The sequence below is a fragment of the Paenibacillus ottowii genome, from assembly GCF_050516475.1.
Classification (GTDB): Bacteria; Bacillota; Bacilli; order Paenibacillales; family Paenibacillaceae; genus Paenibacillus; species Paenibacillus ottowii.
In genome coordinates this window covers 339,661-420,750 of the sequence record NZ_CP191577.1, presented here as the reverse complement: position 1 = coordinate 420,750, position 81,090 = coordinate 339,661, and the positions used below count along the sequence as shown (strand labels likewise).

Annotated in this window: 64 protein-coding genes, 2 pseudogenes and 1 other annotated feature (1 of these 67 only partly in view); of the genes and pseudogenes, 39 read left to right on the top strand and 27 right to left on the bottom strand. The window is 44.7% G+C overall.

Annotated elements, in window-relative coordinates; genetic code table 11:
* Positions 1–25, bottom strand: a sequence feature (23S ribosomal RNA rRNA prediction is too short) (it extends 243 nt beyond the left edge of the window).
* The 4 genes from ACQQ6X_RS01895 to ACQQ6X_RS01880 all read left to right on the top strand — a co-directional run bounded on the left by ACQQ6X_RS01895 (position 18) and on the right by ACQQ6X_RS01880 (position 18,074).
* The gene (locus ACQQ6X_RS01895; protein ID WP_430493524.1) at positions 18–1,436 is read left to right on the top strand and encodes a condensation domain-containing protein; all 1,419 of its coding nucleotides are present in this window, start codon (positions 18–20) and stop codon (positions 1,434–1,436) included. It overlaps the preceding feature by 8 nt.
* Before the next feature lie 163 nt (positions 1,437–1,599).
* The gene (locus tag ACQQ6X_RS01890; RefSeq protein WP_305167823.1) at positions 1,600–12,771 is read left to right on the top strand and encodes a non-ribosomal peptide synthetase; all 11,172 of its coding nucleotides are present in this window, start codon (positions 1,600–1,602) and stop codon (positions 12,769–12,771) included.
* 264 nt (positions 12,772–13,035) lie between these two features.
* Entirely contained in the window at positions 13,036–14,937 is a 1,902-nt protein-coding gene (locus ACQQ6X_RS01885; RefSeq protein WP_305167822.1) for a serine hydrolase domain-containing protein, read from the top strand.
* Positions 14,938–15,038: 101 nt separating this feature from the next.
* Positions 15,039–18,074, top strand: a complete 3,036-nt coding sequence (locus ACQQ6X_RS01880) for an endonuclease (protein WP_305167821.1) — start codon at positions 15,039–15,041, stop codon at positions 18,072–18,074.
* A gap of 237 nt (positions 18,075–18,311) precedes the next feature.
* Here ACQQ6X_RS01880 and ACQQ6X_RS01875 read toward each other — a convergent pair whose 3' ends face one another.
* Complete coding sequence (locus tag ACQQ6X_RS01875; RefSeq protein ID WP_305167820.1) at positions 18,312–18,662, bottom strand: hypothetical protein; 351 nt, start codon at positions 18,660–18,662, stop codon at positions 18,312–18,314.
* 373 nt (positions 18,663–19,035) lie between these two features.
* Between ACQQ6X_RS01875 and greA the strand changes: the two genes are divergently transcribed.
* The gene (gene greA, locus ACQQ6X_RS01870) at positions 19,036–19,515 is read left to right on the top strand and encodes a transcription elongation factor GreA (protein WP_149032972.1); all 480 of its coding nucleotides are present in this window, start codon (positions 19,036–19,038) and stop codon (positions 19,513–19,515) included.
* Between the two features lie 136 nt (positions 19,516–19,651).
* Here greA and ACQQ6X_RS01865 read toward each other — a convergent pair whose 3' ends face one another.
* Together ACQQ6X_RS01865 and ACQQ6X_RS01860 are read right to left on the bottom strand one after the other, a co-directional pair.
* The gene (locus tag ACQQ6X_RS01865; protein WP_305167819.1) at positions 19,652–20,191 is read right to left on the bottom strand and encodes a transcription repressor NadR; all 540 of its coding nucleotides are present in this window, start codon (positions 20,189–20,191) and stop codon (positions 19,652–19,654) included.
* Positions 20,188–21,342 carry an IscS subfamily cysteine desulfurase gene (locus ACQQ6X_RS01860; RefSeq protein WP_305167818.1) on the bottom strand — a complete coding sequence of 385 codons (1,155 nt, stop codon included), beginning with the start codon at positions 21,340–21,342 and terminating at the stop codon, positions 20,188–20,190. Before ACQQ6X_RS01860 ends, ACQQ6X_RS01865 begins: the two co-directional genes overlap by 4 nt.
* 155 nt (positions 21,343–21,497) lie before the next feature.
* On the opposite strand from ACQQ6X_RS01860, the gene nadA reads away from it, so the two are divergent.
* Positions 21,498–22,604: a quinolinate synthase NadA gene (gene nadA, locus ACQQ6X_RS01855; protein WP_305167817.1), complete on the top strand. Its 1,107-nt coding sequence runs from the start codon at positions 21,498–21,500 to the stop codon at positions 22,602–22,604.
* A gap of 42 nt (positions 22,605–22,646) precedes the next feature.
* On the opposite strand, the gene ACQQ6X_RS01850 is transcribed toward nadA, so the two are convergent.
* Positions 22,647–24,005: a PQQ-binding-like beta-propeller repeat protein gene (locus tag ACQQ6X_RS01850; RefSeq protein ID WP_305167816.1), complete on the bottom strand. Its 1,359-nt coding sequence runs from the start codon at positions 24,003–24,005 to the stop codon at positions 22,647–22,649.
* 183 nt (positions 24,006–24,188) lie between these two features.
* Between ACQQ6X_RS01850 and ACQQ6X_RS01845 the strand changes: the two genes are divergently transcribed.
* From ACQQ6X_RS01845 to ACQQ6X_RS01835, 3 genes are all read left to right on the top strand, one after another.
* Entirely contained in the window at positions 24,189–24,509 is a 321-nt protein-coding gene (locus ACQQ6X_RS01845) for a hypothetical protein (RefSeq protein ID WP_063210672.1), read from the top strand.
* Positions 24,475–25,308 carry a membrane protein insertase YidC gene (gene yidC, locus ACQQ6X_RS01840; RefSeq protein WP_142614582.1) on the top strand — a complete coding sequence of 278 codons (834 nt, stop codon included), beginning with the start codon at positions 24,475–24,477 and terminating at the stop codon, positions 25,306–25,308. Before ACQQ6X_RS01845 ends, yidC begins: the two co-directional genes overlap by 35 nt.
* A gap of 253 nt (positions 25,309–25,561) precedes the next feature.
* On the top strand, positions 25,562–26,233 hold the full coding sequence (locus ACQQ6X_RS01835) for a phosphatase PAP2 family protein (protein ID WP_305167815.1): 672 nt from the start codon (positions 25,562–25,564) through the stop codon (positions 26,231–26,233).
* Positions 26,234–26,271: 38 nt separating this feature from the next.
* Here the strand turns inward: ACQQ6X_RS01835 and ACQQ6X_RS01830 are convergent, their stop codons facing one another.
* Positions 26,272–26,922: an undecaprenyl-diphosphatase gene (locus ACQQ6X_RS01830; RefSeq protein ID WP_305167814.1), complete on the bottom strand. Its 651-nt coding sequence runs from the start codon at positions 26,920–26,922 to the stop codon at positions 26,272–26,274.
* Positions 26,923–27,069: 147 nt separating this feature from the next.
* On the opposite strand from ACQQ6X_RS01830, the gene ACQQ6X_RS01825 reads away from it, so the two are divergent.
* Together ACQQ6X_RS01825 and ACQQ6X_RS01820 are read left to right on the top strand one after the other, a co-directional pair.
* Positions 27,070–27,783, top strand: coding sequence for a response regulator transcription factor (locus ACQQ6X_RS01825; RefSeq protein ID WP_305167813.1), 714 nt, complete (start codon positions 27,070–27,072; stop codon positions 27,781–27,783).
* Positions 27,780–29,156, top strand: a complete 1,377-nt coding sequence (locus tag ACQQ6X_RS01820; RefSeq protein WP_305167812.1) for a sensor histidine kinase — start codon at positions 27,780–27,782, stop codon at positions 29,154–29,156. The genes ACQQ6X_RS01825 and ACQQ6X_RS01820 overlap by 4 nt, the downstream gene beginning before the upstream one ends.
* 79 nt (positions 29,157–29,235) lie before the next feature.
* Here the strand turns inward: ACQQ6X_RS01820 and ACQQ6X_RS01815 are convergent, their stop codons facing one another.
* On the bottom strand, positions 29,236–29,709 hold the full coding sequence (locus ACQQ6X_RS01815) for a C40 family peptidase (RefSeq protein WP_305167811.1): 474 nt from the start codon (positions 29,707–29,709) through the stop codon (positions 29,236–29,238).
* 355 nt (positions 29,710–30,064) lie between these two features.
* On the opposite strand from ACQQ6X_RS01815, the gene ACQQ6X_RS01810 reads away from it, so the two are divergent.
* Together ACQQ6X_RS01810 and ACQQ6X_RS01805 are read left to right on the top strand one after the other, a co-directional pair.
* A complete protein-coding gene (locus ACQQ6X_RS01810) occupies positions 30,065–31,099 on the top strand; it encodes a glycosyltransferase family 4 protein (RefSeq protein WP_305167810.1) in 1,035 nt (344 codons plus the stop codon).
* Between the two features lie 5 nt (positions 31,100–31,104).
* The gene (locus tag ACQQ6X_RS01805; protein WP_305167809.1) at positions 31,105–31,830 is read left to right on the top strand and encodes a succinylglutamate desuccinylase/aspartoacylase family protein; all 726 of its coding nucleotides are present in this window, start codon (positions 31,105–31,107) and stop codon (positions 31,828–31,830) included.
* A gap of 120 nt (positions 31,831–31,950) precedes the next feature.
* On the opposite strand, the gene ACQQ6X_RS01800 is transcribed toward ACQQ6X_RS01805, so the two are convergent.
* Together ACQQ6X_RS01800 and ACQQ6X_RS01795 are read right to left on the bottom strand one after the other, a co-directional pair.
* Positions 31,951–33,294, bottom strand: a complete 1,344-nt coding sequence (locus ACQQ6X_RS01800; RefSeq protein WP_305167808.1) for a sugar phosphate nucleotidyltransferase — start codon at positions 33,292–33,294, stop codon at positions 31,951–31,953.
* Between the two features lie 87 nt (positions 33,295–33,381).
* The gene (locus ACQQ6X_RS01795; protein ID WP_305167807.1) at positions 33,382–34,203 is read right to left on the bottom strand and encodes a DUF6492 family protein; all 822 of its coding nucleotides are present in this window, start codon (positions 34,201–34,203) and stop codon (positions 33,382–33,384) included.
* Between the two features lie 208 nt (positions 34,204–34,411).
* Here ACQQ6X_RS01795 and ACQQ6X_RS01790 point away from each other — a divergent pair, with 208 nt between their 5' ends.
* From ACQQ6X_RS01790 to ytfJ, 5 genes are all read left to right on the top strand, one after another.
* A complete protein-coding gene (locus tag ACQQ6X_RS01790; protein ID WP_305167806.1) occupies positions 34,412–35,317 on the top strand; it encodes a YheC/YheD family protein in 906 nt (301 codons plus the stop codon).
* 192 nt (positions 35,318–35,509) lie between these two features.
* Positions 35,510–36,217: a YetF domain-containing protein gene (locus tag ACQQ6X_RS01785; protein ID WP_149032989.1), complete on the top strand. Its 708-nt coding sequence runs from the start codon at positions 35,510–35,512 to the stop codon at positions 36,215–36,217.
* A 93-nt stretch (positions 36,218–36,310) separates the two neighbouring features.
* Positions 36,311–37,336, top strand: coding sequence for a cupin domain-containing protein (locus ACQQ6X_RS01780; protein WP_305167805.1), 1,026 nt, complete (start codon positions 36,311–36,313; stop codon positions 37,334–37,336).
* Positions 37,337–37,583: 247 nt separating this feature from the next.
* Positions 37,584–38,363: an ABC transporter ATP-binding protein gene (locus ACQQ6X_RS01775; protein ID WP_305167804.1), complete on the top strand. Its 780-nt coding sequence runs from the start codon at positions 37,584–37,586 to the stop codon at positions 38,361–38,363.
* A gap of 39 nt (positions 38,364–38,402) precedes the next feature.
* On the top strand, positions 38,403–38,843 hold the full coding sequence (ytfJ, locus tag ACQQ6X_RS01770; protein ID WP_430493523.1) for a GerW family sporulation protein: 441 nt from the start codon (positions 38,403–38,405) through the stop codon (positions 38,841–38,843).
* Here the strand turns inward: ytfJ and ppk1 are convergent.
* The 3 genes from ppk1 to ACQQ6X_RS01755 form a co-directional block, all read right to left on the bottom strand.
* Entirely contained in the window at positions 38,837–41,002 is a 2,166-nt protein-coding gene (gene ppk1 / locus ACQQ6X_RS01765; protein WP_305167828.1) for a polyphosphate kinase 1, read from the bottom strand. The genes ytfJ and ppk1 overlap by 7 nt on opposite strands.
* Before the next feature lie 156 nt (positions 41,003–41,158).
* Complete coding sequence (locus ACQQ6X_RS01760; RefSeq protein ID WP_305167802.1) at positions 41,159–41,554, bottom strand: hypothetical protein; 396 nt, start codon at positions 41,552–41,554, stop codon at positions 41,159–41,161.
* Between the two features lie 89 nt (positions 41,555–41,643).
* Positions 41,644–41,859 (bottom strand): hypothetical protein, encoded by a 216-nt coding sequence (locus tag ACQQ6X_RS01755; protein WP_305167801.1) that lies wholly within the window; start codon positions 41,857–41,859, stop codon positions 41,644–41,646.
* A gap of 157 nt (positions 41,860–42,016) precedes the next feature.
* Here ACQQ6X_RS01755 and ACQQ6X_RS01750 point away from each other — a divergent pair, with 157 nt between their 5' ends.
* From ACQQ6X_RS01750 to ACQQ6X_RS01740, 3 genes are read left to right on the top strand one after another with little or no spacing between them, the layout of a single operon-like run.
* Positions 42,017–46,687 carry an HAD-IC family P-type ATPase gene (locus ACQQ6X_RS01750; protein WP_430493522.1) on the top strand — a complete coding sequence of 1,557 codons (4,671 nt, stop codon included), beginning with the start codon at positions 42,017–42,019 and terminating at the stop codon, positions 46,685–46,687.
* Between the two features lie 40 nt (positions 46,688–46,727).
* Complete coding sequence (locus tag ACQQ6X_RS01745; RefSeq protein ID WP_231116862.1) at positions 46,728–46,988, top strand: DUF5132 domain-containing protein; 261 nt, start codon at positions 46,728–46,730, stop codon at positions 46,986–46,988.
* Positions 46,989–47,001: 13 nt separating this feature from the next.
* Positions 47,002–47,226 (top strand): hypothetical protein, encoded by a 225-nt coding sequence (locus ACQQ6X_RS01740; RefSeq protein WP_149032995.1) that lies wholly within the window; start codon positions 47,002–47,004, stop codon positions 47,224–47,226.
* Between the two features lie 73 nt (positions 47,227–47,299).
* On the opposite strand, the gene ACQQ6X_RS01735 is transcribed toward ACQQ6X_RS01740, so the two are convergent.
* Both ACQQ6X_RS01735 and ACQQ6X_RS01730 read right to left on the bottom strand, forming a co-directional pair.
* Positions 47,300–48,226 carry an AEC family transporter gene (locus ACQQ6X_RS01735; protein WP_305167800.1) on the bottom strand — a complete coding sequence of 309 codons (927 nt, stop codon included), beginning with the start codon at positions 48,224–48,226 and terminating at the stop codon, positions 47,300–47,302.
* Between the two features lie 207 nt (positions 48,227–48,433).
* Complete coding sequence (locus ACQQ6X_RS01730) at positions 48,434–49,327, bottom strand: rhodanese-related sulfurtransferase (RefSeq protein WP_305167799.1); 894 nt, start codon at positions 49,325–49,327, stop codon at positions 48,434–48,436.
* 208 nt (positions 49,328–49,535) lie between these two features.
* Between ACQQ6X_RS01730 and ACQQ6X_RS01725 the strand changes: the two genes are divergently transcribed.
* The 4 genes and pseudogenes from ACQQ6X_RS01725 (at position 49,536) to proS (ending at position 54,664) form a co-directional block, all read left to right on the top strand.
* Positions 49,536–50,825, top strand: a complete 1,290-nt coding sequence (locus tag ACQQ6X_RS01725) for a glycoside hydrolase family 27 protein (protein ID WP_305167798.1) — start codon at positions 49,536–49,538, stop codon at positions 50,823–50,825.
* 231 nt (positions 50,826–51,056) lie between these two features.
* Entirely contained in the window at positions 51,057–52,100 is a 1,044-nt protein-coding gene (locus tag ACQQ6X_RS01720; RefSeq protein WP_369425874.1) for a carbohydrate kinase family protein, read from the top strand.
* A 97-nt stretch (positions 52,101–52,197) separates the two neighbouring features.
* Positions 52,198–52,893 carry an adenylate kinase gene (locus ACQQ6X_RS01715; RefSeq protein WP_305167796.1) on the top strand — a complete coding sequence of 232 codons (696 nt, stop codon included), beginning with the start codon at positions 52,198–52,200 and terminating at the stop codon, positions 52,891–52,893.
* 324 nt (positions 52,894–53,217) lie between these two features.
* Positions 53,218–54,664, top strand: a pseudogene (gene proS / locus ACQQ6X_RS01710) (proline--tRNA ligase).
* Here the strand turns inward: proS and ACQQ6X_RS01705 are convergent.
* Together ACQQ6X_RS01705 and ACQQ6X_RS01700 are read right to left on the bottom strand one after the other, a co-directional pair.
* Positions 54,651–55,424 (bottom strand): spermidine synthase, encoded by a 774-nt coding sequence (locus ACQQ6X_RS01705; RefSeq protein ID WP_305167795.1) that lies wholly within the window; start codon positions 55,422–55,424, stop codon positions 54,651–54,653. The pseudogene proS and the gene ACQQ6X_RS01705 overlap by 14 nt on opposite strands.
* 27 nt (positions 55,425–55,451) lie before the next feature.
* The gene (locus ACQQ6X_RS01700; protein ID WP_305167794.1) at positions 55,452–56,381 is read right to left on the bottom strand and encodes an alkaline phosphatase family protein; all 930 of its coding nucleotides are present in this window, start codon (positions 56,379–56,381) and stop codon (positions 55,452–55,454) included.
* Positions 56,382–56,577: 196 nt separating this feature from the next.
* On the opposite strand from ACQQ6X_RS01700, the gene ACQQ6X_RS01695 reads away from it, so the two are divergent.
* Both ACQQ6X_RS01695 and ACQQ6X_RS01690 read left to right on the top strand, forming a co-directional pair.
* Positions 56,578–57,246 (top strand): response regulator transcription factor, encoded by a 669-nt coding sequence (locus tag ACQQ6X_RS01695; RefSeq protein WP_305167793.1) that lies wholly within the window; start codon positions 56,578–56,580, stop codon positions 57,244–57,246.
* Positions 57,246–58,652, top strand: coding sequence for a HAMP domain-containing sensor histidine kinase (locus ACQQ6X_RS01690; protein WP_305167792.1), 1,407 nt, complete (start codon positions 57,246–57,248; stop codon positions 58,650–58,652). The genes ACQQ6X_RS01695 and ACQQ6X_RS01690 overlap by 1 nt, the downstream gene beginning before the upstream one ends.
* 63 nt (positions 58,653–58,715) lie before the next feature.
* Here the strand turns inward: ACQQ6X_RS01690 and ACQQ6X_RS01685 are convergent, their stop codons facing one another.
* The gene (locus ACQQ6X_RS01685; RefSeq protein ID WP_305167791.1) at positions 58,716–59,327 is read right to left on the bottom strand and encodes an undecaprenyl-diphosphatase; all 612 of its coding nucleotides are present in this window, start codon (positions 59,325–59,327) and stop codon (positions 58,716–58,718) included.
* A 217-nt stretch (positions 59,328–59,544) separates the two neighbouring features.
* Here ACQQ6X_RS01685 and ACQQ6X_RS01680 point away from each other — a divergent pair, with 217 nt between their 5' ends.
* Entirely contained in the window at positions 59,545–60,264 is a 720-nt protein-coding gene (locus ACQQ6X_RS01680) for a YebC/PmpR family DNA-binding transcriptional regulator (protein ID WP_063210795.1), read from the top strand.
* 227 nt (positions 60,265–60,491) lie between these two features.
* Here the strand turns inward: ACQQ6X_RS01680 and ACQQ6X_RS01675 are convergent, their stop codons facing one another.
* From ACQQ6X_RS01675 to ACQQ6X_RS01660, 4 genes are all read right to left on the bottom strand, one after another.
* Positions 60,492–61,247 carry a COG4705 family protein gene (locus ACQQ6X_RS01675; protein ID WP_305167790.1) on the bottom strand — a complete coding sequence of 252 codons (756 nt, stop codon included), beginning with the start codon at positions 61,245–61,247 and terminating at the stop codon, positions 60,492–60,494.
* A gap of 173 nt (positions 61,248–61,420) precedes the next feature.
* Complete coding sequence (locus tag ACQQ6X_RS01670) at positions 61,421–62,608, bottom strand: oxalate decarboxylase family bicupin (protein WP_305167826.1); 1,188 nt, start codon at positions 62,606–62,608, stop codon at positions 61,421–61,423.
* A gap of 89 nt (positions 62,609–62,697) precedes the next feature.
* Complete coding sequence (gene ybaK / locus ACQQ6X_RS01665) at positions 62,698–63,177, bottom strand: Cys-tRNA(Pro) deacylase (RefSeq protein WP_064797040.1); 480 nt, start codon at positions 63,175–63,177, stop codon at positions 62,698–62,700.
* Position 63,178: 1 nt separating this feature from the next.
* On the bottom strand, positions 63,179–63,469 hold the full coding sequence (locus tag ACQQ6X_RS01660; RefSeq protein WP_305167789.1) for a ribosomal protein L7/L12: 291 nt from the start codon (positions 63,467–63,469) through the stop codon (positions 63,179–63,181).
* Positions 63,470–63,755: 286 nt separating this feature from the next.
* Between ACQQ6X_RS01660 and ACQQ6X_RS01655 the strand changes: the two genes are divergently transcribed.
* The 7 genes from ACQQ6X_RS01655 to ACQQ6X_RS01625 all read left to right on the top strand — a co-directional run bounded on the left by ACQQ6X_RS01655 (position 63,756) and on the right by ACQQ6X_RS01625 (position 72,639).
* Complete coding sequence (locus tag ACQQ6X_RS01655) at positions 63,756–64,664, top strand: ROK family protein (protein ID WP_305167788.1); 909 nt, start codon at positions 63,756–63,758, stop codon at positions 64,662–64,664.
* A gap of 259 nt (positions 64,665–64,923) precedes the next feature.
* A complete protein-coding gene (locus tag ACQQ6X_RS01650; protein ID WP_064797037.1) occupies positions 64,924–66,339 on the top strand; it encodes a glycoside hydrolase family 1 protein in 1,416 nt (471 codons plus the stop codon).
* 231 nt (positions 66,340–66,570) lie between these two features.
* A complete protein-coding gene (yfcE, locus tag ACQQ6X_RS01645) occupies positions 66,571–67,122 on the top strand; it encodes a phosphodiesterase (protein ID WP_305167787.1) in 552 nt (183 codons plus the stop codon).
* 119 nt (positions 67,123–67,241) lie between these two features.
* On the top strand, positions 67,242–68,273 hold the full coding sequence (locus ACQQ6X_RS01640) for an agmatine deiminase family protein (RefSeq protein WP_305167786.1): 1,032 nt from the start codon (positions 67,242–67,244) through the stop codon (positions 68,271–68,273).
* A 32-nt stretch (positions 68,274–68,305) separates the two neighbouring features.
* Positions 68,306–69,181 (top strand): N-carbamoylputrescine amidase, encoded by an 876-nt coding sequence (gene aguB / locus ACQQ6X_RS01635; protein WP_063210749.1) that lies wholly within the window; start codon positions 68,306–68,308, stop codon positions 69,179–69,181.
* Between the two features lie 301 nt (positions 69,182–69,482).
* Complete coding sequence (locus tag ACQQ6X_RS01630) at positions 69,483–71,504, top strand: FAD-dependent oxidoreductase (RefSeq protein ID WP_305167785.1); 2,022 nt, start codon at positions 69,483–69,485, stop codon at positions 71,502–71,504.
* Positions 71,505–71,718: 214 nt separating this feature from the next.
* Complete coding sequence (locus ACQQ6X_RS01625; protein ID WP_305167784.1) at positions 71,719–72,639, top strand: aminoglycoside phosphotransferase family protein; 921 nt, start codon at positions 71,719–71,721, stop codon at positions 72,637–72,639.
* A 47-nt stretch (positions 72,640–72,686) separates the two neighbouring features.
* Here the strand turns inward: ACQQ6X_RS01625 and ACQQ6X_RS01620 are convergent, their stop codons facing one another.
* The gene (locus ACQQ6X_RS01620; protein ID WP_305167783.1) at positions 72,687–73,121 is read right to left on the bottom strand and encodes a hypothetical protein; all 435 of its coding nucleotides are present in this window, start codon (positions 73,119–73,121) and stop codon (positions 72,687–72,689) included.
* Positions 73,122–73,300: 179 nt separating this feature from the next.
* On the opposite strand from ACQQ6X_RS01620, the gene ACQQ6X_RS01615 reads away from it, so the two are divergent.
* A complete protein-coding gene (locus tag ACQQ6X_RS01615) occupies positions 73,301–73,750 on the top strand; it encodes an Imm63 family immunity protein (protein WP_305167782.1) in 450 nt (149 codons plus the stop codon).
* 108 nt (positions 73,751–73,858) lie between these two features.
* Here the strand turns inward: ACQQ6X_RS01615 and ACQQ6X_RS01610 are convergent, their stop codons facing one another.
* Complete coding sequence (locus tag ACQQ6X_RS01610) at positions 73,859–74,434, bottom strand: NAD(P)H oxidoreductase (RefSeq protein WP_305167781.1); 576 nt, start codon at positions 74,432–74,434, stop codon at positions 73,859–73,861.
* Positions 74,435–74,668: 234 nt separating this feature from the next.
* On the opposite strand from ACQQ6X_RS01610, the gene ACQQ6X_RS01605 reads away from it, so the two are divergent.
* On the top strand, positions 74,669–75,052 hold the full coding sequence (locus ACQQ6X_RS01605) for a winged helix-turn-helix transcriptional regulator (RefSeq protein WP_063210757.1): 384 nt from the start codon (positions 74,669–74,671) through the stop codon (positions 75,050–75,052).
* A gap of 71 nt (positions 75,053–75,123) precedes the next feature.
* On the opposite strand, the pseudogene ACQQ6X_RS01600 reads toward ACQQ6X_RS01605, so the two are convergent.
* A pseudogene (locus ACQQ6X_RS01600) lies at positions 75,124–75,423 on the bottom strand (VOC family protein); the annotation flags it as partial.
* A 207-nt stretch (positions 75,424–75,630) separates the two neighbouring features.
* On the opposite strand from ACQQ6X_RS01600, the gene ACQQ6X_RS01595 reads away from it, so the two are divergent.
* Together ACQQ6X_RS01595 and ACQQ6X_RS01590 are read left to right on the top strand one after the other, a co-directional pair.
* Complete coding sequence (locus tag ACQQ6X_RS01595) at positions 75,631–75,822, top strand: DUF3934 family protein (RefSeq protein WP_305167780.1); 192 nt, start codon at positions 75,631–75,633, stop codon at positions 75,820–75,822.
* Positions 75,823–75,961: 139 nt separating this feature from the next.
* Positions 75,962–76,654, top strand: a complete 693-nt coding sequence (locus ACQQ6X_RS01590; protein ID WP_305167779.1) for a pseudouridine synthase — start codon at positions 75,962–75,964, stop codon at positions 76,652–76,654.
* Positions 76,655–76,709: 55 nt separating this feature from the next.
* On the opposite strand, the gene ACQQ6X_RS01585 is transcribed toward ACQQ6X_RS01590, so the two are convergent.
* The 4 genes from ACQQ6X_RS01585 to ACQQ6X_RS01570 are packed head-to-tail and all read right to left on the bottom strand — an operon-like array spanning position 76,710 to position 80,707.
* Positions 76,710–77,810, bottom strand: a complete 1,101-nt coding sequence (locus tag ACQQ6X_RS01585; protein ID WP_305167778.1) for a GerAB/ArcD/ProY family transporter — start codon at positions 77,808–77,810, stop codon at positions 76,710–76,712.
* Positions 77,811–77,822: 12 nt separating this feature from the next.
* Entirely contained in the window at positions 77,823–78,050 is a 228-nt protein-coding gene (locus tag ACQQ6X_RS01580) for a hypothetical protein (protein ID WP_305167777.1), read from the bottom strand.
* Between the two features lie 6 nt (positions 78,051–78,056).
* Positions 78,057–79,265 (bottom strand): Ger(x)C family spore germination protein, encoded by a 1,209-nt coding sequence (locus tag ACQQ6X_RS01575; RefSeq protein ID WP_305167776.1) that lies wholly within the window; start codon positions 79,263–79,265, stop codon positions 78,057–78,059.
* Positions 79,266–79,279: 14 nt separating this feature from the next.
* Complete coding sequence (locus ACQQ6X_RS01570; RefSeq protein ID WP_305167775.1) at positions 79,280–80,707, bottom strand: spore germination protein; 1,428 nt, start codon at positions 80,705–80,707, stop codon at positions 79,280–79,282.
* Positions 80,708–81,090 lie beyond the last annotated feature (383 nt).

Below are 81,090 nucleotides of genomic sequence, written 5' to 3'. Positions count from 1 at the left end.
GAATGACACTGCGTGAGGTGTTCCAGCACTTTACGATTGAGCAGCAAGCTCAGCTCATCGCAACACATGGCACAGACACCTATACGGTGATCCCTGCTGCGACGAAACAGGCCTACTACCCTGCTTCCTCGGCGCAAAAACGACTGTACATTTTGAGCCATCTGGAAGGTGGAGAGGTCAGCTACAATATGCCGGGTATATTGGTAGTGGAGGGGCCGCTGGAGGCAGACCGACTGGAGGAGGCGTTCCGTCAGTTAGTGGCCCGCCATGAAACGCTGCGGACTTCCTTTGAAATGGTGGACGGCGAGGTTGTGCAGCGGGTTTACGATCAGGTGGAGTTTGCCGTAGAACGTCTGCAGGCCCATGAGTCTGAAGCCGAAGCGTATATCGAGTCCTTTGTACGCAGCTTCGATCTTCAGCAGGCACCGCTGCTGCGTGTCCGTCTCGTTCAAACCGGGCCCGAGCGTCACCTCCTGATGTACGACATGCACCATATGATTTCAGACGGTGTATCGTCTAACAATATCGTGCAGGAGCTGGGACAACTGTACGAGGGACAGGCTCTAGAGCCGTTGTCAATTCAGTACAAGGACTATGCGGTGTGGCAGCAGCAGGAAATGCAGCGGGAGTCCTACCAGCGCCGGGAACAGTTCTGGCTGGAGCATTTAGCCGGGGAATTGCCGGTCCTGGATCTGCCGATTGCTTATCCTAGACCTGCTGTGCGCAGCTTTGAGGGAGCGATGTATGAATTTACAGTGGACCCGAATGTATCTGGGCAACTGCGCCGGATAGCGGCACAGACCGGAAGCACATTGTACATGGTGCTACTGGGCGCCTACACCGTCCTGCTGTCCAAATACAGCGGTCAAGATGACCTGATCATCGGTACGCCGGTCGCCGGTCGCTTGTTACCTGAGCTGGAGCCACTGATCGGCATGTTCGTCAATACGCTAGCTATCCGGCACCAGCCGCAGGGCAACCAAACGTTCCACAACTACTTGCTGGAAGTCCGAGATCGTACACTGCAAGCCTTCGAGCATCAGGATTATCCGCTTGAAGAGCTGGTGGAAAAGCTGGATGTAGCACGGGATGCAAGCCGTAACCCATTGTTTGACACCATGTTTGTACTGCAAAATACGGAGTCACAGGAAGCGAAGCTTGAAACCCTGTCCTTTAGTCCGTATGTGCAGGAGCATCGTATTTCCAAATTCGATTTGACCTTATCCATGAGTGATGAAGACGGGCAGATCAAGGGTTCCTTTGAATATTGTACGAAGCTGTTTGGCACCGATGCGATTGAACGATTAACCGGAGATTTGATAGCGATCCTGTCACAGGTTGGAGCCAATCCGGATTTGCTATTAAGCGATATTCAGGTGAATTCAAGCGAGCAATCGGAAGGCTTCTCGCCAGATTCCATTGACTTTGTTTTCTAAATCAGTTTTCTAAAATGAATGATTTCACTTTGCATCTGCAGGGGCGGCGGCTTGTCCGACTGCCCTTGCCTGCAAAGTACTATTTTTCCGACATAATGCTCATTTACGTAGCAACGCACCATTCCAACCGGGGTACAAACCCCATGAAGCAGGAGGGATGTCATTGAAAGCCTTATTTGAGAAGGAAAAAAATTACTGGAGTCATAAGCTGGAATCTGAGGATCATATCATCTGTTTGCCATATACCCATCGTCTGTCCAGGGATACAACTGCAACGAATTCTAACTATCATACGCACACGTTCACATTTCCATTAGAAATTTCCCAAAGAATATCATCTATAACAGGTGGGGCTCCATGGGCCGTTTTTATGGTCCTGCTTGCTGGAGTAGAAAGCTTATTGCATAAATACACAGGTGAGGAATGTGTGCTGCTGGGCATTCCAGTAGCCAAGTCTAGCAACGGTGCTACCAAGCCGATTAACCATCTGCTTCTATTGAAAAATACGCTAGATTCATCAACAACCTTCAAAACCTTGCTGTCTCAAATCAAAATCTCTGTCAGCGAAGCAATTGAACACCAAAATATCCCTTTTTGGAACTATACCGAGGGACTTGAAATTCTGCGTAACGAGAACGATAAGCCTCTTATTCACACCACGGCATCCCTGCAAAACATTCACACTTCTGATTTTCTGAACCATGTGCAATCTGAATTGGATTTTCAATTTCAATGGGAAAATGCAGCCATTTCCCTGAATGTGACATACAACAGCGACCGTTATGACCAGATGACCATTGAACGCTTTGTTGAGCAACTATTACGGCTGTACAGCGTTGTTTTGCATCAGCCTGAGTTGGAGATTTGCACAGCACAAGTGCTGTCAGAGCAAGAAGTAGAGCAGTTGGTTCATACTTTCAACGATACAGTTGTAGATTATCCAAGTCATGCGTCTATTCATGAATTGTTCGAGATGCAGGCGAAGCAGGTACCCCAGCAGGTGGCAGTAATGTACGGACAAGATAGCCTAACCTATGGAGAATTAAATGAAAAGGCTAACCGACTGGCTCATTCTTTATGTAAGCAGGGAATACGCACCGAGCAGACGGTCGGCATTGTAGCTGAACGCTCGATAGAGATGATCGTAGGCATGCTCGCGATTCTTAAAGCGGGCGGGGTGTATGTTCCGATTGACTCCGAATACCCGGACGAACGTGTGCGCTATTTGCTGGAGGATTCCGGTGCCGAAATACTACTTGTGCAGAAAATAGAACATCGGCCCACAGAGTTTAAGGGAATAGTGCTTGATCTAAGCGATGCTGCGAATTATGGAACGGATGATGCTGATCGTTACGATCCAATTCTGCCGAATGATCATGGAACAAATACGGATCTGGCTGATATGGCATACGTGGACTGCCTAAATCCGTTTTACTCTATTTCCGCCAGTTCCGAACTTGCTTCTACTTCAACCACACAACCAGAAACCATACAAACACAAGCTACGCAATCCGAACAAGCTAAACCAATACATCAAGTTTACGCAGCAGATCGTTTGGCTTATATTATGTACACTTCAGGTACAACAGGCCAGCCCAAGGGCGTTATGGTGGAGCATCGCAATGTCGTGCGTTTGGTGAAAAATACAAACTATGCACATTTGGATGCTGACACGCGCATTTTGCAGACTGGGTCTGTTGTCTTTGACGCATCCACTTTCGAAATTTGGGGGGCACTATTGAACGGTGGACAGCTGGTGCTGGTAAGCCAGGATGTCATTTTGGATGCACCTAGACTTAAGGAAGCTGTCCGTAATCATGGCATTACCACGATGTGGCTGACCGCGCCGCTCTTTAATCAGCTTTCCCAGCAGGATTTGGAACTGTTCGAGGGAATACGGGAATTGTTGGTCGGTGGCGATGTGCTGTCCGTGCCGCATATTAACCGGGTACTGAAGGCTCATCCGAACCTGCGGATCATTAACGGCTATGGTCCCACAGAAAATACGACCTTTTCCACTACGCATGCGATCACTAGTGTGCAATCCGAATCCATTCCGATTGGGAGCCCGATCCATAACTCAACCGCATATGTCGTGGACCGTTCGATGCAGCTTCAGCCGATTGGAGCATGGGGAGAACTGCTCGTTGGCGGTGACGGGGTGGCTCGCGGATACTGCAACCGCCCGGACCTGACGAGCGAAAAGTTCATCGACAGCCCGTTCCGTAACGGCGAACGCTGCTATCGAACAGGGGACCTAGTGCGTTGGAATGCGGACGGGACGCTGGAATACAAGGGACGGATCGACGCACAAGTGAAAATCCGGGGCTATCGGATTGAATTGGGCGAGGTGGAGACGCAGCTGTTGAAGCTGGAGGCCGTTCGAGAAGCAGTTGTAATTGCACGGGAGGATGAGCAGGGGCAAAAGCAGCTTTGCGCTTATGTGATAACCCATCCGGATGTACAGTTAAGTGAGCTTCGCAGCGCTTTGAGCCGGGAGCTACCGGGTTATATGGTGCCATCGTATTTTGTGCAGCTGGAACAATTGCCCTTGACGCCTAATGGCAAGGTGGATCGCCGGGCGTTGCCGCGACCGGAGAGAGGCATAAGCTCAGGCGCAGAATATGTACCTCCTCAAAATCAATTACAAGCACAACTAGTCAGCATCTGGAAAGATGTGCTGGAGCTTGAGCGCATTGGCATTAAAGATAACTTTTTTGAAGCAGGAGGACATTCCCTGCGTGCGACCCATGTTATATCGCTTGTCCATAAGCAATTGCGTAAAAATGTGCAGCTAAAGGACCTATTCCAGCACCCAACCATCGAACAGCTTGCGCAGGTCATTGAAGCACTGGAGCAAACAACCTATGAATCCATCCCTGTTTCGGAAAATAAGCCATTTTATGCGGTATCTTCGGCCCAAAAACGGATGTATATTCTCAATCAGCTTGATGGAGAGGGAATTAGCTATAACATACCTGGCGCTCTGACACTGACCGGTTCACTTGATCATGAAGCACTGAACAACGCATTCCGTCAGCTTATTGACCGCCATGAAACATTGCGCACAAGCTTTGAGACCATGAATGGTGAACCTGTTCAGCGAGTACATAACGAGGTTCCTTTTCACATCGAGTTGACTTATGCTCACGGAGCTACCCGAAAGGAGACGGATGAGTTGGTACGTAACTTTGTCCAGCCGTTCGATCTTGGGCAGGCTCCGTTATTCCGAGTTGGTTTGATTGAAACAGATCCAGAGCATCATATTTTATTACTGGATATGCATCACATCATTTCGGACGGTACCTCTATAAATGTATTAATTCAGGATTTCATCCGCTTATATGAAGGGGATACGCTTCCGTCACTGCGTATTCAGTATAAGGACTACGCTGCTTGGCAGCGGGAACAGCAACAAAGTGAACGTTATCAGGAACAGGAAAACTACTGGCTCAATACCTTCGCGGGAGAACTGCCCGTGCTGGATATTCCAACCGATTATCCACGTCCGGCGGTGAGAAGCTTCGAAGGGGATGTACTGGAATTTACGCTCAATCAACGTCAAAGCGAAGGATTAAAAAGGATTGCGTTACAGACGGAGTCGACATTATATATGGTGCTGTTGGCTGCTTATACGGCTTTACTTAGTCACTATAGCGGGCAGGAGGATATTATTGTCGGTTCGCCAATTGCGGGGCGGCCCCATGCTGATCTTGGCAATCTGATCGGTATGTTCGTCAATACACTGGCAATCCGCAATTATCCGGAAGGCGGGAAAACATTCCGCGATTATGTGCTGGAGGTCAAGGAACACGCGTTAAAGGCTTTTGAACATCAGGATTATCCGTTTGAAGAGCTGGTAGAAAAGCTGGGTGTGGATCGAGATTTAAGCCGCAATCCGTTATTTGATACCATGTTTGCTCTACAAAATCTGGAGCAAAAAGAGCAGCAGCTGGCAGGGCTGCAATTAGCGCCTTATCCGAGTGAACAAACGACGGCCAAATTTGATCTAAGTCTGTTCGCGCAGGAGAATGAGGAACAAATTGCTTGCGGTCTTCAATACGGAACCCGGCTGTACAAACGGGAAACCATCGAACGTTTGGCTTTACATTTACAACAGCTGATCAATGTGGTGATAGAGCAGCCCGATATCGCGCTTGCGGCTATAGAAATGGTTACGGCCCAAGAAAAAGAGCAGCTTCTAGAGCAATTTAACACTGCAGCAGACTCCCCGTATCCACGGGATCAATTGCTGCATGTGCTGTTCGAGGAACAGGTTGAACAATCGCCGGATCGACTAGCGATCACTCTTGCGGACACACAGCTCACTTATCGCGAACTGAATGAACGTTCCGACCGTCTCGCACGCATACTTGCTTCCCATGGGATACGGCGCAGATCTGAGACTCAGATACAGCGAGTAGGGATCGTGGCTGAGCGTTCCATTGAAATGGTCGTAGGAATGCTGGCGATTTTGAAGGCGGGAGGCGCATACGTTCCTATTGATCCCGATTATCCAGAGGAGCGTATCCGTTATTTATTGGAGGATTCCGGTGCCGGGCTTTTACTGTCACAGCGACGAGAACAGGTTCCTTTTGAACCAGGTATTCCAGTCATCGACTTGAGTGACGCACACCTATGGAGTAGTGAATTTGAAGAATACACTCATATCGATGAGTCAGCTTCTATTTCAACTGGGGGATCTGCTTTAGATCTTTCACATGTCATATACACCTCTGGTACGACAGGCAAGCCGAAGGGGGTTATGGTCAATCACCGTAATGTCGTACGGTTGGTGAAGAACAATAGCTTTGCCACACTTGACGAAAATACACGTATGCTGCAAATGGGGGCAGTTGTATTTGATGCCTCCACGTTTGAAATTTGGGGAACGCTGCTAAATGGCGGTCAACTATATATCGTAAATCATGACACTATTTTGGATGCTGCCAAGTTTAAGCAGGCGATTGACAAGTATCGTATTAGCACCATGTTTATAACCTCGGCTTTATTTAATCAGCATTCTCAGCAAGACATTGGAGTATTTGCATCTCTGAAGGAATTGCTCGTGGGTGGTGACGTGTTGTCCGTACCACACATCAACCGCGTGTTAAAGGAGTACCCGCACCTTCGGTTGATCAATGCTTATGGACCGACGGAAAACACGACCTTTTCCACTACCTACGACATTCCTGAACCGCAAACCCAGTCTGTTCCCATTGGGCGTCCGATTGATCATTCGACCGTTTATGTGGTCAATCGCTTGTTAAAACTGCAGCCTATTGGAGCATGGGGCGAGCTGCTCGTTGGTGGCGATGGCGTGGCACTCGGGTATCTGAATCGGCCTGAGCTTACGGCAGAAAAGTTTATTGAAAATCCATTCCGGCCTGGAGAATATTGCTATCGTACAGGGGATTTGGTGCGTTGGCGTGCTGACGGCGTACTGGAATATAAGGGAAGAATGGATGAGCAGGTCAAAATTCGCGGCTACCGCATCGAACTGGGTGAAGTTGAAACCCGTTTGTCCACGATTGCAGGTGTGAAGGAATCGGTTGTTATCGTGCGGCAGGATGACCACGGGCAAAAACAGCTGTGTGCATATTTTGTAACAGATAGCGAATTAAGCGCTAGCGATTTACGTAACGCTTTATCGCAGGATCTGCCGAGCTATATGGTACCTTCCTACTTTGTGCAGTTATCCAGACTGCCTTTGACGCTGAATGGCAAGGTAGACCGCCGGGCACTGCCTATGCCTGAAAATAATCTCGATACAGGTATGGATTATGTGGCACCTGAAACGGATGTTCAACAAGCGCTGGCTGCGGCTTGGGGAGCCATTCTGGGCATTCAGAAGGTTGGGATAAAGGATAACTTTTTCCATTTGGGTGGTGACTCTATCAAGGCCATTCAAGTGTCGTCTCGCTTGTTTCAGGCTGGATACAAGCTGGAAATGAAGGACTTGTTTAAATACCCGACAATTGCGGATTTAAGTACTTATATTCAGCCAGTTAACCGAGTAGCCGAGCAGGGCGAGGTTACCGGAAATGTTGTGCTTACACCGATTCAGCGCTGGTTCTTTGAACAGCCAACGGGTGAACCACACTATTTCAACCAATCGGTCATGCTCTATCGGCAGGAAGGCTATGACGAACAGGCACTTCGGCAGGCGCTCTATCAGATTACAACGCACCATGATGCGTTGCGTATGATTTTTCGGTCGTCGGAGAACGGATATACTGCATGGAACCGAGGTATAGATGAAGGCGAACCGTACCATTTGGAGTGCTTTGACTATAGAAACAGCGATGTCATTGGAGGGGATTTGGAGCAGGTTATTGAGGCTAAATGCAATGAAATTCAATCTGGTATTTCTCTGAGCGAAGGACCATTGATGAGGCTCGGGCTGTTCCGTTGCCCGGATGGAGATCATCTGCTGGTTGCGATTCATCATTTGGTGGTAGATGGAGTATCCTGGCGCATCTTATTTGAGGATTTGGCGACAGCATATGAGCAAGCCTCCAAGGGTGAACAGGTAATTCAGTTACCTCACAAGACGGATTCGTTCCAAACGTGGGCCGAGAAGCTGCACGCCTATGCCAATAGCCCGGCCATGGAACGTGAGCGGGTGTATTGGGAGGAGCTTGCGCAAGCGAAACTGGCTCCTTTGCCGCAGGATTACGGACATAACGAGCATGATAAGCCATTGATTGGCGATAGTGAGTCGGTTACTGCTTTATGGACAAATGCAGAGACAGAGCAACTGCTCAAGCAGGCCAATCGTGCCTACCGTACAGAAATTAATGACCTGTTGCTGACGGCGGTAGGAATGGCATTACAAGCATGGAGCGGAAATGATCGTTTCCTGATTAATCTAGAGGGACATGGACGTGAAACTATTCTTCCAGAGGTGGATATTACCCGGACGATAGGGTGGTTTACAAGCCAATATCCTGTTTTACTCGATATGCCAGAAGAAACGGCTCTTTCGCAGCGGATTAAACATGTGAAGGAAGGACTGCGTAGTATCCCACAAAAAGGGATCGGATACGGTGTATTGAAATATTTAGCTGAAGCATCGCCAGCCCTGTTTGAAGCAGATCCTGAAATCAGTTTTAACTATTTGGGACAATTTGATCAGGATATGAAGGGAAATGACCTGCAATCATCCCCATACAGCGGGGGCATGCCACTTAGCCCAACCATGGCTCGGACCTATACGCTGGATTTTGGCGGCATGATTTCGGGAGGCCAGTTGGGGCTGACGATTAGCTATAGCCGTACCAGCTACCGACCAGAAACGATCGAGCGATTGGCGAGATTACTGGAATCGAGCTTGCGTGAAATTTTGACCCATTGCATTCATAAAGAACAACCAGAGCTGACCCCAAGTGATATTTCGTATAAAGGAATGAGTGTAGAGGGCTTGGACAGCCTGTTATCTGAAATGGGCACTGCGGGTGAGATCGACAATGTATATGCGCTGACTCCGATGCAGAAAGGGATGCTGTTTCACAGCCAGCTCGATAGTCAAGCAGCCGCGAGTGACGCGTATTTTGAGCAGGTTTCTTATGATATGCGGGGTCAGATGGACATCGAGAATTTTGCAGAAAGTCTGAATATCCTGGTTCGGCGACATGAGGCGCTACGTACACATTTTTATTTTGGCCGGGATACGGAGCCGTTGCAGGTGGTCTTTAGAAATCGGAATTGTGGCTTCTATTACGAAGATTTACGTGGGCTGGATAGCGATACAAGGGGCATTTGGTTGAAAAACTTCAAGTTGGAAGATAAAGCAAAGGGATTTGATCTTCGTCGGGATGTCCTAATGCGTATAGCGATGTTGCGCACCGGGGAAGACAGTTACCATGTGGTGTGGAGCTTTCATCATATCGTCATGGATGGCTGGTGTCTGTCCCTAATAAATAAAGAAGTGCTTGAAAGCTATGCAGCGCTTCAGGAGGGAAAAGTGCCAGAGCTGGCACCGGCTGTGCCCTACAGCCGCTTTATTGAATGGCTGGAAGCACAGGATCGTAAGGCGGCAACTGATTACTGGAGCAGCTATTTATCCGGGTATGAGCAGCAAACAGCACTACCAGCTGTAAAATCCGGCCGCAAGAGTGGAGGCTATACAGCTAGTGATTGGGTGACGGTTTTGGAGCGTGAGCTTACCCTCCGGGTGGAGGAGACGGCTAAGCGATATCAGGTAACCATGAATACGTTATTACAAACCGTATGGGGAATTGTGCTGCAAAAATATAACAACCACCGTGATGTCGTATTTGGTAGTGTCGTCTCAGGCCGCCCATCGGATATTATCGGAGTCGAGGGTATTATCGGCTTGTTCATTAATACCATTCCCGTTCGTATCCTTAGTGAGGCAGGGGAATCTTTTGCAAAGGTTATGAAGAAAACGCAGGAACAGGCGCTGGCTTCTCATGCGTATGATACGTACCCACTGTTTGAAATTCAGGCATTGACTGACCAGAAACAGGATTTAATTAACCATATTATGGTGTTTGAAAATTATCCGGTGGATGAGCAGGTCGAGGAGATGGAAATTGATGGGCAGGAACTTTCCCCGATTTCCAACGTGGTAGCTCTTGAGCAGACCAACTATGATCTGAATGTAGTTGTAATGCCGGGAGAATGCGTGAAGATTCGTTTTATGTATAATGCGTTAAATTATGATCAAACAGACATTGAGCGTCTGCATGGACATTTTGTGAATCTGTTGGAGCAAATTTTGTCTAACCCAAATGTTCGTGTAGAAGAGCTGGAACTGGTTACAGCGGCGGAAAAACAGCAAATTACCGGAGAGTTTAATGACACTGCCTCTGCATATCCAGACAAGCAGACGATTCATAAACTGTTTGAGGAACAGGCAGAACGCACACCAGATCATATTGCCGTAGCTTTGGGTCATCAAACATTGACCTATCGGGAGCTCAATGAGACAGCCAATCGATTAGCGCGTACACTGCGGGATGCAGGGGTTAAACCTGATGAACCTGTTGGCATTTTGACGGAGCGCTCGTTGGATATGATTACGGGAACATTAGCCATTTTGAAGGCTGGAGGCGCGTATGTGCCGATAGATTCTCAATATCCAGAGGATCGTATCCGTTATATGCTAGAGGACTCGGGAGCCAAGCTACTGCTGGCTCAGCAAGATTTATTGGATCGGTGCTATTTTGACGGACAGATTGTCAATCTGAATGATGATAAGTCGTACAGTGCAGATGCTTCCAATCCGGGTATAGATGGAGCGAGTAATCATGCCGCTTATGTCATTTATACCTCAGGCTCAACAGGTAAGCCTAAGGGTGTCGTAGTTGAGCACCGAAGTGTTGTGCGTCTCGTCCGCAATACGGATTATGTCCCATTTGATGAATCAACCCGAATGCTGCAGACATGTGCGTTTGTATTTGATGTATCTACATTTGAAATTTGGGGCGCACTGCTGAACGGCGGTCAGCTTGTTCTCTTGCATAAGGATGACCTTTTGGACGCAGCCAAGATGAAAGAGACGATACAGGATCATCACGTCAACATGATGTGGCTGACCACACCGCTATTTAATCAACTTTCACAGCAGGATAGTAAACTTTTCGGTGATGTGAAGTATTTGCTGGTGGGGGGTGATGTTTTGTCTGCACCCCATATTAACCGGGTCCTGCGTGATAATCCGCACATGAACATCATTAATGGCTATGGACCAACGGAAAATACAACCTTTTCGACGACGTACCACATTACAGAAGAACAGCTGGATTCTGTGCCAATTGGACGTCCTATCCGCAATTCGACGGCGTATGTAGTAGATTCATCATTTAACCTACAACCGATCGGAGCTTGGGGTGAGCTGGTTGTTGGCGGAGACGGAGTTGCCCGTGGTTATCTGAACCGTCCTGAGCTGACAGCTGAGAGATTTCTTGCTAATCCGTGGGTAGACGGAGATCGCCTATACTGTACTGGAGACCTTGTTCGCTGGCGTGAAGACGGCATACTGGAATACGCTGGACGGATTGATCAGCAGGTTAAAATTCGCGGTTACCGGATTGAGTTGGGCGAGGTGGAGGCGAGACTGGCAAGTGTACCGTCCGTACGGGATAGTGTTGTTATCGCTTTGCGGGATGGAGCAGGTCAGCAGCAATTATGTGCTTACTTCACTGCCGATGAACAACTGACCATCCGTGAGATTCGAGCTGTGATGTCAGCCAGTTTGCCGAGCTATATGATTCCGTCTGCCTTTGTGCAGCTGGATCGGTTTCCGCTAACGACAAATGGCAAAATCGACCGCAAAGCTTTACCTGTGCCGGATAAAGCACTGCATACGGGTATCGAATATGTCGCACCACGAACCGATGTGGAGCATTTACTGGCAGCCATTTGGCAGGAAGTGCTTGAAATCCCGCAAGTGGGCATCCACGATGACTTTTTCACGTTGGGTGGACATTCCTTGAAAGTGCTGGAACTTATACGCAAAGTTCGCCTTGCTACAGATATTGAGCTGCCCATCCGTAGTGTTCTGGAGTTCCCGACCATAGAAGAGCAGGCGCTCACATTATTGAAAGCCGATCTGGAATACAAGGCTGATAGCCCGATCATTCGGTTGAATGAACACGGTCCGGTTTCTATCTTCTGCTTTCCTCCTATGCTTGGATACGGGCTGTCGTTCGCAGAGCTTGCGAAGCAGCTGGACCAAGACGCCGTCGTGTATGGATTAGAATTCGTAGATGATGTTGCAGACGAGCAGGCCATGTTGGCACGCTATGTTGATTTAATCATCAACACGCAGGCGCAAGGTCCGTATGTGCTGCTTGGTTATTCCATAGGTGGTAATCTGGCGCATAAAGTTGCCGACACACTGGAACGCCTAGGTCATACTGTATCCGATATATTAATGCTCGATTCGGTCAAAAGGGCAGAAGCTCTGCCATTCACAAACGAAGAAACAGAGCGGGAAATTCATGCCATGCTGGAACAGGTTCCAGATTCCTATCGTGAGCTGTTGAATGAAACGTACCAGCGTAAAATGATCGCTTATGCGGTGTATGGCAACCAGCTTGTGAATACAGAAAGCGTTCAGGCGAATATTCATGGCTTTGTCGCCGCTGGATCGGAAACGGTGAAGGGTACAGGAGATAATAAACTTTTATGGAAAGATGCTACACAAGGAAGCTATGAAGAGCATAGCTTGATTGGGAATCATTATGAACTGCTGGAACCCGGATTTATCGAAGAAAATGTAAAAAGTATCCGTGCCGCAATACAAAAGATAACTCAGAACATGAACAAAGACATGACACAAGGTTTGGCCCATCATAATTCTTGAAAATTGCCGGTCGATGATTTAACTAACTGGAATTACTAATTTTATCTGTAACGCATGAATCCTGATCGAACAGGTAAGAAGCCTTCTGCTTACGCGATTCGATCAGGATTCGCTTTATCATGTGCATTCCCGAGATGGGAAGTGCGATGATTCCATAGCGCCTTGCTGATGGCTCCCATTCGGAGTATAAAGATCTGCTCGCTATGCAATCACCGCACGGTTCAATTATTAAATCAACTTCATAGGTAAGGAGGATACTTCCATATGAAAAATAGAGGTATTGGCTACCTATCTGCATTCTTAGCAACGTTGTTTCTTTGGAATCTGTTCATTGCTTCGGCATGGGCAGCAGACAGTATAACACCTCATTCAGTGGAAAAAGCAGTGGACGATATCATGAGTACAGAATTAGAAAATTTGCATATTCCGGGAGCTGCCGTGGTTGTGACCCAGGAAGACCACATTCTTTTTAGTAAAGGATATGGATATGCAGACCTGGAGCGGAAAAGGGCATTCGACCCGGCGAAGACTATTGTTCGTGTGGGTTCGCTAACCAAATCATTTAGTGCAAGCGCCACGATGCAGTTGGTCGAGCAGAACAAGCTTGATTTGAATGAAGACGTAAACCGATATCTCCACAGCTACCAAGCTTCGCAATACCAAAATCATCCCTTTAATCTGCATCAGCTTCTGACACATACTGCGGGATTAGACGAAGCGATATACGACATTAACAGCTCGACTCGGGCAGGCGTTTTACCTACAGAGCAGTATCTCAGCACGTATTTTAAAAATCAACCACCTATCCGTAAACCTGGAGTTCAGTATGAATACAGTAATGTTGCCTTCGGTCTGATCGGTAATATCGTGGAGCAAGTAACCGGTCAGGGACTGAATGATTACCTCCGTACACATCTATTCCAGCCCATGAATATGCCCAGCGCGACACTGGAGTTGCCGTTAACTCATCCGGAACTGGCCCAATCGTATCATTGGAAGCATGGAGCTTATGTAAAACAACCCTTATCGTATATCAATCTGCCGGGAGCAGGAGCGTTGAACGTCACACCCAACGATTTTTCCCATTATCTGATTACTCATTTAAACCATGGAGAGTATGAGGGCAAAACGGTGCTCCAGCCGCAAACGGTAAAAATGATGCATGCACAGCAATTTGCAGCGGATGCCCGCCTGGATGGCTTGGGCTATGGATTTTTCCGTGGTCAATTGAAGACGGGAATACCCATGTTGTGGGCTACCGGGGAAATTGATGATTTTATTTCCGAAATGGTACTGATTCCGTCCCAGAAGATCGGCATTTTTGTGACCGTCAATTCAGCCGACACGGACACCCTGCTTCATGGAAAAGTCATCGATGCGATAGCCCAAATGCTTCCCGCAAAACCGCATGCCACTTCTCAGTCTATGGCTCGTTCTGCCGCGCAAGTGAAGCTTTCGCCAGAGATCGAGGGCGTATATCAGGTAGATACAACTCCTGTTCATGGGTGGGGAAAATGGATTCGGATACTGGGAAGCATTGAGTACACCGTTCAAATTCAAGATGATCATACGCTAATAGTTAAAGGAAAATACCCGAATCAGAATGAAGCAACAGACAAAGTTTTTCAAGCAGCAGGTGATGGACTGTTTGTGGAAAAGGGGGGCCAGCTTAAAATTTTACTGTATCAGGAAAAGGGTACGTGGATGATGATTGCTCCGGATAGTAAGACCATGAAGCAGACGACACTTTGGCACCGTACCTGGACGCTGCTGATCAGCTATGCTGCTGCCTCCTTATTTTTCATCACAACCCTGCTGATTTGGATCATAAGGTATATGCATAGAGCTATCCGTAAAACGAATAATCACATTTCATCCAACCTGGCATACATCGCGTTACTAAATACGATTTTTCTTGGGGTGCAGGTCGTCTATGGCAACAATCAGATGGTGTATGGCTATTCCGCCTGGTATATTTGGGGAATTTGCATGCTGCCGCTCCTTTCAGCACTCCTTGCTGTGTGGGTATTGATCGCGAATGGCACAAAGCTGATTACCGGGGAAACAAGAGCCCGGGCTGCTGGAAAAATCCTTTTTGCGATACTCACATTGCTGCATACCGCCTATCTCTTTTATTGGAACTTCCTCCCATTTCATTATTCCTAAAGATTTACAAACCAACGCATGTCCGAACATAAATGAATGCTAACATTTATATTTAGTGCCCCTCTAAGAGGGGCCTTAAACCAATAAACAGGAGGAATAGAATGGGAATCTTTCATCGTCTTACATCCCGCAGCTTCAAATACGCATCTGCGATGGTTTTCACTTTATCGTTGTACACTGGTGTTGTGGGCACTGTGCAACCGGCCCATGCAGAAGGTCCAGCTGACCCAGCCCCTTATATTGCAGCTAAAGTGGTCAATGAGAACGCTGGTAAAAAAGTGTTGTTCGACAATACACATGGACAGACAGCTGGCGCAGCAGATTGGGTGATTGATGGTGGATTCTCAGATTTCGGACAAGCCCTTGCAAACAATGGCTACGATGTTCATGAACTTCGCCAATCTACACCCATTACTTATAATGATTTAAAGAATTATGATGTATTTGTGACAGCAGAGCCGAATATTCCTTTTAAACAAAGCGAACAAGCGGCAATGGAACAGTATGTTAAAGCAGGCAATAGCATTTTTTTCATTGGAGATCATTATAACGCCGACCGCAACAAGAATCGCTGGGACGGAGCAGAAAGTATCAACGGATACCGTCGTGGTGCATGGGAAGACCCTGCAAAGGGAATGAGTGAGGAGGAAAAAGGCTCGGCTGCGATGCAGGGCGTAGTTAGCTCAGATTGGCTAGGCAGTCAGTTTGGTATACGTTTTCGCTACAATGCATTAGGCGATATCACGGCTAACCAGATTGTTGAGCCTGCACAGGCGTTTGGCATTACAGCGGGTGTGAGTAATGTGGCGATGCACGCAGGATCAACATTGGCGATTATTGACCCGACCAAAGCCAAGGGGATCGTATATCTGCCTAAAACCAATCAGGCTTGGGGGAATGCAGTAGATCAGGGCGTCTATAACGGAGGAGGTATAGCGGAAGGACCTTATGCTGCTGTAGCCAAAGTCGGTCTAGGCAAAGCTGCTTTCATTGGGGATTCGTCTCCTGTTGAAGACGCAACGCCAAAATACTTGCGTGAAGAGACAGGAACCAAGAAGACAACGTATGACGGCTTTAAGGAGCAGGATGACGCCGTGTTACTGGTCAATATGGTAGACTGGTTGTCCAAGAAGGAGGAGTATACCAGTCTATCGGATGTAAAAAACTTACAGCTTGATCAACCGACGGCGCTATTACCTTTTGAAGAACCACAGGCTTCCACGGAACCGCAAGCCGAGCCTTGGTCTGCTCCTGCTGCCGGTTACAAATGGTGGGATTCGCAAACATTCAAGGCCGGTTCCTATGGCGGGCCTACAGCCAGTGCACAGCCTGTGTACAGCATCGTTCGTCAGGAGCAATTGCCGAATGCCCAGCCTTTTCAAATTCGCATAGTTGCTGACCAACTGGCTCCGGGTAGCACGATTAGTGGATTCAGCACAGGGATTTATGTAGCGGGCGGTAACCAGGTAGCCCAGATTCAAAATCCGGATGGAAGCTGGCCAACCTCTTACGGTTATAGCGGAACTTTTAGTCTGGAATCCGATAGCAAGGGGCATGCCTATAGGGACTTGGCCGTGCGGATTAAGCCGGGTACCAGTGGTTCAGCTAATCTTAGGCTGAGACAAAACGGCAGCAACCTGCTGACCCAGTCCGTCGTGCTGGCAGATGTCCTAGCCCAACCATTGCCCGATGAAGGAAATACGATTCCAGCTCGTATCAGTGTCGCAGAAGCACGAAGTCTTCCGGCTGGTAAAATTGTGACCTTAGAGGGGGTTGTGACGACAGAACCAGGGGCATTCGGCGGCCAAGCCTTTTACATGCAGGATGAAAGTGGCGGTATTTATGTATATCAAAATCAAAGCGGCTTTCACCAAGGTGATCGAGTAAAGATTACAGCGAGCTTAGCGCTGCATAACAGTGAACTGGAGTTGACCGATCCATTGGCCATTGAAAAAACGGGTGAAGGACAACTTCCGCAAGTGGTGCAAGTCACCGAGTTGAGTGATGCGAATCAAGGACAACTGGTTGAGCTTCCTGCTGCAATCATTCGTAATGTGATTGATGCAACACCTGCAGGTTCGTTTGGATTTGATGCAGTCGTGGGTGAGGTTAGCCATCATGTGCGAATCGATGCACGGACAGGCTTAACACGCACATCTTTTCCATATCAAGAAGGACAGCAAGTGAAGCTGAAGGGAATTTCGTCGATTTTCAAAGGGAATTATCAGTTAAAGCCGCGCGGACTCGATGACTTTTCAGCTCAGAATGGTGCTGCTCTGCAAGAGGTAGAGCTTTTACTGGATCAAACAACCTTTAACGTTGGGGATACAGCAGCCACACATCTCAAGGGTACGCTAACAGATGGCAGTCAAGCCGATCTAAATCATGCATCAGTTCAGTATATCAGCAGTCATGAATCCGTTACGCTGGATACGTATGGAGAACTTCGGGCCATAAAAGAGGGGGGCGCCGAGATTACAGCCAGCGTCACCTTGGACGGTAAAACGGTCGTATCCAATGCTGTAACCGTTAGAGTCGAGAAAACCGCTACAGGTGAAGTGCCGGGTAAACCTGTGCTGTCTCATGACAATGGTCAGGACACCGGACTGAAGGACGGCGATTACAACATTACCATGAATCTGTGGTGGGGTACGAACGGTGATGAACTCAAGCTGTATGAAAATGACAAGCTGCTTGCAACACAATCGTTGCAAGCAGCTTCCCCTGGAGCACAACAAGCAGTCATTTCTGTTACAGGCAAGGGCAACGGCACCTACACGTATACAGCCGAGCTGATCAACCCTTCCGGGAAAACAGTCAGCGACCCGTTAACTGTTGAAGTAACGGATGCTTCTCCAGGCATTCCGGTGTTGTCTCATGACAATTGGGATGGTGACGGCACCTATACTCTGACAATGAATATGTGGTGGGGCACAAATGCAACCAAGTACAACCTGTATGAAAATGGTAAGCTGATCGACACGCAAAAACTGTCGAGCCAAAGCCCGCAGGCCCAAAGTGCTGCGACCCACATTCAAAACCAAAAGCCAGGTACGTATGAGTATCGGGCCGAGCTAGTCAATGTTGCCGGAGAAGTTTCCAGTCAAACCATAAGTGTAGAAGTGAAGGAACGTTAATTTGGAAAGGATAGGCTGTTAAAAAAGCAAGAGCATCTATTGAGCTCGCGAGAGTCGATAGGTGCTTTTTTTGTTGGAAATTATCATTTTAGGTTTGAGTAGGCGAAGCGGAAAGTCCCTCTATTTCTGAGGAGCCATAGAAGAACAGGGTGACTAGAATCACAATAATGATTACCTCTGCAAAATATTCTCCATCAAACTCACTCAACACAAATGTCTCCTTTCGCCTTCTGTTAATTATTTATTATTTACTTTCTGGGAAAAGGCTTGTATCACCTGATCCAATGTCATATTTCCGTTATCATTTAAAAATTTCACCATATTATCGACATTGGTAGGGGCAGATGCTAATGTTTTGTATTTACCTGTGAGTCCTATAAGTAAAGTTGCTTGTCTGTATAAAGTCACAGAATCGACGTTTAGTTTTCCTGTTAGCAGGAGGGCTGCGACTAGGACCTCCACATTTTTTCCTTGAAGTGCGGAAAAGATAGCTGAATTACTGTTTAATCCATTTTTCTTTTGACCGTTGGGAGGGGACTTGGATTTACGATTCCCGTTCCCATTTCCATTCTTTCCTAAGGAAGCCATTGAATCTTCCTCCCGCCATACACTGCTCCTGTCTGGTTTTCATGAGATATGGGACAAGGGCAGCGGCACTGCACGTGCTCATTAAAATTACGTTATGATCATACGATATGCGAACAATAAAGCTTTGGTTACCATGTGGATACTATGCTCGAAGGTAGCTGACTGCTAAATTTCTGAATTTCTTTTCGCATGTTGGTCCAATTTAGAGTAAACTACAATAAAGCAAGCTAAATGAGCATTGTGCATCAAATTCTAGGAGCATTATCCAATCAGCAAAAGATAGCCCCTAACGGTTTAGCTCGTTTATATATTGTATATTCGAGTGTTGAATTTGAATTATGCAAAGTGCTGAAATAGGAGTTGAAATAAGACTATGTCGAATGAAGAAGTATTGTTAACTAAAGAGGGATTAGCCAAGTTAGAGGAAGAACTGAAGGAACTGAAGACGGTAAAACGCAAGGAGCTAGCCGAACGCCTCAAATTGGCCATCAGCTATGGAGATCTAAAGGAAAATAGTGAATATCATTCAGCCAAGGACGATCAAGCGTTTATGGAAACACGGATCATGGCCTTGGAAAAAATGTTGACTAAAGCTCGGATTGTAGATGAAAGTAATCTCGATCTTGAAACAGTCGGTATCGGATCTACAGTTATTCTGAATGACATCGAATTTTCGGAGAAGGTGGAATACAAAGTTGTAAGTCCTGCTGAAGCAGATGTTCTGGATAACAAAATTTCCTATGAGAGCCCTTTAGGCAAGGCACTTTTGGGGCAAAAAGTGGGCAGTATCATTCATGTCGATGCCCCCATGGCTGTAATCAAATATGAGCTGCTGGAAATTAAGCTTACCTAGTCCATTCCCGATTCCCTTTATAAGGGGGCCGGGATTTTTCTTTTCTAGCTATTTGCAAACCGTCTGTATGGAATGCATTTGCACTCCACACACTGGACGGGTTTCTTGGCTTTGCTATCGTACTTTCGTACTTGGATTAATCAGTCATCAGGAAGCCAGCTTGCTCCAATGCAGCACAGGCATCATTGATTTTATCTTCATCCGAGGCGTTCAAGGTATGCAGGTGGATGCCTCCAGTCAGTTGGGACAGATAAGTGGCTTGGGTGGAACTGATCTTACGTATAAAATCGTCCACTTCTTTGCGGGTTCCGACCCGTATTGGAGCGGTCAGATCTCCATATACTGGATGCTCAACGATGACATCCTGCACACTGACACCATGGTCCACAATCAGCTTTAATTCTTCTTCTGTTTGTTCAGGTCCGTGTTTACACACAATAATACGAGAGGCTGAAGGAGCGGATTGAGCCGCAGGCTCCATATAAATGTATCCTTGACTTGTTGCAAGGATCGGTTCTTGGCTTGCTTTTAACAGGGAGATATCTTGTACAATTACTTGTCTTGAAACGGAGGACCTGCGTGCCAGTTCGCTCCCGGTCAACGGTGATTCGCTTTTGAGCCACAATAATAGCTGTTCTCGGCGATCCGTACCTGACCGTTTTAAAGATTCAGTCAACGGGATAAGCTCCTTTCTTGTCGATGCTTCAGGTCTGTCAAAATATCTACCAGTACATTTAATTCCTCGATGGTGGTTGTCCTGCCGAAAGAAATACGGACAAATTGTAAGGCTTCACGACCGGATGCTCCAAGCGCCAGTAAGGCAGGCGAAGGCTCGTGATGTCCGGCGGCACATGCGCTACCAGTAGATATACAGACACCGTTGCGATTACATTCCAGCATAACATATTGTCCCTCGTAACCGTCAAAAAAACATCCCACAATATGATGAAGCACAGCTTTTTTCTCGCTTTCCTGTACAACCCAACGTAACGGAATGGATCTCTCCTGAATTTTCGCAATAAAGTATTTTCGCAGGGTAGCGTATCGCTCCTGATGCATCTCCATCTGTTCGGTCATCATTTCTGCCGCCGCGACAAAGGCTGCGATTCCAGGAACATTAACCGTTCCAGGACGAAATCCGTTTTCATGCAGTGTATCGGGATACACTGGACGCCATGGCGTTCCAGGTTTGAGATATGCAGCGCCGACACCCTTGGGGCCATACACTTTATGGCTTGATATAGAGAGTGCATCCACTCCCATGGCTTCTACATCAATGTGCACATTTCCGAATGTTTGTACCGCATCACTATGCAGCATAATACCGCGTTCGTGGAGCAGAGGAGACAAGGCGGCAAGATCCTGAATCAGACCTGTTTCTGAGTTGGCGTGTTGTACCGATACAAGCCCGGTGTTGTCTTTTAGATGGGGGATAAGAACTTCACGAGTTATTCGTCCTTCCTGATCTGGTTGCACAATGGTCAGTTCATAGCCCTGTTGTTTTAGCTTCGTAGCAAGATTGTACATCGAGTGATGTTCCAAAGCGCTCATAATCCAATGCTTTTTGTGCTGCGGCAATCCGTTCAGGATCGATTGCACGATCAACATATTGGATTCTGTTCCCCCTGTTGTAAAATAGATGCCTTCCGGTTGCCCGCCAATCATATTTGCCATTCGTTGCCTGCTGTAATCTAGTGTGTAGGCTGCCTGACCGCCTGCATCATGGAGGCTACTGGCATTTCCGAACATTTCCTTATTCAACACGCTATATATATGCAAAGCTTCGTCACACATGGGTGTAGAAGCGGCATAGTCCAGGTAAATCACAGCCAATCCTCCCCGCTTAAAAATAATTCCATTCCAAAAGCCCTTGAGATTATTGTAGTCATGTGTAAATATAGGTGTCAAGACACATGTAAATATATGCGGTTATCTATTCGTGGGCGAAGGACAGTTAGCCGCAAGGATATGGAGGGATTCGAATGTCTATGCTAGACGTTTTACAAGGAAATCGTGGACTTATGCCAGAGCATTATAAAACACTGTCGGTTGCTGATATGGAGCAACGTGTGGCTGAACTGAAACAAAAATGGGGCTCAAAGCTGCTCATTCCAGGCCATCATTATCAGAAGGATGAGGTTATCCAATTTGCTGATATCACAGGCGATTCTTTACAGCTTGCTCAAATGGCTGCAAAAAATCAGGAAGCGGAGTTCATTGTGTTTTGCGGGGTTCATTTTATGGCGGAGACAGCGGATATGCTGACTACCAATCGGCAAACCGTTGTTCTGCCAGATATGCGCGCAGGCTGCTCGATGGCAGATATGGCGAACATGGAGCAGACGGAACGAGCGTGGAAACATTTGCAGGAGTTGGTAGGTGATACGATCATTCCATTAACATATGTAAACTCCACTGCGGAGATCAAAGCCTTTGTAGGGCGGCATGGCGGCGCTACTGTGACCTCTTCGAATGCCAAGCAGGTGCTGGATTGGGCGCTGAAGCAAAAGGAACGTATTTTATTTTTGCCGGATCAGCATCTCGGACGCAATACAGCCTATGATCTTGGAATCCCGCTGGATGAAATGGCTGTATGGAATCCCATGACCGATCAGCTGGAGACTGAACAAAACCCAGCAACCGTAAAAATTATTTTATGGAAAGGGCACTGTTCAGTTCATGAAAAATTTACGGTAGATCATATTCGCAACGTTCGTCAACGCGATAAGAATATCCGGGTTATCGTTCACCCCGAATGCTCTTATGAGGTTGTGCAGCTTGCAGATTGCGCGGGCTCTACCAAGTTCATCATCGATACGATCCGTGCGGCAGAGCCAGGAACCCGATGGGCGGTCGGTACGGAGATGAATCTCGTGCAACGAATCAAGCAGCAGTATCCTGAACAGCAAATTGAATCGCTCAACCCTGATATGTGTCCTTGTCTGACCATGAACCGGATCGATCTCCCCCATTTGCTGTGGGCAATGGAGCAGATTGATCGGGGAGAGCCTGTGGGGGTCATTCGTGTGGATGCTCAGATCAGACAGGACGCTGTACAGGCACTGAATCGTATGCTTGCTATTCGTTAAGTTTTTAACGTATCGTAAGAGCGTACTTTCTAGTTGATACTTCTATTTTAAGGAAGCAGGGAGCTTGACGCCAAGCAGACGGCTCCCACTTTGAATAAATATCATCCCGCCGGATTTGAGCGTTGGACCGAAGGAACGTGAGCCGGTGTTCACAGTAAACACGGGTTTTAAGGTCATTAAATCATAGCCATGAAAAACGCCATCCGATTGCCCGATATAGACTCCTTTACCAATTACGTCAGCTTGAACCGTCGGATTATCCCCATCGAATTGAATGAATTGACCTGTAGACAGCTTCATGGCAGTTAGTCTGTTGGAACTATAATCTTCGTAGAAAATGCGACCTTCATGGATAGCAGATAAAGAAGAGAGGTGTCCATAGCTTTCTTGTGACCACTTGTGGGCAGGCTTGCTGTCTGGCTTGTAGTTCCAGAAGTCATAGGAAGCTAGTATCTTTCCCTGAAAGATATATAGATCTTTGCCGTACAAAAAAGCAGTACCAGATACACCGCCAGATTGGTAATCACCGTCTTTATTTTTAGGCTCCGTCCAGCGATACTGTCGATCTCCTTTGGCTTTACCTGTCTTGAGGTCGTATTGTGCGATCGTAACTTTATGGTTAACCGGGTCATCATCCTCCATCATAAACGTGTTGGTAACGGAGTATACAACCCCGTCTTTGACCGCTAGTGGAAAGGAAGTTCTGAAGTTGTCCCAGAGCCTTTTGCCAGTTTTGGCGTCATATGCATTGATCTGCTCAAAGGTCAGGCTGCCCTGTACGTTATAATTGCGGATGAGGACGCCATCGGTTTCCATGAGTTTGTCCAGACCGTGGTACAAGTCCTTTTCCTCACTAATCTTCCATTTGAGTTTGCCGCTAGCAGCATCAACGGCAGCGGTATGCTCCGATTGTGTAACGTATACTGTAGAGCCAATTCGATGAATATGATCTGCCTTTGTATATCCTAACGGAGTGATCCATGCTTTCTTGCCTGATGTTGTTACGGCATAGATGGTGCCGCTCTGTGTCATCCCATAGATGATGCCATTGCTCTGGATTAAAATAGGGGTAAGCTGATCGCCATACTGCCACAATTTTCGTCCTGAGCTGGCCTCAAGAGCAACCAATCTGTGGTTAGAATCAATGGCGAACACCTTATTGTTTACTGCTACTGCAACCGTTTGCTCTGAATATGGGGCACTATCAGTTGGAATAACAGGAAAAGACCAGGTAGGCTTGATCACAGGTGCCTGGATCGCAGTGTTATAAGCTCTGCTGCTCATGGTGACCGCAGATTGCTCTGCACTTACTTTTTGAGCGAATCCACTGCTGATCAGGGGCAGACCGAGGCTGATTATTGCTAATCCTGTACACAATGTATTAATTGCCGTTTTTCTCATACGCGCTGGCTCCTTTAATAGTTAATAGGGGAGTAAGCTTTACAGAATATTACCTTTGATTAGACTGTAAATAAATCCAAAAGTTTCATGTAAGGTTAGTGTGATTCTATCTCTAATTAAAGATTAGTCGATTGTCCGGTTTCGTGCTATAATTGTAGCAACATACCGAAGGAGGTGAATCCCTTGTTTGAGCTTCAGGACTTACTCCCCTATTTACTTACGATCGGCTTGCTGTGTACAGTGACGTATACGTATCTTGCTCATTTGCATGGCAGCATAGACGAATGTTGGGTCGAAGGCGGGCCCGTCCGCTCGCATGCTTCTCCGCTGATGCCGATGTCTGCCCGCGGACAGGACATGCCTGTCCGGCTAGCACGTCACATTCGGCGTAAGGAAGCGCCGGATGAAGATGCTTCCGATTGTTCTCCCTTGTTGAATGATGGCACAGTCAATCAACGAGGAGGAACATATGAAACGATTCAAGGGATTCACTTTTTGGGGTAAACAAGAACGGATATTGGGTTTAATCGCAGCCTTGGCGCTGGTCATGCTGCTGTCTGGTTGTGGTGCGAATGCCGCGGAGATTAATGCGCAGACACCTGGTTTTTTTAATCATTATGTAGTATTCCCGCTTTCTTGGCTCATTCAGCATTTGGCACAATGGTTTGGTGGAAGCTTTGGTCTAGCGATCATGACTTTAACATTCATTGTCCGTCTGGCCTTACTACCGCTGATGATGCGCCAAACACGTGCCCAGCAGGGAATGAAGCGCAAGATGAGCGCTATGCAGCCTGACTTAGACCGAATTAAGAAGAAGTATGAAAATAAGAAAGACGCCGCCAGCCAGCAGAGTATGCAGCAGGAAATGATGGCGTTATACAAAGAGCATCAATTCAATCCGCTCAATATTGGTTGCCTGCCTATTCTGATTCAGCTTCCGATTTTAAGCGGTATGTATACTGCGATCAGACTCACGCCAGAGCTGGCCTCTCACTCTTTCCTCTGGTTCCGCCTCGGACAGCCGGACTGGATCTTGGCCATTATCGTCGCAATTGTATACTTGGCGCAGTCCAAGCTTTCTCAGTTTCAGATGACGGCTGACCAGCGCAAGCAATTGGCTATCATGGGTTATCTTTCACCGATAATGATGGCGGTCTTTTCCTTTAATGCTCCCGCGGCCATGCCTTTATACTGGACCGTAAGCGGCACCTTTTTGCTGCTACAATCGCTGTGGTTTCGCAAACGGTATCCAATCGAGGAAGCAGAGAATAAGATTAAACTCAGCGAAGTCACGCCAACCTGACAGGAAAATGCGATTTGTTTGATATAGAATTGCGTATGCAGTACTCACGTGTAATGACTAGATGCCATTCGAGCCTATAAGCTTGGGTGGTGTCTTTTTTATGCTATTTTTGCATCAGAAGCACCATGCTTTAATCTAAAGGCTAATCTTTTCTGAAATGATACAAGAAAAGTGGGTAAAGTAAATACATGGACGATATGAATGCTGCATTTTGTTTAATTATGAGATGAAGATGATGGAGGACCTCTAAGCAATGAAGCAATTACCTACAAAACTGCCGATTTCCCTGGCTCTGCTCACATGTATAATATGTGCCCTCGGTTTTGGCTTAATCGCATTATGGGTTAGCGACCAGCAAGTACGGCATTTTGACTACAGGGTTATTACTGCTATTGAACAGTTGGAGTCGCCTGCTATGACACGTCTTATGAAATGTTTCACCATAATCGGCAGCGGGATTCCAGTGGTGATTATTATTTTAATTGCCATGTTCGTGCTGTATAGCGTATTGGGACACCGCCGAGAATTGCTTTTTTTAGCGGTTGCGGTGCTGGGATCGGTGCTGCTGAATACGGTACTAAAAATGCTATTTCGGCGTGCGAGACCTGAAATCCACCGTATTATTGAAGCCAATGGATATAGCTTTCCAAGCGGACATTCCATGACAGCTTTTAGTATGTATGCGGCGCTGACGTTTTTATTGTGGAAGCATGTCCCTTCCAGGAGAGGTCGTATCCTTCTTGTTGTGCTCAGTAGTCTGCTCATTTTGGCGATCGGGATAAGCCGTATATATTTGGGCGTGCATTATCCGAGTGATGTGGTGGGTGGCTATTTCATGAGTGGCTGCTGGATGGCGGTCTGCATTTGGTTCTATCAGCGTTATGAAGAACGAAAATTATCAATTCGTACCAAATCGACAGCCTAATGAGCGGCCTAGATGATGAAGTTTAAAAAGCAGACGCATTAGCGTCTGCTTTTTATTTGGACAGAGGAAGTGGGTTTAGCCATCTTAGTTTTCGTCTGTGCCACAGGCTTAAGCCCCAGCTTCTGCTCCCATTTTTCATAAAAAATAATAGCCGCTTGCATGAAGATGCCTGGAAGCTTCCGACTGCGAATGAATTTATGAACACCAACTGCGCAGCCTGCCCCAATGAGCGCTCCTGCCAAAATATCTGAAGGATAGTGAACCTCGGTCCATACACGGGATATTGCAATAAGCACAGCCAAGACCATCCAGAGGACACGATATTTTTGATGATGAAGCCATAGAATTGCTGCCAGAGCAAAAGCTCCAAGTGCATGGTTGCTCGGAAACGAAGCATTGGGATCATGATGAATAAGCTGAATGACCGTTTGCCCGACAAAAGGCCGATCTCTGTAAAACAAGTGTCCAAGTCCCCAACTAATGATAAAACCGATACAAACCGTGATAACGGCTTCTAAAACCATCATCCGATGTGGCGTTTTAAAGGTGAACCAATATACCAGTAAAGCTACTCCGAAAAGATACGGTGCATATTGCGCCACGAAACGCATAGTTCCATTCAAAAAGGCGAGGTAATTAGCCAGTTCATTGATCCAGTGAAACAAAGCAAAGTCTACATTAATTAACATGAATAAATTACTCCTTAACCTCAAAAAATTGAATTACAAAGTTATATTATAGAGCGACGATACGGATAAAAGCTTAAAATCAAATAAAAAATGAATGGCATGTACGGTTTTTATTAGTTTTTTCTATAGAAAATAGGTGGTTTTGTGATGAAAAAGTCGGTGCTGGTCATTGATGATGAAGAGAAGATATCCAGATTGCTTCAGTTGGAGTTGTCTCACGAAGGATATGCGGTTGAAATTGCACAGACGGGAAAAGAAGGGCTGGAAAAAGCATTAGCCCATACATGGGATATTATTATCCTGGATGTGATGCTGCCGGGGATGAACGGAGTTGAGGTGCTGAAGCAGATTCGAAAGGTGGACAATCATACCCCAGTAATCATGGTCACTGCACGTAACACAACTCCTGATAAAGTGTCAGGTCTGGATGGAGGCGCCAACGATTACATTACCAAGCCTTTTGAAATTGAGGAGTTATTAGCACGGATGCGAGCCAGTATGAGACACCAATTGGAGGCAGTAACTACTGCTTTACCCAAAGAAGACAAGCGGCAGTCCATACTTCAAGTCGATAGCCTGGTGTTGGAACGCAAGACCCGCTTTGTGGTGAGGGAAGGAAAACGCATCGAACTTACGCCCAAAGAATTTGATCTGCTTCAATATCTGATGGAGCACAAAAATCAAGTATTGCATCGGGATCAATTGATTCAGGACGTATGGGGGTTTGATTTTGTCGGTGATACAAATGTAGTAGATGTTTATATCCGATATGTTCGTAAAAAAATTGATCATGGGTATAAAAAAAAATTGATTAAAACCGTGCGTGGTGTTGGGTACTGTATCCGGGAGGAAGAGCATTGAAGCTGCGGACCAAAATTACTCTGCTGAGCTCCATTTTAGTGATGACGATTCTTCTGTTTGTGGACGTCACAGTCCATCTATTATTTGTAAAAATTGCTACTCGCAATGAAAGAGAAGTGCTGCAAACGAAGTGGACTGAAATCATTACCGAAACAGGACCCACGATGATTTTGAAAAATGCTTGGGGGCCTCAGCTGAAAGATGAACTTTCCAGTGATACGATTCTGAGGGTATTTGATCAGCAATCCCATCTCCTGTATGAAGTGAGCCGCCAATCCCGTTTCAAACTGAACGATATACGTTTTAACCTTTCTCAAAGCTCTCAACTGACGGAAGTGCAGAATCATAAAATTCTGATCATCCATCTTCCAGTGCTTTCTCCGGAAGGTAATCAAAAAGGGACACTGGAGATCGCAGAAAAGTGGGATGCGCTTGAAACCAATCTCGATATTCTAAATACAATTCTGATCACCTCAACTGTTGGAGCTATGTTGCTCAGTCTGGTAGGTAGCACGATTTTGGCGAATGCGATATTGCTGCCAATTTCCAGTAGTATTCAGACGATGCAGGAAATCGAGAGAAGTTTGAAGTTCAAAAAAATTCCTGTCGGCGGTCACAATCAAGATGAGTTGTCTCAGATGACCGCTACTTTTAATCGAATGATGGAAAGATTGGAAGAGAGCTTTCAGAGCCAGCAGCAGTTTGTTTCCGATGCCTCACATGAACTGAATACAACATTGATGATTATTGAGGGCTATGCCAACATGCTGCGGCGGTGGGGGACGCGTGACGAGGAGATTCGTAAGGAATCGATTGAATCAATCTATGAAGAAACCCAGCGAATGCGTACGATGACGCAGCAATTACTGACATTAGCTTCCTCACAGCAAAAAGACTCCGAACCGTATGAACGGGTAGAACTGATCGGTTGTTGTCAACAGGTAGTAGCACATCTCAAGCCTGTACATGACCGCCAAATTTCTATTTTTACAAAAGAGAAGGAGATTTGGCTGGACGCCAATCTGGCAAAAATGAAACAGTTACTAGTCATCCTGCTGGATAATGCGTTAAAGTATAGCTCAGAAAAAATCGAAATCTGGATATCTTCAGATAAAAAAGATGTTCACCTCCAGGTTAAAGATTACGGAATTGGTATACCTGAGGGCGAACTCAAGCGAGTTTTTGAACGATTTTATAGGGTAGACAGCTCCAGACATCGTAAAACCGGAGGAACTGGGCTGGGATTGCCGATTGCTAAGGCAATAACAGATGCTCATCAGGGTACGATCCGAATGGAGAGCGTAGAGGGTGAAGGAACGGAGGTCAACGTCACGCTGCCTCAAAAACAACAGGAAAGGCTGTCCCACCAGTAGATATATCTACTCAGGGGAACAGCCTTTCCTGTTGTTATTTATAAGTTAAGCTTTCGGTAGATTGTAGTTTGAAATGTTCCTAAAGGACACGACGTGCTTCTGTGTAATGGGAACTCCACCATCCTGTATTCAGATCTGTAACCGTGACGCCGCCTTGACCAAACGTGTGCAAAATTTTCCCGTCTCCCATGTAAATGGCTACATGATGAATTGGAGCATAGAAAAAGACCAAATCGCCTTTTTTAAGCTGACTACGCGGTACATAAGTGCCTACAGTTGACTGCTGTTTGGACGAACGTGGAAGATGAATTCCATTTTGTGCAAAAACATACTGAGTGAACGAAGAGCAATCAAAAGAGCTTGTATTGCCTGCTGGAGCTCCATGTTCATAACGTACGCCCATAAACTGTGAGCCTGTTGAAATAATCTGATCACCTTTACTTGCCGAAGCGGCATGAATAGTTTCTGGTCCAACGACGAAGCTCCCAGCGCTCAGTGCCAAAGTCATCGTAAAGCAAATACCCATCCACAATTTTTTAGAAGTAGTTTTCATATATAATTTCCTCCGTTTTTCGTATTGTGTTGATGTCCTGAGATGACAATAACACAAATAAAAAATCCGGAATTTACCACGCATGGTTACAAACCTGTTACCCCAACGTTTTGCCCTGCTTTATTAGAAAACGATGAGAATTTTCTACTTAACTTTGTCTTGACAAGCTATATAAGTAAGTTTCTTTTTATGGCTAGGTCCGTATGACAAAAAGCGACTTGCAGACGATTGGCACAAGCAATCATACAAAACATACATACCTATATACTACAACGTATAACTTGTACGGGAATATGCTAGATTCCCGTTGACATCGTAAAGATCACCGTATTTTCGGTCAGGAAGGGGAATTCGTATGGCTTCAAAGCCGAACAGAGCACTCGATAGCCGACCTCTAACTATTGTGCAGGTCATATCCAACTATCCCAATGCACAGCCTGTACCTTCCATCAAGGGCGGGACGGAAAAGATCGTGCATGAATTAACAGAGGAATTAGTGAGAAGAGGGCATCATGTATCTCTTTTTGCCGCTCGTGGAAGCAGGAGCAGCGCGCAATTGATTACTTATCCCAAGGGTCTGACACATAGTCAGATCCCCCAATATGTACTCCAGCATATGCCCTCAGGCACTGATATCATTCATGACCATACGTTCCGCTCTGCAATGGGGCGCAGGAAGTTGCCTTGCCCATCAGTATGCACCGTTCATCTCCCAGTAAAGAAACACGGCAAAAACCCGGTATTTGTCAGTGAACGAGCACGTCAGCTGATGGGCGGAGGCAAAGGATTTTATATCTATAATGGCATCAATACCCATGAATACGAATTCAGCAGCGAGAAGCGCGGCTACTTGCTGTTTATGGGCAGAATCATACCGAATAAAGGTGTATTGCAAGCCATTCAGGTTGCAGAGCGAACAGGCAAAAGACTGCTTATTGCTGGTCCTATCAAAGCCCCTATATTTTTTCGCCGAGAGATTCGGACTCGAATTCAGCGGAATCCGAATATACGCTATGTGGGGCCAGTAGGGGGGGATCGGAAACAGAAGCTGCTGAAACATGCAGAGTGCCTGCTGTTTCCATCCCTGTGGGAAGAGCCGTTCGGACTCGTAATGGTAGAGGCTATGGCTTGTGGAACACCGGTACTGGCATTAAAAAATGGCTCCGTTCCCGAAGTGCTGTCAGGCTTTCCACAGTTGATTTGCAAATCAGTCGGCGAAATGGCACGAAAGGCACAGCGAAAAAATTATCCGTCACCTGCGCAGCTTCGATTATATGTTAACCAAAGATTTACCAACAAACAGATGACCAGCAACTACTTGAGATTATATCGTGAGATCATCCGTCGGCGAGAGCAGAAGAGCGGGCAACGAAAGTCTGTACGGAGGTGAAGGGAATGCAGGTCAAACGATATATGCTTGGAAAAGGCTCTTCTTGGGCGACTCCTTATTATGTAGCCACAGCGGGACAGAAAGGTCCGTGTGCGATGGTGGTTGCAGGCATACATGGTAATGAAATAGCGAGTATACGCGCTGCGGAGAAGCTGGTAAAGCTTTTGAATGAGCAAAAACTGAAATTCAGCCATGGCAAGCTTATTATTGTACCGATTGTGAACCAAGTGGCTTACCGCAAGCGGATCAGAGGAAAACCTGATCTTAATCGGACCTTTCCGCGCCAGAAAAAGCAGGCGGCAACACAACCGCTTTCCGCTGCTCTATTCAAATTAACACAAAAGCATCACCCTGAATGGTATCTCGACTTGCATGAAGCGAATGGATTATCACAAAAGGATGCCAAGGTGCTTGGTCAAACGCTGATCTCTAATAAGGGCAACCCGGTAATTCCCACGATGCGCCGGATTATGAAGCGAATGAATCGCTCGATCAAGGTGAAAAACCGACATTTCAATTTACGGCTGCATGAGCTCCCAGGTTCCTCCCGCACCGCTGCAGCCCGTATTTTAGGAGCACGTGCAGTTACTGTGGAAACAGGGTGGAGCCTGCCCCAGAAAGTACGTATACATTATCAGATGAAGATCGTACAGCACTTTTTAAGAGAGGCCGGGATAGTTGAGACCAACAAAGTTTATTTATCTGGCAAGGGTAGAACGGTTTCCTTATGAGTAGTAATATTACAAAAAAATCGCTTTTGAGTAAGGGATTGTACTCCCCTTTCTCAAAAGCGATTTTTTTATGTGCGATGTTTGTGGAAAAGTCGGTTTACAAGGTGTAACTCTGCGTTGTCAGGACTCGGATTTATAAAAGGTGCTCACCAAACTGTTACCCAGGCGCACCTCGATCAGTTCAAGTTTTGAATCCAGATCAGCACAGAGCGTGTGATGCGTATCGACTGGAATGCTGAACACAGAGCCGCTAGCGGCAGCAAAGCGTTCTCCATTCAACATCACCTCTCCCCGACCGGATACGATCATCCATACTTTAAGTCCACTGCCGTGAATACGTCCATTCAAGCGATGATCCGGTAACACCGTCAGTCGTAGAGCTAATATGTCATGCGGACTTCGGTGATCAAATTCGTCCAGCACCCGGTAACTTCCCCAAGAGGTTTCGCCATGCATGGGGTGAAGCTGGAGTTTGCCTAGCTGCTCCTTGATCGCATGGGCATGGTTTTTGGATGCAATGAGAATGCCGTCAGGGCTTGCAGCAGCAATAATTCCCTCCACGCCAATGACATGAAGCGGATAGGGCAATTCATTGACGATGTGTGTGCCATGAGTCCCGCCACTGATTTGACCTCGTCCGATTACTTGGCTTCCTAACTGCTCTGTTAAGGTCTGCCAGTTGCCGATATCGTGCCATTCGCCCTCGTAAGGCAGGACAACGGCCCGTTCAGTACGCTCCGCAACCTCCTCATCGAAACTACGAACCGGAAGGCTATCATACATCGCGCACAGTTCTTTATCGTTCAGCGGCAATTGGCTTTGTTCCATACAAGACAGCATATACCGTAACGTAAAAGCGTAAATACCGCAATTCCAGAGCGCGCCTTGGTTAATAAGCTGCTGCGCCCCAGAGAGATCCGGCTTTTCTGTGAAGCGTGCAACTTGTGCATAAGCCGATCTCCCTTCTTTCCTTATTTGCTGACCTGGAACGACATAGCCATATTGGTCAGAGGCATGGGTAGGTCTTGTCCCAAGCATAGCCAGATCGGCTCCGCTCTCCACCAATAGACCAGAAAGCGCTGCTATCCTGTGGAAGAAGTCGTCGCCTGCAAACATATCTGCTGGAGCAATGCAGAGAACTTCATCCAACCCCATGCCTCTCGTGTGAAAATAAGCAGCAGCGAGTGCAGCAGCGGTGAAGGTTCCTCGTTTGGCAGGCTCGCCAAGAACAGGCAGACGACCTTCTGTATGGCGAGAGGCTAGATTTACCTGGCTCCGATGAGCCAGAAGCAGGGCAGAGGAATCCAGCCCGGCTAAGGTAAGCTGACGATACACCCGGCCGAGCATAGACTCCTGCTGCCCGTCAGGAGCGGGCAACAACCGGAGAAACAGCTTTGACCGAATCTCGTTGGATAATGGCCACAGCCGTTTTCCGGCACCACCGCATAATAATACGATGCGCACTAACGTTTCCTCCTTCAATGCAGATCCATCTGGATGGCATCAGCAATTGCGAGATTTTCTATTTTTGAGAACTATTACAAATGAGAATTAAATCTTTGTTTTTGCAGCTAGCTGGTACACTTTGCGTTGATGAAAAGATAAGGAGCGGTGGCTTTGGGCGAAGACATCCAATTGTTTTTGCGATAGCGAAGAAGCACGACTATGAAGCGCTTTATTCAATGACTTGCGCAAAATCATCCGAGAGGGCTCATTGCTGTATAGATAGTTGGCATACGTTTCATATTCGGAAAATCCAAACTGTTTTCTTCGATCAATACTTTGGATAATGGCGTTGTACCAAGGTTTCCCGTGTCTGGTCTCAATAACTTGCTTGAGCTGGGCGAGCCGTGTTTTTTCAAAAAGCATATAGTGAGTGACAAAAGACTTTGGTGAGGGAGCTTTAGCGCCCATCAGCTTACGATAAGTGCGGAAATACTCAGGTTGACTCCAATTGCGGTAGTAAAAAATTGTTTTTCCATCTTTACGAAACGTATGTGGACGAATCAAAATGGTGTCCGCGTCTATAACGAGAAAAAAAGACGATTTACTGATTTTGTCGCCATTCATTTTGAGCAATTGCTGATACAGCCAGCCTGAGCGGTCCCAGCGTGTTGTTCCGTAACGAATATGCTTTTTAGTGATGGGCAGCACTGTTTTTTCATCTACAAATGTACACTTCTTGTTAGCACATAGGCGGCGAAGTTTAGTGCTTTGCGGTGAAATGATATAAATGGTTGCAATTCGGTGCTGCACGTGACGACGCAGACTGTCAATAACTAGTGGAAGTGTAGCCAAATCTTTTTCAATTGCGGGGATTAGCACATCGATTGTGAGGGAACTCTTCTGTGGCCCAACGGATTGCGCAGACATGTTATTCACTCCCTGTACGTGCAAATATACGCTACTGGTGCCTCACCTTATTGTATGCATGGACAGGCACTTTCGACCGGGCAAGGGCAGTCGTCTAATTCTTATGTAGGAGAGGGCGAATGGAGCTACGAATGGGGATTTGGCGCATACGATAGATTGAGCTTTTAACAGGTGCGTTCTACCCTGAAAGTAGAGAGGAGAGGGGCAAGTGAATTCTTCACAAGCGCAAGCGATACGCAGCAAATGGAATAAAACCAAATTGTTGCTCCAGCATGGAGGCATCAAGCGTTTTATACCTGAAACCCGTAAATACAGCAAAGCAAATGTGAAATCAATGTTGGAGAAGTATGGCATGGTCTATGTAAAGCCTGACCTAGGTACCTTTGGTAAAGGTGTGATGAAAGTTGAAAAGGCAGGTCAGCGTTTTGCTTACCAGTATGAGGAAAAGCGTCTGGAATTCAAACAATTGGATGCACTAATTACCAGCCTATCGAAACACACGGGAAAAAAAAGTTATCTTATTCAAAAGGGAATCCATTTATTGCGCCATCAAAATCGTTATTTTGATATCCGGGTCATGGTGCAGCGTAATGCAAAAGGGCCATGGGAAGCTACCGGGATTATTGGACGCCTGGGTCATCCCCGTAAAATCGTGACCAACTATCATAGTGGTGGTAAGCCGATGGCCATAGAGCAGCTACTGAAATCACACTTGCCGCAAAGTAAGCAGGCTGAGCTGGTCAAAAAGCTCAATGAACTGGGGACTACCATTGCTACGCAACTACAAAAAACCTATCCGAATTTCCGGCAAATTGGTGTGGACATTGGACTGGATCGTAGCTTTACCCCATGGATTATTGAGGTGAATACGAAGCCAGATCCATATATTTTTAACCAACTGACAGATAAGTCAATGTACCGAAAAGTAATAAGCTATTGGCGACTGGCGAATGAGAAAAGGAAAGTTACAGTCCCAAGCAAGGAAAAGAAGAATAGCGTTAAAAATAAAGATAAAGATGAAAATAAAGATAAGATTGAAAATAAAGATAAGATTAAAAATAAAACAAAAATGAAAATAACATTAAAAACTCAAAAAAAAGTGAAAAGTTCATGAGCGAGGAATCGCGTTTAAGATTAAAGCTGAACTAGTGAAATAAAAGGATGAATATCTTCAAGATTCATCCTTTTTTACATACTCGATTTTCCTGTTTTTATGTCGCTGTTATTGACTTATCGATATGAATGTAATCAAAAAAATGAAATTGGAAAAACTAGTTGAAAATAATCTGAAATGAGGTCTTGGTATATGGAATTATGGGAAACGATGTTAAGGTCAATATCCGCATTTGCACTAATGATGTTTCTAGCGCGTCTTTTGGGAAAACCGACGATTGCGCAAATGACCTACCATGATTTTGTGGCTGTCATTACGTTAGGGTCCATTACTGCAAATCTTGCCTTTAATAACACTATAAGTATAAGAATTTTACTAACCTCCATGCTTACATTTACTGGAATAGCCTACTTGCTGATGGTTTTAGCTATGAAAAACCAGAAGCTGCGAAGTTGGTTCTCGGGAAAACCAACCGTGTTAATTCAGGAAGGAAAAATTATGGAGGGCAATATGAGAAAACTTAAGGTTACGCTAGATACATTGAACCAGGAACTGAGGGGGAAAAATTTTTTTAATATTCAAGATGTTCAGTATGCCGTACTTGAGCTGAATGGAAGTATTTCTGTCTTACCAAAGCCGGATTGTATGCCTGTAATCAAAAAGGATTTGCATTTGAAAAGTCAGTCTGAGCAGGCTTTTCCCATTGAACTGATCATGGACGGGGATATCATTGAAGCGAATTTACAACAGAATAACCTCACAACAGAATGGCTGCAATCACAAATAAAAAAGAAGGGACTCTCTCTTAAAGAAATCAATTATGCAGTAATCAGTACTGATGGGAATGTATATTTTGATGAATATAAGGATCAAATCGAATCTCCTATTGATAAAGAATGAACGAATTTGATTTCTTTAACATTAAAGGTATATAATAGATGTCGGCAGATAAGAAAACATAGACATATGGAATGATTTTAAGGAGGAATCGCGATGAAATCATTTAAGTATGCTTTGGAGAAAAAGGAACCCAGAACCGGACCAGGAGGTATCACGCGAGGGGCTTCAGTCCATGATTTTCCGGTATCAGAAGGAATAGCAGGGGTTTCTATGCGTCTAGAGCCCGGTGGAATGCGCGAACTTCACTGGCATGCCAATGCAGCTGAATGGGCCTATGTGATTAGCGGCTCCTGTCGGACAACTGTTATCCATCCAGACGGTACTTCCTATGTCGATATTTTTAACCCCGGTGATGTATGGTATTTTCCGCGTGGTTATGGTCACTCTATTCAAGGTCTTGGACCTGGAGAATGTCATTTTATCCTGATTTTCGATAATGGTGATTTTTCGGAGGACCATACGTTCAGCATTACTGATTTTATCGCTCAGACTCCCGCGGATGTTGTCATGCAGAATCTCGGACTCGCAGCCGACGAGCTGGCTCTTTTGCCAAAGAAGGAAGCCTATTTTGCCAAAGGACTTGTCCCTTCTACGAGATCTCATGATGCCTATCCCCGCACTTCTTCCGATCTGATTACTAAACACCGCTATCCCTTAATGGCCAAACAGCCTAGATTGGCACCGGGTGGAGGAACTCAGCGGACCGTTACAGTAGAAGATTTTCCTATTTCTTCGACGATGGCAGGATCTGTGATTGAGCTGGAACCCGGCGGATTGCGAGAAATGCATTGGCATCCCAATGCGGATGAATGGCAATATTATTTGGACGGCAAAGCCGAAATGACTGTGTTCCTGGCTGAAGGAAATGCAGTGACAGAGCAGTTTGAAGCCGGAGACGTAGGGTATGTACCTATGGGAGCAGGACATTATATTAAAAATACCGGACCGGACGTATGCCGTATTTTGATTGGTTTTAACAGTGGTCATTACGAGGCCATTGATTTGAGTGAATGGATGGCTGGCAACCCTGTGGATGTATTGGCAACGAATCTGAACCTTCCTAGAGAAATAGCGGATAAACTGCCTCATAAATCGGTCTTTATTGCTCCAAAATCTTAAATCTTAATTCATAAAGTCTCTAGTAAGCCCGCATAGATTACCTTATTCCTAGGTGGCATATGCGGGCTATTGAATTTGATTCTGATTTTTTTGAAGATAGCAATAAAGCAATTTAGTGAATTTAAAATTGAACAACCTGCAACCCTGTGCTATTCTTATACAAAAGTGAAGATTAACGTGGGAAAAATGATGGTTTATTATGCTTATAAACATCTGATGATACGATGAATAGAGGGGATGTACAGCCATGAATTCTGTCATTGAACTTAACAATGTAAGCTGGAAGAGAGATAATCGCACCATACTGGATCAAATTAATTGGCAGGTAGCTGAGGGTGAGCACTGGGCTGTGCTTGGCTTGAATGGTTCAGGCAAAACAACAATGCTCAATATGATTAATGGTTACATATGGCCAACCACAGGTAGTGTTAGTGTATTAGGTCATTCCTTTGGGGATGTTGATCTGAGGGAGCTGCGCAAATCGATTGGTTGGGTCAGTTCCTCATTACAGGAAAGAATTAATGGGAGCCAGCGTACGCAGGATGTTGTCATTAGCGGTAAATTTGCATCCATTGGACTTTACGATCAGACGACGGATTCAGATTATGAACAGGCCATTCAGCTTATGACCCAACTAGGCTGTGCTCATCTTGTGAATCGGTTGTATCAGGGATGCTCACAGGGAGAAAAGCAAAAAGTGCTCATTGCCCGCGCGTTAATAGCCTCGCCCAAGCTGCTGATTTTGGACGAGGCATGTAATGGTCTGGACTTTTTTTCCCGGGAATCCTTATTAACCAGTATTCAACAGCTTTCCGAGTCGCCGGGTTCGCCAAATTTATTGTATGTTACACATCATATTGAAGAAATTTTACCGATGTACACGCATACCATTTTGATTCGCCGCGGGACTGTTTTTGCTAAAGGTAAAACAGCAGACATTCTGAGCAGTGAAACACTTAGTGGCTTTTTTGAAACACCGGTGCAAGTAGAATGGAGACAGGATCGTGCATGGCTTTCTATGGTATAGAGAGTCAATGCGGTTTATTCTTTTCCAATCCTGACTACAATGACAGAAGAGAAACATTGTAGAGAGGTGAATGGAGTGTCAGAGCATCCATTACAATCTTTTTTTCAAACGGTGAAGGATAATCTAAAGGATATGGTGAGTGTCAATACGACCATTGGAGAACCAGTTGTCGTGTCCGACGGCACTATGGTCATACCGGTCTGTAAAGTAAGCTATGGCTTTGCGGCAGGTGGAAGAGATCTGGATAATCACAATCAGGAAACCGTAAAGGTGATGCCGTCGTTTGGAGGAGGTATGGGCGGAGGTGCGTCCGTAACCCCTCTAGCCATTATCATTATTGGAAAAATAGGCGTCCAAACGATCTACTTGAATAACTCCTCTACGGTATACGACAGGATTATAGATATAGCGCCACACCTATTGGATCAATTGGACAACCTTATTAAGCGATATCATACAGAAGATGATAATGGTCATTGAATCAAGTCTGACCCATTTGTGTTTACTAAGGCTACCAACGGGATGATGCCGTCGTTTTGTACAGGAAAGGAATTGTTTTTCCTTACTATAAGATTTTTGGCCTCTGACTGGCTATGGCAGGGGGGCTGCTCATTATGCGCCATGACATATTGTCCATTGGAAAGCAACTGTCGAGCTTTAATATTATCACTTAGCAGCAGCAATAAATATTGAATGACGAAAGATTGATGTTCTTCATTTAGTACCGGACACATCAATTCAATCCGCTTGTCCATATTTCTGGTCATCCAGTCTGCACTGGAGAGCCACACTTGGGGTATCCCTGCATTTTCAAAATAAAAAATTCGGGAATGCTCCAAAAATCGGCCGACAATGCTGCGAACGGTAATATTGTCGCTCAGTCCGGGAATTCCTGGACGCAAACAGCAGATGCCGCGAACGATCAGATCAATTCGGACGCCTGCCTGGGATGCAGCGTATAGCTCGTCGACCAATTGTTTGTTCGATAGCGAGTTCATTTTGGCTATAATCCTTGCAGGTCTTCCCCTTAGGGCATTTTCCACTTCGCGTTGAATATAGCCCAATAAGCGCTGCTTCAGATGGACTGGGGCTACGCTGAGGTAATGCCACTGATTTGGGGCGGAAAATCCAGTGATTTTGTTGAATAAATTGGAGACATCTTCGCCGATCTCCGGATGGGAAGAGAAAAGCCCGATATCTGTAAATACTTGCGCCGATGCTTCATTGTAATTTCCGGTCGCCACATGAATGTATCGTCTAAGAGAATCTGCTTCCTTACGTACAACCAATATCATTTTAGCATGAATTTTCAGTCCGGACAGACCGTAGACGACATGGCAGCCTGATTTTTCCAGTTCCTTTGCCCATTCAATATTTTTGGCTTCATCAAACCGTGCTTTCAATTCGACGACAACGGTGACCTGCTTTCCTGCTTCGGCCGCTCGATTCAAAGATCGGATAATCTGTGAATTACCGTTTACGCGATACAAGGTCATTTTGATAGCCATAACGGATGGATCGGCAGCAGCATGCTGGACAAAATCGTTAACCGTGTCAAACGATTCATACGGGTGAAATAAGAGAACATCTTTTCCTCGCAGCACTGAAAAAATATCGTCCGTCTTTATGAATTCCCACGGATAAAGAGGGTCAAATTTCGAATACTTGAGATGCTCATAGCCCTCGATCGAATTGGCGAATGACATGAAGTAGCTTAAGTCAATGGGCCCTTCATTCGTAATTAAGAACTGGCTTTCGAGCTCCAGTTCTTTTTCCAGTAATTCCAGTGCAAATGGATCAAATCCAATTTCTATTTCCAAACGGACCGGAGTACCCCATTTCCTTGCACGCAATACCTTTTCCACTTCATCAAGAATATCCTCGGCTTCTTCCTCGTTTAAATCAAGGTCAGCATTGCGAGTTAAACGGAACGTATGGAAAGTAAGAGGTGTATACGTTGTAAACAAAGTGTGAATATGCTGCTTAATCAAATCCTCAAGCAAAATAAACTGCCGACGCTCTTGATCCAAACGAGACGGAACCTCAATATACCTAGGCAAATTGGACGGAATTTCAACCAGAGCAATATAAGCTTCCTTGCCTGCTGCATCGGAAGGCGACTTCAGGGCAACGGCCAAATAAACGCTTTTCGAACGAATCAGAGGAAAGGGGCGGCTTTTATCGATAGCCAGAGGAGTGAGCACGGGAAATACTTTTTCAAGATAATAGGTTTCCATTTCTCTCCTCTGCGCAGGAGTTAGCTCGCCATAAGCAGTAAAAATAAGACCCTCTTCATTTAACAACTGTATAATACGTGCGTAGGTGGCATGCTGATCGGCTACTAATTGCTCAATCATGATGATTACTTTATCTTGTAACTGTTGCGGGGTAAAACCAGTGAAATCGATCTCTGTATTACCCGCTCTAATTTTATCCATAAGTCCTGCGACCCTAACACTGACAAACTCATCGAGATTGGTGGAAACAATCGATAAGAACTTTGTTCGCTCCAGCAGAGGAGTACTTTCGTCCTGTGCTTCCTCAAGAACACGTCTGTTAAATTGAAGCCAGCTTATTTCACGGTTAATATAATTCAAGGAGCATGCCTCCTGCTTATGCTTTTTTTCTAAATAATAAATACCGTAGTTTTTGAAACAATTGCCAGGTGGCACCAAGGCGAATCGTGATCGTGTCGGGAATATTCTCATCGTTTTTGTGCATGATTATTAGGCTCCTCTCGTTGTTAAAATGGGGAAAACTCGCTAAACAAAGTTAGCGAGTATTTAGATAAACATTCACTTATTCGTAGATGTGACTGGCTGCATTGCATCGATAACCTGGGCTGGTGCTGATTCTGTATTTTTCGCTGCGGATTGTGTCAGGTTACTGACCATACGGCTATTAACAAGCGCACTGCCTGCTTGCATTCCGACTCTATGCCCCACATTGTTCCCTAACAAACCGCCCACAATGGACCCGAGAACTGTCCCTACTCCTGGCAGCAGCGAGGTTCCAAGGATAGCCCCATACTCAATACCAGCCATGACGCCGAGTGCTCCGGTTAAATTCCCCGACGTATGCACCATATATTCTTTGTTGTCCATTTGTCCTTTCGTCAAGCTAATGGTATCCTGCGCTTGGCTTATACCTCCTGAGATAAGACCACCCCATAATGAATTACCTTGAAGCATGCTGATCCCTCCTTTGTTTGATGTTTTGTTACTCCAGATTAATAATTCCCCACTCTGTGTTTTTTAAATTATTGAACATTTTCCAATTGTTACGGCAGCAAATGATGTTCTGAATCGTTTTCTTCCTTAATTGTCGCTTCTGCGGATGGTAGCTCTCTAGTGCGGTCTTTAACTTGATCCGCGAGCTCAAGCATAATTCCAGCCCCTTTAACAGCAACTTGACGTGCAGCTTTTCGTGCTTCAGGGGAGACAGCAAGTACTAAGGCTGCAGCAGCAAAAATAAATCCAAGCGGTGATTTGGCCATAAATATCCTCTCCTCAAACAAGTTGTTAATAAAATAATTCCATTATGTGAAATTTTTATACCAGATTACATTCAGAAAACAAAATGCATATTTTGCTAGCTATTGTAAATCATAAGTGGAGTTGATTTATGAATATGGAAAAGGGAGGTTAACCATAGTGCCGCTACGAAATAAAAACAGGTTTCTTCATGTCCTTCCAGGAAGGATACGGGTTGAAGTTTATGGCTTGAAGGGGAGTAAAGCAGCCGCAGAGATTTTAGCCAACAGTCTGTCCGCCTGCAATGGAATAGTAAGAGCGGAACCCTGTGCAGCGACTGGCAAAGTGTTGCTCCTTTATGATGTAAAGCTGATTTCTGAGCATCACATTTTCCATATACTCCGCGAAATAGAAGATCGGATTTGCTCGTCCAATCTAACGACGCTCTCAGGTGTGCGGAACGAGGATACCGGGTCAAAAGAGGCACAGAGGGAAGCTGCCGCTGCCCAGGCTGAATCAGATAATCCTTTTGATTTGCCAATTACCCCTGCGACACCTAAGAGCAACACGAGTGAGGCAAAAGAAAAAATTCCGATAGCCTTAGCTATTTCCATGACCGGTTTAGCTGCACTGGGAATCAAGCAGGTATTTTTCGGACGTTCGGCCCTGGCAAGAAGCCCAGCGCCGTTCTATTTATCGGCACTTGTATCTATCGTAACCGGCTACCCTTTTCTCAAACGAGGGATTCAAACCTATTCGGATAAGAAAAAAATAAACTCAGATCTCGTTTTAGGTACAAGCGCTCTCGCTCTTGCGCTTTTGCGCGAAAATTTTGTAGCGCTTGCCGGACTCAGCCTTTTGCAATATGTGAACTGGAAACGAAGCCAGTCTGTGTTCAATGGACAGCAAGAAACTTCCATGTCACCGGAAATTCAAGCGTATAGCCATAAGGCGGGGAGATTAGGCTGCATTGCAGCTGGACTGACTTGGGCCGTTACCCGGAATCCGCTTCGTGCAATCGCCGTGCTTCTGGCTGCAAATCCGCGTGTGATGACCGTACCAGCCCAATATGCCTGGAAACAGGCCGAGCTCGTTTCGGAAGAAAGAAAATACGTAGTTCCGGAAAAAGGTTCGTTATCCCAACTCGCTCGAACAAAAACGATCTTATTCGAGGATTCGTCGCTCCTGTTTAACCGTTCAGAGATTGAAGAAATTCAATGTATGGCGGGGAGGGAGCAAGATGAGGATAAAGTGTTATGTTTGGCAGCTTCATTAATGGAAAAAACAGCATATCCATGGAAAGAAGAGGTGTTCAGCAAGGCGCAGCTAACTCACCGAACGATCCGTACTGCCTTTCATGTGGAAGAAGAGCCTGAGGGTATAAAAGGAAAAGTCAATGATAGACAGGTTATCCTGGGTAGCTATAAATATATGGAAGAACACGGCATAGATTGCAGCTCTTATGAGCTTAAATGCAAGAGGCTGGGAAGAAATGAATACGACGTCCTTTTGGTTGGAAGCCAAGGGAATGGAAAAGGCGAATGCCTTGGGTTAATTGCCAGACATCGGCAAGCAAAGGTCAACGCATACGGTTCTATGGCCTTTTCATTAAGTGAAAAAGGCTGGAGGCTTGGAGTGTTGCATAACAGCCTTGATTTTAGTGCTGACGAGCTTTCCCAATACCGTATGGATACAAGCTGGTTAGCTTTTGAACATGGCGAAGTGATTGAACGGATCGCTGCGCTCAAGCAGCAGGGCGAAGAGACTTTATTTGTCACAGGTCTCGAACAAAATCCGCTTAATGAGTTTTATAAAGAAGCCGGGGTCCAGACGATTTCCATTGATGAGCTGCAACATATTGAGGAAAGTGCCATGTACGCCGAGAAAACAGAGCAAATTATAAATGAGCATGCTTCGATCGCCAAAAAGTGGAATGTAGTAGGATCTGCATTTGCAACATTAGGCATGATCAGTGCTCCGGTGGTCAGTTTGATCGGAGATGCTTTGTCGCTCGTGTTTATATCCAGAACCAAAAACAGGAGCGAAGCCTTTCCGACTTCATCCGAAGTAACCTATAAAGACGAGGCTGCGGTCACTTCCGAAGGTTTGGCCTGGCATCAACTACCGAACGAACAGATCATCACGAAGTTTCGAACAAACCTGCAAAGTGGATTAACCTCAGATCAGGTTCTTTCTACACGAAGCCAATATGGTTCAAATCAGCTTGAGAGTAAACAACCTACTCCCTGGCTCATTGCATATTTGGGTCAATTTAAGGAGTTCACAACGCTAATCCTTCTCGGCACAAGTGCACTTGCCTTTCTTACAGGTGGATTATTTGATGGACTTGCAATGGGGACAATCCTGCTTGCGAATGCCGCAATTGGCACGATTCAGGAACGTAAAGCGGAAAAGGTTGTGGACAAGCTGAATCAATTTCAACCCCCAGTATGTAAAGTCCTCAGACAAGGCCAGTATGTAGAGCTTAACGCTGTGGAATTGGTGCCAGGCGATATCGTTTCCCTGGAAGCAGGGGACCGCGTTCCAGCCGATATCCGGTTGATCAACTCGTGGAACATGCGAGTCAATGAGTCAACCCTGACAGGGGAGTCAGTTCCCGTTGAAAAGGATGAAGCCTCTCTCTTCGAAGATTGTGCTTTAGCCGAAAGAACGAACATGCTCTTTATGGGAACCGATGTGTGCGGAGGCAAGGGAACAGGTATTGTGGTGCAAACCGGGATGAATACCGAGATGGGGCATTTAATGTCGCTTTTGAAGGATCAGGAAAAAGAAGTAACCCCTTTACAGGAAAAAGTAACGTCAATTAGTAAGAAATTTGTGAAAGGCGCTCTCATTGTGGGAGGAATTGTCTTCGCAATTGGTATGCTTCGGGGCATTCCTTTTCCACAAATGATTTCGACTTCGATTACGCTGGCGGCTTCGGCCATCCCTGAAGGGCTTCCGGTTACCATCACAATTGCTCTCAGCGCAGGCATTTTCCGCATGGCGAAGAAAAACGCGCTGATCCGAAAACTTTCCTCACTAGAAACATTAGGAAGGACTACGGTGATTTGCACAGACAAGACAGGCACGTTAACCAAAAATGAAATGACGGTAAAAGTGCTTTCTACCGCGGATCGCGCATGGAATGTAACAGGAGATGGATACGAACCGACAGGAGCATTGGAGGAGCTTGCGATCGACGCTGCTGCAGCAGCAGAACTCAAAAATGTGAAAGGTTATGAAACTCCATCAGCCCATCCTGATTTGACCCGTTTGCTGCAAATCTGCTTGTTATGCAATAACAGCAAGCTTGAGCAGCAGGAAGGGCAATGGATAACCAAAGGAGACCCAACTGAGGGCGCGCTATTGACGCTCGCAGGCAAAAATGGACTGTGGCTTAACGACATGGCCCATTGGCATCGCGGATATGAAATTCCATTTGATTCCAAGACCGCAAAAATGAGTGTGGTTTGCAAGGATGAACGGACGGAGCGGGAATGTTATCTCTTTTCCAAAGGAGCCGTTGAAACCATTCTCCGTCACTGCAATCGATATCAAAAGAATGGCGAAATATTGCCTTTATCTGAAGAACAGAAGCTGCACATTATACAGCAAAATGAAAAGTTTTCAGAAGCAGCACTTCGTGTGCTCGCTTTCGCATATCGACCTCTGGATGAGAGCATCGACAACGATTCCATTGATGATGAGCACGAATTAATTTATGTCGGTATGACTGGCATGATGGACCCACCCAAAGCTGAAGTAGAGCAAAATATTCAGGAGGCTTTTGCGCTTGGGCTAAAGCCTGTGATGATTACAGGCGATCATCCGATTACCGCCATTGCCATCGCGAAGCAACTTGGAATTAACAGTGATGCGCAGAGTGTTGTAACAGGGCATGAGCTGGACCGTTTGTCGGATGAAGAGTTACTCCAAATTGTGGATCGAATATCCATATTTGCCAGAGTCACTCCAGAACACAAGCTTCGTATTGTAACAGCTCTGCAAAAAAGCGGACAAATTGTTGCTATGACTGGGGATGGCGTCAATGATACGCCTGCTATTAAGCAAGCTAATGTGGGAATTGCAATGGGAAGAACAGGAACAGAAGTAACGAAGGAAACGGCGGATATGGTATTGACGGAAGACCATTTCGGTACAATTCTGGAGGGGGTTAAAGAAGGCCGAACGATCATCGGCAACATCCGCAAAGCACTCGGCTGTCTGTTAACCGGAAATCTGGCAGAGATTATTGTCACCAGCGTCGCCGTAATGGTCGGATTGCCGATACCTTTGGTTCCGATTCAAATTCTGCTGATGAATTTGCTGACCGATGCTTTGCCAGCAATGGTTCTCGCTGTAAATCCAGGTCAGAAAACAAAACAGCATAAACGAACGGATATCATCGATAAAGACCTGTATCAGAAAGTGATTACCAGAGGAGTTCTGCTGGGTTTAGGCTCCCTTGGCTTATTTGCTGCAAGCCTTGCAGTTGGTGCGCCTGTGCCTGTGGCTCAAAGCGTTGCTTTTGCAACTTTGGTTGCGGGGCAATTAATACAAACCTTCTCATGGCGGCAGGAGGGCTCTGAAGAAACGGTACGCGATTGGACGAAAGATCGCTTTTTAATCGGGGCTCTTTGCGTTTCCTGGCTGGCTCTATTAGGAGCCATATATATACCGCCATTAACTGGGTTCTTCCATACCGCACGTCTGCCACTCCACTATTGGCTTCCCATCCTTGGTGTAGCCGGCTCGGTATCTCTTTTATCCAAACCGATTTTGGCTTTGATTTCAAACAAGCAGACAAGTGAAGACTTTACTGCAAACCACATCAATGCTGCGGCTTAATCAGCCGCAGTAATACTTTATTACCAGGAGGATTACGATCGTGCAAACTAACTTTGAAAAAATTGTTATCGGTACTGCGCTTGCCATTGCGGCCTCCGCATTGCTTCCCATTGCTAAAACCACATTCCGTCCTATAGCTGAAGCTGGGATGCAGGGCGGAACCAGCTTGCTCAATCGAGGTAAATCATACCTTCAATTAGCGCGTGAGGAAGTGGAAGATATCATTGCCGAAGCCAAATTTGAAAGAATGAAAAAGCAATTGGACCAAGAAATTGCCTTGCTAGACGATACCCAAGAATGAGGAGAATGGATAGATGAGCGAGCAAAATATAGATAATCACTTGCGCGAAGCTTTAGCACACTTGGAATTGGCCTTAAACCAAAGCGTGAGATGTGTGCTGGAGAATGATAGCGCGAAAAAAGAAATAGGTTTAAAGTGGGAACGATTTCTTGGGGAATTTATGGGACAAATCCGGGAAAAGGGAAAAAAATCAAGACTAAATCTACTGAGCTGGATCAGTTTTCCGCGAATACGCTGACAATTGTATGCAGCCTGTAGTCGACAACAGGCTGCAAACTGAAGATTCCCTACACGGTAGAGAGTTTTTTTAACTAACCTGCTACCAGCATAATCAGAATGGGCAAAAGCAGGAATGAGGCAAGCGTACTCCACAAGATGCAGGTGGAGACCAATTTGGGCGATGCATTGAATTTTTCGGCTAAAATGACTGCATTCACAGCCACTGGCATCGAAGCCAGAATAAAGAGAACGGAGAATAACAGACCTGAAATTCCCAATATCAACATGGCAAGACAAGCGGCAAGCGGAGAAAGCAAAAGCCGGATTGTCAGTCCTACGTAGCTGGCTTTTTTAATAGATGGCTCCAGCCTGAATATTTTTACATAAGCCATCTGGGTACCAAGAATCGCCAGCACAACCGGTGAATACGCGGCTGCAATCATCGAGACGCCTGATTGAATGCCAGAGGGCAGATGCCAATCCAGTGCTCGAAGTCCCAGTGCGAGAAGAGCTGCATAGATCGCAGGGAGAGAAAATACAGACTTTACGGCACTTTGAACGGAAAATTCAGAGCGAGCTGCAAAGTAAACACCTATGGTATTGACCATAATTATCTGGGTGACGACATATACGGAGGCTTTATCCAGGCCAAGCTGTCCAAAAGCAAGTAAAATAAGCGGCAAACCATAGTTTGCACTATTGGTCAGAGTGGAGACTAAAGTAAGTCCGGCCGTTTCCGGGGCGCTCAGCCTGAAGATTTTCCCCGCTAGCTGTGCAATACCCCACAACAGCAGCAGATTCAGTAATGAAAAAGCAGCTGTCAGTGCCACGTCATGCCAGGAAAGCTGGGCTTTAAGCAGTGTGTCCAAAATCATTGCGGGACTTAAAAAATATAAGTACAAAGTCGAGAGTGGTTTTGTTTCCAACCTCATGAATTTGCCGAGTAAAAATCCAGCAATCACCGGAATGGACAGCGGAACGATAACGGATAATAGAGTTGAAAGTACGATTTGAACCATGAATTCCATCCATCCTTTCTGTAATAACATGGTTCATTATAAGACGCTGCTTTCAAGCCCGTCCAAGACGGATAAACAATCAAGGCTATAGGTATAAACTATAAATCTTTGGTCGCTTATTCCGAGGATAATAAAAGGGATGTCCACTGCCATGTTAAACGGCGAGCAAGGACATCCCTTTCATATGAACCCGAGTATGCTGTAGATTTATGCAGAAGCCATGGTTTTCGCTTTGGTAAGACAATCGTCAGAGCAATAATGTTGATGCTGTTCTTCGCAATTAGGACACACAATATGCTGAAGATTGCATACCGGGCAGTTAATATAATGATCGTTTGGCGTTTCACAGTGGTAGCATTGACCGACAATAACGTCTTCATCTGTATGGTTGATCCGAACCGAAATCCGCTCGTCAAACACATAGCATTTACCGTCAAACAAACGTCCTTGTACTTCCGGGTCTTTGCTGTAGGTCACGATGCCGCCATCCAACTGAGCTACATCGTTAAAGCCTTCTTTAATCAGCAGACCAGACAGCTTCTCGCAACGAATACCTCCGGTACAGTATGTTAGGATTTTTTTATCCTTGAACTCAGCCATATGATCACGAATCCATTGTGGAAATTCACGGAACGATTCAACTTCGGGGCGAATAGCTCCGCGGAAATGACCGATGTCATATTCGTAATCGTTGCGTCCGTCCAAAACAACCACATCTTCATCTTGAAGCTGTTCATAAAACTCTTTTGGTGACAGACGCTTGCCGCTAATTACATTGGGGTCAAGCTCGTCCTCATGACGCAGCGTAACCAGTTCCTGACGATGGCGTACAAATATTTTCTTGAACGCATGACCGTCAGACTCATCTATTTTAATAACGATATCGTGGAATTTCGGATTGGCGCGCAAATCTCGGATATACTGCTCCGTTTGCTCTACTGTGCCGGACAGTGTTCCATTGATTCCTTCCTCAGCAATCAAGATTCTTCCCTTGACGCCCAACTCCTTGCAGTAAGCCAGATGCTCTGCCGTAAAGGTAGCAGGATCTTCAATATTGACATATTTGTAAAATAACAAAATTCGATAAGCATGTTCACACATGTAAAATCACCCTCTGATTCAAGTCAAAGTTTTTTAACAGCATGTTTAAATGTACCACATTCTTTAAGTTAGTCAACATAAATGTATAAAAAGTGGAAATGAAAAAGATGACAAGGACAAAAGTAAGGGTTTACATTATAATAGTGTTGTGGTGAGGATGAGGTTTGCAGTGACAGGTTGAGGTCTAGCAGATGAAAGGATGGATTCAATGAAACATCATTTGACAGCGCATACACCACCTATGGGGTGGAATAGCTGGGATTGCTACGGCGCAGCGGTAAAGGAAGAGGAAGTAAGGGGAAATGCCCAATACATGGCGGAGCACCTGAAGGAGTATGGATGGGAATATGTCGTGGTGGATATTCAGTGGTATGAACCGGGAGCTGTATCTTCACAGTATCGACCATTTGTACCATTAGAAATGGATTCATTTTCACGTCTGATTCCAGCGGTGAATCGGTTCCCTTCGGCTGCAGATGGGCGTGGGTTCCATGCTCTTACAGAATATGTGCATAGCTTGGGATTGAAATTTGGGATACATATTATGAGAGGCATTGCTAGACAGGCGGTTCATCAGGATACTCCAATTTTAGGAACTACAGCGACGGCCAGACAAATTGCACATCCTAACTCTATCTGTCCTTGGAACACAGATATGTATGGGGTAGATGCATCCAAGGAAGGCGCACAGGAATATTATAATTCATTGTTTAACTTGTATGCGGAATGGGGTGTCGATTTTGTCAAAGTAGATGACATTGCTGCATCACGTCTCTATGGTATTCATTTGGCAGAAATTGAATTGATTAGACGAGCCATCGACCAATGTGGGCGCCCGATGGTGTTGAGCCTATCGCCTGGACCTGCACCGTTGGAGCATGCGGCTGATTTAACGGCAAATGCTAATATGTGGCGCATGACTGATGATTTTTGGGATGTATGGCCTTTACTGCACGGTATGTTTGAACGTTGTGAGAAATGGGTGGAGCATGTGGGTCCAGGTCACTGGCCGGATTGCGACATGTTGCCGCTCGGTCATCTGGGTATTCGTTCGGTAGATTCAGTAGATTCCGGCAGCCATGATCGGTGGACACGCTTTACAAAGGATGAGCAGCTGACGATGATGACCTTATGGAGCATTTTCCGGTCTCCACTGATGTTCGGAGGAGAACTGCGGGATAATGATGCATGGACACTTTCATTGCTGTCGAACACAGAAGTGCTCGATGTTCATCGCAACGGTGTGAATGCACGTCAGGTCTATAGAAAGGATGAACATATCGTTTGGACTTCTCACAACGAGGAAGGTCACGTATATGCGGCTTTATTTAATGCTGGCGATGAAGCTTCCACCGTCCGTGTATCCTTAAAGGATCTTGGAATGGAAGGACAGGTAAGTGCCAGAGACCTATGGAATCAGGTGGATCTAGGTGTATTAGCGCAGGAACTGTCTACAGATTTACCCCCCCATGGAGCTGCTCTATTTATAATAAAGTAACAGATGCTAGGAACGATCTAAGCTGCATGTTTAGATTCAGTCACCTTATCGTAAAGTGGTAGGTATATTTACGATAAGGTGATTTTTTGTATGTGTAACTTTATGATATTTTAACGGACTCGACATGATTCTTGGGAATTTGACATATAAAACATGTTAGGTTTATAGAGTACCTATTTCTTCACAAATTTAAATCATTTTAGCGAAATGACTCGAGAAAGGAGTCGAATGATGAAACTAAAAAAAATTCACAAAAATGAACAGGACGAGCCTTGGCCCTCTAGTGAACAGATACTGTGTATCGGAGGGGCCAATCTGGATCGTAAAATCATGATTAAAGGTACATTTCAGCTTTACACCTCTAACCCGAGCAGCACTAGTCTACAATCTTGCGGTGGGGTAGCACGGAATGTGGCTGAAAATTTGGGGAGATTGAGCCGACGGGTCAGCCTGCTGACCGCCGTTGGAGACGATGCTGAAGGCGAATTTATCATTGAACAGTCCAGCCGTTACATGCAGGTGATTCCTCTTCAAGTCCAAGACGAATCATCAACCGGAGTCTATACAGCTCTGCTGAATGAACACGGTGAAATGGTTGTTGCGACAGCAGAAATGGAAATTTATGACCAGATTCGTCCTTCAGTCATTTTTGAAAATATTCCTTTAATCGCCTCGTCTCGACTCGTTCTGCTGGACACTAATTTTTCCATGAGCGTAATAGCAGCTACTATGCATGTCTGCCTGGAACATCAGATTCCGCTTGTCGTTTCTTCGGTGTCAGCTTCCAAGATGAGAAAGCTTCCCCGAAACTTGCATGGGGTGGAATGGCTGGTATGTAAACCAGATGAGGCGGAAGCTTATTTGGGACTTGAGCTTAAAGATGACCAGCATATATTGGATGCAGCCCGAATTTTTCACAAGCTAGGGGTTCAAAATGTCATTTTCATCTGCGGCACTAAGCATGTATTATTTGCTTCTCAGAATGGAACTTATGGACAAGTCCCGATTCCTCCAGTTCAACAGGTCATTGATGTCACAGGCGCGGACGACGCCTTTATTGCCGGGATGATTTACGGGATTACCCAAGGTTATCCTATGGAGCAAGTGTGCCAGTTTGGAATCAGTTGTGTCGACTTAACCATACAAACAGACCGGACAGTCTCAGACACCATTTCTATAAATAAACTTCATTCTAGATTCCAGGAGCTGTATGGCACACATTCGCAAAATTTTGTGTTTTTTAAGGGCGTGTATTTTAAAAAGAAAAATACATAAGTAAAGAAGAGAACACTAACCCACAACAGCGTGGATTTGGAGCTTCATAGACGTGATGGTTTCAGTTATTGAATTTATAAAAGGAGCAGGGTGTCTGATGGACAGTGTGAAATACGCTATTGTTTTTCTGCCGCTGTTCCTTCTTTATATGCTTTTAAAGGGAGGGGCTTTGGCAGTAGGGTTACTATACCGGCTGATCCATCTCATATTGACCTTACGTGCGGGACCAAGTGACAAGCTTCTAGCTGTGCAGCATGCTAAGCGGATTATTGTAATCGGTTCACCGGGGAGCGGCAAGACTTGTTTGGCCAGACGCCTATCGATGTGGACTCATTTGCCGTATATTTCGTTAGATGATTTGTATTGGGGACCGGAGTGGAAGCGGAGCACAGATGAACAATTTCATAAACAACTGGGTGAAGTCCTGCAAAGGGAAGAATGGATTATCGAAGGGAATTATCATGAGCGTTATTTTACCGAGCGACTTCAGCGTTCCGATACAATCATCGTGATGGATGTCAGCACAATTGAGGCGATTTCAGGGGTTATCACACGTTCGCTTAACCGTTTTTTATTTTCCAAAGAACTACCCATAGGAGTGGGGCAGGAATCCGTTCGTATTTGGGACATTTCACCTCGGTTTATCCGCTTTGTTCTAGGTTTTCGCAGACGTATCCGACCTAAAATCTGGCCCCTCATTTTGCAATATGGTGAGAAACGGAATTTAATTATCCTAAAATCTAAATATCGTTCATGTCCCTGGATGAGTCCAGATAGACGATTATCTCCTTGACTCGAAACTCCGTTTCGTGTAAAGTGGTGAAAATTGTAATATATAGGAATAGTGTAGACCAAGGATCAAAGGTTCAATGACCCGCTGTACAGAGAAGAAACCCATGGGCTGAAAGGTTTCTCGACGCGAATGAACGTTTCCCTGCCTTGCGAGCTGTAGCGGGTGCGTAAGATAAACCGTTACCGGCTAGACGCCGTTATCTAAAGAAGGACCGTCCCATGTATGGTTACGGTCAAATGAAGGGTGGTACCACGACACATTCGTCCCTGACGGATGTGTCTTTTTTGCGTACAAAATATCGTTCTTACAAGGAGGAAGCCACACATGCGCCAAAGCCAATTATTACTGACAACCTTGCGTGAAGCACCTGCAGAAGCCGAAGTGATTAGCCATCAGCTTATGCTGCGGGCAGGATTTATCCGCCAATTGGCGGCCGGAATGTACACCTATATGCCACTGGGCAGACGGGTGCTCAGAAAAGTGGAACAAATTGTACGAGAGGAGATGGATCGTGCGGGGGCTAGCGAGCTACTGATGCCTATGTTGCAGCACGATGTTCCAGGCCTATCAACGTATTTTCAGTCGCTGCAGTCTGAATTTCCGTGCAGTCGAAGCAGATGCGGGTGCTATTGGTGGTGAGGGTGAAACCCATGAATTTATGGCGCTGGCTGATATTGGAGAGGATACTATTGTGGCATGTACCTGCTGTGATTATGCTGCCAATCTTGAAAAGGCGGAACCAAGGTCAACGGGGAGCATAAGCCTATCTGCTGTCTCCAATGAAAATGAACATGATAGCCATCCTTCTATCAATACAGATAAAATGGAAAAACTGTATACTCCAGGTCTGCGCACTATAGATCAACTGGTTGAAACGCTTCACGTAGAGCCGAAGGAAATCATCAAAACACTGATTTATATGGCTGACGATCAGCCGATTGCGGTAGTTGTCAGGGGAGATCATGAGGTCAACGAACTAAAAGTCAAACAAATTTTAGGTAGTGAAAAATTCGAAATAGCAAGTGCAGATACCGTCACAAAGGTGACTGGAACCCCACCCGGGTTCATAGGTCCATACGGCTTGACAATCCCTGTGTGGGCGGATTACGCCGTTGTCCACATGTCTAGCGGCCTCGCAGGCGCGAACGAGCAGGGTTTCCATTATCAGCATGTGAATCCAAGGCGCGATCTGGACCTTCGGCATGTAGCTGACTTGCGCAATGTCATAGAAGGGGATAGATTTCCTCGATGTGACGAAGGAAAATTGGAATTTCATCGAGGAATTGAAATTGGACACGTATTTAAACTGGGCACCAAGTACAGTGAGAAGCTGGGGGCGACTTTTCTGGATGCGTCTGGAACCGATCAAACGATAATTATGGGCTGCTATGGTATTGGTGTTTCCCGAATCCTATCCGCCATTGTAGAGCAAAATCATGACCAGAACGGAATCATATGGCCGCATGCGTTGACCCCGTTTCAAGTTCATATCATTCCGATTTCTGTGAAAGACGGGCTTCAGATGAACATAGCTGAGAAGTTATATAGCCAACTGCAGGATCGCGGTGTAGAGGTACTGCTAGATGATCGTGAGGAACGCCCAGGAGTTAAATTTAAAGATTCGGATTTAGTAGGTATTCCCGTACGGATCGTCGTGGGTAAAGATGCACAACATGGTAAAGTAGAGCTCGTAGAGCGAAGAAGCAGTCACAAAGAGTTGATTCATATCCATGATATAGAGAGACGATTAATGAGTCTCATCCAACACTAGCGTCTGCATCGCGCAGAATATGACCTTCTTCAAGTGTAATCTGGTGGAAGTCAGCCATCTGACGTGTCTGAAAACGAATAGGCTTATCTCGACCTATCATAATGATATTTTGGATGTCCGCAATGCCTTCCGAGGGTAGGGAGAACGCTGTGACATAGGTGAATTCTTCACGCAACGTTGTGTGAATGGCATGGATCAGATGATCGTGTTCACTTTTGCCCATTAAATTCATAATCAGCGATCCTTCGGAATCCAGCTTTTCTTTAGCTATCTTGAAAAATTCCAGGGATACTAAATGCAAAGGCGTCCCCTGTTCCGTGAAGGCGTCCAAAATAATATAGTCATAAGCATCCGAGCCCTCCTTCTCCAGAATGCAGCGTCCATCGCCAATAACTACATTGTCCTGTTCGTATCCAAAGAATGTTCGGCTGAATTCTACTACTTGTGCATCCAGCTCGGCAATCTTAAAGCGTTTATCTGCAAAATGACTCGCAATTGTACCTATACCATGCCCGATAACAAACACGTCTTCAAATGACGGATCGTTCAGCTCCATGAGATGGATGATTGCTCTGGGATATTCGAACAGAATACGTTGCGGATGATTCAAATCCATCGCACCTTGGATAGCTGCATTTGAAAATTGCATGATCCGAAATACCCCTTTTTCACCATACAGCTCGGTAGTTTCATACACCGTGATTTCATGGTTATTGCTCAACTTTTTATGTAAGACATCCAAGTGATTAAGCTCCTTCAAGTCAGACTTCACCCTCATATTAGACATTTAGGAGCCTGATGTCCATATATTAAGCGGCGGGGCCGTTCTGCTCTTGCCGAGCAAATCCAATCCGTATAATTGTTCAACCATGCGCAGCATAGAAAAATGATTGCTTTTCTCATTATAGGGGCCATTTTTCAAACGAGCGCCTATGATTACAGTCGGAATTTTGTTTTTGCTGCTCATATCATCTTCATCCCATGTTAAAACCAAAAGGCTGTTATGCTGCGGTGCCCAACGAGCATAAGAGGATAAGTGGGCCTGCAGCCATTGATCTGCTTCTCGAATCGTGCCGTCGTGCATATCGTGGTTCAGATTGGGAATGACAAAAGAGACCGTCGGCAACTGATTGAAGTTTTGTGGAAAGCTGGTCATAGGCATATTGATTGAAGCAGGCAGATTGTTGAAATTCACCCACGGGTTATGTTTACGCGCATACAGGGTTTTCAAATCATATGGACCGGTAAATCCGGTTCGAGGCAGCCCCTCCGAATAACCCCCAAACGTATATCCATGCTGTATAAGTTGCAAAGCCAGATTGCTGATGTTCATTTTATTTGGAGTCAAATCATTGTGGACGCCCTGATTAGAACCTGAAAATAGATCCAGGTAGTTCGGTTGACTTGGATGCTCAATTGCATAATGATTCATCAGATTGACACCTTTTTTCATCAAGTTGTTTATAAATGGGGCAGAGGGATTTCCTGAGATTTTTTTTGACGAATGATTTTCTTCTACCACAATGACGATATGGTCCATACGTTGCGGGGATTTAACAGCACCGGGCTGAGATGCTTTAACTTTTACAGAGGAGCCAGCCCAGGCTGTGGATTGAACGGCCTTAGCATCAGAGCGGACAGTAAACCAGCCGACGTGAGACAATATACAGAAAGCTGCCGATAGAGTGAGTGCGGTTATCAGTGATTTCGTTTTCAAGAATACAACCTTCTTTCATGCTGAATGGCTAACAGACCCATGTTCATAGAGTCATGATCTAGCTTACACAGGACACATTAAAATATCGTGAGAAAAATAAATTGAAAAGATCATTATTTTTTAATGTATATCTAGTAAACTGATTTCTATATCAAACGTTTAGAAAAAGACGCTCTTGCGCCTGGAAAGGAAAGCTATGAAAAAGATACTTCTGATTGAGGATGAGAAAAACTTGGCTCGTTTCATTGAGCTTGAACTAAAGCATGAATCTTACGAGGTGACTGTCGAGTACGATGGGAGGAAAGGTCTGGAGTCTGCGTTAAGCGAGGAATGGGACGTCATTCTGCTGGATTTAATGTTACCAGGCATCAATGGAATTGAAGTGTGTCGTCGGATTCGCAAAACAAAACAAACCCCGATCATTATGCTAACTGCAAGGGATGGTGTGATGGATAAAGTGATGGGACTGGACAGTGGAGCCGATGATTATATCCCAAAGCCTTTTGCCATTGAGGAACTTCTGGCCCGGATGCGTTCTTTGCTCCGGCGCAGTGGCTTCGTTGAAGATTCAAGGCAAATTACTTACAACGGACTGGTACTGGATAGCGAGGCGCGTATTTTGACCAAAGACCAACAGATTATTGAATTGACGAAGCGTGAATTTGATCTGCTATCCATATTGATGCATAACATCGGACGTGTCATGACTCGGGAGAGATTGCTGGAGCTTGTATGGGGCTATGATTCGGAGGTCGAAACGAATGTCGTCGACGTGTATATTCGTTACTTGCGTAGCAAAATCGACAAGCCTGGAGAACCAAGCTTTATACAGACATTACGCGGATTAGGGTATGTGATTCGATAATGGCAACGCTAAGATCCCTATTTTCCCGGCTACCCATCCGTTGGAAATTGGCAGTATGGTCTTCGTTGCTGTTATGTATTTTGTTTGTTTTGTACAATGGTGTCCAATATTTTACGATTAACCAGTGGATGATCAGTGAGGGAAAAGTGAGTATCCGCAAAAGCATGAACGAACTTCAAACCCTTTTGCAGGAAAAACACTTGTCTGCTCAAGAAATCGTGAACAGTCGACATTTTGTTGAGAATTTGAATGATCGGCATCAAATGATCCGTATTTTGAATCAGCAAGGAATTCCACTGCTCAGCGTCAGCAACGAGCTGCCTGAGGATTGGTTCCTGCCGCAAACAGTACGTAGCACCCAGATTATGACTGCCTGGCATCTGGAGGATCAGGTCTTGATTATGCGAAGTCCGTTGAATTCAGATCACTTTACTGGAACTATTGAAATTATAAACAACATGGAAAATATAGACAAGATTAGTAACAAAATAAAAGGTGTCATGATTGCAGGCGGTATAGGAGCGATTATATTAAGCGCTTTGGGAGGGATTTTTCTTTCACGCCAATTGATGCGACCCATTCAGTCCATGACGGATACGATGATCAGAATTCGCAAAAAAGGGTTGCATGAGGAACGTGTGCAAGTATCCGATAACAATGACGAGCTGTCGAATCTGGGGAAAGTATTTAATGAGTTGATCGATCAGTTGGAGCGTTCTTTCCTTCAACAAAAACAGTTTGTTGAGGATGCTTCCCATGAATTGCGCACTCCAATTTCGATTATTGAAGGTCATATCTCCTTATTGAACCGTTGGGGTAAGCACGATCCGGCCATATTGGACGAGTCGCTTCGTGTTTCTGTACAGGAGCTTGAGCGATTGAAGGGTATTGTAAACGATCTTCTGGAGTTGACGCGAGCTGAGTCCCCAAATTTGGAACAGGATGTGCCTGCGATAGATATCAGTCACACCATTCAATATACGCTCACCAATTTTAATATGCTGCATCCTGATATGATATTCCGGTGGGAATCAACGCTCCTCGAACAAGTACAGGTTCATATCACGCCGCAGCATCTGGAACAACTATTGCTGATCTTGCTGGATAACGCCGTTAAATATTCTGGTTCTTCAAAAGAATTCCTTGTAACCGGAACGCTGGAGCAAAATGAGGTTCATATTCATATTACGGATTACGGAATCGGGATTCCTGCAGAGGACCTGCCTTATTTATTCGACCGGTTTTATCGAGTGGATAAGGCAAGGAGTCGCGAGCAGGGGGGGACAGGTTTGGGCCTTGCTATAGCCAAGCAATTGGTCAAGCGATATAACGGGAATATCAGAGTGAGCAGTACTGAACATATAGGGACAACCGTAACGCTTTCTTTTCCGGCGCACAGGGTCTGAAATACTGGATAAATCAAAGTAGCCTCATAAACCATAGCCATGGCTTATGGGGCCTTATCATACTCAAGCATCCTCAGATTGAGGCTCTGTTGATTTATTCCAAATTTTAAGCTCTACTCTTTCGTACAGCTCTAGGCATGAGTTGACCAGATGCTGAGGACGTTTAAAATGCAGAAGCAGATAGCGGGTACCAACTGCACATAAGGCACCGACCAGCGCACCAGCCGCTACATCCGACGGATAATGGACGCCTGTCCAGATACGGGAAAACCCGATAAGAAGAGCAACGGCGAGCCAGAACGTTCTAAACCTCTTACTGTACAGCCAGAACGTGACCGCCAGTGCAAAAGCTCCAATAGCGTGGTCGCTCGGAAAGGAGGCATTCGCTGGGTGCTTAATGAGCTGAATAACCGTGTGGGTGACAAATGGACGATCCCGGTACATGAGATGTCCGATAATAAAACTGATCCCCATGCCTATACATATGGATATGACCGCCGAGATGATCATTTTCCGGTTAAGCGTATTTCTTGAGAACCAATATAGCAACAAGGCAAGGACAAATACATATTGGGCATCTTCAGCGAAAAAACGCATAAGTCCATTCAGAGCAGAAAAGCTATTTGCTTGTTCATTGATGAGATGGAAAATCTGGTAGTCCAGGTTGGATAACATACAGGGATACTCCTTTTCTAATGTGATTCGAAAGTAGTATGATCTTAACTCTTCAACATGGGAGCATCTTTAGATGAAGATTAGAATTTCATGAGAAATCGTTTTCTTAATATGACTAAATCGTTTGAACTTGTCCATGTGTCCTTTAGGAGATATAATATACAAGGATATAATGAAGTTCGTTATGTATATTCATATAGGAAGAGAGCGGGATATTATGGGACGTAAGTGGAATAACATTAAAGAAAAGAAGGCATCGAAGGATGCTAATACGAGTCGCATATATGCTAAATTCGGCGTGGAAATTTATGTAGCAGCCAAACAGGGCGAGCCTGATCCAGAATCCAATCGGGTGTTAAGAGTCGTACTGGAACGTGCAAAAACGTACAATGTACCGAAAGCGATCATTGACCGTGCTATTGAAAAAGCAAAAGGTGCTGGTGATGAAAACTATGTAGAGCTTCGTTATGAAGGTTTCGGACCCAACGGTTCTATGGTCATTGTAGATGCACTGACTAATAACGTGAACCGTACAGCTTCGGATGTGCGTTCTGCTTTTACTAAAAATGGCGGTAGCCTGGGTGTGAGCGGATCTGTAGCCTACATGTTTGATTCAACAGCAGTTATTGGTCTGGTGGGTAAAACCGCAGATGAAGTGCTGGAGCTGCTGATGGAAGCAGATGTAGAGGTACGTGACATCATTGAAGAAGATGAAGCCGTCATCGTATATGCAGAGCCGGACCAATTCCATGCTGTGCAGGAAGCTTTCAAGCAGGCAGGAGTAACTGAATTTACTGTGGCCGAGCTCACCATGCTTGCCCAAAATGATATTACTCTTCCAGAAGATGCACAGGCTCAATTTGATAAATTGATTGATGCTTTAGAGGATTTGGAGGATGTTCAGCAGGTTTACCATAACGTAGACTCTGAGGAATAGTTTTTGTTATACAGATTATAAAAACATCGTGTTTCGATACGGTGTTTTTTGTTATACCGTTTTTTCTAGACTGATCCCGATTCATTCGAGCAGTTTGTGCAGAACCACGCAGATCTGGAGATAAATGTACAGCGGTGAGTCCGCCATCGGTGTAAGATTAAAAGATATAGGCAGAGACCTATATCTTTGTATATAAAGTAGCTATGGAAACGAATCGGTACAAATGATTAACTTGCATTTAACTCTGGTGATTGTTTCATTTTGGAAGTATTGAGCGTAGTGTAGATAATTAAAGCTATAAGAATTATAAACAGTACCAATGAAGATCCCATAGTACCTAAATCCAGTCCACCCTTTGCGTGTGATTTGGTAAGAAGGTCTCCAAATGTCGCTCCAAAAGGACGCGTTAATACAAATGCTAACCAGAATAAAAATACTCGTGAGACATTTGTAGAGTACGTTAATAATAGGATCAGACCCAGCGAACTCCCTATTAAGACCGCTCCTCCTACAAATCCAAGGCCGGAACTATCCGCCAAAAAATCACCTAAAGCCGTACCTAAAGTGTTTGAGAACAAGATGGCAATCCAGTAAATTACTTCTACTTTCCGTGTAGTAATATTATTGACGTTCAATGATCGCTCACTAAAATACCAAAATGAGAAAATGGCTAACAAAATACATACTAAAATGAATGATCCGGTTGCATAACCCAATCCTAAGCTACGATCCATGTAGTCTGACATAGTTGTACCCGCAGTGCTTGTTGTAAGAATAACAGTCCAATAAAGAAATGGATGATACTTCTTAGAAAAAAGTTGAAACATAAGACTGATTAAAAAAATACTAAACAAAATCATGGAACTAATGGCGTACCCTACATTAAGAGTTTGTGACAATAAGTCACCTGCGGTTTCACCCAGTGTGGTAGCACAAATCTTCATAATCCAAAAAATGGCCGTAACTTGTGCGATTTTTTGCATCTTTATTTCTCACTCCCCGAATTTTTATAGCATTTTGTTTTTTTATAAAATGCCATTTGCGTAACTATATTCGGAGATCATTAAATTTGCATTAGAGAGCAGTAAGAAAAGAATGAGGATAGACTTTTTTCTAAGTGCACGAACAAGGCGCACCTTACTAGACTCTTCTCGGGTCACCCCTTCGGGTAAAAAGAATACCCTGGATACTTAACGACAGGCCATTTTTCTTTCCGTAATTTAGAGGTCACATCAACGCCAACATGCAAATTACTTTGAATCAATTCTGTGGGTGTAAGTGCCATCCATTGATTTAAGGACACATCTGCAAAACGATCACTTTTAAACATTTCAAGAAACCACAGTGTACTGGAACCTGTGTTTTGAATGTAATGGCCGTAGGCAAAAGGCACATATCCGACATCCCCGGCTCTAAAATCAAATGTACGGGCTGCACCATTACCACCAAAGACAGTCATCCGTCCTTGCCCGGCAAGATAGTATTGCCATTCATCATTATTGGGGTGCCAGTGCATTTCTCGCATTGCTCCAGGCTCAATCTCAACAAGAGCAGCTGCAATGGTTTTGGAAATCGGAAAGTTAGAGGAGTCGACGATTCGTACGCTTCCGCCTGGTGTTTTGATCGGGGGCTGAGCTAGTAATTTATGCTTAAAAGATTGGGGCAACGTCCCATAGGGAGAGGGGACCGCTTGACTTTGGATTGAGCCAGGCACGGAATCCTGGTAGATGTACACCTGGTCTTGAGGAATCGCTGCAAAATCAGCCTCTGGAATCCCGAAATTTGCAGAAAGCACCTCTTTGGGAGTATGTGCGAACCAATCCGAGATGGATAAGGTGTTTAGATCGGAGAAATGTCCATCATCGAAAACCAGCAAAAATTCACAGCCTTCTTCAAGGCCCTGTATAGAATGCGGGATGCCTGGTGGAAAGTACCAGAGATCGCCTGGCCCCACATCCGCAATAAAATTACGTCCGTCTTGGTCAACGGCCGTAATGCGAGCACTTCCTAACAGCATATAAGACCATTCTGCCTGCTGGTGCCAGTGAAGCTCGCGTACACCGCCCGGTGTCAAGCTCATATTCACACCAGCAAGAGTGGTGGCAATGGGTAATTCCCTTACTGTCACTTCTCTTGACCATCCACCCTGATTAAGCTGCATATGGGCGTCTGAAAAAGAAAACCTCATATTCGGTATGAGACCATTGTCCGTTACGGGAGGAACCAGCATATCCGGATTTTGTAAATCCCTCATCACATCACGTGGACCCTTGTTGATTCCCCCTGCGCCATCACTTCTAATGGGCTGGGGGATGCCGACTTTTTTTGAACAATCATTATGCATCATTTGAATTTCCCCTCCAGGTTAAAGCATAATAAACCATAGGATTAAGAGAAAATACGCATATAGATGTTATGATGATGTGGTGAGTTTTATGTCGTGTGCGTTAGATCTGTAAATTGGGCTTGAATGATTTCAGCTAAATCGTGTGGATTCAGCTCCAGCTGGGTTCCAATTTTTCCACCGCTTACAACGATGGTTTCCAGCTCCACTGCGGGCTGGTCGATATAAGTGGGATAGAGCTTTTTCATCCCTATAGGAGAGCAGCCACCGCGAATATATCCCGTATGCTTTTGTAACTCCTTAACTGGAAGCATTTCAATTTTCTTTTCTCCCGCAGATTTGGCAGCCTTTTTGAGATCAAGCTCTTTATGTACAGGAATCACAAAAACAAACAGATGTTGTTTGCTATGTGCAACCAAAGTTTTAAAAACGGATTCTGGTGCTCTCTGGATCTTTTCGGCTACGTTCATTCCGTCTATTTTTCCATCTTGGTGGTCATAACTCAAAATATTATAGTGGATGTGTTGCCCGTCCAATATGCGCATGGCATTTGTTTTACTTACACTCATTTTAAATTTTCCCTTCATAGCGTTTTTCCAAGTGATCTACATAATCTTTTGCATCCTTAAGAAAAAGATCCTTGGCGGTTCTTAACTCTTTGATGGCTTTAATCTTATTTCCTTCCCTGATCAATAGAAGCAGTCTTTCATTGATTTCTTCTGAAGCTTCTGTGCCTAGGATACGTGGAGCAAGGGATGTGATTGTGCTTGACATTGGTGTTTCCGTTAGTCCTGAACGATTCTCAAGACGTTCCATATCGGATTTCAGGTCATTAAGCTGTCTTCTTGTTAGTTTTATCACTAAGTTTTTCTCTCTTTTTCATAGTATATCATGATGATCGGCTAATAAAATTGAGAATCACATGCTTGCTATGATTTGTGCAAATTGACTTGTAGCAGACCAAGCGTTATATTACAGCTTATTATTAACCTTTTAATAATCACTTCAAAAGGGGTGTATTCAAATACAGTCACTCTTCAATAATACCATTCGGGTCAAACAAATTAATGTAGAGCTAGTTAAAAACACGCTGAAATCCAAAGAATATGCAACTAAGTCATCTATAGCCAGTATTACAGGACTTAGTGTGGCAACCTGCGGAAATATTCTGAATGAGCTTCTTCAAACTGGAGAAGTATTAGAGATGGAATTAGAAGAATCGAACGGCGGACGTCCGGCTAGGCGGTACAAATATAACGCTGATTATTCCTATATTATCTGTTTAACGGTGAAGACAGAAGGAGGAGTACATTCTCTTACTTATGCTGTTGCCAATATGCTTGGCGATATTATCGTAGAGAATACATCCGTTGTGCCGCATATTGATTATGAAGTCATAGATGAACAAATCGGAGAGCTAATTCATAACTATGGAAACGTCAAAGCCGTGGGGATTGGCATTCCTGGGGTTGTTCATCAAGGGATTATCGATGTGTGTGATCTTGACCTGTTGATAGGAGTCCCTGTAGGACCACGCCTTCAAGATAAATACGGGTTAGAAGTTACCATTGAAAATGATATGCATTTGACCGTCTATGGATTTTATAACATGCAAAATTATGATGAGGACAAGACCTTCGCGATTGTTACATTTCCTAAGGATAATTATCCAGGAGCCGGTTTTATTGTCGATGGACACTTGTTAAAAGGAAATACGAAGTTTGCAGGGGAAGTTTCCTTTCTGCCCTTTGGCTTAACAAGAGAGGAACAGCTTAAACAGTTAAATAGCACACAGGGATTTATTCCCCTGGCGATCCAAACGATAACATCCATTATAGCGATTATAAACCCTGTCTCGATCGCTTTGACTGGAGAGCTATCTAAGCCGGCATTACTGGATGATATTTATAACGGCTGTCTAAAGGATGTGCCCAAAGAACATATGCCTGAGATTTTTGTGAAAAACGATACGCACGATGAATACATGTATGGGTTGATTTCAGTTACCCTTGAGAGTCTGACGTACAATTTGCAATTGGTGGAAAAGAGGAAATAGAGTCATTCAATAGAAGAATAGCTCACTCTGATATAATTGGTAATTAACGTATGAATGTGTGAGGACGTTGCTATAAATATGGAAGTAACTATTGGAGATAATACGATTATTGACTCTGGAAGTTTTTTTGAAATATTACTTGACATGAAACGCGTTACAAACCTTAAGATTCATTTAGAAGTACTTTATAGACATTAGCGTAGAGCTAACGTGTTTATGTCCTAGTTCATAAAAAAACATCAGCAAAGGCGGAGAAAATATGAGTACACAGTTTCCAAAAGATTTCCTGTGGGGCGGAGCAGTTGCTGCTAATCAGCTCGAAGGTGCTTATCAAGAAGACGGAAAAGGCTGGTCCATCCAGGATGTAACTCCTCGTGGTGGTTGGGGACCGGTTACGGATGTACCAACAGAAGATAATATGAAATTGATCGGTATTGATTTTTACCATCATTATAAAGAAGATATCAAACTTTTTGCGGAAATGGGCTTTAAAGTGTTCCGTACTTCCATTGCATGGTCGCGTATTTTCCCTAAAGGTGACGAACTGGAGCCTAATGAGAAGGGCTTGCAATTCTATGATGATTTGTTTGATGAACTTCATAAATACGGCATTGAGCCACTCGTTACATTATCCCACTATGAAACACCTTTACATTTGTCCAGGGAATACGATGGTTGGGTAAACCGTAAGCTTGTTGATTTCTATGAGCGCTATGCTACAACTGTATTTAAACGCTACAAAGATAAAGTAAAATACTGGTTGACTTTTAATGAAATTAACTCCATTCTTGAAGCGCCATTCATGAGTGGCGGGATTAGCACACCCAAAGATCAACTTAGTGAACAAGACCTTTATCAAGCTATTCACCATGAACTGGTAGCGAGTGCAAGAGCGGTAAAAATTGGTCATCAGATTAATCCTGACTTCAAAATTGGTTGTATGGTACTGAGTATGCCTACTTATCCGCTGACACCTAATCCAGATGATGTGATTGCAGCAATGGAATTTGATCACAGAAATATGGCATTTGCCGATATTCATGCAAGAGGTCAGTATCCAGGTTACATGAAACGTTTCTTTAAAGAAAACGGAATCTCAATCCATTTTGAGCCTGGTGATGCTGAAGATCTGAAGCATACCGTTGATTTTATCTCGTTCAGCTATTACATGAGTACTTGTGAGACTGCGGACGAAACTAAAAAAATCAAAGGTGAAGGTAACATCCTGGGTGGGGTTAGCAATCCGCATCTTGAGGCCAGTGAATGGGGCTGGCAAATTGACCCACAAGGTCTGCGCTATGTGCTAAATACATTCTATGATCGCTTCCAAAAACCGCTGTTTATTGTTGAAAATGGTTTGGGCGCTGTTGACGAATTGATCACCAATGACAAAGGTGAAAAAACAGTTGAAGATGATTACCGGATCAACTACCTGAATGATCATTTGGTTCAAGTTGGGGAAGCAATCGAAGATGGAGTAGAAGTTATGGGCTACACCTCCTGGGGCTGTATCGACCTTGTCAGCGCATCGACTGCTCAGCTTAAAAAACGTTATGGTTACATTTATGTTGACCGTCATGATGATGGCAGCGGTACACTTGAAAGATACCGGAAAAAATCGTTCCATTGGTACAAAGAAGTCATTGCCACGAACGGAGAAAGCTTGAAACGTTAAGTTATAATTGAAACAGTAACAAAGATAAAAACACAGTAATTGTTTTTTACGTGGCGACCGCTTCTGCTCTACTATTGGAGAAGCGGTCGTCAATTTTTTTCGTGGTCGTTAATTGCCACGGAGTATCTAACTAACATTTTTGCACAGATTTGTTCAGGAAATAATGTAATAATGAACGTAAGAGAAATATTTTCAAATTACAATGGTCTATTCAGGGAGGAAGGAAAAGTTATGAAGTTGATGTTTATATCAGATATTCATGGTTCGCTGTACTGGTTGCAATTGGCACTGGAAAAGTTCAGGGAGGAGAAAGCTGACCGTCTTGTTTTGCTTGGAGATTATATGTATCATGGACCGCGTAATCCGCTACCAGAAGGATATAATCCAGCGGAAGTGGCTGCAATGCTGAACCAGTACAAATCCCACATTGCAGTGTCGGTGCGCGGAAATTGCGATGCAGAAGTGGATCAGATGTTGCTGGAGTTTCCGATGATGGGGGATTATGCTTTGTTGTACCATGAAGGACGGCGAATTTATGTCACACACGGGCATGGTTTTAGTATCGGAAATTTACCGCCACTAAAAGAGGGTGATGTGTTCATCCAGGGACACACTCATATTCCAGTAGCAGATGTGGAAAATGGGGTCTTTGTATTGAATCCTGGTTCGATCGCATTGCCAAAAGAAAACTACCCATCCTCTTACGCTGTGCTGGAGGGGGCACAATTTACTGTGAAGGATTTTGATGGAAAAACGTTGAAAGCAATCACCTTTTCAAAGTGATTTTTTGCTAAATCTCAATGTAAATTATTAAAACTTTTCTGCTTCGATTGAGACAAAGATCATATTATTGTATGATAGGAGCGGAGTCTACATTTTGATAAGAAAGAGAGCTTCAATACATGCAAATTAAGGATTCACATTATAAGATGCCGCCTGAATGGGCACCACATGAACGTACGTATATTTCCTGGCCTGTACAGTCTTCGATGGTTTATCCGGAGATGCATGCCGAGGTATGTAAGGGCTACGCCGAAATTATAAGTGCTATGGCAGAATTTGAGCCCGTTACCGTTGTTGTAAATCCAGATGATCTGGAAAGTGTTAAAGCGCTTGAGCTTGGGGAACGGGTAGAACTGCTGCCGATAGAGCATAGCGATGCGTGGTTGCGTGACAACGGTCCAACTTTTCTGACGGACGAGCATGGCCAGTTGGCAGGTATTAACTGGAGGTTTAATGCCTGGGGTGGCAAATATGCTCCTTGGGATCTGGATGACCAGGTTGCTCCGCAAATTCTGGACCAACTTGGAGTTCCACGGTTTGATGCACCACTGGTGATGGAAGGCGGCTCATTGCATGTAGATGGCGAAGGGACGCTGATTACAACTGAAGAGTGCTTGCTCAATCCCAACCGCAATCCGGAATTAAGCAGAGAAGACATTGAACGGTACGTATGCGAATATACAGGTGCCGAGAAAATTATATGGCTAAAACGCGGACTCAGTGGCGACGAAACAGATGGTCATGTGGACAATATTGCTTGCTTTGCTGCTCCTGGCAAGGTCATTCTGCAAGTATGTGATGACCCAGAGGATGAAAATTATGAAATCACGCAGGAAAATCTGCGGATTCTAGAACAAGCAACAGATGCCAAAGGTCGTAAGCTGGAAGTGATTCAGATCGGCCAACCGCCGCGTGTGGATTATGAAGACAGCCGACTGACACTAAGCTATATTAACTTCTACTTTGTGAATGGCGGTATTATTTTGCCAGTGTTTGGCGGAACTGCTGCTGAGAGTGATCTTGCAGCCCAGCAAGTACTGTCAAAAGTATTTCCGAACCGCAAGATCCGCACTGTAGATGGTATGGCAGTTATTCGTGAGGGCGGCAACGTACACTGTACAACCCAGCAGATGCCCGCTGCACAGCGTTGAACGATTTTAACAACATTTAAAGGAGGACTAAAGTGAGAAAAGTAAAAGTGGCCGCTACCCAAATGAGCTGCTCTACCAATATCGAAGAAAATATCAGCAAAGCAGAGAAGCTGGTACGTGAAGCGGCAGCCCAGGGCGCGCAAATTATTTTGCTGCAGGAATTGTTTGAGACTCCGTACTTCTGCCAGAAGGAAAAGTCTGATTATTATGTATATGCAACCGAACTGGAGCACAACAAAGCAGTTAACCATTTCAAGAAGATTGCCAAGGAATTGCAGGTTGTGCTGCCAATCAGCTTTTACGAGAAGAAGAACTACGCTCGTTACAACAGTCTTGCGGTCATTGATGCAGACGGCGAAGTGTTGGGAAAATACCGCAAAAGCCATATCCCGGACGGCCCTGGGTATGAAGAAAAGTTTTATTTTAATCCGGGTGATACCGGTTTTAAAGTATGGAATACACGTTATGCCAAAATTGGGGTAGGCGTATGCTGGGATCAATGGTATCCTGAGGCGGCCCGCTGTATGGCGCTTATGGGCGCAGAGATTTTGTTCTATCCGACAGCGATTGGTTCTGAGCCACAGGATTCTTCTATTGATTCCAAAGACCACTGGCAGACCTGCATGCTGGGCCATGCGGCCTCTAACCTGATTCCGGTTATTGCCTCCAATCGAATTGGAAAGGAAACAGATGAGGAATCCAGTATCAACTTCTATGGCTCTTCCTTTATCGCGGGACCTCAGGGGAACAAAATCACAGAAGCAAGTCGTACGGATGAAGAAGTGCTTACTGCCGAATTTGATCTGGACGAGCTCGAAGTAGGGCGGATCGAGTGGGGTATTTTCCGTGACCGTCGTCCCGAACTGTACAAAATGATTGCCACCTATGATGGTGATTTAAAAGTATAATCTGTATATAGTTAGACATGTTTCCCTTGCCGTCAAGCTGTGATGGTTCTCTTTTTGAACTCATTCGGCTTTTCGAGCAAGGGATTTTTGGTTTCTAAAATACTTTATCTATAGACTGAAACTATGATTTGGTACATAAAATAGCATTAGAATTTATAGATTGGATAATATAAAATCAAGTTATAGAGAATGATCGCACTCAACAAAACTTCGATATTCTTTAAAGTGAAAAAAATCACATATAAGAGTTGCTTAATGAAGCTAGAAAATGAAATTTGCAAACCTGCAAGGAGGAAGAACTATGAACCACTATCCTGCGATATTTGAACCTCTGACCATACGGCGCATGACCTTGAAGAATCGGATTGTAATGCCCCCGATGGGAACTAACTTTGCTGCTATGGATGGAAGCTTTGTTCAGGATCATATTGACTATTATGTGCAACGGGCCAAAGGGGGGACCGGCCTGATTACAGTAGAAAATGTTTGTCTGGATTTTCCAATGGGTACGAACGGAACAACCCAGCTGCGGATGGATAATGATCAGTTTATACCTGGACTGTTTAGATTAACAGAAGCCCTGCACTCTTATGGGGCATGTGTTTCTGTACAAATTAACCATGCCGGTGCTTCGGCTTATGCGGGACGACTGAATGGAGTCCAGCCTGTATCCGCTTCAAATATTCCTTCTAAAAAGGGGGGAGCGATCCCAAGACCTCTGCAAAAAGAGGAAATTTATGCCATTGTTCGTAAATACGGAGAAGCAGCGGGAAGAGCGCAACGAGCTGGGTTCGACTGTATTGAAATTCACGCTGGACATTCCTACTTGCTCAGCCAGTTTCTATCGCCAGTATATAATAAACGTACGGATGAATTTGGCGGTAACGCAGAAAACCGTACCCGTTTTGCCAGATTAGTCATTGATGAAATTCGTTCAGTGGTAGGTCCATTTTTCCCCATTTGCTTACGGTTTAGTGCTGAAGAGTTCACAGAAGGTGGGAACACCTTGGAAGACACACTGGAGTTACTGGAGTATCTCCATGATGAGGTAGATATTTTGAACGTTTCCGCAGCGCTAAATGATTCCATCCAGTACCAGATTGACGGAATGAACCTCCCGGATGGTTGGCGCTCTTATATGGCCAAAGCGGTAAAAGAAAAATTCGGAAAGATCACGATGACCTCAGGGAATATACGGAGCCCGCAGGCTGCACAGGATATTTTGGACAGAGGTGACGCTGATCTTCTGGCTATGGGTAGAGGTTTGATCGCAGAACCGAACTGGGTGCTCAAGGTACAAAATGGCTATGAACATTTACTTAGAAAATGCATCTCCTGCAACATTGGTTGTGCCGATCATCGTATCTCCAAAAGTAAACCGATTTGCTGTACGGTAAATCCGGACCTGTTCAAAGAAGCTGAATATCGCAAACAACGGGTTAGAAATAACGTGCAAGTCGTTGTGATTGGTGGGGGCACGGCGGGGATGGAAGCGGCCTGTACGGCGGCTGAGGTAGGCTGTAAAGTAACTCTCTTTGAAGAAAAGCCCGAATTGGGTGGGCTCGCGCGTGATATTGCTCGCTTACCAGACAAAACGCGCATCAATGATTTCCCGAATTATCTGATCCAGCGCACCAAGCAGTTAACCAACCTGAACGTTGTCACGAGTACACGAGCAGACCTATCGATGATTAGTGCTCTGAATCCTGATATCATTGTGCATGCAACGGGGGCCAAACCGCTGCTTCCACCAATTGCAGGTCTGCACGATCAACTAGGCAAACCGGGTACAAAAGTATTTTCCATCTTTGATCTGTTGAACAATATAGAGAACTTTCAGGAGTTTGAAGGTAAACGTATTGCTGTAGTGGGGGGAGGAGCCGTGGGCCTGGATGTTGTAGAATATTATGCAGAACGCGGGGCTCAAGAAGTTTCTATTATTGAGATGATGCCTTTATTGGGTAAGGACCTGGATATGATTACCCGCATTTCAATGATGAAAATGGTGGAGGAACGGGGAGTAAATGTCCATGCGGAGACGGCTTTGACAGAAGTGTGCAGCGACCGCTTCAAAGTAAAGCACGGAGAACAGGAGTTTGAGATTCCTTTTGACTTAGGGTTCGTATGTTTGGGTATGCGTTCTTACACTCCACTGATGGATAGCTTGCTACAATATGGAAAAGAGCATCAAGTGGAAGTTGTAAATATCGGAGACAGCAAACAAGCACGTCGGATTATTGATGGCACCCGCGAAGGTCGGAATATTCTGAAAACCATTCAACGGGTAGACGAATGTAAAAATGAGTTTTCCTATTCTTACTAAATTGAGAGTATATGTGATCGGTACTTATGATAGACATTTATAATAGGTGCTTATGACCTACAATCCACTTTATATTCAGGTTGAAGAGACTGTTTGTCTCTTCAGCCTTTTTTATTAGGCTTATACGGGCAAGAAGATTGCTTCCTTTGTCAATTTAAAGGTAAACTATGGAAGGCGTAGTAGTAAGACCATGATTAGTGAGGGGGATGCGAGCGTGAGTCAACTCTGGAGTGACATTCCGGGTGCCAGTACATGGAGCAATGTACAAGAAATTCATAAAGGCTGGTCCAGTGACAGCAAATATTATATTCAAACCACGGACGGCAGGGATTTATTACTAAGAATTTCGAACATTATTCAATATGACAAGAAACAGCGAGAATTTGAATCCGTAACAAAGCTGAATCATATAGAAAATGTTGTAATGTCCCGTCCGCTTGATTTTGGGATATGCAACAACGGACAATCGGTATATTCTTTATTTACCTGGGTCAACGGGGATGATGCTGAAGGAGTTATCCCCACCTTAAATGCAGACCAGCAGTACCAACTCGGAGTTCAAGCTGGAAAGGCATTGGCTAAATTGCATGAGATTCACGCGGAGCAAGCTCAAGTCCCATGGGCTGAACATTATAATGCGAAAATCAACAGATATATCAGAAACTATAAGTCATGCGGTATTCCTTTAAAGGGAGCAGATCCAACGATAAACTTTATTGAGCAAAACCGTCATCTATTAGAAAATCGCCCCCAGACATTTCAGCATGGGGATTATCATGTGGGCAATATGGTGGTTACCCCATCTGGTGAACTGGGTATTATTGATTTTAATAGACTGGATTATGGCGATCCCTGGGAAGAATTCAATCGTATCACCTGGTGTGCGGGATTAAGCCCGTTATTTGCTTCGGGTCGTATTCACGGTTATTTCAACAATGATGTGCCGGATTTATTTTTTAGGTTAATGGCACTGTATATCGCAAGCAATCAGCTTTCATCGATTCACTGGGCCATTCCATTTGGTAAAGAAGAGGTTGACGCTATGGTGCGACGAGCTGAAGAGGTTTTGGAGGCGTATGATTACTTTCAGACTGATACACCTAAATGGTATCTACCTAGTTCACCTGAGTTGTAAAATATGAAGGCCGCCGCTCCTAAGAGTGACGGTCTATTTATAGTGTTTTATGATTGTTTCTTAATCTTATAGGTGAATTCCCAAACGGCTTGATGGCCTGAATAGCGTCCACGGTTTTCCGTAACAGTGACTCTTAACTTAACGGTAGATCCTTTGGTAGAAATCGAGGAGACCTTTACGTTCTTGGTGGCTTCACCTTCGTCAGGAATTTTGTCTTGCTCCTCAGCATACGCATACAACTTGATGTTCCCCCCTGATTTGACCTTTACCCTTACGCTGCTGCCTTCACTAATGGATTGACCTGCCGCCTGGGCGGCAATAGCCCAATCGTTGCCTACATGGTCATTCGAGACCAAGGTTGCTTGCTGAAACGTAACAATATACGTCGATGTTGCTGAAGCTGCGAGCGCATACGTTCCATTGAAGATCAGGGATACCACTACCAATAAAATAGCCGATGCTTTCGTCCATATTCTATTCATTTGCCTGTCCCCTTCAGTTTAAAGTATCGAGGAAAATCTCCTCTATTCTAATTATCGTATACAGCCCAAAGAATTGTTAATGGTTGGTAAAAAAAGCATTTGTCATCTTATTGCATCATTTGTGATCAACTATGAATATGACTTGAAATTAGTAGAGAAAGGGAAGGGAAAACAAACCAATGAAAAAAATATATAACGAACAAGAAATTATAGAGATGACCATTCAACTGTTTAAACAAACTTCGATGTACGAAGAACAGTATGAGCAATATGTTAGACGACCCTTTCGCACGGATTTTTATGATGATCTGAGCCCGTATGTGAAAGTTGGCAAACAGGGGTATACACTCCAGATGTATGAAAGAGGCGTACAGATGCTAAATAAGCATACGATAGATGTAGAGGATGTGATGTATTGGATCATTGAGGATACGATTCATATCGCTGCTCATCTAAATCTGCTTCGCAAATATAAAGTGGATAACAAAAATACTCATTTAAAATATACCAAGGAGATCATGAAGGAGCTGACAACTGCAATGAATAAAGCTTTTTATGAGATTGGAGGAATCTATCAGGAATGGCATGCAGCGAATAGAAGGGCAACATTGGAAAACCCATTAAAGTAAGCAAAACTTAAAGAAACAGTTGACAATCACGGAGGAGGTAGCAATTTGTTATCGAAGGCCAGTTAAATGTAGGTTTTCTGGCCTTCGAACGGGAATTTTAAATAAAACCTACTCCTTGGCATAATTCAGACCCAAGCGATAAGCTTGGTCCAGCAGCATTTCATAATGATCGGAATTTGAACCCAGAGTCTCATCTAAGAATTCAACCTTGGAATTGGAAACACCGCAATAATCTGCAATACCCACATTCAGCAAATGAGTGATCATTTCATCATAGTTACGCTTTTTCAGCTGTTCTTGCGAAACGCCGGCCAAGCCAATCCACAAGATATGCTGATGATGAAGCTTATTCGAACCGTACGCAAACCCATTGTTCAATACACGGTCAATATAACCCTTCAGCATAGCTGGCAAATGCCACCACCAAAGTGGAAAAATAAATGCCAACGCATCATGCTCCTTCATCCGCTTTATTTCCATCTCTACTTCAGGAGAAAAGGTTTGTTCCGCAACGGACCAATCCGGTTCATCTACTCCTTTTAAAATAGGATCAAAACCAATCCCATGCAAATCCAATATCTCATAATCGTGGCCTGCATCGGCAAGACCTTGTACGAAACGACCGGCAACCTTAAAGGTCAAAGAATCTTTTCTTGGATGTGAAACAACGCTTAATACTTTCATATTTATTCACTACCTTTCTCAATAGCTGATTTCTAGGCATGTTCAATGGTTGATGCTATTATAAACAGTAGGAAAATAATCTGGAAGTACGCACTTTGAAGTTCTATAGGATGATACAGGTGCCATAGGAACATGGAAGTGCCCTAGGTAAGTTCCCTGGAAACTGACCTGAGTTAAGAATTGGAGTGATAGTTTGTTCTGAGCAAACGTAGCCTTCTAAAGGAGGAGTAAGAAATGAATGAACAGACCCAAAATAAGGTTCAAAAGAAGTATCAAATAGGAGTGGAAGCGGCGTTAGAGGTAATGGGAGGGAAATGGAAACCTTTAATTATCTACCATCTGATGACAGGACGGAAACGAACGTCTGAGTTTCGTCGGTTAATGCCTGGTATTACTCAAAAAATGCTGACCACTCAGCTCAGATGCCTAGAAAAGGATGGAATCGTTACACGAAAGGTTTATAAAGAAATCCCTCCTAAAGTGGAGTATGAGTTAACGCAATACGGCTGGGGATTAAAACCTGCACTAGACCATCTATGCTACTGGGGAGAGGATCACCTGGAAAAGATTCATGGAGACAAATCTAAGGTACTGGAAGAATTCCAAGGCTGTGACTGATATTAAGCCCTCCCAAAGCATTCAATCAGAATAGCTTGCGAGGGCTTAACTGTCGTATAACAATATAAACGCTAACTATTGGTCATTCCGTTATCATAACTCAATTGCCATTCAATTCCGAATTTATCTTTAAGGCTGCCGTAACATTTGCTCCAGAATGTTTCTTGAAGCTCCATATTTACGGTCCCACCTTCTTTTAACTTATGATAGTACGATCGAATTTTCTCCTCGTCCTTATTGACGATGGCGAGGTTGATGTTGTTTCCCGCAACAAAAGGCATCCCCGGAAAAACGTCCGAAAACATCACATTACTACCGTCAATGTGAAGTCGCGTATGCATGACCAAATTTTTGGCTTCTTCCGGGAGAGGACACTCCTTCAAAAATCATTATTTTTCCATCTCTACAACCTTATATCATTATTGACCTGCAAACCAACAAAGATACAATAAGGTACGTTTTATGAAAGTATTTGCGGCTTAACATGTTCAATTTTTAAAACAAATGGGCATTATGATCAAAGTAATGGTATGATAGCTTAGTTAAATCTGAACGACTACTAATGGAGTGATCATAATATGGGTGGAAAAAGTAAGGGTGGCGGAACCGGCAGAGGTACAGGAAGTAAGGGCTGGACACGCTGGAACAAAACAGCGAAGCCTGTAAGGAGAAAAAGCGCTGCTACCGGTGCACCAGGAAATACAGCGGCAGGAACTGCAAAAGGCGGCCCTGCCAAGCCAATTGGGAACAGAGGCGGCAGAAGTAAGTAGGCCGAGCATGTATAGGGTTGTTTTTAAAAGGCTAACATCTGATTACGTACGGCATAATCAGATGTTTTTTTAATGGATTAAAGACGTACCGCCTGTATTGATCCATATTTCTCATACTACAACGTAAAATAGGTGAATCATGCGAATTAACAAGTATATTAGCGAGACAGGATTCTGCTCACGTCGGGAAACGAACAGGCTAATTGCAGCAGGACGAATTACAATTAATGGCAACGTTTGTGAAGCGGGCGCGGAAGTAGAGCCACAGGATATCGTGCTAATTGATGGGAAAGCTATTCCAGTTAACCGTAGTGAACCTGTATATTTGGCATTAAATAAGCCTATCGGCGTTGTATGTACGGCAGCGGAGCAAGTGGAGGGGAATATTATTCGTTATGTCAATTATCCTTCACGTATTTTTGCCATTGGCAGGCTGGATAAGGCGTCAGAAGGGCTCATTTTATTAACGAACGATGGCAGCATTGTCAATCAAATAATGCGTTCCGAGCATGGTCATGAGAAGGAATATGTGGTGACGGTAGACAAGCCTGTTACAGATGAATTTACACAGACCATGTCTCGTGGGGTTGAAATATTGAACGTCATTACCAAACCGTGCAAGGTTGATCGTATAAGTGAGTACGAGTTTCGCATTATTTTGACACAGGGTCTAAACCTGCAAATTCGTAGAATGTGCAAAGCTTTGGGCTACAGGGTGCTCAAGCTGGAACGTGTTCGAATTATGAATATTACATTGGATCATCTGGAACGTGGGCAATGGAGACATCTTGAGAAGGAGGAACTAGAGCTACTTCTTGCTAAATTGCAATAATAAGTACAACAAAAGTTGATTTGAGGACAGCATGTTTCATACAGCCAACGCAACTTTAGTGATACTTTTTACGTAATTTCAACGAACCGCCTACCTTACCCACCAGCCATAGCACAATTGGAAACACGATACCGAAAATCATGGCGTAAAAAGGCCATACTGAGAAAAACTTGTTTATAAACTGCATGTTTGGCCAAATAGAATGAACCATTGCTATTGCAATTAAGATCAGAGGCACTAAGAGAGAGTTAGTGCTTCGAAGGCGAAAAGCATCTGCAAGCCCTTGCGCTGACACATATAAAAGCAGTGCGAGTCGAAAAAAAATGGTGACAAACCAGAACACTGCAACGAAAATTTCAAACCGTTGAGGAAACTCTCCGTTACTGATTGTTCGGTTAATAAAATAAGTAGGAAACGTCAAATCAGATACAACACCTTCACTCATCACGGCGATTATTTGCAGAACCATGAAAAAATACATGCCGGCGCTAATCAAAGCACAAGTTATCACTGTCTTTTTCCACTTTTTTGGATCGGGGATGTACTGTGCAAAAAACAGATACAGAATTGCTTCAAGATAGGGAAAGGCAAACAAATTGAACGAAGCGAGAACGATAGGGTTCACACCATACTCGAAAATAGGGAGCACATTATCTATGTTGGTATTAGGAAGAAGGGTAATCCTGACCAAAAGATACAGAAGGAGAAGGAAAAAAAACAGGATTTCTGCACAACGGCCAATTACAGCAGGACCTGATCGAACGGCAAAATAAATGACTATAAGCATGATGAAATATACAGCGTCAGGGGGAGTTTCAGGCATAATAGCTATCGTGGTAAAGTCGCCCAGATTTCGAAGCGTCATGATGAACACAAGAAAGGGAAAGAAAAAAATCAAAACGATGCTGATCGTCCCGCCCAAGGGACCGAAGAGGCAACGAAGATGCTCTACGAAAGATTTTCCCTGCATCTGCTTAGCGATGGAGACATACAAAGGTATCAATAACAGATGGAAACCTAAGGAGACTGGGATGGAGAGCCAGGCATCTTGTTTGGCGGTAGCGGTAATTGCCGCAGGGAGCACCAGATATGCGCTTCCTATTTGATATAATGCAAACCACATAATAGCTTGTCGAACGGTCAAGTTGGAATTCATTCTAATGCCCCCTTATGATAGCATCTCTGTAAGTAAGCGGCTTGCTGGTTGGAATAGGAATTGAATGCCCGTCAGTGGAGTCGGTAGTTTAACGTCGGCGATCCGTAGGATAATCAATATAACGCCTATAATTAACAATACCGAGCTGAATGCAATTTCACGCACATATTGTCTTTCCTTAAATTTCTTAAACTCATACAACGATGTTAAAATGGAAGTTACGAGAATTACATAAAGCATATGCATTCACTCCTGATTGTGTATTCCCATATCAATTGGACTAGTAATGTCTCCGAACCGAACTAAACGATAATTGAGCTGAATATCCACTTTAAGCGTTTGGAATTTTTGTGGCCAATCCTTTTTCCATCTATGCCATTCACGCGGGAATTTGCGGTGAAAAGCTTCTCCAAACCCGAATATATCGGAACCGATTTGTTGTGCGTGCGAAATGCCTTTCTTCAAAGACTGTTTCAGATGCTCTTTAGCTGATTCTTGAAGATCTCTAAATGTCTCTTCATTCTTAAGGTTGGCATTGCACGAGACCGTTCCGATATTGGATTCTGTATCCACAATAAGAGAAATGTGCGGCTCATGGTCTATTATTTCTGGACGTATTTTTACTTTGGAATGGATTACTTCAACAACAAATTTTCCTTTGGAATTCGGACAATCGATGGAAGCTACGGTGCTGGAAACACGGTTGGATATATAGGTAAAGGCTTTACTTTGCGAATCATCCATCCAATCAATAAGTCGATCGCCCTTGAAAACACCAATTCCAGTGAAAAAATATTTAACATGTTGGGGCGACTTTGTCACATTATCAATAGTTAGACCTTTTGCTACGTTTGTCAGTCGAAGACCGGTGAGGACCGGTTCAATGCCATCCTCTGTAAATTTCTGCAAAAGATCTTTTACATTGACCGCGGAAGTGGGGGCCCATGCTTTTTCAGAAATCTTTAATGCCTTATACATATCCATTGCAGGCAAGACCTCGGTTGGAGCTACAAAGGTAACGGCCTCCTTTGCCGAGTTTTCTCTCACAACGGCCAAATAGAAATCAGGCCGAACTTCATGATCACGGAAGAGAAAGTCCAGCGGCTCCTTGATTCCTTTTTTTGCCGTTTTCTCATCGAAAATGACAAACTTTAAGTGAGACATATACATTTTTCGGGAGGATTCCGTTGTTAATTTTCGAATAGCTTCAAATATGGTATCGGCGCGTTTGGAAAAAACGATCGTTGGTGTCCGTTCCATAGGGGAATTCTGAGACATTTTCGATGGATCAACCACTTGTAAACTGACTTCATATTGGTCATCCACGGCATCAATGCCTAGAGCCATCACGACGGAAATTGAGCTCAATTCCTTACTGTTCCAGCAACCCGTAAGAAACACCATTAGCCAGATGCACATGAACAGTAACAAAATGGTGGATCGGTACGAGTTCATGATGGTCTACTCCTTTAGTTTTTGCGATGTTTTTTAGTTTTATATGGAAAACGCAATATGGCGTCCCTCTGCTCTGACGATTTGTAATTGGCAAAAGGGCTTAAATACGGTACACCAAATGAATGAAGCCCATTCAGATGCACTAAGAGCATGAGAATACCTACAGTCAATCCGTACACACCAAACATAGCGGCTATGCCTATGAAAGCGAAGCGTAATATCCGAATTGGAATGGCAAAGGTGTAGGAGGGAATGACAAAACTCGAAATGGCAGTTATTGCAACAACAATGACCATAACAGCCGAAACGATGTTTGCTTCTACAGCTGCCTGGCCGATCACGATGGACCCGACAATAGAAACAGCTTGACCAACCGTCCGTGGCATACGAAGACCTGCTTCCCTTAGAATTTCAAAAACCACTTCCATGATCATCGCCTCAATAAATGCCGGGAACGGAACTCCTTCACGTTGCGCGGATAAGCTTAATAACAAAACTGTTGGAATCATATCCTGATGAAATGTCGTTAATGCGACATAAATGGCCGGAGCCATCATGCAGATTGCCAAGCAGATGTACCTTAATATTCGAATGAGGCTACTGTAAATAAAGGATTGATAATAATCTTCTGCGGATTGAAGGAAATCTACAAACACCGCAGGTGCAAGGATGGCGAAAGGAGATCCATCCACAAAAATCGCAATTTTCCCTTCTATAATTCCTGCTGCAATGGAGTCTGGGCGATCAGAATTATAAAAGAGCGGAAATATTGTGAGTTGTTTATCTTCATGGAGACATTCTTCCAAATATTCGCTTTCAAGTACACCTTCTACATGCATGTTCTTTAACTTGGATATCATGTCCTGCACCTTTTTTGGGTCAGCGACCCCCTCTAAATACATAACCGATATATCGGTCTTGGTCTTTTCTCCAACTTTTATGGTAGTTAGTCGTACTCTTGTATCCTTCACCCTTCGACGAACCATAGTCGTGTTCGTACGCAAAGTTTCTGTAAACGCTTCTTGCGGACCTCTAACCACTGGCTGCGTCTTCGAGTCTGAAATGCTGCGTTCTTCCCATCCAGGCAAAGAAATGACCAAGCCTTCATCCGTATCGTCCAGTAGTAAGAGAAGACTACCGGCGAGGATCTGTTCCAAGGCATCTTCAAAGTTTTGAGTGAAGCTTGCTTCACCAATGTCCAAAATTGCGTTTTTCAATAACGGTAAAGTGATCTCGTCAGAGGAAACCCGTTCATGCAGCGGACGGATCACATTGTCCTGTACCTTTTGCATGTCAGTCATGCCGTCCAGGTAAAAAAGAGCGGCGTGTTGATGACCAGCTGTGATTTCGCGAACAACAAAATCCGAACTATTTCCCATGAAGTCACAAATCAGATTGATATTCCGGCATAAATGTCTTGAGAATTTGGTATGTAACTTCATTGTTACCCTCCTCAGATTCGTAGTATTAACAATAATCAGAAATAATACCACAATCATCCACGAATTATTCGTTGTCATTAAGATTAATAATATCAATTATCCAAATTTCAATTCATCCGATTATTCAAACAGGCTACAGATGACTATCTCTTTTTGGAATAGTTTACTTGTGTAGTTTAATATTTTTGAAGGATATTCTTTTCTGTCAATTCATTTAAACATTTCAATAGGACGGTATTTGATCATGCTATTCATTACAAAAAAATCGATCGATAAGCTAGCAGAACCTCATAGAGAATCTGATATGGCTATCTGTTATTCAACTCCACAAAGCTTTTCAGCTTATACAAGTCGAGCTATATTACTCTTAAATAATGATAGGA

What these genes read in the sequence shown, in the direction of transcription:
- ACQQ6X_RS01875 (WP_305167820.1), bottom strand. Translation starts at nt 18,662, where the DNA reads ATGGCTTCCTTAGGAAAGAATGGAAATGGGAACGGGAATCGTAAATCC.
- ACQQ6X_RS01805 (WP_305167809.1), top strand. Translation starts at nt 31,105, where the DNA reads ATGCAGGTCAAACGATATATGCTTGGAAAAGGCTCTTCTTGGGCGACT.
- ACQQ6X_RS01810 (WP_305167810.1), top strand. Translation starts at nt 30,065, where the DNA reads ATGGCTTCAAAGCCGAACAGAGCACTCGATAGCCGACCTCTAACTATT.
- ACQQ6X_RS01755 (WP_305167801.1), bottom strand. Translation starts at nt 41,859, where the DNA reads ATGGCCAAATCACCGCTTGGATTTATTTTTGCTGCTGCAGCCTTAGTA.
- ACQQ6X_RS01720 (WP_369425874.1), top strand. Translation starts at nt 51,057, where the DNA reads ATGAAACTAAAAAAAATTCACAAAAATGAACAGGACGAGCCTTGGCCC.
- greA (WP_149032972.1), top strand. Translation starts at nt 19,036, where the DNA reads ATGTCGAATGAAGAAGTATTGTTAACTAAAGAGGGATTAGCCAAGTTA.
- ACQQ6X_RS01650 (WP_064797037.1), top strand. Translation starts at nt 64,924, where the DNA reads ATGAGTACACAGTTTCCAAAAGATTTCCTGTGGGGCGGAGCAGTTGCT.
- ybaK (WP_064797040.1), bottom strand. Translation starts at nt 63,177, where the DNA reads ATGAGTGTAAGTAAAACAAATGCCATGCGCATATTGGACGGGCAACAC.
- ACQQ6X_RS01680 (WP_063210795.1), top strand. Translation starts at nt 59,545, where the DNA reads ATGGGACGTAAGTGGAATAACATTAAAGAAAAGAAGGCATCGAAGGAT.
- ACQQ6X_RS01640 (WP_305167786.1), top strand. Translation starts at nt 67,242, where the DNA reads ATGCAAATTAAGGATTCACATTATAAGATGCCGCCTGAATGGGCACCA.
- ACQQ6X_RS01690 (WP_305167792.1), top strand. Translation starts at nt 57,246, where the DNA reads ATGGCAACGCTAAGATCCCTATTTTCCCGGCTACCCATCCGTTGGAAA.
- yidC (WP_142614582.1), top strand. Translation starts at nt 24,475, where the DNA reads ATGAAACGATTCAAGGGATTCACTTTTTGGGGTAAACAAGAACGGATA.
- ACQQ6X_RS01670 (WP_305167826.1), bottom strand. Translation starts at nt 62,608, where the DNA reads ATGCATAATGATTGTTCAAAAAAAGTCGGCATCCCCCAGCCCATTAGA.
- ACQQ6X_RS01815 (WP_305167811.1), bottom strand. Translation starts at nt 29,709, where the DNA reads ATGAAAACTACTTCTAAAAAATTGTGGATGGGTATTTGCTTTACGATG.
- ACQQ6X_RS01595 (WP_305167780.1), top strand. Translation starts at nt 75,631, where the DNA reads ATGGGTGGAAAAAGTAAGGGTGGCGGAACCGGCAGAGGTACAGGAAGT.
- ACQQ6X_RS01795 (WP_305167807.1), bottom strand. Translation starts at nt 34,203, where the DNA reads ATGTCTGCGCAATCCGTTGGGCCACAGAAGAGTTCCCTCACAATCGAT.
- ACQQ6X_RS01695 (WP_305167793.1), top strand. Translation starts at nt 56,578, where the DNA reads ATGAAAAAGATACTTCTGATTGAGGATGAGAAAAACTTGGCTCGTTTC.
- ACQQ6X_RS01675 (WP_305167790.1), bottom strand. Translation starts at nt 61,247, where the DNA reads ATGCAAAAAATCGCACAAGTTACGGCCATTTTTTGGATTATGAAGATT.
- ACQQ6X_RS01630 (WP_305167785.1), top strand. Translation starts at nt 69,483, where the DNA reads ATGAACCACTATCCTGCGATATTTGAACCTCTGACCATACGGCGCATG.
- ACQQ6X_RS01740 (WP_149032995.1), top strand. Translation starts at nt 47,002, where the DNA reads ATGAGCGAGCAAAATATAGATAATCACTTGCGCGAAGCTTTAGCACAC.
- ACQQ6X_RS01615 (WP_305167782.1), top strand. Translation starts at nt 73,301, where the DNA reads ATGAAAAAAATATATAACGAACAAGAAATTATAGAGATGACCATTCAA.
- ytfJ (WP_430493523.1), top strand. Translation starts at nt 38,403, where the DNA reads ATGACAGAAGAGAAACATTGTAGAGAGGTGAATGGAGTGTCAGAGCAT.
- ACQQ6X_RS01620 (WP_305167783.1), bottom strand. Translation starts at nt 73,121, where the DNA reads ATGAATAGAATATGGACGAAAGCATCGGCTATTTTATTGGTAGTGGTA.
- ACQQ6X_RS01825 (WP_305167813.1), top strand. Translation starts at nt 27,070, where the DNA reads ATGAAAAAGTCGGTGCTGGTCATTGATGATGAAGAGAAGATATCCAGA.
- ACQQ6X_RS01610 (WP_305167781.1), bottom strand. Translation starts at nt 74,434, where the DNA reads ATGAAAGTATTAAGCGTTGTTTCACATCCAAGAAAAGATTCTTTGACC.
- ACQQ6X_RS01585 (WP_305167778.1), bottom strand. Translation starts at nt 77,810, where the DNA reads ATGAATTCCAACTTGACCGTTCGACAAGCTATTATGTGGTTTGCATTA.
- ACQQ6X_RS01885 (WP_305167822.1), top strand. Translation starts at nt 13,036, where the DNA reads ATGAAAAATAGAGGTATTGGCTACCTATCTGCATTCTTAGCAACGTTG.
- ACQQ6X_RS01605 (WP_063210757.1), top strand. Translation starts at nt 74,669, where the DNA reads ATGAATGAACAGACCCAAAATAAGGTTCAAAAGAAGTATCAAATAGGA.
- ACQQ6X_RS01760 (WP_305167802.1), bottom strand. Translation starts at nt 41,554, where the DNA reads ATGCTTCAAGGTAATTCATTATGGGGTGGTCTTATCTCAGGAGGTATA.
- ACQQ6X_RS01785 (WP_149032989.1), top strand. Translation starts at nt 35,510, where the DNA reads ATGGAATTATGGGAAACGATGTTAAGGTCAATATCCGCATTTGCACTA.
- ACQQ6X_RS01780 (WP_305167805.1), top strand. Translation starts at nt 36,311, where the DNA reads ATGAAATCATTTAAGTATGCTTTGGAGAAAAAGGAACCCAGAACCGGA.
- ACQQ6X_RS01735 (WP_305167800.1), bottom strand. Translation starts at nt 48,226, where the DNA reads ATGGTTCAAATCGTACTTTCAACTCTATTATCCGTTATCGTTCCGCTG.
- ACQQ6X_RS01590 (WP_305167779.1), top strand. Translation starts at nt 75,962, where the DNA reads ATGCGAATTAACAAGTATATTAGCGAGACAGGATTCTGCTCACGTCGG.
- ACQQ6X_RS01835 (WP_305167815.1), top strand. Translation starts at nt 25,562, where the DNA reads ATGAAGCAATTACCTACAAAACTGCCGATTTCCCTGGCTCTGCTCACA.
- yfcE (WP_305167787.1), top strand. Translation starts at nt 66,571, where the DNA reads ATGAAGTTGATGTTTATATCAGATATTCATGGTTCGCTGTACTGGTTG.
- ACQQ6X_RS01830 (WP_305167814.1), bottom strand. Translation starts at nt 26,922, where the DNA reads ATGTTAATTAATGTAGACTTTGCTTTGTTTCACTGGATCAATGAACTG.
- ACQQ6X_RS01685 (WP_305167791.1), bottom strand. Translation starts at nt 59,327, where the DNA reads ATGTTATCCAACCTGGACTACCAGATTTTCCATCTCATCAATGAACAA.
- nadA (WP_305167817.1), top strand. Translation starts at nt 21,498, where the DNA reads ATGTCTATGCTAGACGTTTTACAAGGAAATCGTGGACTTATGCCAGAG.
- ACQQ6X_RS01580 (WP_305167777.1), bottom strand. Translation starts at nt 78,050, where the DNA reads ATGCTTTATGTAATTCTCGTAACTTCCATTTTAACATCGTTGTATGAG.
- ACQQ6X_RS01575 (WP_305167776.1), bottom strand. Translation starts at nt 79,265, where the DNA reads ATGAACTCGTACCGATCCACCATTTTGTTACTGTTCATGTGCATCTGG.
- ACQQ6X_RS01775 (WP_305167804.1), top strand. Translation starts at nt 37,584, where the DNA reads ATGAATTCTGTCATTGAACTTAACAATGTAAGCTGGAAGAGAGATAAT.
- ACQQ6X_RS01880 (WP_305167821.1), top strand. Translation starts at nt 15,039, where the DNA reads ATGGGAATCTTTCATCGTCTTACATCCCGCAGCTTCAAATACGCATCT.
- ACQQ6X_RS01850 (WP_305167816.1), bottom strand. Translation starts at nt 24,005, where the DNA reads ATGAGAAAAACGGCAATTAATACATTGTGTACAGGATTAGCAATAATC.
- ACQQ6X_RS01725 (WP_305167798.1), top strand. Translation starts at nt 49,536, where the DNA reads ATGAAACATCATTTGACAGCGCATACACCACCTATGGGGTGGAATAGC.
- ACQQ6X_RS01730 (WP_305167799.1), bottom strand. Translation starts at nt 49,327, where the DNA reads ATGTGTGAACATGCTTATCGAATTTTGTTATTTTACAAATATGTCAAT.
- ACQQ6X_RS01570 (WP_305167775.1), bottom strand. Translation starts at nt 80,707, where the DNA reads ATGAAGTTACATACCAAATTCTCAAGACATTTATGCCGGAATATCAAT.
- ACQQ6X_RS01715 (WP_305167796.1), top strand. Translation starts at nt 52,198, where the DNA reads ATGGACAGTGTGAAATACGCTATTGTTTTTCTGCCGCTGTTCCTTCTT.